General features: G+C 60.8%; 105 protein-coding genes, 8 tRNA genes and 1 riboswitch (2 of these 114 cut by a window edge). Of the genes, 66 read left to right on the top strand and 47 right to left on the bottom strand.

Annotated elements, in window-relative coordinates; genetic code table 11:
• Both OF385_RS09570 and OF385_RS09565 read right to left on the bottom strand, forming a co-directional pair.
• A protein-coding gene (locus OF385_RS09570) for a SufE family protein (protein WP_022876475.1) crosses the window boundary here: on the bottom strand, positions 1-370 show its 5' portion. The gene continues 71 nt to the left of window position 1, outside the view; the window shows 370 of its 441 coding nt (coding positions 1-370); the start codon lies at positions 368-370; its stop codon lies beyond the left edge, outside the window.
• A complete protein-coding gene (locus OF385_RS09565) occupies positions 367-1,281 on the bottom strand; it encodes a sulfurtransferase (protein ID WP_264275178.1) in 915 nt (304 codons plus the stop codon). Before OF385_RS09565 ends, OF385_RS09570 begins: the two co-directional genes overlap by 4 nt.
• A gap of 213 nt (positions 1,282-1,494) precedes the next feature.
• Here OF385_RS09565 and zapE point away from each other — a divergent pair, with 213 nt between their 5' ends.
• On the top strand, positions 1,495-2,535 hold the full coding sequence (gene zapE, locus OF385_RS09560; RefSeq protein ID WP_264275177.1) for a cell division protein ZapE: 1,041 nt from the start codon (positions 1,495-1,497) through the stop codon (positions 2,533-2,535).
• A 24-nt stretch (positions 2,536-2,559) separates the two neighbouring features.
• Here the strand turns inward: zapE and OF385_RS09555 are convergent, their stop codons facing one another.
• The 9 genes from OF385_RS09555 to OF385_RS09515 form a co-directional block, all read right to left on the bottom strand.
• Positions 2,560-3,690, bottom strand: a complete 1,131-nt coding sequence (locus OF385_RS09555) for a benzoate/H(+) symporter BenE family transporter (RefSeq protein WP_264275176.1) — start codon at positions 3,688-3,690, stop codon at positions 2,560-2,562.
• 187 nt (positions 3,691-3,877) lie between these two features.
• The gene (locus tag OF385_RS09550; RefSeq protein WP_264275175.1) at positions 3,878-4,099 is read right to left on the bottom strand and encodes an antitoxin; all 222 of its coding nucleotides are present in this window, start codon (positions 4,097-4,099) and stop codon (positions 3,878-3,880) included.
• A 164-nt stretch (positions 4,100-4,263) separates the two neighbouring features.
• Positions 4,264-4,339: transfer RNA gene (locus OF385_RS09545), tRNA-Gly, on the bottom strand.
• Positions 4,340-4,358: 19 nt separating this feature from the next.
• Positions 4,359-4,434, bottom strand: a tRNA-Gly gene (locus tag OF385_RS09540).
• Between the two features lie 23 nt (positions 4,435-4,457).
• Positions 4,458-4,529: transfer RNA gene (locus OF385_RS09535), tRNA-Val, on the bottom strand.
• 53 nt (positions 4,530-4,582) lie between these two features.
• A tRNA-Gly gene (locus tag OF385_RS09530) sits at positions 4,583-4,655 on the bottom strand.
• A gap of 49 nt (positions 4,656-4,704) precedes the next feature.
• A tRNA-Val gene (locus OF385_RS09525) sits at positions 4,705-4,776 on the bottom strand.
• 26 nt (positions 4,777-4,802) lie between these two features.
• A tRNA-Cys gene (locus tag OF385_RS09520) sits at positions 4,803-4,873 on the bottom strand.
• Between the two features lie 54 nt (positions 4,874-4,927).
• Positions 4,928-5,000, bottom strand: a tRNA-Gly gene (locus tag OF385_RS09515).
• Positions 5,001-5,192: 192 nt separating this feature from the next.
• On the opposite strand from OF385_RS09515, the gene OF385_RS09510 reads away from it, so the two are divergent.
• The 13 genes from OF385_RS09510 (at position 5,193) to hisF (ending at position 16,443) form a co-directional block, all read left to right on the top strand.
• A complete protein-coding gene (locus tag OF385_RS09510) occupies positions 5,193-6,035 on the top strand; it encodes a PD-(D/E)XK nuclease family protein (protein ID WP_264275174.1) in 843 nt (280 codons plus the stop codon).
• A 94-nt stretch (positions 6,036-6,129) separates the two neighbouring features.
• Entirely contained in the window at positions 6,130-6,693 is a 564-nt protein-coding gene (def, locus tag OF385_RS09505; RefSeq protein ID WP_264275173.1) for a peptide deformylase, read from the top strand.
• Positions 6,694-6,696: 3 nt separating this feature from the next.
• Positions 6,697-7,629, top strand: a complete 933-nt coding sequence (gene fmt / locus OF385_RS09500) for a methionyl-tRNA formyltransferase (RefSeq protein ID WP_264275172.1) — start codon at positions 6,697-6,699, stop codon at positions 7,627-7,629.
• Positions 7,626-9,152, top strand: a complete 1,527-nt coding sequence (locus OF385_RS09495) for an RsmB/NOP family class I SAM-dependent RNA methyltransferase (RefSeq protein ID WP_264275171.1) — start codon at positions 7,626-7,628, stop codon at positions 9,150-9,152. The genes fmt and OF385_RS09495 overlap by 4 nt, the downstream gene beginning before the upstream one ends.
• A 28-nt stretch (positions 9,153-9,180) precedes the next feature.
• Entirely contained in the window at positions 9,181-9,843 is a 663-nt protein-coding gene (gene rpe / locus OF385_RS09490; protein WP_264275170.1) for a ribulose-phosphate 3-epimerase, read from the top strand.
• Between the two features lie 42 nt (positions 9,844-9,885).
• A riboswitch (FMN riboswitch) is annotated at positions 9,886-10,023 on the top strand.
• A 114-nt stretch (positions 10,024-10,137) separates the two neighbouring features.
• Complete coding sequence (gene pnuC / locus OF385_RS09485) at positions 10,138-10,839, top strand: nicotinamide riboside transporter PnuC (protein WP_264275169.1); 702 nt, start codon at positions 10,138-10,140, stop codon at positions 10,837-10,839.
• Positions 10,840-10,854: 15 nt separating this feature from the next.
• Complete coding sequence (ribD, locus tag OF385_RS09480) at positions 10,855-11,892, top strand: bifunctional diaminohydroxyphosphoribosylaminopyrimidine deaminase/5-amino-6-(5-phosphoribosylamino)uracil reductase RibD (protein WP_264275168.1); 1,038 nt, start codon at positions 10,855-10,857, stop codon at positions 11,890-11,892.
• Positions 11,893-11,922: 30 nt separating this feature from the next.
• A complete protein-coding gene (locus OF385_RS09475) occupies positions 11,923-12,549 on the top strand; it encodes a riboflavin synthase (protein WP_264275167.1) in 627 nt (208 codons plus the stop codon).
• Complete coding sequence (gene ribB / locus OF385_RS09470) at positions 12,546-13,796, top strand: 3,4-dihydroxy-2-butanone-4-phosphate synthase (RefSeq protein WP_264275166.1); 1,251 nt, start codon at positions 12,546-12,548, stop codon at positions 13,794-13,796. The genes OF385_RS09475 and ribB overlap by 4 nt, the downstream gene beginning before the upstream one ends.
• Before the next feature lie 42 nt (positions 13,797-13,838).
• The gene (ribH, locus tag OF385_RS09465; protein WP_264275165.1) at positions 13,839-14,330 is read left to right on the top strand and encodes a 6,7-dimethyl-8-ribityllumazine synthase; all 492 of its coding nucleotides are present in this window, start codon (positions 13,839-13,841) and stop codon (positions 14,328-14,330) included.
• A gap of 71 nt (positions 14,331-14,401) precedes the next feature.
• Positions 14,402-14,665 (top strand): phosphoribosyl-ATP diphosphatase, encoded by a 264-nt coding sequence (locus OF385_RS09460; RefSeq protein WP_022876460.1) that lies wholly within the window; start codon positions 14,402-14,404, stop codon positions 14,663-14,665.
• A 137-nt stretch (positions 14,666-14,802) separates the two neighbouring features.
• Entirely contained in the window at positions 14,803-15,651 is an 849-nt protein-coding gene (gene hisG / locus OF385_RS09455; protein ID WP_264275164.1) for an ATP phosphoribosyltransferase, read from the top strand.
• A gap of 21 nt (positions 15,652-15,672) precedes the next feature.
• A complete protein-coding gene (hisF, locus tag OF385_RS09450; RefSeq protein WP_264275163.1) occupies positions 15,673-16,443 on the top strand; it encodes an imidazole glycerol phosphate synthase subunit HisF in 771 nt (256 codons plus the stop codon).
• A gap of 51 nt (positions 16,444-16,494) precedes the next feature.
• On the opposite strand, the gene OF385_RS09445 is transcribed toward hisF, so the two are convergent.
• From OF385_RS09445 to OF385_RS09435, 3 genes are all read right to left on the bottom strand, one after another.
• Positions 16,495-17,382 carry a hypothetical protein gene (locus OF385_RS09445; protein ID WP_264275162.1) on the bottom strand — a complete coding sequence of 296 codons (888 nt, stop codon included), beginning with the start codon at positions 17,380-17,382 and terminating at the stop codon, positions 16,495-16,497.
• A gap of 11 nt (positions 17,383-17,393) precedes the next feature.
• Positions 17,394-18,026, bottom strand: coding sequence for a DUF6318 family protein (locus OF385_RS09440; protein ID WP_264275161.1), 633 nt, complete (start codon positions 18,024-18,026; stop codon positions 17,394-17,396).
• Between the two features lie 277 nt (positions 18,027-18,303).
• The gene (locus OF385_RS09435; RefSeq protein WP_264277891.1) at positions 18,304-18,945 is read right to left on the bottom strand and encodes a TIGR03085 family metal-binding protein; all 642 of its coding nucleotides are present in this window, start codon (positions 18,943-18,945) and stop codon (positions 18,304-18,306) included.
• A 133-nt stretch (positions 18,946-19,078) separates the two neighbouring features.
• On the opposite strand from OF385_RS09435, the gene hisI reads away from it, so the two are divergent.
• The 11 genes from hisI (at position 19,079) to pyk (ending at position 34,444) form a co-directional block, all read left to right on the top strand.
• Positions 19,079-19,480 (top strand): phosphoribosyl-AMP cyclohydrolase, encoded by a 402-nt coding sequence (gene hisI / locus OF385_RS09430; RefSeq protein ID WP_264275160.1) that lies wholly within the window; start codon positions 19,079-19,081, stop codon positions 19,478-19,480.
• Between the two features lie 99 nt (positions 19,481-19,579).
• A complete protein-coding gene (locus OF385_RS09425) occupies positions 19,580-21,151 on the top strand; it encodes an anthranilate synthase component I (RefSeq protein ID WP_264275159.1) in 1,572 nt (523 codons plus the stop codon).
• Complete coding sequence (locus OF385_RS09420; protein ID WP_264275158.1) at positions 21,148-21,738, top strand: Trp biosynthesis-associated membrane protein; 591 nt, start codon at positions 21,148-21,150, stop codon at positions 21,736-21,738. Before OF385_RS09425 ends, OF385_RS09420 begins: the two co-directional genes overlap by 4 nt.
• A gap of 155 nt (positions 21,739-21,893) precedes the next feature.
• On the top strand, positions 21,894-22,142 hold the full coding sequence (locus OF385_RS09415) for an HGxxPAAW family protein (RefSeq protein WP_022876452.1): 249 nt from the start codon (positions 21,894-21,896) through the stop codon (positions 22,140-22,142).
• Between the two features lies 1 nt (position 22,143).
• Complete coding sequence (trpC, locus tag OF385_RS09410; RefSeq protein ID WP_264275157.1) at positions 22,144-22,968, top strand: indole-3-glycerol phosphate synthase TrpC; 825 nt, start codon at positions 22,144-22,146, stop codon at positions 22,966-22,968.
• A gap of 111 nt (positions 22,969-23,079) precedes the next feature.
• Positions 23,080-24,396 carry a tryptophan synthase subunit beta gene (trpB, locus tag OF385_RS09405; RefSeq protein WP_264275156.1) on the top strand — a complete coding sequence of 439 codons (1,317 nt, stop codon included), beginning with the start codon at positions 23,080-23,082 and terminating at the stop codon, positions 24,394-24,396.
• Entirely contained in the window at positions 24,397-25,179 is a 783-nt protein-coding gene (trpA, locus tag OF385_RS09400) for a tryptophan synthase subunit alpha (RefSeq protein WP_264275155.1), read from the top strand.
• Complete coding sequence (gene lgt, locus OF385_RS09395) at positions 25,179-26,168, top strand: prolipoprotein diacylglyceryl transferase (protein WP_319019066.1); 990 nt, start codon at positions 25,179-25,181, stop codon at positions 26,166-26,168. The genes trpA and lgt overlap by 1 nt, the downstream gene beginning before the upstream one ends.
• A gap of 596 nt (positions 26,169-26,764) precedes the next feature.
• Positions 26,765-31,384: a glutamate synthase large subunit gene (gltB, locus tag OF385_RS09390; RefSeq protein ID WP_413467962.1), complete on the top strand. Its 4,620-nt coding sequence runs from the start codon at positions 26,765-26,767 to the stop codon at positions 31,382-31,384.
• On the top strand, positions 31,377-32,846 hold the full coding sequence (locus tag OF385_RS09385) for a glutamate synthase subunit beta (RefSeq protein WP_264275154.1): 1,470 nt from the start codon (positions 31,377-31,379) through the stop codon (positions 32,844-32,846). The genes gltB and OF385_RS09385 overlap by 8 nt, the downstream gene beginning before the upstream one ends.
• An 86-nt stretch (positions 32,847-32,932) precedes the next feature.
• Complete coding sequence (pyk, locus tag OF385_RS09380) at positions 32,933-34,444, top strand: pyruvate kinase (protein ID WP_264275153.1); 1,512 nt, start codon at positions 32,933-32,935, stop codon at positions 34,442-34,444.
• Between the two features lie 187 nt (positions 34,445-34,631).
• Here pyk and OF385_RS09375 read toward each other — a convergent pair.
• A tRNA-Leu gene (locus OF385_RS09375) sits at positions 34,632-34,713 on the bottom strand.
• Positions 34,714-34,901: 188 nt separating this feature from the next.
• Between OF385_RS09375 and OF385_RS09370 the strand changes: the two genes are divergently transcribed.
• The 4 genes from OF385_RS09370 to OF385_RS09355 all read left to right on the top strand — a co-directional run bounded on the left by OF385_RS09370 (position 34,902) and on the right by OF385_RS09355 (position 37,932).
• Positions 34,902-35,519 (top strand): ANTAR domain-containing response regulator, encoded by a 618-nt coding sequence (locus OF385_RS09370; protein ID WP_255164500.1) that lies wholly within the window; start codon positions 34,902-34,904, stop codon positions 35,517-35,519.
• Positions 35,520-35,822: 303 nt separating this feature from the next.
• Positions 35,823-37,055: an inorganic phosphate transporter gene (locus OF385_RS09365; RefSeq protein ID WP_264275152.1), complete on the top strand. Its 1,233-nt coding sequence runs from the start codon at positions 35,823-35,825 to the stop codon at positions 37,053-37,055.
• Positions 37,052-37,300, top strand: coding sequence for a hypothetical protein (locus tag OF385_RS09360; protein WP_264275151.1), 249 nt, complete (start codon positions 37,052-37,054; stop codon positions 37,298-37,300). Before OF385_RS09365 ends, OF385_RS09360 begins: the two co-directional genes overlap by 4 nt.
• A gap of 86 nt (positions 37,301-37,386) precedes the next feature.
• A complete protein-coding gene (locus tag OF385_RS09355; RefSeq protein ID WP_264275150.1) occupies positions 37,387-37,932 on the top strand; it encodes a dihydrofolate reductase family protein in 546 nt (181 codons plus the stop codon).
• Between the two features lie 12 nt (positions 37,933-37,944).
• Here OF385_RS09355 and OF385_RS09350 read toward each other — a convergent pair whose 3' ends face one another.
• Complete coding sequence (locus tag OF385_RS09350) at positions 37,945-38,436, bottom strand: hotdog fold thioesterase (protein WP_264275149.1); 492 nt, start codon at positions 38,434-38,436, stop codon at positions 37,945-37,947.
• Between the two features lie 85 nt (positions 38,437-38,521).
• Here OF385_RS09350 and polA point away from each other — a divergent pair, with 85 nt between their 5' ends.
• The 6 genes from polA to OF385_RS09320 all read left to right on the top strand — a co-directional run bounded on the left by polA (position 38,522) and on the right by OF385_RS09320 (position 46,722).
• Positions 38,522-41,134, top strand: coding sequence for a DNA polymerase I (polA, locus tag OF385_RS09345; RefSeq protein ID WP_264277889.1), 2,613 nt, complete (start codon positions 38,522-38,524; stop codon positions 41,132-41,134).
• A 252-nt stretch (positions 41,135-41,386) separates the two neighbouring features.
• Positions 41,387-41,845, top strand: coding sequence for a polysaccharide deacetylase family protein (locus OF385_RS09340; protein WP_264275148.1), 459 nt, complete (start codon positions 41,387-41,389; stop codon positions 41,843-41,845).
• A 12-nt stretch (positions 41,846-41,857) separates the two neighbouring features.
• Entirely contained in the window at positions 41,858-42,037 is a 180-nt protein-coding gene (locus OF385_RS09335; RefSeq protein WP_264275147.1) for a hypothetical protein, read from the top strand.
• Positions 42,038-42,157: 120 nt separating this feature from the next.
• Positions 42,158-43,471, top strand: a complete 1,314-nt coding sequence (locus OF385_RS09330) for a GNAT family N-acetyltransferase (protein WP_264275146.1) — start codon at positions 42,158-42,160, stop codon at positions 43,469-43,471.
• Between the two features lie 218 nt (positions 43,472-43,689).
• Positions 43,690-45,168 (top strand): 30S ribosomal protein S1, encoded by a 1,479-nt coding sequence (rpsA, locus tag OF385_RS09325; RefSeq protein WP_264275145.1) that lies wholly within the window; start codon positions 43,690-43,692, stop codon positions 45,166-45,168.
• A 306-nt stretch (positions 45,169-45,474) separates the two neighbouring features.
• Positions 45,475-46,722 (top strand): hypothetical protein, encoded by a 1,248-nt coding sequence (locus tag OF385_RS09320; RefSeq protein WP_264275144.1) that lies wholly within the window; start codon positions 45,475-45,477, stop codon positions 46,720-46,722.
• Between the two features lie 11 nt (positions 46,723-46,733).
• Here the strand turns inward: OF385_RS09320 and OF385_RS09315 are convergent, their stop codons facing one another.
• From OF385_RS09315 to OF385_RS09300, 4 genes are all read right to left on the bottom strand, one after another.
• Positions 46,734-47,858, bottom strand: coding sequence for an HNH endonuclease signature motif containing protein (locus tag OF385_RS09315; protein ID WP_264275143.1), 1,125 nt, complete (start codon positions 47,856-47,858; stop codon positions 46,734-46,736).
• The gene (locus OF385_RS09310; RefSeq protein WP_264275142.1) at positions 47,836-48,381 is read right to left on the bottom strand and encodes a hypothetical protein; all 546 of its coding nucleotides are present in this window, start codon (positions 48,379-48,381) and stop codon (positions 47,836-47,838) included. The genes OF385_RS09315 and OF385_RS09310 overlap by 23 nt, the downstream gene beginning before the upstream one ends.
• Positions 48,382-48,444: 63 nt before the next feature.
• Positions 48,445-49,608 (bottom strand): class I SAM-dependent methyltransferase, encoded by a 1,164-nt coding sequence (locus OF385_RS09305; protein ID WP_264275141.1) that lies wholly within the window; start codon positions 49,606-49,608, stop codon positions 48,445-48,447.
• The gene (locus tag OF385_RS09300) at positions 49,605-50,279 is read right to left on the bottom strand and encodes an IMPACT family protein (protein WP_264275140.1); all 675 of its coding nucleotides are present in this window, start codon (positions 50,277-50,279) and stop codon (positions 49,605-49,607) included. Before OF385_RS09300 ends, OF385_RS09305 begins: the two co-directional genes overlap by 4 nt.
• A gap of 25 nt (positions 50,280-50,304) precedes the next feature.
• Here OF385_RS09300 and coaE point away from each other — a divergent pair, with 25 nt between their 5' ends.
• The 5 genes from coaE to OF385_RS09275 all read left to right on the top strand — a co-directional run bounded on the left by coaE (position 50,305) and on the right by OF385_RS09275 (position 55,145).
• On the top strand, positions 50,305-50,904 hold the full coding sequence (gene coaE / locus OF385_RS09295) for a dephospho-CoA kinase (RefSeq protein WP_264275139.1): 600 nt from the start codon (positions 50,305-50,307) through the stop codon (positions 50,902-50,904).
• Positions 50,905-51,153, top strand: coding sequence for a hypothetical protein (locus OF385_RS09290; protein ID WP_264275138.1), 249 nt, complete (start codon positions 50,905-50,907; stop codon positions 51,151-51,153).
• A 74-nt stretch (positions 51,154-51,227) separates the two neighbouring features.
• Positions 51,228-53,315, top strand: coding sequence for an excinuclease ABC subunit UvrB (gene uvrB / locus OF385_RS09285; RefSeq protein ID WP_264275137.1), 2,088 nt, complete (start codon positions 51,228-51,230; stop codon positions 53,313-53,315).
• 243 nt (positions 53,316-53,558) lie between these two features.
• Positions 53,559-54,596: a TerC/Alx family metal homeostasis membrane protein gene (locus tag OF385_RS09280; RefSeq protein WP_264275136.1), complete on the top strand. Its 1,038-nt coding sequence runs from the start codon at positions 53,559-53,561 to the stop codon at positions 54,594-54,596.
• Between the two features lie 96 nt (positions 54,597-54,692).
• Complete coding sequence (locus OF385_RS09275; protein WP_264275135.1) at positions 54,693-55,145, top strand: MarR family winged helix-turn-helix transcriptional regulator; 453 nt, start codon at positions 54,693-54,695, stop codon at positions 55,143-55,145.
• 66 nt (positions 55,146-55,211) lie between these two features.
• Here the strand turns inward: OF385_RS09275 and OF385_RS09270 are convergent, their stop codons facing one another.
• Together OF385_RS09270 and OF385_RS09265 are read right to left on the bottom strand one after the other, a co-directional pair.
• The gene (locus tag OF385_RS09270) at positions 55,212-56,498 is read right to left on the bottom strand and encodes an alpha/beta hydrolase (RefSeq protein ID WP_264275134.1); all 1,287 of its coding nucleotides are present in this window, start codon (positions 56,496-56,498) and stop codon (positions 55,212-55,214) included.
• Positions 56,498-56,986 carry a GNAT family N-acetyltransferase gene (locus OF385_RS09265; protein ID WP_264275133.1) on the bottom strand — a complete coding sequence of 163 codons (489 nt, stop codon included), beginning with the start codon at positions 56,984-56,986 and terminating at the stop codon, positions 56,498-56,500. The genes OF385_RS09270 and OF385_RS09265 overlap by 1 nt, the downstream gene beginning before the upstream one ends.
• 62 nt (positions 56,987-57,048) lie before the next feature.
• On the opposite strand from OF385_RS09265, the gene OF385_RS09260 reads away from it, so the two are divergent.
• Entirely contained in the window at positions 57,049-57,801 is a 753-nt protein-coding gene (locus OF385_RS09260; RefSeq protein ID WP_264275132.1) for a metal-dependent hydrolase, read from the top strand.
• 3 nt (positions 57,802-57,804) lie between these two features.
• Here OF385_RS09260 and OF385_RS09255 read toward each other — a convergent pair whose 3' ends face one another.
• The 3 genes from OF385_RS09255 to OF385_RS09245 all read right to left on the bottom strand — a co-directional run bounded on the left by OF385_RS09255 (position 57,805) and on the right by OF385_RS09245 (position 61,036).
• Positions 57,805-57,990 (bottom strand): hypothetical protein, encoded by a 186-nt coding sequence (locus tag OF385_RS09255; RefSeq protein WP_264275131.1) that lies wholly within the window; start codon positions 57,988-57,990, stop codon positions 57,805-57,807.
• Positions 57,991-58,095: 105 nt separating this feature from the next.
• Positions 58,096-58,500, bottom strand: a complete 405-nt coding sequence (locus OF385_RS09250) for an NUDIX domain-containing protein (protein WP_264275130.1) — start codon at positions 58,498-58,500, stop codon at positions 58,096-58,098.
• A 4-nt stretch (positions 58,501-58,504) separates the two neighbouring features.
• A complete protein-coding gene (locus OF385_RS09245) occupies positions 58,505-61,036 on the bottom strand; it encodes a DEAD/DEAH box helicase (protein WP_264275129.1) in 2,532 nt (843 codons plus the stop codon).
• Between the two features lie 76 nt (positions 61,037-61,112).
• Here OF385_RS09245 and OF385_RS09240 point away from each other — a divergent pair, with 76 nt between their 5' ends.
• Positions 61,113-61,907 carry a methyltransferase domain-containing protein gene (locus tag OF385_RS09240; protein WP_264275128.1) on the top strand — a complete coding sequence of 265 codons (795 nt, stop codon included), beginning with the start codon at positions 61,113-61,115 and terminating at the stop codon, positions 61,905-61,907.
• A gap of 88 nt (positions 61,908-61,995) precedes the next feature.
• Here OF385_RS09240 and OF385_RS09235 read toward each other — a convergent pair whose 3' ends face one another.
• The gene (locus tag OF385_RS09235) at positions 61,996-62,649 is read right to left on the bottom strand and encodes an MBL fold metallo-hydrolase (protein ID WP_264275127.1); all 654 of its coding nucleotides are present in this window, start codon (positions 62,647-62,649) and stop codon (positions 61,996-61,998) included.
• An 83-nt stretch (positions 62,650-62,732) separates the two neighbouring features.
• On the opposite strand from OF385_RS09235, the gene OF385_RS09230 reads away from it, so the two are divergent.
• The 14 genes from OF385_RS09230 to secG all read left to right on the top strand — a co-directional run bounded on the left by OF385_RS09230 (position 62,733) and on the right by secG (position 78,342).
• Positions 62,733-63,110: a GntR family transcriptional regulator gene (locus OF385_RS09230; RefSeq protein ID WP_264275126.1), complete on the top strand. Its 378-nt coding sequence runs from the start codon at positions 62,733-62,735 to the stop codon at positions 63,108-63,110.
• 317 nt (positions 63,111-63,427) lie between these two features.
• Positions 63,428-63,682 carry a hypothetical protein gene (locus OF385_RS09225; RefSeq protein WP_264275125.1) on the top strand — a complete coding sequence of 85 codons (255 nt, stop codon included), beginning with the start codon at positions 63,428-63,430 and terminating at the stop codon, positions 63,680-63,682.
• Positions 63,683-64,897: 1,215 nt separating this feature from the next.
• Entirely contained in the window at positions 64,898-67,768 is a 2,871-nt protein-coding gene (gene uvrA, locus OF385_RS09220; RefSeq protein ID WP_264275124.1) for an excinuclease ABC subunit UvrA, read from the top strand.
• Positions 67,769-67,855: 87 nt separating this feature from the next.
• Positions 67,856-68,560: an HAD hydrolase-like protein gene (locus OF385_RS09215; protein WP_264275123.1), complete on the top strand. Its 705-nt coding sequence runs from the start codon at positions 67,856-67,858 to the stop codon at positions 68,558-68,560.
• Positions 68,561-69,232: a lysophospholipid acyltransferase family protein gene (locus OF385_RS09210; protein ID WP_264275122.1), complete on the top strand. Its 672-nt coding sequence runs from the start codon at positions 68,561-68,563 to the stop codon at positions 69,230-69,232.
• A gap of 3 nt (positions 69,233-69,235) precedes the next feature.
• Positions 69,236-71,182: an excinuclease ABC subunit UvrC gene (gene uvrC, locus OF385_RS09205; protein ID WP_264275121.1), complete on the top strand. Its 1,947-nt coding sequence runs from the start codon at positions 69,236-69,238 to the stop codon at positions 71,180-71,182.
• Positions 71,183-71,191: 9 nt separating this feature from the next.
• Complete coding sequence (gene rapZ, locus OF385_RS09200; protein ID WP_264275120.1) at positions 71,192-72,085, top strand: RNase adapter RapZ; 894 nt, start codon at positions 71,192-71,194, stop codon at positions 72,083-72,085.
• Between the two features lie 5 nt (positions 72,086-72,090).
• The gene (locus OF385_RS09195; protein ID WP_264275119.1) at positions 72,091-73,113 is read left to right on the top strand and encodes a gluconeogenesis factor YvcK family protein; all 1,023 of its coding nucleotides are present in this window, start codon (positions 72,091-72,093) and stop codon (positions 73,111-73,113) included.
• Between the two features lie 27 nt (positions 73,114-73,140).
• A complete protein-coding gene (gene whiA / locus OF385_RS09190) occupies positions 73,141-74,121 on the top strand; it encodes a DNA-binding protein WhiA (RefSeq protein ID WP_264275118.1) in 981 nt (326 codons plus the stop codon).
• A 61-nt stretch (positions 74,122-74,182) separates the two neighbouring features.
• Complete coding sequence (locus OF385_RS09185) at positions 74,183-74,812, top strand: superoxide dismutase (protein WP_022876410.1); 630 nt, start codon at positions 74,183-74,185, stop codon at positions 74,810-74,812.
• A gap of 183 nt (positions 74,813-74,995) precedes the next feature.
• A complete protein-coding gene (gene gap / locus OF385_RS09180) occupies positions 74,996-76,003 on the top strand; it encodes a type I glyceraldehyde-3-phosphate dehydrogenase (RefSeq protein ID WP_264275117.1) in 1,008 nt (335 codons plus the stop codon).
• 16 nt (positions 76,004-76,019) lie between these two features.
• Positions 76,020-77,249 carry a phosphoglycerate kinase gene (locus tag OF385_RS09175; protein WP_264275116.1) on the top strand — a complete coding sequence of 410 codons (1,230 nt, stop codon included), beginning with the start codon at positions 76,020-76,022 and terminating at the stop codon, positions 77,247-77,249.
• A gap of 3 nt (positions 77,250-77,252) precedes the next feature.
• Entirely contained in the window at positions 77,253-78,068 is an 816-nt protein-coding gene (tpiA, locus tag OF385_RS09170) for a triose-phosphate isomerase (protein ID WP_264275115.1), read from the top strand.
• 22 nt (positions 78,069-78,090) lie between these two features.
• A complete protein-coding gene (gene secG / locus OF385_RS09165; RefSeq protein ID WP_013349244.1) occupies positions 78,091-78,342 on the top strand; it encodes a preprotein translocase subunit SecG in 252 nt (83 codons plus the stop codon).
• A gap of 64 nt (positions 78,343-78,406) precedes the next feature.
• Here secG and glgX read toward each other — a convergent pair whose 3' ends face one another.
• The 12 genes from glgX to tkt all read right to left on the bottom strand — a co-directional run bounded on the left by glgX (position 78,407) and on the right by tkt (position 97,464).
• A complete protein-coding gene (glgX, locus tag OF385_RS09160) occupies positions 78,407-80,542 on the bottom strand; it encodes a glycogen debranching protein GlgX (protein ID WP_264275114.1) in 2,136 nt (711 codons plus the stop codon).
• Complete coding sequence (gene glgA, locus OF385_RS09155) at positions 80,539-81,987, bottom strand: glycogen synthase GlgA (RefSeq protein ID WP_264275113.1); 1,449 nt, start codon at positions 81,985-81,987, stop codon at positions 80,539-80,541. The genes glgX and glgA overlap by 4 nt, the downstream gene beginning before the upstream one ends.
• Before the next feature lie 6 nt (positions 81,988-81,993).
• Positions 81,994-83,328, bottom strand: a complete 1,335-nt coding sequence (gene glgC, locus OF385_RS09150; protein ID WP_264275112.1) for a glucose-1-phosphate adenylyltransferase — start codon at positions 83,326-83,328, stop codon at positions 81,994-81,996.
• Positions 83,325-85,502, bottom strand: a complete 2,178-nt coding sequence (glgB, locus tag OF385_RS09145) for a 1,4-alpha-glucan branching protein GlgB (RefSeq protein ID WP_413468152.1) — start codon at positions 85,500-85,502, stop codon at positions 83,325-83,327. Before glgB ends, glgC begins: the two co-directional genes overlap by 4 nt.
• Positions 85,503-85,627: 125 nt before the next feature.
• A complete protein-coding gene (locus tag OF385_RS09140; RefSeq protein WP_264275110.1) occupies positions 85,628-88,066 on the bottom strand; it encodes a glycogen/starch/alpha-glucan phosphorylase in 2,439 nt (812 codons plus the stop codon).
• Positions 88,067-88,409: 343 nt separating this feature from the next.
• Complete coding sequence (locus tag OF385_RS09135; RefSeq protein ID WP_264275109.1) at positions 88,410-89,375, bottom strand: FAD-dependent oxidoreductase; 966 nt, start codon at positions 89,373-89,375, stop codon at positions 88,410-88,412.
• A gap of 81 nt (positions 89,376-89,456) precedes the next feature.
• Positions 89,457-90,197, bottom strand: coding sequence for a 6-phosphogluconolactonase (pgl, locus tag OF385_RS09130; RefSeq protein WP_264275108.1), 741 nt, complete (start codon positions 90,195-90,197; stop codon positions 89,457-89,459).
• Complete coding sequence (locus tag OF385_RS09125) at positions 90,187-91,128, bottom strand: glucose-6-phosphate dehydrogenase assembly protein OpcA (RefSeq protein ID WP_264275107.1); 942 nt, start codon at positions 91,126-91,128, stop codon at positions 90,187-90,189. The genes pgl and OF385_RS09125 overlap by 11 nt, the downstream gene beginning before the upstream one ends.
• Complete coding sequence (gene zwf / locus OF385_RS09120; RefSeq protein WP_264275106.1) at positions 91,125-92,645, bottom strand: glucose-6-phosphate dehydrogenase; 1,521 nt, start codon at positions 92,643-92,645, stop codon at positions 91,125-91,127. The genes OF385_RS09125 and zwf overlap by 4 nt, the downstream gene beginning before the upstream one ends.
• Before the next feature lie 7 nt (positions 92,646-92,652).
• Complete coding sequence (locus OF385_RS09115) at positions 92,653-94,227, bottom strand: glucose-6-phosphate isomerase (RefSeq protein WP_264275105.1); 1,575 nt, start codon at positions 94,225-94,227, stop codon at positions 92,653-92,655.
• Positions 94,228-95,331 (bottom strand): transaldolase, encoded by a 1,104-nt coding sequence (tal, locus tag OF385_RS09110; RefSeq protein WP_264275104.1) that lies wholly within the window; start codon positions 95,329-95,331, stop codon positions 94,228-94,230.
• Positions 95,332-95,349: 18 nt separating this feature from the next.
• Entirely contained in the window at positions 95,350-97,464 is a 2,115-nt protein-coding gene (tkt, locus tag OF385_RS09105) for a transketolase (RefSeq protein WP_264275103.1), read from the bottom strand.
• Between the two features lie 786 nt (positions 97,465-98,250).
• Here tkt and OF385_RS09100 point away from each other — a divergent pair.
• The 3 genes from OF385_RS09100 (at position 98,251) to OF385_RS09090 (ending at position 100,638) form a co-directional block, all read left to right on the top strand.
• Positions 98,251-99,198 carry a heme o synthase gene (locus OF385_RS09100; RefSeq protein ID WP_413467961.1) on the top strand — a complete coding sequence of 316 codons (948 nt, stop codon included), beginning with the start codon at positions 98,251-98,253 and terminating at the stop codon, positions 99,196-99,198.
• Between the two features lie 158 nt (positions 99,199-99,356).
• The gene (locus OF385_RS09095) at positions 99,357-99,707 is read left to right on the top strand and encodes a PadR family transcriptional regulator (RefSeq protein WP_264275102.1); all 351 of its coding nucleotides are present in this window, start codon (positions 99,357-99,359) and stop codon (positions 99,705-99,707) included.
• Positions 99,691-100,638 carry a DUF1700 domain-containing protein gene (locus tag OF385_RS09090; RefSeq protein WP_264275101.1) on the top strand — a complete coding sequence of 316 codons (948 nt, stop codon included), beginning with the start codon at positions 99,691-99,693 and terminating at the stop codon, positions 100,636-100,638. The genes OF385_RS09095 and OF385_RS09090 overlap by 17 nt, the downstream gene beginning before the upstream one ends.
• Positions 100,639-100,725: 87 nt before the next feature.
• Here the strand turns inward: OF385_RS09090 and OF385_RS09085 are convergent, their stop codons facing one another.
• The 3 genes from OF385_RS09085 to OF385_RS09075 are packed head-to-tail and all read right to left on the bottom strand — an operon-like array spanning position 100,726 to position 103,406.
• Positions 100,726-101,664 carry a COX15/CtaA family protein gene (locus OF385_RS09085; protein WP_264275100.1) on the bottom strand — a complete coding sequence of 313 codons (939 nt, stop codon included), beginning with the start codon at positions 101,662-101,664 and terminating at the stop codon, positions 100,726-100,728.
• A 30-nt stretch (positions 101,665-101,694) separates the two neighbouring features.
• Entirely contained in the window at positions 101,695-102,456 is a 762-nt protein-coding gene (locus tag OF385_RS09080; protein WP_319019058.1) for an ABC transporter permease, read from the bottom strand.
• Entirely contained in the window at positions 102,453-103,406 is a 954-nt protein-coding gene (locus OF385_RS09075) for an ABC transporter ATP-binding protein (RefSeq protein ID WP_413467959.1), read from the bottom strand. Before OF385_RS09075 ends, OF385_RS09080 begins: the two co-directional genes overlap by 4 nt.
• Positions 103,407-103,598: 192 nt before the next feature.
• Between OF385_RS09075 and OF385_RS09070 the strand changes: the two genes are divergently transcribed.
• From OF385_RS09070 to OF385_RS09045, 6 genes are all read left to right on the top strand, one after another.
• On the top strand, positions 103,599-104,384 hold the full coding sequence (locus OF385_RS09070; protein WP_061951919.1) for a helix-turn-helix transcriptional regulator: 786 nt from the start codon (positions 103,599-103,601) through the stop codon (positions 104,382-104,384).
• Complete coding sequence (gene sufB / locus OF385_RS09065) at positions 104,381-105,841, top strand: Fe-S cluster assembly protein SufB (RefSeq protein WP_022876387.1); 1,461 nt, start codon at positions 104,381-104,383, stop codon at positions 105,839-105,841. Before OF385_RS09070 ends, sufB begins: the two co-directional genes overlap by 4 nt.
• Positions 105,842-105,843: 2 nt before the next feature.
• The gene (gene sufD / locus OF385_RS09060) at positions 105,844-107,124 is read left to right on the top strand and encodes a Fe-S cluster assembly protein SufD (RefSeq protein WP_264275098.1); all 1,281 of its coding nucleotides are present in this window, start codon (positions 105,844-105,846) and stop codon (positions 107,122-107,124) included.
• A gap of 61 nt (positions 107,125-107,185) precedes the next feature.
• On the top strand, positions 107,186-107,944 hold the full coding sequence (gene sufC / locus OF385_RS09055) for a Fe-S cluster assembly ATPase SufC (RefSeq protein ID WP_022876385.1): 759 nt from the start codon (positions 107,186-107,188) through the stop codon (positions 107,942-107,944).
• Between the two features lie 10 nt (positions 107,945-107,954).
• Positions 107,955-108,299, top strand: a complete 345-nt coding sequence (locus OF385_RS09050; RefSeq protein WP_022876384.1) for a metal-sulfur cluster assembly factor — start codon at positions 107,955-107,957, stop codon at positions 108,297-108,299.
• Positions 108,300-108,523: 224 nt separating this feature from the next.
• Positions 108,524-108,868, top strand: coding sequence for a metal-sulfur cluster assembly factor (locus OF385_RS09045; protein ID WP_264275097.1), 345 nt, complete (start codon positions 108,524-108,526; stop codon positions 108,866-108,868).
• Positions 108,869-108,880: 12 nt separating this feature from the next.
• On the opposite strand, the gene OF385_RS09040 is transcribed toward OF385_RS09045, so the two are convergent.
• The 6 genes from OF385_RS09040 to OF385_RS09015 all read right to left on the bottom strand — a co-directional run bounded on the left by OF385_RS09040 (position 108,881) and on the right by OF385_RS09015 (position 114,276).
• Positions 108,881-110,050, bottom strand: coding sequence for a thiolase family protein (locus tag OF385_RS09040; RefSeq protein ID WP_264275096.1), 1,170 nt, complete (start codon positions 110,048-110,050; stop codon positions 108,881-108,883).
• Entirely contained in the window at positions 110,047-111,483 is a 1,437-nt protein-coding gene (locus OF385_RS09035) for a class I adenylate-forming enzyme family protein (RefSeq protein WP_264275095.1), read from the bottom strand. The genes OF385_RS09040 and OF385_RS09035 overlap by 4 nt, the downstream gene beginning before the upstream one ends.
• Positions 111,484-111,487: 4 nt before the next feature.
• Positions 111,488-112,066: a biotin transporter BioY gene (locus OF385_RS09030; protein WP_264275094.1), complete on the bottom strand. Its 579-nt coding sequence runs from the start codon at positions 112,064-112,066 to the stop codon at positions 111,488-111,490.
• 40 nt (positions 112,067-112,106) lie between these two features.
• Positions 112,107-112,718, bottom strand: coding sequence for an energy-coupling factor transporter transmembrane component T family protein (locus OF385_RS09025; protein WP_264275093.1), 612 nt, complete (start codon positions 112,716-112,718; stop codon positions 112,107-112,109).
• Positions 112,715-113,404, bottom strand: a complete 690-nt coding sequence (locus tag OF385_RS09020) for an energy-coupling factor ABC transporter ATP-binding protein (protein WP_264275092.1) — start codon at positions 113,402-113,404, stop codon at positions 112,715-112,717. Before OF385_RS09020 ends, OF385_RS09025 begins: the two co-directional genes overlap by 4 nt.
• A 149-nt stretch (positions 113,405-113,553) precedes the next feature.
• Positions 113,554-114,276 carry a LysE family translocator gene (locus OF385_RS09015; RefSeq protein ID WP_264275091.1) on the bottom strand — a complete coding sequence of 241 codons (723 nt, stop codon included), beginning with the start codon at positions 114,274-114,276 and terminating at the stop codon, positions 113,554-113,556.
• 153 nt (positions 114,277-114,429) lie between these two features.
• Here OF385_RS09015 and OF385_RS09010 point away from each other — a divergent pair, with 153 nt between their 5' ends.
• On the top strand, positions 114,430-114,557 hold the beginning of the coding sequence (locus OF385_RS09010) for an Lrp/AsnC family transcriptional regulator (protein ID WP_264275090.1). 319 nt of this gene lie beyond the right edge of the window; only the first 128 of its 447 coding nucleotides appear in the window; its start codon is at positions 114,430-114,432; its stop codon lies beyond the right edge, outside the window.

Here is a 114,557-nt window from a genome sequence, read left to right as displayed (position 1 = left end):
ACGGCGAGAGCGCACGGGTCAGCCCCAGCTGCTGCGGCATGTCATCGGGCACATCCAATACGGACTGCGCATCAATACCATCCAGTCCCGCGGCCAGCACGGAGGCGAAACCACGAGTGGTTGGCGCCTCAGGCGGGGCGGAGAAGAACAGATTAACCGTACGATCCGCATCTTCGGCGACTTCCACCACCAGGAACAATGGCGACTGGCACTCCACCACTTGCTCGAACAGCTCCGGGTGGTCCGCTAGGCGCGGCGGCAGTTCCGGAAGTTCGCGTGAATATTCCAGCAGCAATTCCAGGCGGTCCGCTTCGGGCACCTCGGTGAACTCTTCGACGATTTCCTTGAGCTCCTCGGGCAGCTGGCTCATGCGCGCGCTCCACGCTTGGCAGGTACCTCGCCCTTGGCTTCGCCGCGGACGATCGGCACGCCTACAGCGTTGCCCCATTCAGTCCATGAGCCGTCATAGTTGCGGACATTCTTGAAGCCCAAGAGGTGCTTGAGCACGAACCACGTGTGGCTGGAGCGTTCGCCGATCCGGCAGTAGGCCACCACATCATCGCCTGGCTTCAAGCCGGCGCCGTCCAGGTAGATTTCCTCCAGCTCTTCGCGCGAGCGGAACGTGCCGTCGTCGGCCGCGGCCTTGGCCCATGGCACCGAGGCCGCGCTCGGAATATGGCCACCGCGCAGTGCGCCCTCTTCCGGGTAGTTCGGCATGTGGGTGCGCTCACCGGTGTACTCTTCAGGCGAGCGGACGTCGATCAGCGGGTTGCCCAGGTGCGCCAGGACCTCGGGCAGGAAGGCGCGGATCTCGGAGTCGGCACGCTCGATGACCGGGTATTCGGTGCTGGCGGCTTCAGGCCTCTGCGTGCTCAGCTCGCGGCCTTCGGCGATCCACTTGTCGCGCCCGCCATCCATCAAGCGCACATCTTCGTGGCCGAAGAGCGTGAAGACCCACAATGCGTAAGCTGCCCACCAGTTGGACTTGTCGCCGTAGATCACCACGGTGCTCTCTCGCGTGATGCCCTTGGCGGACATCAATGCGGCGAATCCTTCACCATCGACGTAGTCGCGGGTGACCTCGTCGTTCAATTCGGTATGCCAGTCGATCTTCAGCGCGCCAGGGATATGGCCTGTGGAATAGAGCAGGATATCTTCATCTGATTCCAGCACGACGAGGTTTTCCTCGCCCAGATGATCGGCCACCCATTGGGTTGAGACCAGGCGTTCAGGGTGGGCGTAAGAGGCGTACTTGTCGTTGGACTCAACGGGCAATGGCATTGATGATCACGATCCTTGCGGTTCTCGGTACGTGGCCACGCTAGAAGCAGGTGGCGCGGGCTCTACTTCTAGCCTAGTCCCGAACGGCGGGGAAGGCAGTGTGGGATACGACATTTTAGGCAATCAACGACGCTATTCAAGGTAAACTGGCCGATGGGCTTGCCATGGCAGCCCGGATCAACTGAGCAATCAACTGAAGGACTCCCACAGCCAATGGCGACAATCACCCACCTGAGCGAGACCAAGCCGAATCTTTCGATCGAAGAATTGCTGGCCGGTTTCCATCCGTCCTACCGCTTTGGTGAAGTCTCCTTCAATACCTACCGGCCCGACCCGACCCAGCCCTCGCAGACCGAAGCCGTGAACAAGCTCAAGGCCTTTGCCGAAACGGTCGGCAAGAAAGATGCCGGGTCCCTCCTGTCCAAGCTCTTTGGAAAGAAAAAGGAAATCAAGAACGGCATCTACCTCGATGGAGGATTCGGCGTGGGCAAGACCCACCTGCTGGCCTCGCTGTGGCATGCAGCACCGGGACGCAAGGCCTTCGGCACCTTCGTCGAATACACCAACCTGGTCGGCGCGCTGTCCTTCCGCCAGACCGTGGATGTCCTCAGCCAGTATTCGCTGGTCTGCATCGACGAATTCGAACTGGACGATCCGGGGGATACCGTGCTGATGTCCCGCTTGATGCGCGAGCTCTCCGATGCCGGCGTGAAGCTCGCCGCGACCTCCAATACCTTGCCTGGCGCGCTCGGCGAAGGCCGCTTCGCCGCGGTTGACTTCCAGCGCGAGATCAAGACGCTTTCCGAGCAGTTCGACGTGCACCGCGTGGAGGGCGAGGACTTCCGCCACCGTGGCCTGCCCGACGCGCCTGAACCATTGGATGATCAGCAGATCGAGGGCTTCGCGCAGCAGCGCTATCCGGAGAAGACCCTTGCCGTCGATAACTTCGACCAGCTCGTGGCCCACCTTTCCCAGGTGCACCCTTCGCGCTACCGCCAGCTCTTGTCAGAAACCGAGGCGTTGGTGCTGCACAACGTGGACACGATTACCGATCAGGCCATCGCCTTGCGCTTCGTGGTTCTGGCCGACCGACTGTACGACAAGGATGTGCCCATCGTTGCCTCGGGCAAGCCGTTCAGCGAATTGTTCACACCGGAGATGATGTCCGGAGGTTACCAGAAGAAGTACTATCGCGCGGTCTCGCGTTTGACTGCGCTGGCTCGAGAAGGCCAGATCGGCGAATCGGCGATCTAGCCTCGCCTGGCCCTCATCAATTCTTCATCGCCGAGCAGCCCGCTCGGCGATGAAGTGCGTTAGCAGTCCCGCCACCAGCGCCCAGAACGCTCCGCCGATGCCAAAAAGCGTGAGATTTCCCGCCGCCACCAAGAGTGTAACCAGAGCGCTCAAACGCCATGTGGGATTAGTGATCGCCCCGGTGAGGGAACTTCCCAGCGTGGCCAACAAGGCCAGTCCGGCCGCCGCTTGGAACAGGCCTTCAGGCGAGGCATTCGCCACCGAGACGATCAGCGCGCTGAACGCGCCGAAAACCAGGTAGAAGGCGCCTGAACTGGCTCCGGCCCGCCAACGAAGCTTCGGATCGGCTCCCGCCTGCTCTCCGGCAGCCAAGGCCGCGGTGATAGCTGCAAGGTTGATGGCATGCCCGCCAAATAGCGCGCCGACACCAGTTCCGATCCCGGTGAAAACCATCGAAGGGCGCCACGGCAGCACGTATCCGAAGGAATTGAGCACCGCCACGCCCGGAATATTCTGCGAGGCCATGGTGACAATGAATAGCGGCACGCTGATGCTGGCTATCGCCTGCAATGAAAATTCAGGCACAACGAATTCCAGCTGCGGTACGACCTGTAATTGCGACCAATTTTGGTTCTGCCCGATATGCCAGAGCCCGAATGCCACGGCAGCCAGCATGCTCAAAGCCACCGCGAACCGAGGCAGCATGCGCAATCCGATCAAGAAGACCAGCAGTATGCCTAGCGCCGGCAGGGTAATTGTGCCCAGCGAGGTGAACGGCTTGATGCACAGGGGGAGCAGCACGCCGGCGAGCATGCCCTGAGCAATGGGCACAGGGATCCGGGTTAGCAGCTTGTGCAATCCAGGGACAAGCCCGGTGAGCACGATCAGGATGCCGCTGATAATGAATGCGCCAACCGCTTCTGAGAACGTGAATGCCCCCGGCGCCAAGGAGGCAAGCATCGCGGCACCGGGGGTGGACCAGGCGATGCTGATCGGCATTCGGTGCCGCAAGGACAGAGCGATCGTGCACACGCCCACGAGCACCGAGAGGGTCAGCAGGCCCGAGGCCGCTTGAGAAGGTGAAGCGCCGACTTGAAATAACCCAGCGAGTACAACTGCGAAGGAGGCGACGAAGCCAACCATTGTGGTGATCAATCCAGCAATTAAGGCTTGGCTTAAACTATTTTCACTCGAGGCGCGTTGAACCATAAGTCATTTCTACAGGTTCGCTCCGGCTAGGGGATAATCACATCAGTTTGTGAAGTTAAACTGAAAAGGCACCGACCGCAGTCGGTGCCTTTTCTGGATGCTCGGGCAAGCCGAGGGGAGTTATCCGAAGGGATTAGCCTTCGTTGTTCTCGCCTTCGCCACCCTCAGCGCCTCCGCCAAGTCCGTCGACGTAGTCGTTAGCGCCCTGCTGGGCACCGTCGACCTGCTCTGCGAACTTGCCACCGGTCTTGTCGTCGATAAAATCGCCGACCTGATCGATGCCCTGGGAGACCTGGTCTGGGTTCTCTTTTGCGAATTCCTCTGCTTTGCCACGTAGATCATCAAAACCTACCATGATGCACCTCCATTCGTTTGTGGGAACCCCTTTAGCTCCACAACTGTTCCCCACCCTAAAACTAAAAATGTGATCAGGGAAGAGCAGTGGAAAACTCGGGCGTGTCGAACGGTGGGAATTAAAGCAAAAATGGGAACCACTAGGAGTGATTCCCATTCTTTATGTGGAGCGGTCAACGAGGTTCGAACTCGCGACCTCAACCTTGGCAAGGTTGCGCTCTACCAGCTGAGCTATGACCGCAAAACTATATTCTATTATTTGGAGCGGTCAACGAGGTTCGAACTCGCGACCTCAACCTTGGCAAGGTTGCGCTCTACCAGCTGAGCTATGACCGCATGAATACCACGAGGATATCCAGTGCGCGATACTGGGATCGAACCAGTGACCTCTTCCGTGTCAGGGAAGCGCGCTACCGCTGCGCCAATCGCGCCGAAGATTCACTATGGAATCCCGACAGAATTCAAATGGAATCTGAATTCTCAGAGCGGTCAACGAGGTTCGAACTCGCGACCTCAACCTTGGCAAGGTTGCGCTCTACCAGCTGAGCTATGACCGCATACTATTCACTTAATTACAGATTCATGGTCTGGTGAACCATAAGTCCGTGCGCGATACTGGGATCGAACCAGTGACCTCTTCCGTGTCAGGGAAGCGCGCTACCGCTGCGCCAATCGCGCTAAAAAGATCTGCAATCTTCATTGCGAGGTGGGGACGGGATTCGAACCCGCGTATACGGCTTTGCAGGCCGCTGCCTCGCCTCTCGGCCACCCCACCATACTGGCCGAAGCCAGAGTGACTAGTTTTACCTAGTCGGTGAATCTTTTTGCGAGCGGACAACGAGGTTCGAACTCGCGACCTCAACCTTGGCAAGGTTGCGCTCTACCAGCTGAGCTATGTCCGCAAAATGTGCTGTTTTCTGAACGTTTCCGTTCGTTCCAACGAGTAAAAACTCTATACGAGATTTCGCATCCGTCCAAATCGAAACGCTGAGATCTGGTTCACAGCGCCCAAAAACCCCGGAAGTACGCGGAAAATTCATATTTCCATCGCGACTAGGAGCGAAGCGGGGTAGCCGCATGTCATGATCGTGTGCATGACGTCTCCAAAATTAGCCACTCAGACCGGTTCAGGCCGCATGTACAGCAGGGCGGTCGGGGGAGAAGCAATTGTCCCATCCATCACCACAGTCATCGGCATGGACAATATGGATCTTTCTGGCTGGGCCGGCTACATGGCGGCTAAGTCGTTGTCGGAGGACCAGCGGCTTGCGCAGGCCCTGGCAGACAGGCGGCAACTGCGTTCATTGGTCAGGGACGCGGCAAACGCTGCTGACATCTATCGCGACCAAGCGGCAGCTCGCGGGGACCGCGTCCACAACTATGCAGAAGCGTGGGCGCTTCAAGCACTAGGGCAAGAACACGATCTTGCCGGCGCCAAGGCACAGTTAGAAGCTAATAACGAGCTGGCCTACGCTCAGCACTTCGAATCCTGGTGGGCGGACTACAAAGTTGAACCTCTCGCCGCGGAAGTTACGGTTTGGAATGACACGGTTGGCTACGCAGGAACCATTGATCTAGTAGCCAAGATCGGCGGGCGGGTGTGCATCGTGGATTACAAGACGAAAACCTCTGACCGCGATGGCATCGTCAAACGCCCCGATGACAAGGTCATCATGCAACTCGCCGCGGCGTGCAAAGCTGAAGAACAGGTAGTCGATGCCGAAGCTGGCGTATGGAAGCCATGGGACTACGGAACAGACACCGTGCTGCTGGCAGTTGCGCTAGGGGAGACCGGAACTCGAACCTTCATGGCCCCCGAATCTGCAATGCCGGACTACTGGGCAAAGTTCTTCGCCTTACGCCGCAATTGGGAAGCCACCCACAAGATCTCCCGAGCGCGGGCAACGCTGGCTGAAATCACGCCGCCAGCTCAATGAAGCCCAGCGCCGACCGCGTAGACTGGAACGGTTAGCTTTCAGCGCAGCAAGAGCTCATACCATCAGTCAACGGCAAAGAAGGTACCAGCGGATTATGGCGATTTTGGGAATTCGGATCATCGGAGACCCCGTTCTACGCACCCCAGCGCAGGAGGTGACCGACTTTGGCCCGGAGCTCCAGAAGCTCGTCGAAGACATGGATCAGACCATGGAAGACGTTCATGGCGCTGGCCTCGCCGCACCGCAGGTGGGCGTTTCACTGCGTGTGTTCACCTATCAAATCGGTAGCGAACGCGGCCATATCGTCAACCCGGTGCTAGAACTGAGCGACGATTTCCAGGACGACCAGATTGAAGGCTGCCTTTCCATCCCAGGTGTCGCCGCGCCGGTACCGCGACGCCGCTACGTCAAGGCCAAGGGCTTCGATAAATTCGGCAACCCCGTTGAATTGGAAGGCGCCGACATGCTGGCACGCTGCTTCCAGCACGAAACCGACCACCTGGACGGAATACTCTTCCTTGATCGGCTCGCGCCGGAGGAGAAGAAAGCGGCGTGGCGCACGCTGCGTTCGGCCAATTACTCGCAAACCGCCAATGCCACGGTGCAACAACGCTCAGGCGCGCTCGGCTCCAGCTTCGGCGCAGGATTGGGGAACTAAGACATGAGGATCCTCTTTGCCGGCACGCCCCAAGTAGCAGTCACCTCATTGGACTACCTTCACGAGGCCGGATTCGAAATCGCCGCGGTCTTGACTCGCCCGGACGCGCCACTGGGGCGCAAACGCGTTCTCACGCCTTCCCCGGTGGCCGCCCGAGCCGAAGAACTCGGTTTGCCCATTATCAAGGCCGCCAAGATCACCGAAGATACGACCGCCGAACTTCAAGCACTAAACGTCGATGCAGCGGCCATTGTCGCTTACGGCGGATTGGTGCCCCGGGCAGCATTGCAGGTCCCCACCCACGGCTGGATCAACCTGCATTTCTCGTTGCTGCCGAACTGGCGCGGCGCCGCGCCGGTCCAGCACTCGATCATCCATGGCGATGACATCACCGGAGCGGTGACCTTCCAGCTGGAAACAGGACTGGATACCGGTCCAGTTTTCGGCCAGGTCACCGAGCGAATCGATGAACTGGACACCGCCGGAATCATGTTGGAGCGATTGAGCCACTCTGGTTCCACATTGCTGGTCCAAACATTGCAGGCCCTGGAATCGGGTCAGGCCGTTGCCGTTGCGCAATCCGGTTCGCACACCTATGCCCCGAAGATCACCGACGCCGACGCGGAACTGGACTTCGGCCGCCCGGCCACGGAAATCAGACGCCGCGCCCACGGAACCACCCCCTTCCCGGGCGCCTGGGTCAAGGTGGAGAACCAGCGCTTCAAGTTCGGGCCGCTGCGCGAGCACCGCGAGATCACCGATCTGGCCCCTGGCGAAGTGCGCATTGAACCGGGCAAGCAGCCCAAGGTGTTCATCGGGTCCGCGACATGGGCCCTAGAACCCACAGAAATCCAGCCTCCGGGCAAAAAGATGATGAAGGCCTCCGACTGGGCACGTGGCGTGCTCACCCAGGGAACGAAAGTGAGCTTCGCATGAGCGGGCAGGAACCACGCGGCGGATACCGCGGCAATGAACCGCGACGCAACGCGCAGGGCCGGACTCGCAATCGCGGCCAATCCGGTCCTCGCCAATACTCGCAGTCGGCCCCGGGGCAGCGTAAACGCCACGCCGACCCAGCCCGACTCGTAGCCTTCAAGGTCTTGCGAGAAGTCTCCGGCTCCGACGCCTACGCCAACCTCGTACTGCCAAAGACGATCCGCGAGTACCAGCTTGATCGGCGCGACGCCGGATTCGCCACTGAATTGGCCTACGGGGCACTGCGTGGACAGGGGTTCTATGACGCGATCCTGGGAACCTTGGTGGACCGTCCGCTGGCCGAACTCGACCCGGCCATCTTGGATGCCTTGCGTTTGGGCGCCCACCAGTTGCTGGCCATGCGTGTACCCAAGCATGCGGCGTTGGACGAAACGGTTTCTTTGGCCCGCGCGCAGATCGGAGCCGGCCCATCGGGGCTGATCAACGCGGTGCTGCGCCGTGTTGCGGCCCAGGAAGCGCAGGACTGGACCCAGCAACTGGCGGGAGCCGCCAGCTCCGAATCCGAGCGCCTGTCCATCGAGCACTCGCACCCGGACTGGATCGTTCGCGCGCTGCGCGGTGCATTGATCGCCCATGGCCGCGACGCGGCGGAAATCGAGGCCCTGCTTGAGGCCGACAACCTCGCTCCACTGGTGAACCTGGTCGCCCTTCCGGGACTGGGCGATCTGTCCGGTGCCCTGGAAGCAGGGGCAGAACCGGGGAGTCTGCTGGCTGATTCGGCGACTTACAAGCACGGGGATGTTGCGCGTGTGCCCGGCGTCAAAGAGGGCACCGTGCGCGTCCAGGACGCCGGCAGCCAGGTCATGGCCCGCGCCTTAGCCAGCGTTGCCTTGCCCGACGACGGCGAAGACCGCTACTGGCTGGACCTGTGCGCCGGCCCCGGAGGCAAGGCGGCATTGCTCGGCGCCATCGCGGTGCAACGCGACGCCCGGCTGACCGCCAACGAGCCGACCGCCCACCGCGCACGCCTCGTTGCCAATTCCCTGGATGCGGTCCCGCATGAGTACTGGATGGTGACCGAGCAGGACGGCCGCGACTTCGGCGGGGCAGACTATGCGGGGGACTACGACCGCATCATGGTCGACGCGCCCTGCTCCGGCCTCGGCGCGCTGCGCCGCCGTCCCGAGTCGCGCTGGCGCAAGGCCCCACGGGATATTCCGGAATTGACCGCCCTGCAGGGCGAACTGCTGGATGCAGCCTTCAATTCGGTGCGCGTGGGCGGGGTCATTGGATTTGTCACCTGCTCGCCGCATCAGGCCGAAACCCGCCTGGTGGTCGAGGACTTCCTCAAGCGCCACGAGAACGCGGCGCTGCTGGATACCGGGGCAGCCGTTGCCGACGTGGTGTACCCGCAGACCCCAGCCGCCGGGCACGCCCTGGGCGAGGGAAGCACCGTGCAGCTGTGGCCGCACATCCACGGCACCGATGCCATGTTCATGGCGATTCTGACCAAAAAGGCCTAGCCAAGCACAAATATCCCAAGGAGCACCTATGCGCAATGCGCGGATCAATCCTTCGATCCTGTCCGCCGACTTCGCGAACCTGGCCAGCGAGCTGGAGCGGATTCACACCGCCGATGCCGTGCATGTGGACGTCATGGACAACCATTTTGTCCCGAACCTGACGCTCGGCCTGCCCGTGGTGGATGCCCTGCAGAAGGTCAGCAAGCTGCCGATCGACGTGCACCTGATGATCGAGAATGCCGATCGCTGGGCCCCGCAGTACGCCCAGCTTGGCGTGGACTCGGTGACCTTCCACGCAGAGGCTTCCGCGGCGCCGATTCGCCTGGCGCGTGAATTGCGCTCCGCCGGGTCCAAGGCCGCCATGGCCTTGCGCCCGGCCACCCCGATCGAGCCCTACCTGGATATGCTCGGCGAACTGGACATGGTGCTGCTGATGACCGTCGAGCCGGGCTTCGGCGGACAGAAGTTCCTGGATCTGGTGTTGCCGAAGATCCAGCGGGCCCGCGCAGCGATCGAAGGCAGCGGCAAGCCCATTGCGCTGCAGGTTGACGGCGGCATTTCGCGTGACACGATTCTGCGGGCAGCTGAAGCCGGAGCCGACGTGTTCGTGGCCGGATCCGCGGTATATTCGGCTCCTGATCCATCGGCCGAGGTGGATGTATTACGCAATCTTGCACTGGGCGGTCACTGAAGCCGGCCAAGGTGTGCCAGAATGATTTGTTGTAAACACGAATACGTGCTCCGGGGTCGGTGAAAGTCCGAACCGGCGGTGATAGTCCGCGACCCGCTGCCCAGGCCACAAGCCGAGGCTGCGGTTGAGCCGGTGGAATTCCGGTACCGACAGTTAAAGTCTGGATGGGAGAAGCACGAATTTGATTTGCCTATGTTTCTGCCGATGGCCCCTCACCGGGCGATCTTCCCAGGCGGAGCCGCAGGCCCATCAAATGCACACCCCCGGAGCCGCCGCTTCGAGAAGGGTGGAAAGATGGATTTCCTGCGGTGGCTCATTGAAGCTTTCAACTCACAAATTGCGATCGGCTCCTCGGCACTGCTAGTGCGCGAAGTCGTCGGCAACATCTTCGGCCTTGCCAGTGCCGTCGGCGGCATGCGCCGTAAAGTCTGGGCCTGGCCGGTAGGCATCATCGGCAACCTCCTGCTGCTGACGGTCTTCCTCGGCAGCCTCTTCGATACCGGCTACACCGCGAACCTCTGGGGCCAAGCTGGCCGCCAGATCTTGTTCATCGCCGTTTCGGTCTTCGGCTGGTATCGCTGGAAGCAGGCGAGAAACGGCACCGGGCATGCTGTCACCCCGCAGTGGGCCTCGAACAAAGCCCGGCTGGCCCTTGTCGCTATCCTGGTGCTCGGCACCATTGCGCTGACCCCGCTATTCCGCCTGCTCGGATCCTACGAGCCGGTCTGGGCCGACGCGTGGACCTTCGTCGGCTCGATGCTCGCCACCTACGGCATGGCCAAGGGCTGGGTCGAATTCTGGCTCGTCTGGGTCGCCGTTGATGCGGTAGGCGTCCCGCTGCTCTTCTCCGCCGGCTATTACGCCAGCGCCTTCATGTACCTGTTCTACGGTGCCTTCACGCTGATCGGGTTCTTCGTCTGGGCCAAGTCCAAACGCGGCGCCAAACCCCGGATTGAAACCGACCTGCCCGACCCGACCATCTCGCAGCAGCGATAAAGGGGTGGACGAACGATGGTAACAACCCAGCAACTGGATTCCGCGCTGAGCACCGCGCTGCAGACCGCGGGCCGCGGACATCGCGGAGCGAATCCGCTGGTCGGCGCCAGCATCCTGGACGGCGAGGGCAACCTCATCGCCACCGGCTACCACCTGGGTGCCGGCCATCCGCACGCGGAGGTCGACGCCCTGCGCCGGCTGGGGAAAATCGATCCGGCAGCAGCAGAAAAGCTGACCATGATCGTCACCCTGGAACCGTGCAACCATACCGGCCGCACCGGTCCTTGCGCAGCGGCGATCGCCAACGCCGGAATCGGCTCGGTTTACTACGCGGTCAGCGACAATACGGCTGCCAGCGGGGGAGCCGAATACCTGCGCGGCCGCGGAATCCCCACCACCCAGTTTGCAGACGATGCAGCCGCTCGCGAGTTGAACCATCGGTGGTTCCTGTCCAAGGAGCAAGCTCGCCCCTTCATCACGGTGAAGCTGGCTCAGTCCCTGGATGCCCGCATCAACGCGCCGGATGGCACCAGCCAGTGGATCACCTCCGCGGAATCCCGCGACCACGCCCATGGATTGCGCGCCCGAGTGGACGGGATCCTGATTGGCACCAATACTGCGGTGATCGACAATCCCCGGCTCAGCGCCCGAACCCGGGATGGCCAGCTGCACAGCAAGCAGCCGTACCGGCTCGTCATGGGACAGCGTGAATTACCCGGGAATCTGGCGCTGGCCGAAGGCGAAGACTGGGAGCAGATCGCCACCCACGACGTGCACGCGGTTATCGATCGCGCCAACGAGCTGGGATTGGGCCATCTGCTCATCGAAGGCGGCGCCACGGTCGCCTCCGCATTCATCGAAGCCGATCTGGCCGATGAACTCTACTGCTACCAGGCGCCATTGCTCATTGGCGCCGGCAGTTCATCGGTGAATCTGCCCACATCGACCCTCAGCGAGGCGCACCGCTATCGGTTGGATACCGCCAGCAATGAATCATTGGCCCGGCTTGGCGATGACATCATGCTGCATCTTGAACCATTGCCCGGCGTTTAACGCGAACCACAAATTTTTCGAGGAGAAATCATGTTTACCGGAATCGTCACCGGCCAGGGGATCATCGAGGGGATCAGCACCGATCCCGATCAGGACCTGGCAGTACTCACCCTCAGCGCCCCCGGGCACACCGAGAACCTCGGCCTGGGCGGATCGCTGGCCGTCAACGGCGTCTGCCTGACCGCCACCGAGCTGGAGGGGGAGAAGCTCAGCGTTGATGTGATGGGCGAAACCTTGCGCCGCACCACTACCGGATCCCTGCGTGCCGGCGACACTGTCAACCTTGAGCGCTGCACCCAGGCGGGCGCACGGCTCGACGGGCACGTCGTGCAGGGCCATGTGGATACCGTGGGCGAAGTCCTGCAGCGCGTCGACCACGGCCAGTGGACCACCTTCCGCATTTCCCTGGACGACCAGTACGCGCCGCTCACCGCGGAAAAGGGATCGATTGCCCTGGACGGCATCTCGCTGACCATCACCGGGGTCTCGCCGGCGAGCTCCACCGGGGCGCACTGGGTGGAAGTGGGCCTCATTCCCATCACCTTGGCCGAAACCACCATGGGCCAGCGCCAGGTCGGCGACAAGATCAACATCGAGGTCGACGTGCTGGCCAAGTACGTCGCCCGCCTGAACGAATTCGGCGGTGCCCGCGCATGAGCCCTTCCACGCTAGACCCGATCCCAGCGGCGCTGGCCGCATTGGCGGCCGGCCGGGCCGTCGTTGTCGTGGATGACGAGGACCGCGAAAATGAGGGCGACATCATCTTCGCCGCCCAGCATGCCACCAGCGAGCTGATGGCCTTCACCATCCGCTACACCTCAGGGGTCATCTGCGTTCCGCTTCAGGCCGAGCGCGCCGACGCCTTGGGCCTGGGCCCCATGGTCGGCATCAACCAGGATGCCAAGGGCACCGCGTTCACCATCACCTGCGATGCGGCCGAGGGCATCACCACCGGCATTTCCGCGGCCGATCGAGCGTTGACCACCCGGTTGCTGGCCGATCCGGCTACCGTGCCGGCGCAGCTTTCGCGCCCCGGGCATATCTTCCCGCTGCGAGCGGCCGCCGGTGGCGTGCTCGAACGGCGCGGCCACACCGAGGCCGCCGTTGACCTGTGCCGTGCGGCCGGACTGGAACCGGTAGGCGTGATCGGCGAGATCACCAAGGACGACGGCGAAATGATGCGCCTGGATGACCTGCGGGTCTTCGCCGCAGGGCATGACCTGCCGCTGATCTCCATTGACGATCTGGCACGCTGGCGCCGGGTCAATGACGAGATCGAGCTGACCGATCCGATCAAATTGCCGACCGCTTTCGGCGACTTCACCGCCCGGGCGGCTACCGCCGAAGGCCACGAGCACATGGTGCTCAGCCATGAAGGACCGAACGGCAGCTCGCCATCAAATCTGGTGCGCATCCATTCGGAATGCCTGACCGGCGACATTTTCGGGTCCTACCGCTGCGACTGCGGCGAGCAGCTGCATGCTTCGATGGCGCAGATCGCCGCCGAGGGCGGACACATCATCTACATTCGCGGGCACGAGGGCCGGGGCATCGGCCTGGCGAACAAGCTGCGCGCCTACGCATTGCAGGAATCCGGGATGGACACCTTGGATGCCAACTTGCATCTGGGCTTCCCGGCCGATGCCCGCGAATATTTTGCGGTGGCGGCGATCCTCAAGGCCATGGGGCTGCAAGCCATCCGCCTGCTGAGCAACAATCCTGACAAGCAGCAGCAGTTGACCGATGCAGGCATTGCAGTCGAGGAACTGGTCTCGCTGCGCATCACCCCGCGCGAGCAGAACTCCGCCTACCTGCACACCAAGCAAGCGCGCTTCGGCCACCACCTGGATCTTCTCGATGAGCCGTTGACCGATACCGAAGCCGACGCCTACCACGGCGCCTGACACCCCACCGCACGAGTACCCCACCGCACGAGGAGAAAATCCATGAGCAAGCACGGAGCCCCTACCGATGTCGCCGAGCAGCTGAAGTCATTGGCCGGCAGCGAAAAATTCGCTGGACTGAAGGTGGCGATCCTTGCCGCCAGCTGGCACGAGGTCATCATGAACGGCCTGATCGACGGCGCTCAGCGTGCCGCCAAGGACGCAGGGCTGGAGGACAGCACCACCCTGATTCGGGTCCCTGGCACCTTCGAGCTGCCGGTCGCGGCCGCTTCACTGGCCGTGGACTACGACGCGATCATCGCCCTGGGCGTGGTGATCCGCGGCGGCACCCCGCACTTCGACTACGTCTGCCTGGCGGCGACCAATGGCTTAACCAATGTGAGTGTCGACACCAAGACCCCTGTCGGTTTCGGCGTGCTCACCTGCGATAACGAAGAGCAGGGTCTGGACCGCGCTGGCTTGGAAAACTCCAGCGAAGACAAGGGATACGAGGCCTACTCGGCAGCGGTCATGACGGTTGCCGCCTTGGCGTAGCCCTCGGGAGGCCCGTCACATAGGGCCACCTGAATGCAGAACCCGTGAAGAAAAACGCTAGGATTGGTTCCGTGAAAACTTTTGACGAGCTCTTCAGCGAACTGTCGCTCAAGGCACAAGAACGCCCGGAAGGCTCTCGTACCGTCACCGAACTCGACTCTGGTGTCCATGGCATCGGCAAAAAAGTCGTCGAGGAAGCCGCCGAAGTTTGGATGGCTGCGGAGTACGAATCCGACGAGGCCGCAGCAGAGGAAATTTCCCAGCTGCTCTACCACCTTCAGGTTCTCATGATCGCCAAGGGCATGACCTTGGCCGACGTTTACAAGCATCTATAGCCGTCGCATCGCCGCGTACGGATCATCTTCGATCCGTACGCGACGATAGCACGGCAGAAACAACGGCCAACGAAATAATCCTTGGCGCTTGTTTATGGCTGAACGCCGCAGCGCCACACTGACGAAATGAGTCATTAATGCTCCGCGTAGCCCTGCCCAACAAGGGTGCCCTTTCAGAAATCGCTTCCACCATGTTCAAGGAAGCCGGTTACCTCCAGCGCCGCGATTCGCGTGAACTGGTCCTCGTCGACGAAGAAAACCAGGTTGAATTCTTCTACCTGCGTCCGCGCGACATCGCCGTATATGTAGGCCGCGGCATCCTCGACGTGGGAATCACCGGCCGCGATCTCTACCTCGACGCAGACGTGGACGACGACGTTGAAGAACAGCTGTCCCTCGGCATTGGAAAGTCCGCTTTCCGCTTCGCCGCCCCCATCGGCGCGTTCAACGACGCCAAGCAGCTCAACGGCAAGCGCATCGCCACCAGCTACGACGTGTTGCTGCGCCACTATCTGGAAAAGGCCGGCATCGATGCATCGATCGTCCGCCTTGACGGTGCTATTGAATCATCGGTTCGCCTCGGCGTGGCCGATGCCATCGCCGATGTGGTCGAAACCGGAAACACCATCAAGGCTGCTGGCATGGAGATCTTCGGCGATCCACTGCTGCAGTCGGAGGCCGTTTTGATCGGCCGCGTTAACCACAAGCCAGCTGGCCTGGACGTGCTGATCCGCCGCCTGAACGGTGTGCTAGTTGCCCGACAGTACGTCCTGCTTGACTACGACGTGCGTCGCGAACAGGCTGACGAAGCCTGCGCACTTACCCCGGGATTGGAATCGCCAACCGTTTCCGATCTGGCCAACTCCGACTGGGTTGCAGTTCGTGCGATGGTGAAGAAGTCGCAGACCAACACCATCATGGATGAACTGTACGACGTAGGCGCCCGAGCCATCCTGGTGAGCCAAATCCACGCCTGCCGCATCTAGTAGACAAGGAATCTACCTTCGATGAGCGTTGCTATCCGCGTTATTCCTTGTCTTGATGTTGATGCTGGCCGTGTCGTCAAGGGCGTCAATTTCGAGGGCCTTCGTGATGCCGGTGATCCAGTTGAACTCGCCCGCCGCTATAACGAAGCGGGCGCAGACGAACTGACCTTCCTGGATGTCACTGCGTCCAGCTCGGATCGCGAAACCACCTACGAGGTTGTCCGCCAGACAGCCGAGGAAGTCTTCATCCCCCTGACCGTCGGCGGAGGCGTCCGTGCGGCAGAGGACGTTGACCGCCTGCTGCGCAACGGTGCTGACAAGGCGTCGATCAATACGGCTGCGGTGACTCGCCCTGAGGTGATCAATGAAATCACTGAGCGCTTCGGGTCCCAGGTGCTGGTGCTCTCGGTAGACGCACGCCGCACGGCCGATCCTTCGATCGCATCCGGCTACGAGGTGACAACCCATGGTGGCCGAACCGGTACCGGCATGTGTGCTGTGGCATGGGCGAAAGAAGCCGCAGAACGTGGTGTGGGGGAGATCCTGCTCAATTCCATTGATGCTGATGGCACCAAGGACGGGTTCGACCTCGACATGATTCGGGCTGTCCGCGCAGCGGTGTCGGTGCCGCTGATCGCCTCCGGCGGCGCTGGAAAGCCTGAGGATTTTCCTCCTGCCATCGAAGCCGGCGCAGACGCAGTGCTAGCTGCATCGATCTTCCACTTTGGTCCAAAGGATATGATCGCCCAGGTGAAGCAGGCGATCCGCGACGCTGGTTATCCGGTTCGGTAGGCTCAAGGTGAGAATGGCTCGACACCAAGGTGTCGAGCCATTTCTTTATGCTTAGTCGTTGGCGATGAGTTCCTTCTCCGTACGCCATACGTCCATTGGCAAAGTATTACTGGGAACTGCCGCCTGTCCGGGAATCGCTTGCCAAGGTCCACCATCCACGCTGAACTCGCCGCGATACAGGGTCGTCACCTTGACTCCGAATTTGCCTGTCTCCGAATATGAATGACTGGTAGGCGTTTCATCATGCAGGGTATGTCCAGGCATTGCTTCACCTGGGAAGTTCAGGTTTCGTTGTGAGCCATCGCCGTAGCTCCAGTTCCACTGGATGGGGATTGCTTTGATCCTGACATTTGCCCCAGACAAGTTCGACTGGAATTCCTGAGTTTCCTTGCTGGCCCAGAAATGCGTGTGTCCATTTCGAAGAGAAAACTTGTTTGGCGCGCTCTGAATCGTCGAGCCCTTGATTGGGTAGCTCCTGAACTTTTCGATGGTGATGATAATAGGTTTGCTCTCGATCAGGTTTTCATCGGGAATGTCAATTTTTGGCGGGTCGCCAGGGCAATAACGGTATTGAAAAAGCACATGGCCTTTTGTATCTAATATCTGGCGCTCGATGGGGTAAGTTCCGTTATCGCATGTAGCTTGATCAGGGTTGCTGTCACAGGCTTTGACATTCTCCTGACCCGGAATGCATGTATCGTAATCTCGAATCTTGTACTTTTTCTTCTTTCGCTGACTGTTTCTGGGGTCGTCAGGCGATTGAATTTCCAAAATTTTGGGAAGATTCAGAGTTCGTTGTTTTTTGTCCGTCTCCTCAACGTCTTCTTCGGTGAAACGAACTCCTGCGGATTCTCCATTTATTTCAGTTGCGTAGATGTTGGTGCCACTCGTTGGCGTGAAGAAAATCAATACTGATATCGCGGGCGCGAGAAGATGCACTGGCCGCAACATCAGTTGGCTCCGAGTATCTTATATACACGCCAGCCCTCATCGTATTCTAGGTCGAAGGCAAGACGGTTTGGATCGATCTTATCTAGTTCTTCTTGCAGCTTTCCCGGCGCTGAGTACACCTTCGCCGAATCGGCTGTGTATTCCACCGTCACGATAGCTACATTCTTTCCGGAAATATGGGAATCAAGAATCTTGGGGTGGTGTTCGCCGCCTACTTGCCATTCACCAGATTTCTGCGCAGCCTCGGCCTCGTTAATGATTGACTTATCGCAAAGTTCGCATTCTTTGGACGAGAGGCGTTTGACCTCTGCCACCTCATTCGTTTCGATGGCGTAGTTCAGTAGTTCAAAATAATATTCAACGAAGCTCGAAGCGCTCGCTTCCGTGAATTCTTTTGCGTCAGCAGGCAACTCCGGTTTAGGAACGTTTTTCGCAGGACCTTTTGAAGACCCTTCAAGATAGGTGCGTGAAACACCGGCAGGAGCTTTGGATACGTCCTCTCCTGAATCCGCGGAATCGGACTGAGAAGGTGTCTCGCTTGGCTTTGGGAAATCACTAGATGTACTTCCGCTGCATCCAGCGAGCATTAGACCAATGCCAACAGTTATGACTATTAACTTCCTCGGATCCATTTCAATATCGCCTCGCCACTATGCGGATCATTGATGAGAGACATACTATTCTCTGGATCTCGTGATGAGTAGTGGTTTATATAAACGTGTGGACAAGTCATCGGGATTGTTGGACTACCAATTAGACTTCATCGTCCGCAATAACCTCAATGTTGACGAAGATAAGAGTCAGAGCCGAGAACCCCGTATCAGCCAACAAATTGGAGAATCATGAGTGTTCGATAATGAAATTAAGGTGACACTGAATGTCTCCCACGATTCGGCCAACATCGATTTGCTAGAACCCTGGCTTGAAACCCTTGACGATTTCCAGGGCGGTTTCTCCACCTTCAAAGAGCACGAGGCTCTGATCGATTCGTCCGAAACCGTACAGCATCAATTCGGTGACCGGCCCGGTGATTGAAACAGCGTTAGGTGCCTTCTTGGCAACGTGGCGCTGTCCATCAGGACGAGTCAAGATGATGCCGACAGGCGCCTTGCGGAAGAGGACTCGGGACATCCGGGTCAGGGATTGCCACAGAAGCTCGGTGTATTCCTTGTCCAGGACTCGAGGTGCCCATTGCGCGCGTGCACGCCGGACGTCTTCGGTATGGATGAAGTACTCGGAGAGGTTCGCGGCCTGGTCGAACTTGTCGATCACGAACGGCGAGTACTTGGCGGGACCAGAGCGGAAGGTGCGAATCAGCGAGGCATAACGTTCAGGGGACTGTGCCGAGGTCGCCAGCTCGTTGACCTTGGCATCCAGTTTTTTGGAGAGCGGTTTGAAAACGACGCCCGCGGCAAGGATCGATCGTTCGCGGACCACAAGGTGCGCGGCAAGATGACGGGTTTGCCACCCGTCGCAAAGAGTGTCAGCGGTAGGACCTGCGGCAAGCAAGGTCTCGGCCAACGCGAGTCTGGAAGCCTGAACTAAGTGCATCACTTCTGAAAGTAGCACGGGCCAAGCATTGAATTGCGCAATGCGGGGCAGTGTCGCCCTTCTACTCAATGGCGTTGACGAGCGGTGCGTCACAGGGCGATGAAAGATCGCTAAAACCAGTATGCTAAAGGGGATGTCTACTTCTAACGACGGCTCGAATCCGAGCCCCGAAACCCCAAGCCTCGATCCAGCGATTGCCGATCGGCTTAAGCGCGATGGCAATGGGCTAGTTGCCGCGATCGCACAGCAATATGACACGGGCAAGGTCCTCATGCTCGGCTGGATGGACGATGAAGCGTTGCGCCGCACCTTGAGCACGGGCCGCGTGACTTTTTACTCGCGCTCCCGGCAGGAATATTGGCGCAAGGGCGATACCTCCGGACACTTCCAGTTCGTGAAGTCCGTCGCCCTGGATTGCGACGGCGATGCGCTGCTGGTGCAGGTGGACCAGGTGGGGGCGGCTTGCCACACCGGTACCGAATCCTGCTTCACCGATCGGCAGCTTCCGGCTGCGGTCGGCCACCGCCCAGAATAGTACTTTCCAAATTTCCAGCCGCCCAGGCAGGCCGGCCGGAAATTGATGCTTCTTGCACGGCGCGAACCTGCAGGAACAACACGTAGAAGAAGAACACTGATGAAAACTCTCGGCAAGATTTCCCCGTCGCGCGAGCACTTCCGGACCATGGCCGCTGATCGTCGGGTGATACCGGTGACGATTACCGTCCTCGCCGACTCGCTGACCCCGATCGGGCTGTACCGCACACTGGGCCAGGGCCGTCGCGGCACCTTCTTGATGGAATCCGCGGCCCCGGGCGGCGTGTGGAGCCGGTATTCCTTCATCGGCGTGAACTCGCCGGCCACGCTGAGCACCCGCGGGGGAGATGCCTACTGGCAGGGGCAGGCGCCAGACGGCCTGCCGACCGGCGGGGTGGGCGTCGAGGTGCTGCGCGACACCGTGCGCGCCCTGAAAACCGAACCGGTGCCTGGCTTGCCGACCTTGACCGGCGGCATGGTCGGGTTCGTCGGATGGGAGTGCGTGCGCCATTGGGAGAAGCTCCCGAATCCTCCGGCAGACGACCTGAACCTGCCGGAACTGAGCATGAACCTCGTCGCTGATATGGCGGCCCATGATTCGGCCGAAGGCACGGTCACGCTGATCGCCAACGCCATCAACTTCAACGGCAACGACGAGAACGTGGACGAGGCCTACGACGATGCGGTGGCTCGCCTGCAGCGGATGCTCGATCAGCTGGCCGAACCGGTGCAAGCCACCGCCTCGGTGCTCTCGGGCACCGACGTACCGCGCGAGAAGCTGATGGAATCGGTGGCCCATTCGTGGGCGGAAAACGAGTACCTTGACGCCCTGGCCAAGTCCAAGACCGCGATCGTTGATGGCGAGGTGTTCCAGATCGTGGTGTCGCGACGCTTCGAGCTGGAAACCCAGGCCGACGCGCTGGATGTCTACCGCGTGCTGCGGGCGACCAACCCGAGCCCCTACATGTACCTGTTCAATTTCGAGAACGAGGATGGCGAGGCTTTCGAGATCGTCGGTTCTTCGCCGGAAGCCCTGGTGACGGTCAACGACTCTCATGTGGTCACCCACCCGATCGCCGGTTCGCGTCCGCGCGGGGCCAACTACGAGGACGATCAGCTCTTCGAGAAGTCGCTGGTGAACGATGAGAAGGAACGCGCCGAGCACCTGATGCTGGTCGATCTTTCGCGCAACGACCTGTCCCGGGTCTGCCAGGCAGGCACCGTGGAAGTCACCCAGTTCATGGAGGTCGAGCGCTTCAGCCACATCATGCACCTGGTCTCCAACGTTGTGGGCAAAACCAGGGATGATGTGGACGCCTACGATGTGCTCGCCGCGACCTTCCCGGCCGGCACGCTCTCCGGCGCTCCCAAGCCCCGCGCCCTGCAACTGCTCGACGAATACGAGCCGTACCGCCGCGGCATCTATGGTGGAGTCGTGGGCTACCTGGATTTCGCCGGCGACATGGACATGGCCATCGCCATCCGTTCAGCGCTCTTGAAGGGCGGCCGGGCCTATGTCCAAGCCGGCGGCGGAATCGTCAACGACTCGAAGTTCGCCGATGAGGCGCTGGAGACCGTGAACAAGGCCGCCGCCCCGCTGCGTGCCGTGTGGGCCGCCCAATCCATGCATGCAGCACACAAGATCAACACCGAACTAGGTGAACAGCAGTGAAAAAATTGACCAGCGCCCGCTACCTTGCCATGGTCGGCGTGCTCGGCGCCCTCTTGGGCTTTTGGTCCGCGACCCGAACCTGGATCACCGTCGATGTGGCCGCCAGTTCGGTGCAGATCCCGCAGATCGTGATCGACGGGGCGACGGCCGCCGGTTCGGTGACGGCCGTGTGCGTGGTGGTGCTGGCTGGTTCGCTGGCCCTGCTGATCGCCGGCAAGGTCGCCCGCTACATCATCGCTGCGCTGAGCCTGCTGGCCGGCGTGGCCGCGATCGCCGCGGGAGCCGGCGCGCTGGGAGATCCGCAGGCCGTGGCCGCGGCCGCCGTGGCCGAAGCCACCGGATTGACGCAGAACGCCGGTGATTACACGGTGACCGCATGGCCGGTGATGGCGATCATCGCCGGAGCCCTGATGGCCCTGCAGGCCGTGCTGGTTTTCGTTTTCGCGCGCCAGTGGCCGGCCAAGGCCAGCAAGTACGACCGCCAGGCCGCAAAAAACTCCACCGCGGCCAAGGATCCCTCCTCGCGCAGCATCGCGAACTGGGAGCAGCTGTCGGCCGGCGAGGATCCCACCTCCGAGGCCAAATAGCTTGCCCGGTGGTGATTCGCGCCACCGATTTGAAACGAAAGCCCGCGCAAATAGGATGTGACCGGGCACAGATGGCAGAATGGTTCCTGAAGACCAACGCCCGCGGCCTGCATCCGGGGTCCGGCGGCTCAACAAACATAAGGAGAACGCGAGACATGTCGCAGAACACCGAGATCGATCCGGTATACGCCGAAGAGATTGGCCACGGTAACTCCATCGCAGCATGGAGCTGCGTGCTGATCATGACCCTAGGCTTCGTCGTCGGCGGCATCGCTTTCGCGAACCTGGCTTGGTCCATCGTCTGGGTAGGCTGCGGCATCGTGGTTCTCGGCCTGATCGTTGGCGCCATCCTGAAGGCAGCCGGCTTTGGTGTCGGTGGCGCTCGCAGCGGAGCATCGCACTAAATTGAGCGTTCTTGATGACATCATTGCGGGCGTCCGGGAAGACCTGGGCGCCCGTCGCGCAATCACCAGCCTGGAAGCGGTCAAAGCGGCTGCCGCGCAGGCTGCCCCGGCTCGCGACGCCTTCCAGGCCCTGGGCGGCCGCGATCAGCAGGATTCCCGCGACCACCTGCTGCGGGTGATCTCGGAAGTCAAGCGCAAGTCCCCCTCCAAGGGAGCGCTGGCTGAGATCGCTGAACCGGCGGCCCTGGCCGCCGAATACGAGGCTGGTGGCGCCTCGGTGATTTCGGTGCTCACCGAAGCCCGCCGATTTGGCGGTTCGCTGGCAGATCTGGACGCGGTGCGTGCCGCGGTGCAGATCCCGGTGCTCCGCAAGGATTTCACGGTCGACGAGTACCAGATCTACGAAGCCCGAGCCCACGGTGCGGACCTCGTATTGCTCATTGTTGCGGCACTGAATGATGAATTGCTGGCTTCTTTCCTAGAATTGACGCATCAGCTGGGGATGAACGCCCTGGTCGAGACGCACACCGAGGAAGAAATCCAGCGGGCGCTGAAGGCCGGAGCGAAAATCATCGGCGTCAACGTGCGCAATCTGAAGACGCTCGACGTCGATCCTGCGACCTTCGGCAAACTCGCCCCGCTGATCCCGGCCGAAGCGGTGATCGTCGCCGAATCAGGCGTCGAATCCATCGCACAGGTCGCCGGGTACGGTGCGGCCGGCGCCGATGCCATCCTGGTGGGTGAAGCACTGGTGAAGCACGCGAATCCGCGCGCCACCGTCGCCGAATTCATCACCGCTGGAACCGAAGCCAAACCGCAGCGCTAGCCGCCGCGGAGCCAAGGAACCACGACCAGACTTTCACGTGCCCCGCAGGAGCTTCCGGCGGGGCACGAAACATACCATGAATCAAGCTTCGTTTGAGAAAAGAGGGAATCGATGAGCACCCCGGAAAATTCCGAGCACAGCCAGTCGATCGATGCACAGTCGCTAAGGCACGCAAGTGGCCCCTATTTCGGTGCCTACGGCGGACGATGGATGCCAGAGTCCCTCATGGCGGCCATGGACGAGCTGAACGAGACCTTTGAAGCGGCGAAGAACGATCCCGAATTCGTCGCCCAGGTCAAGGACCTGAACAAGAACTACTCGGGCCGCCCCTCGCTGCTGACCGAAGCCAAGCGCTTCTCCGAGCAGTACTGCGGGGGAGTGCGCATCTTCCTCAAGCGCGAAGACTTGAACCACACCGGCAGCCACAAGATCAACAACGTCCTCGGCCAGGCTCTGCTGGCCAAGCGCATGGGCAAGACCCGCATCATCGCTGAAACCGGAGCCGGCCAGCACGGCGTGGCCTCGGCCACCGCAGCGGCCCTGATGGGCCTGGAATGCGTGGTGTACATGGGCGCCGAGGATACCCGCCGCCAGGCGCTGAACGTGGCGCGCATGCGCCTGCTGGGCGCCACCGTCATCCCGGTGACCGTGGGCTCCCAGACCCTGAAGGACGCCATCAACGAGGCCTTGCGCGACTGGGTGGCGAATGTGGAGAACACCCACTACCTGCTCGGAACCGCCGCCGGCGGGGCGCCTTTCCCGGCCATGGTGCGCTACTTCCACGAAGTGATCGGCGACGAAGCGCGCGCCCAGATCCTGGAACAGGCCGGCCGCCTGCCCGATGCTGTGACCGCTTGTATCGGTGGCGGATCGAACGCCATCGGCATCTTCCATGGCTTCCTCGATGACCCGGAAGTTCAGATCTACGGCTTCGAAGCCGGCGGCGACGGCGTGGATACCGATCGCCACGCCGCCACCATCACCCTGGGCCGCCCGGGCGTGCTGCACGGCGCGAAGTCCTACCTGATGCAGGATGAGGACGGCCAGACCATCGAGTCGCACTCCATTTCCGCCGGGCTGGACTACCCGGGCGTTGGCCCGGAGCACGCCTACCTGTCGGACATCGGCCGGGTGAACTACGAGCCAGTCACCGATACCGAGGCGATGGACGCCTTCAAGGCCCTGTGCCGCACCGAGGGCATCCTGCCGGCGATCGAGTCCGCCCACGCGCTGGCCGGCACCATCCGCCTGGCCCAGCGCAAGATCGCCGAAGGGGCCGTGCCGGAAGAAACCATCATCATCGCGAACCTTTCGGGCCGCGGCGACAAGGACGTGGGCACCGCTGCCGCCTGGTTCAACATGATCGACGAAAAAGATGCCGAAGCCGAAATCAACGCGGCCAACTCGCAGAACTCCGAGGAGAAGTAGATGACCCGCGTGACTAGTGCCGAAAAGATCGCAGCCGCTCGTGCCGAGGGCCGCCCCGCGCTGATCGGCTACCTGCCTGCCGGCTTCCCGGATGTGCCGACCAGCATCGAAGCCGCCGTCGCGCTGGCCGAGAACGGCGTGGACATCATCGAAATCGGCATTCCCTACTCCGACCCGGTGATGGACGGGCAGGTCATCCAGGAAGCCACCGTGCAGTCCCTGGCCAATGGCTTCAAGGTGCCGCAGATTTTTGACATCGTGCGCGGCATCACCGAACGCACCGATGTGGCCGTGATGGTGATGACCTACTGGAACCCGGTACTGCGCCTGGGCGTGGACGAATTCTCCCGCCGCTTCGCCGAAGCCGGCGGAGCCGGGCTGATCACCCCGGATCTGGTGCCAGAAGAAGCCGGCGAATGGATCGAAGCGAGCACCAAGTACGATCTGGAGCGAGTCTTCCTGATCGCGCCGTCCTCCACCGAGCAGCGCGTGCAGCGCACCGTGGATGCTTCCAGCGGCTTCATCTACTGTGTTTCGCTGATGGGCGTCACCGGCGCGCGCAGCGAGGTCTCCTCGGCCGCCGAAGCCGTCGTTGATGCCGCCCATTCGGCCGGCGCAGCCAACGCGTGCGTCGGACTGGGCGTCTCGCGACGCGAGCATGTCGAGGAAATCGGCGCCTACGCGGACGGCGTGATTGTCGGCACCGCGCTGGTGGCTGCCTTGCGCGACGGGGGAGTGCCAGCGGTAGGGCGCCTCGCGGCCGAGCTGAGCGGACGAAACTAATGGGCTTGAGCACGCACCTGGCCCTCGCGCTGCCGGCCTCCATCCCGTCCCCGCCGCCGGAATTCTCCAAATTCAGCATCGGCCCGCTGACCATCCACGCCTACGCCCTGTGCATCCTGGCCGGCATCCTGGTCGCCCTGTGGCTGACGAACAAGCGGATGCAGGCTCGCGGCGGCAATTCGGACATGCTCTGGGATATCGCGATCTGGGCCATTCCCTTCGGCATCGTCGGCGGCCGGCTCTACCACGTGCTGATCACCGATCCGATGTACTACTTCGGCCTGGGCGGGCAACAGGCGCACTGGGCCGAGATTCCGCAGCTGTGGCTGGGCGGGCTGGGCATCATGGGCGCGGTCTCGCTCGGCGCCCTGGGCGCCTGGATCGGCTGCCGCAAAACCGGCGTGCGGCTCTCGGCCTTCGCCGACGCGGCTGTCCCGGGGCTCTTGCTGGCGCAGGCGCTGGGACGCTGGGGCAACTGGTTCAACCAAGAGCTCTTCGGCGCTCCGACGACGCTGCCCTGGGGGCTGCAGATCGACCCGGACAACTACAACTTCCCTGCGGGACTTCCGGCCGATACGCTCTTCCACCCGACCTTCCTGTACGAGTCGCTGTGGAACGTTCTCGGCGCGCTGGTATTGATCGCGCTCGATCGGAAGTTCAAGCTGCGCCGCGGTGCCATGTTCTGCTGCTACATGATCTGGTATGGCATCGGCCGCACCTTCACCGAATCCCTGCGCCTGGATCCGGCGGAGATCATCAACATCGGCCCGGTGGGCCTGCGCGTCCACCAGTGGCTGGCCATCGCGCTGGTCATCGCCGGAGCAATCGCGCTGGCGCTGGTGCTGAAGCGGACCCGGTCGCAGGATGCCGATCCGTTCTTCTTGCCCGGTCGCGCCCCGGAACCAGCGGTGCAGGACGCCGGATCGGATCAGGGCGGGCAGAGTGCCAAGCCAACCGATGACGGCACCCAGGAAAAGAATATCCAGTAGCACGGGGCCCGGGATCCAGCCCCGGTCTCGGGCTAGCGGCGGTGGCCGGCAAGCATGCGTGCTTGCCGGCCACCTTTGATTAACCCGGGAAGATCGCCGCCGGATGCCGCTTTCATGACGCGCGGTCGGTCAAGTATGGCGAAACCTGCGGAAAAATTCGGAAGAAATTTCTCGGCATCCGCGATAAGAGTCCGCAACATTCCCGAAACATACGAGATGGCCAAAACAGGTAGACAAAACCGGTTTTTTCGGACTTCGATGCCAGGATGAGGCGTTCTGGAATTGTGGCGTGCACCCCGTTTTTAACATTTCTGAAACACAAACGGTCGCACTGGAGAAACAAAAATTGCGTAACGTGTGATGTTGGCATCGTGATGGGCCCTCAACCCCCTGGAGCGGACCCGCGATGCAGTACCACAACGAGGTGGGAAATGTTCGTCCCCGGAACCTCGATACGCAGGCATACCCCGCTTCGCACTGTCGACAAGTTTCAGTCCGATGAAACATCCAGGCGGCCGGTCGCCCTTGCAGGAAATATACTCTTTGCCAAAGGGCCTGGCGCGCCGATCCTGCATGAACCACAGAAAGGCACGCTCATGAGCATGACCGGAGTCCAAATGAACGCCTCGCCAGGCTCCGGCGAGGACGTTGCCTCGCCGTACACCCGCTTCGCCGCACTGCCTGGCGCGCAGGGATTGTATGATCCAGCGGCCGAAAAGGACGCCTGCGGTCTGGCAATGATTGCGTCCCTGAAGAACGAATCCAGCCACGAAATCGTCGTGCACGCGCTGACCGCTCTGCGCCGTCTGGAACACCGCGGCGCCATCGGCGCCGACGAAGGCACCGGTGACGGTGCGGGCATCTTGCTCCACATGCCAGACGCATTCCTGCGCGGCGCCACAAACTTCCCCCTCCCAGCGGCTGGCACGTACGCCGTGGGCATGGGGTTCCTGCCTGCTGAAACCAATGAGCGCGAGTTCGCCCAGTCCGAGCTCGAAGGCCTCGCCGCTGAAGAGAACCTCGCGGTCCTGGGCTGGCGCGAAGTGCCGGTCGACGCCTCGGTGCTCGGCGCCTCGGCACGCAAGGTCATGCCTTACATCACGCAGTTCTTCGTTTCCGCGCCCGCCGGCGAACCAGCGTTGAGCAGCCGCGAACTCGACGCTGCTGCCTGGCGCATCCGCCGTCGCGCGCACAACAAGATGGGCATCTACTTCGCATCCTTCTCGGCGCAGTCCATTGTCTACAAGGGCATGGTCTCCACCGCGCAGCTCGAGCCGTTCTACCCGGATTTGTCCGAGGCGAGCTTCACCAGCCGTTGCGCGATCGTGCACTCGCGCTTCTCCACCAACACCTTCCCATCGTGGCCGCTGGCCCAGCCGTTCCGCACCATTGCGCACAACGGCGAGATCAACACGGTCAAGGGCAACCGCAACTGGATGCGCGCCCGCCAGTCCACCCTGGACTCCACGCTGCTCGGCGAGGTCCCCGAAGAGCTGTTCCCGATCTGCACCCCCGGTGCCTCGGACTCCGCTTCCTTCGATGAGGTCGCCGAAATGCTCATGCTCTCGGGGCGCAACGTCACCGAAGCGATCATGATGATGATCCCGCAGCCCTGGGAAAACGACACCCAGATGGACGAGGATCTGCGCGCCTTCTACCAGTACCACTCGATGCTGATCGAGCCATGGGACGGCCCGGCCGCTGTCTGCTTCACCGATGGCCAGATGGCCGGCGCGGTGCTGGACCGCAATGGCCTGCGCCCGGCCCGCTGGTGGGTCACCGATGACGATCTGGTCGTCCTGGCCAGCGAGGTCGGCGTGATCGACGTGGCTGAAGAGCACATCGTCTCCAAAGGCCGCGTCGCCCCGGGCAAGATGTTCGCCGTCGATCTGAACGCCGGCCGCATTGTGGAAGATGCCGAGATCAAGGCAGAGGTCGCTGCGGCCAAGCCTTGGCGCGAATGGGTCTCGCAGAACATGAAGACCCTGGGTGACTTCCCAGACCTGGAGCACGTGCGCCACAATTCGGCCTCCGTGCTGCTGCGCCAGCTGACCTTCGGCTACACCACCGAGGAGCTGCGCATCCTGCTGGCTCCCATGGCCACCACCGGCGCCGAGCCGCTGGCCGCCATGGGCACCGACACGCCGATTGCCGCCCTGGCCGACCGCCAGCGCCTGCTCTTCGACTACTTCACCCAGTCCTTCGCCCAGGTCACCAACCCGCCGTTGGATGCCATCCGCGAAGAGCTGGTCACCTCGATGCGCACCACCATCGGCCCGGACGGCAACCTGCTGAGCCTGGAGAAGGTCCCGCAGACCCAGATCGCCCTGGACTATCCGGTATTGACCAACGACCAGCTGGCCAAGATCGTGAACCTGCGCGACGATTCCGGTTCGAAGCTCTCGCTGAAGGTCCGCGGCCTGTACCGCCCGGCCGGCGGCGAATCCGAGCTGCGCGCCCGCCTGCAGGAAATCTGCGAGAAGGTCTCCGCAGCGGTGAACCGTGGCGTGCGCTACATCGTGCTCTCCGACCGCGATTCCTCCGCGGCCTGGGCTCCGATCCCATCGCTGTTGCTGACCAGCGCCGTCCACCACCACCTGCTCAAGAGCTCCAACCGCACCCGCGCCTCGCTGATCATCGAATCCGGCGACGCCCGCGAAGTGCACCATATTGCGGTGCTGATCGGATACGGCGCGGCCGCGATCAACCCGTACCTGGCCTTGGAGTCGGTGGAGCAGATGGCTGAGGAGGGCGAGCTGCCCGGCATCAACGGCGCCAGCGCCAACTCCAACCTGATCAAGGCCCTGGGCAAGGGCGTACTGAAGATCATGTCCAAAATGGGCATCTCCACGGTCTCCAGCTACTGCGGTGCCCAGACCTTCGAAGCCGTGGGCCTGTCCCAGCGCGTGGTCGACCAGTACTTCACCGGCACCACCACCAAGCTCTCTGGCATCGAGCTGGATGTCGTGGCAGCCGAAGCCGCCGCCCGCCACTCTCGCGCCTACCCGGAGATCGACGGCGCCTCCCAGGCCAACGAACTCGAAGTCGGCGGCGAATACCAGTGGCGCCGTGAAGGCCCGCCGCACCTGTTCGACCCGCAGACCGTCTTCCGCCTGCAGCACTCCACCCGCACCCGCCGCTACGACGTGTTCAAGGAGTACACCAAGGCTGTGGACGATCAGGCAGCGCAGCTCAAGACCCTGCGCGGCCTGCTGAAGCTCAAGACCGAGGGCATCACCCCGATCGACATCGACGAGGTCGAACCGGTTTCCGAGATCGTGAAGCGCTTCGCCACCGGTGCGATGAGCTACGGTTCGATCTCCGCCGAAGCCCACGAGACACTGGCGATCGCCATGAACCGCCTGGGCGGCAAGTCCAACACCGGCGAAGGCGGCGAGGATCCTGAGCGCCTGCTCGATCCGGAGCGCCGCAGCGCGGTCAAGCAGATCGCTTCGGGCCGTTTCGGCGTGACCAGCTTGTACCTGTCCAACGCGGATGACATCCAGATCAAGATGGCCCAGGGCGCCAAGCCGGGCGAGGGCGGCCAGCTGATGAGCCAGAAGCTCTACCCGTGGATTGCCAAGACCCGCCACTCCACCCCGGGTGTCGGCCTGATCTCCCCGCCACCGCACCACGACATCTACTCGATCGAGGATCTGGCCCAGCTGATCCACGATGCCAAGTGCTCGAACCCGAGCGCCCGCGTCCACGTGAAGCTGGTCTCCGAATCCGGTATTGGCACCGTGGCAGCCGGCGTGGCCAAGGCCAAGGCCGACGTGGTCCTGATTTCCGGCCATGACGGCGGCACGGGGGCTTCGCCGATGAACTCGCTGAAGCACGCGGGAACCCCGTGGGAACTCGGCCTGGCTGAAGCACAGCAGACCCTGATCCTCAACGGCCTGCGCGACCGCGTGACCGTTCAGGTCGACGGCCAGCTCAAGACCGGCCGCGACGTGCTCATCGGCGCCCTGCTGGGGGCCGAGGAATTCGGTTTCGCCACCGCCCCACTGGTGGTCTCGGGCTGCATCATGATGCGCGTCTGCCACCTGGACACCTGCCCGGTGGGCGTGGCCACGCAGAACCCTGTGCTGCGCGAACGCTTCAGCGGCAAGGCCGAATTCGTGGTGAACTTCTTCGAGTTCATCGCCCAGGAAGTCCGCGAACTGCTCGCTTCCCTGGGTGCCCGCACCCTGGACGAAGTGATCGGCCGCGTTGAACTGCTGGAGACCGACGCCGATCAGCTCGGCGCGCACCAGAAGGTGCAGGGCCTGGCGCTGGCCGCCATCACCCATGAGCCGGCAGTCGAGGTGGCCGCACGCCGCCGCCGCATCGGCCAGGACCACGGACTGGACAGCCACCTGGACCAGCGACTGCTGGCCGCCGCGGGCACGGCCCTGTCCGATCGCATCCCGGTCACCATCGACGCCGACATCGTGAACACCGACCGCTCGGTGGGCACGCTGCTGGGCCACCATGTCACCAAGACCTTCGGGCTGGAGACCCTGGATGAGGACACCATTACGGTGAACCTCGCCGGGCGTGCCGGCCAGTCGCTGGGCGCCTTCCTGCCAGCCGGTGTCACGCTGTCCCTGGATGGCGACGCCAACGACTATGTCGGCAAGGGCCTGTCCGGCGGCAAGATCGTCATCCACCCGCCAACGAGCACCACTTCCGCACCGGAAGAACAGGTGATTGCCGGCAACGTGGTGGGCTACGGTGCCACCAGCGGTTCGATGTTCATCAACGGCAAGGTCGGCGAACGCTTCGCCGTGCGCAACTCCGGTGCGACCATCGTCACCGAGGGCATCGGCGAACACGGCTGCGAATACATGACCGGTGGCGAAGTGCTGATCCTGGGGGAGACCGGCCGCAATTTCGGCGCTGGCTTCTCCGGCGGTGTCGCATGGATCGTCGACTTCGACGAAGCCAAGCTCAACCCGCTGGCCGCCAGCCAAGGCGACCTGCTGATCAACCCGATCACCGATCAGGAAGCCGAGCGCATCCACACGCTGCTCACCGAGCACATCGCGCAGACCGCTTCGCCACTGGCGCAGCGCCTGGTGCTGAATTGGGACGCGACCCGCAGCCGCATCACCAGCATTACCCCGCGCGACTTCGCAGCCGTGCAGCAGGTACGTAGTGACGCTGAAGCCAACGGGCAGAACCCTGACTCGCCACAGGTATGGAACAAGATTTTGGAGGTGACCCGTGGCTGATCCACGCGGATTCCTGAAGGTGACCGAGCGCGTCACCCAACCCAAGCGCCCGGTACCGGTGCGCATCATGGACTACAAGGAAGTTGTAGAGCGCCAGAAGAACGGCACCCTGCAGCAGCAGGCGTCACGCTGCATGGACTGCGGCATCCCGTTCTGCCACCAGGGCTGCCCGCTGGGCAACCTGATCCCTGAGTTCAACGACCTGACCTACAAGGGCCGGCTGGATGATGCGGCGGCCCGCCTGCTGTCCACCAACAACTTCCCGGAGCTCACCGGCAAGCTGTGCCCGGCCCCGTGCGAGTCTTCTTGCGTGCTGGGCATCAACCAGCCCGCTGTGACCATCAAGCAGGTGGAGGCCGAACTGGCTGAGCACCTGATGGATGGCGGGGACTTCGTTCCGCAGCCGCCAGCACGCCACACCGAGCACCGCGTGGCCATCGTCGGTTCGGGCCCTGCTGGCTTGGCCGCAGCCCAGCAGCTGACTCGTGCCGGCCACACCGTGGCCGTGTACGAACGCGATGAGGCCATCGGCGGTCTGCTGCGCTTCGGCATTCCGGACTTCAAGCTGGAAAAGCAGATCATCGATCGCCGCCTGGCCCAGATGCGCGAGGAAGGCACGATCTTCCGCACTGGCATCGAGATCGGCAAGGACATCACCTGGAACCAGTTGCAGCGCGACTACGACGCGGTGATTGTCGCCACCGGCGCCACCGTGCCGCGTGAGCTTCCGGTTCCCGGCAACAAGCTCGATGGCGTGCACCACGCGATGGAATTCCTCACCGATAACAACCGTGTGGTTGCCGGCACCAGCGCGCAGCGCGCCATTGACGCCAAGGGCAAGCATGTGGTGATCCTCGGTGGCGGCGACACCGGATCGGACTGCATCGGCACCTCGCTGCGCCAGGGTGCTGCCAGCGTGACGACGCTGGCGATCGGCAAGCAGCCGGGTGCTGAACGCAGCGATAACCACCCGTGGCCAATGATGCCAGTGATCTTTGAAGTGCAGTCGTCCCACGAGGAGGGCGGCGAACGCACCTACCTCGCCTCGACTGTGAACTTTGTCGCCGGTGAGGGAACTGAGCAGAATAAGGTGATCGGTGTTACAGTTGCAGAGACAGAATTTGTTGCTGGCAAGCGCCTCCCGAAGCCTGGAACCGAACGCGTAATCAAAGCGGATCTGGTTTTGCTTGCCCTCGGGTTCACCGGACCTGAAGTTTCAGGGCTGGACGAACAGGTCAGTATCGAATTCGACAACCGGGGCAACGTCGCCCGAGATGGCTACTACATGACGAACACCGAATCGGTCTTCGTCGCCGGAGACGCCGGTCGGGGACAGTCGCTGATCGTGTGGGCTATCGCTGAAGGCCGCGCTTGCGCAGCCTCGGTCGATAAGTTCCTCATGGGCTCGACCACCCTCCCAGCACCGGTAGCTCCAACCGATAGGGCCATCAGCATCATTTGAGTGTCATAGGCTTGAATGCGGCACACCCGGATCCCGGGTGGGCCGCATTTTGCCTGTGTGAACATGAAAGGCATTTGGCTGACGGAATGAGACGCGCAAAGATTGTGGCAACCTGGGGTCCAGCCCTGGCGAGCTATGAAAACACTGTAGCGGTACTAAGGGCGGGAGTAGACGTAGCCCGTTTGAACATGAGCCATGGAGACCACTCCATGCACGCGCAATCGCTGGCGAATGTGCGCAACGCAGCGGCGGAAATCGGCCGTGCGGTAGGCATCTTCGCTGACCTGCAGGGTCCAAAGATCCGTTTGGGCCGTTTCAAGGACAACGCCAAGTACATCCTCGAAGCTGGCGAAGAATTCACCATCACCATCGATGACGTCGAGGGCACTCGCAACCTGTGCTCGACCACCTTCAAGGGCCTGCCTCACGATGTGAAGCCAGGGGATTTCCTGCTGGTCAACGATGGCAAGGTCAAGCTCAAGGCTGTTGAGGTTGACGCGACCTCGGTGCGCTCCGAGGTCGTTGTCGGTGGCGAGGTGTCCAATAACAAGGGCATCAACCTGCCAGGCGTGGCCGTGAACGTTCCTGCATTGAGCGAGAAGGACGAAGACGACCTGCGCTGGGCTCTGCGTGCCGGCGTCGACATGGTCGCACTGTCCTTCGTGCGCAACGCCGAAGACATTTCGCGGGTGCACGAGATCATGGACGAAGAAGGCCGCCGCGTACCGGTGATCGCCAAGATCGAGAAGCCGCAGGCAGTGGCTGCGCTCGAAGAGATCATCAACGCGTTCGATGCCATCATGGTGGCCCGTGGCGACCTCGGCGTGGAATTGCCGCTGGAAGAGGTTCCTGTGGTGCAGAAGCGCGCCGTTGAGCTGGCCCGCCGTTGGGCGAAGCCGGTCATCGTCGCCACCCAGGTGCTCGAATCGATGATCGAGTCGCCAACTCCGACCCGCGCTGAGGCGTCGGACTGCGCCAACGCCGTGCTTGACGGCGCGGACGCGGTCATGCTGTCGGGGGAGACCTCGGTGGGTGCCTACCCGGTGCAGACCGTGGAGACCATGTCCCGCATCATCTCCTCCACCGAGGAGCACGGCCTGGACCGTATCCCGCGTCTGGGCTCCAAGCCCAAAACCCGCGGTGGCGCGATCACCCGTGCCGCTGTGGAGATCTCCGATCAGCTTGATGCGAAGTACATTGTGGCCTTCACCCAGTCCGGCGACTCGGCTCGTCGACTTTCGCGCTTGCGCCCGAAGAAGCCGGTCCTGGCCTTCACCCCGCTGCAGCAGACCTACAACATCATGACCCTGATGTGGGGCATCCAGGCTCGCCTGGTGGCTTACGCGGACCACACCGATAAGATGACCGCCCAGGTGGACGAGGCTCTGCTCTCCGAAGGCCTGGCCGACATCAACGACCTGGTGTGCATTGCCGCCGGTTCCCCTCCAGGGCAGGCCGGTTCCACCAACTCGCTGCGCGTGCACAAGATCGGCGATCTGGCCGATGCTGGCCAGCTGGTTGACGGAAAGCCAATGCCTGCCCGTGAAAAGGTCGGCCCATGGGCGGCGGAGAATGTTTCGACTCCTGAATCTCTGTAGCCTTCGGCTATTACGCTGATACCTTAAAAGTTCCGCTGCCCGACACTACCTGGTGTCGGGCAGCGGAATTTTTTGCAGGCCGGGGCATGAGGGCCGTTGCTGTGGACTCTGTCACAGCCATGCTGATTCCGGGCATGAAAAAACCGTTGGACCAGAGAAAATCTCCGATCCAACGGTTTCTTTATTGTGCCCAAGGTGGGACTCGAACCCACACATCTTTCGATACCGCATTTTGAGTGCGGCGCGTCTACCGATTCCGCCACTTGGGCTGGCACTTTGACTACTTTACTAGAGGTTTTCCAGATTTCCTAATCCGGATCCTCGCGTCTTCGCCTGAACTAGAGTACATGCAAGTAGGCTTGTATGTGAAACCGAGGCAACGTGGCTTCGCTATCGGAAACCATTTATCTGCTGTCCAGCGCACGGACAGGATTTTTGACCATGGAGGAAGGCGCCAATGAGCGAACTACCCGAAATCACCCGAATTCCATCCGAGGTGCAGTCCACACCGCGTCGTGTTCTCGTTGCCGAGGATGAAACTCTTATCCGCCTGGATATCGTCGAAATCCTTCGCTCCGAAGGCTACGAGGTGGTCGCCGAGGCCGATAACGGACAGAGCGCATTGGAGAAGGCTCGCGAGCTGAAGCCGGACCTGGTGCTCATGGACGTGAAGATGCCGGTGATGGATGGCATTACCGCCGCCGAAGCAATCGTCAAGGAGAAGATCGCCCCGGTCGTGCTGCTGACCGCCTTCAGCCAGAAGGAACTGGTGGAGCGTGCCCGCGAGGCAGGCGCCATGGCGTATGTGGTGAAACCCTTCACCCCGGCTGATCTGACTCCGGCCATCGAGATCGCCATTTCACGCAATGACGAGCTGCGCGCCCTGGAAGAAGAAGTCAGCAACCTCGCCGAGCAGTTCGAGACCCGCAAATTGGTTGATCGCGCCAAGAGCCTGCTCATCACCAAAATGGGCTTGACCGAGCCGGAAGCCTTCCGCTGGATCCAGAAGACCTCCATGGATCGCCGCCTGAGCATGCGCCAAGTAGCGGAAACCGTGGTCGACCAGGTTAAGTAGGAGCCTGCAGCTCATAGCCTGTCGATGAAGATGTGCGTTAGGACACCTTATGTTTTGACGCACATTTTCCATGTCCTCACAGTGCGGGGCACCGGCCACTGGGCTTCAGGCCTGCTGAAAGTCCAAAGTTAATCCGAAATTAGCCAGTTGTTAGTTGACGGCCTAGATTGACGAACCGCTCAGTACGCCTAAGATTGAAACTGCGCTTGGAACCAAGTCCTGCATGACACTGACTTCCGCAGGGGAACTTATTCGAAGCCCGCACACTTCCCCTTGCCGTTCGACCCCTCAGGCTGGTACTACATGGATTTGACGCTGATCGTCGTCCTAGTCATCGCCTTGGCGTTGTTTTTCGACTTCACCAACGGTTTTCATGACACGGCCAATGCGATGGCCACCCCGATCGCAACCGGTGCAATCACCCCTAAGAAGGCAGTTGCCCTCGCCGCAATTCTGAACCTCGTCGGCGCTTTCCTCTCGACCGAGGTAGCGAAGACCATTTCTGGCGGCATCATCAACGAAGACCCATCCACCGGCGTAGCCATCGGCCCGGCCATGATTTTCGCCGGACTCATGGGCGCGGTGATCTGGAATCTGCTGACCTGGCTGCTGGGACTTCCTTCAAGCTCCTCGCACGCGCTCTTCGGCGGCCTAGTCGGCGCCGCCATAGTCGGCGCCGGCTTCGCTTCGGTGAACTACGGTGTTCTGCTCTCCAAGGTCTTGCTGCCGGCGATCTGTGCGCCGGTGATCGCCGGCGTCTCGGCATACCTGAGCACCAAGCTGGCGTACGCCATCACCAAGCGCCAAAGCGGCGCCTCGCCCAAGCGCGGCGGCTTCCGCTACGGCCAGATCTTCTCCTCTTCGCTCGTCGCGTTGTCGCACGGCACCAATGACGCGCAGAAGACCATGGGCATCATCACGTTGACCTTGGTCGCATCGGGCTTGCAGGATTCCAATTCCGGCGTGCACCTGTGGGTCGTCGCCGCCTGTGCCTTCGCGATCGCCTTGGGCACCTACACCGGCGGCTGGCGCATCATCCAGACCATGGGGTCGGGCCTGACCGATGTGAAGCCTGCGCAGGGCTTCGCCGCAGAGGTCTCCACCGCTTCGGCGATCCTGGCCTCCTCCCACCTGGGCTTCGCGCTGTCGACCACTCAGGTCGCTTCCGGTTCGGTTATCGGTTCGGGACTGGGCCGCAAGGGTGGCGAAGTCCGCTGGGGGACCGCCGGGCGTATCGCCCTGGGCTGGCTCTTCACCTTGCCGGCCGCCGCGATCGTCGGAGGCGTGGCTGCCTGGATCACCCACCTGGGCAACGTTGGCGTGGTGATCGTCGCCGTTCTGGGCCTGGCGGCCATGCTGACGATATGGTTCGTCTCGCGCAAGCAGCCACATGGCGCAGAAGCAACCATGTCCGACATCGACAACTCCGGAGCCGCGGTCAACATCTTGACCAAGAAGCAGCGTCGGGCCAAGGCAAAGGCGGAAGCGCAGCAGGCCAAGCTCGCTGCAGCGCAGAAGGAAGCTGATAACTCATGATCGACTGGGCCGCCTTTGGGATCGTTGCCATTGTCACATGGGTTTCGGCAATGCTGATCGTCGCTGCATATTCGTTCGGCGTGCGCTTGCTTGCTGTAGCCAAGGACGACGGCAAGAGCACCAGCCTGAGCAAGACCGGAGCCTACGCCTGCTTTACGGTTGCCGGATTGATCGTCGCTTTCGGCGTCGTGCTGATCGTGCCACAGCTGAGCGAAGCGATTTTGGGCTTCTCCTCTAGCCACTAGCGCCACGTGGATCCAGGGCAACCAGGATCTGGCAGGTGCACAGAACTTAATATTGCCTTCAACGGGGGCACCCCTAGACTGGAGCCATGACAAGCTTCAAGTACTACGTGGGTGCCTCCGTTGACGGCTTTATCGCCGACGGCAGCAAAGACGCACATTGGTTCACCACGTTCGCTCAGCAACCCGGCGTGAAGGAACATTTCGAGCAGTTCTTCGAGAAGGTCGGAGCGGTCGTGATCGGAGGCAAAACCTACGCCGGTATTGCCCGTGAAGTCGCCGAAGGACGCATGCAGTGGATGTTCGGCCACAAGCCCGTGTGGGTTTTCACCCATCACGAGCTGCCGACACTGCCCCAGGCCGACTTGACCTTCATCCGCGGCGAAATCGGATTCTGGAGCCGGGACATTGCGCGCAGCGCGGGCGCCGGGGATGTGTGGGTCGCCGGCGGTGCTGATGTGGCCGGAGGATTCGTGCAGGCTAACCTGCTTGATGAAGTGCTCATCGTGACCGTCCCGGTGGTGTTGGGCGAGAGAACCAGCATTTTTGGCCACGGCATCAGCGCGCAGCTATCGTCGCTGGAAATCACCGGCCTTGGCGACGACACCTTCATCACGCGCTACTCGATCGGCTGAGCTCCCTCTGCCTTATGGCTTGCGCTCCAGCGGCAAGAGCATATTAGTGATCCGCGCGGTGGCCAGCCGCTGGCCGGCATCGTTGCTGATGACGATCTCGTGGCTGGTGCTGCGGGCACCCAGGTGGATCGGGGTGCACTGGGCCGTGACCATTCCGGATCGGCCTGCCTTGTGGTGGGTGATGTTCAAATCCACGCCCACCGGCTGCGAGGTGCCAGCCCCGTGCAGGGCAGCGGCCATGGAGCCTAGCGTTTCGGCCAATGCTGCCGAGGCGCCGCCGTGCAGAATGCCGTAGACCTGGGTGTTTCCCGCCACCGGCATCATCGCGCAAAGCCGCTGCGTGCTGAACTCGGTGAAGACGATCTGCATTTTTTCCACCAGCTCCCCAACGCCGTTCTGGATGAGATAAGGCCACATGGACTCCGGAATGCCGTGCCGGGTCAGCTGGTCGGCGAAGGGATGTGCCGAAGATTGCGTGGGTTGAGTAGTGAAATTGTCGTTCATGGCAACTAGGCTTTCAGGTGTGAGCGAAACTACCAAACCGACACCCACGTCGGACAAGAGACTGCTGATTATCGACGGACATTCCATGGCGTTCCGCGCGTTCTACGCCTTGCCGGCGGAAAACTTCGCAACGAGCACTGGACAGCACACCAACGCCGTGCATGGTTTTGTGTCGATGCTGCTGACCATGATCCGCCAGCAGAAGCCTACACACGTGGCTGTGGCCTTCGACTTGGACACCCCGACCTTCCGCTCGTTGGAGTACACCGAATACAAGGGCGGTCGAAACAAGACCCCGGAAGAGTTCTACGGGCAGATCGACCTCATCCAAGAAGTCATGAAGGCGATGAACATTCCTGCGATCACCTTGGAGAGCTTTGAGGCTGATGACATCCTCGCCACGCTGGCCACCAAGGGCGAAGAGGCGGGATTCGATGTCCTAGTGGTTTCCGGCGACCGAGACGCCTTCCAGCTGATCACCGAAAAGACCCTGGTTCTGTACCCGAAGAAGGGCATCAGCGACATTCCGCCGATGGATGCGGCGGCCGTGGAAGCGAAATACTTCGTCCGACCAGAACGCTACTCGGACTTGGCCGCCCTGGTCGGCGAGACCGCGGATAACCTGCCCGGCGTGCCAGGGGTTGGCCCGAAGACGGCCGCCAAATGGATCAACCTCTACGGCGATCTGGCCGGCATCCTGGAAAATATTGATGCCATCAAGGGCAAGGTCGGCGAAGCCCTGCGCGAACACGTGGACAACGTGACCCGCAATCGCCGCCTCAACCAGCTCAAGCACGATCTTGAGCTGCCGGTGACCCTGGAAGACATGGAGCTTGAGGCGCCGAATCGCGAGGAAATCGAGAACCTGTTCGATGCACTGGAGTTCAATACGCTGCGCAAGCGACTCTTTGACCTCTTCGCTGCCCAGGAAGAGGAAGCGGCACCCGAGGTCGCGGCTTTCACCCGCGTAGTCACCGAGAATGCCGACGCCTTGCAGAGCTTTTTCGACGCGGGCAAAGGTGCGCCGATCGCCGTGCAGCCGGCCGTCATCGACGGGGAAGCAGCGGGGCTGGCGCTTTTCCAAGGCGCACAGGCTGCCTGGCTCGAATTGGCTGAACTGGATGAAGCCACCGAAAGCGTGCTGGCCGGATTCCTGGCTGATGAGAACGCGCCGAAGATCTTCCACGACGCCAAAGCCGCGATGCACCTGTTGATCGAACGAGGGCTGCCGGTTGCCGGAATCAAGGACGATACGCTCATCAGCGCGTACTTGATCCAGCCGGATCGGCGCAGCCACGACCTGGTGGATGTGGTGCAGTATCACCTGAAGTACGCCGTGCCCGTGCACGAGGCAAAAAAGGGCGAACTGGACCTTGGCCTGACCTCGGATCTAGCCGAGCCGACATTGGCCCAGGCCCAGGCGATCCACGATCTCTCTGCCTTCCTCGCTACCAAGCTCGCCGAAAAACATGCCGATGAGCTGGCCGCGCAAATGGAGCTGCCACTGATTCCGGTGCTTTTCGACATGGAACGCGCCGGCGTTGCAGTGGATGTGGACCGGTTGAACGAGTTGCGCGCACATTTCACGACCCAAGTGGATCAGGCGACCAACGACGCGTTCGCCGCGATCGGACACGAGGTTAATCTGTCCAGCCCCAAGCAGCTGCAGGTCGTGCTGTTCGAGGAATTGGATCTGCCGCGAACCAAGAAGATCAAGACCGGCTTCACTACCGATGCCGAATCATTGCAGGATCTTCTGGTCAAGACCGGGCACCCGTTCCTGGTGGCCCTGATGGCCTACCGAGATGCCATCAAGCTGCGCCAGACCGTGGACGGCTTGCTCAAGGCCACTCACTCGGACGGGCGCATTCATACGACCTATGCCCAGACTGTCGCGGCGACAGGCCGGCTTTCCAGCTTGAACCCGAACTTGCAGAACATCCCGGTGCGCTCCGAAGAGGGGCGCCGGATCCGCGATGTGTTCATGGTGGGCGAAGGCTACGAAGCCCTGCTGACCGTGGACTACTCGCAGATCGAAATGCGCATCATGGCGCACTTGTCTGAGGACGAAGGGCTGATCGAGGCCTACCAGAACGGCGAAGACCTGCACCGCTATGTCGGTTCACACGTGTTCAACGTGACCCCGGAAGAGGTCACTTCGGAAATGCGTTCCAAGGTCAAGGCCATGAGCTACGGCTTGGCCTACGGACTGAGCAGCTTCGGCCTGTCCAAGCAGCTGAAGATCGGCGTGGACGAAGCCCGCAAACTGATGAAGGACTACTTCGATCGTTTCGGTGCGGTGCGCACATACCTGCGCTCGGTGGTCGAGAAGGCCCGCAAGGATGGCTACACCGAAACCATCTTCGGCCGCCGCCGCTACCTGCCAGAGCTCAATAGCTCGGACCGGCGGCTTCGCGATATCGCAGAACGGGCTGCGCTGAATGCTCCGATCCAGGGGTCAGCGGCAGACCTGGTCAAGGTCGCCATGCTCAAGATCGCTGAAGGGTTGGCCGCAGGCCAGTACAAGTCCCGCATGCTGTTGCAGGTCCATGACGAATTGATTCTGGAAGTTGCCGCCGGTGAACTGGAGCAGGTGCAGGAATTGGTGACCCGCGAAATGGGACAGGCCGCGGACCTGCTGGTTCCACTGGATGTCCAGCCGGGCATCGGCCGGACTTGGCACGACGCCGCGCACTAGGCACAGCAATCGGCAAGGGCAGGAACATCGAGAGGTGAACCTGCCCTTGCCGCATGATCACGCGGGTTTGATGAAAGAAAAGAACATGGAGCACTACACGCGCCGTCGGGTGCTGAAAGCCGGCAGCCTGGGCCTGGGGGCGCAGGCGACCCGGCGGGCGGAGCCGGCTCAGCGGCAGCGTCGGCGCCGGCCGGCCCCGTGCCCGCCACGGCTGCACCGCCACTGGCTTCGACCAGGCCCCAAGCGGTGTACTTGAGCCGGAGCCAGGCCGTGGCGCAGTTCGAAGGCGTTCCGGCGGGCCAGTTCGGGCTGGATATCCCAGGCATCGAGCTTCGATTGCCGCGGGCCGATGGCGCCGCGGTGTTGACCTTCGATGCCTGTGGGGGACCGAAGGGCTCCGGGGTGGATGAAGCGCTGCCGGACGCATTGCGTGCCAGGAAAGTGCCCGCGACATTGTTCGTCAACCAACGCTGGGCTCGCGCCAATGCGCTTCTGCTGGCTGAGCTGGTCGACGAGAAGTTGTTCGAGATCGCCAACCACGGAACCAGCCATGCCCCGCTGGCCACCTTGGGGCAGTCAGCCGACGGCATCGGCGGCACGGGTTCGATTGGCCAGGCCTACGACGAGGTGATGGGAAACCATCGGTACCTGGCCGACAAGTTCGGCATCGTCGCGAAATTCTTCCGTTCCGGTACCGCGCACATGGACTAAGCCGGTGCGGCGATGAGCCGGGGGCTGGGCGTGGTTCCGATGAATTTCACCGTCAATCTGGATGTCGGAGCGACCTTCGGCGCGCAGACCGTGGCCGCCCAGGTCCGCCAGCAGGGTGCCGGGGACGTAGGCATCGGGCACTTCAATCAGCCGGCTTCCGGCACGGCCAAAGGCATGGCGCTCGGGCTGTGACCGGCCCTGGAGTGCGGACTCCGGTTCATCACCCTCTCCGGAGCCTGGTGACTGCGCCCCTTGCTCAGCGCGAAGCTGCACGTAGACTGTGAACAGCCGATTCCCCTGCCAAGGAGCAAGATGAGACCAGAGCGCGAGCCGAAACTGGAAACCCGGACGTACCAGGCCACCGAACGCAGCCCCGAAATCGACGAAGCGATCAAGATTTTCCACCAGGCCACCGGGATCGGCTTCTATGAGCCGCTGCCGGAAGAGAAGCAGTGGTCGAACTACTTGGACTTGACCTATGCCCAAAAGATGCGCTTTTCACTGGTGTTCGACACCGCCGCGGAACCCCACTCGCGCCATGCCGCCGACCCGGTGCACACCTATGGGGCGTTCCCGGGGCTGATCAACGCCGGGGGCAAGGCGCCCGTTCCAACGCACAAGATTTCTGCCGTCACAGTCGCTCCTAGCTATCGGCGGCGCGGCATCCTGTCCAAGCAGATCACCGCCGACCTCGCCCATGCCCAGCAGACAGGATTGCCGATGGCGGCGTTGACCGCGTCGGAGGCGACCATTTACGGGCGGTTCGGCTTCGAGCCGGCCACCTACCAAGCCCGGTTCACGCTCAAGTGCGCCCAGGGGGTCAAGCTGCGCGTGCAGGTGCCCGGCCAGGTGGTCGATGTCGATCCGAAGCAGTTCGAGGCCCAGTACGCGACCCTGTCAGTGAATGCGCTGCAGCAGACCTTCGGCTCCGTGGACAGCACCGAGTACGATGACGGCTTCGCCTTGGGACGCTGGGACACCTGGGAGAGCCTGGGCAAGCCGAAGAACCTGCGCTTTGCCGCCTACTACGACGGCGACGGCCAGCTCGGCGGCTTCGCCACGTACAAGTTCGGCGGATGGGATGAGCCCAAGGCAAAACTGGTCGTGCAAAAACTGGTGGCTACCAGCGAGGCCGCCCGCATCAAGCTCTTCGAGTACCTGGGCAACCATGACCTGGTGGAGGAAGTGCACGGTCAAGGCCCGGTGGGGGACCCGCTGCGCCATGTGCTGGAAAACGTTCGCGACTACCACGTGCGTTCCATAGACGATGTCCTGTGGCTGCGCGTTCTCGACGTAGTTGCCGCCTTCGAAGCTCGCGGCTACCAGCATGAGGCGCAACTGGTGTTGAGCGTGAGCGATCGGCTGGAGATGATTTCCGGAAGCTACCTCTTCGACGTGTCCGATTCCCATGCCGCGGTCAGCCGAATCGAAGAAGGGCATGCTCCAGCCGGCCTGCCCCGAGTGTCTCTGTCGGAGCGCGAACTTGCGGGGCTGTACCTGGGGTCCGTGCAATTGGGGCAATTGCTGGATTCGGGCCGCGCCGTACTGGAAAACGGGGGACAGCCGGGAAACTGGATGGATTTGTTCAACGCGCCCCGCGAGGGATTCACGCCGCACGGCTTCTAGCGGCAGGGGCCGCTTCAACTGCTTGTTATGACGAAGTTCACAAAATGCTGACGTGGATGTTAGTGGGTTACGCTTTGACCCGCACTCTGGTATACGCGTAGACTTGTACAGCGTGCCATGGCACCAGTTGTGGCCGCCTATAAGTTATACCCGCTCGAAATTCCGGGACTTCCGGGGTTTCGACTGACCAAATCTATCCACATCGGAGTCCCTACTACATGACCATCACCTCGAACGAGAACAACAGCGCACCAGTCGTCGCAATCAACGACATTGGATCTGCTGAGGACTTCTTGGCCGCAGTCGATGCCACCATCAAGTACTTCAACGATGGTGACCTCGTCGAAGGCACCGTCGTCAAGGTTGACCACGACGAAGTTCTGCTCGACATCGGTTACAAGACCGAAGGTGTCATCCCTTCCCGCGAGCTTTCCATCAAGCACGACGTTGACCCAGGTGAAGTTGTCACCGTTGGCGACAGCGTCGAAGCCTTGGTTCTGACCAAGGAAGACAAGGAAGGCCGCCTGATCCTGTCCAAGAAGCGTGCTCAGTACGAGCGTGCTTGGGGCGACATCGAAAAGATCAAGGAAGAGGACGGCGTCGTTACCGGTACCGTCATCGAGGTTGTCAAGGGTGGCCTCATCCTGGACATCGGCCTGCGTGGCTTCCTGCCAGCATCGCTCGTCGAGATGCGCCGTGTGCGCGACCTGGCTCCATACATCGGCCAGGAAATCGAAGCCAAGATCATCGAGCTGGACAAGAACCGCAACAACGTTGTGCTGTCCCGCCGTGCATGGCTGGAGCAGACCCAGTCCGAGGTTCGCTCGACCTTCCTCAACAAGCTGGAAAAGGGCCAGGTTCGTCCGGGCGTTGTTTCCTCCATCGTCAACTTCGGTGCCTTCGTGGACCTGGGCGGCGTAGACGGCCTGGTGCACGTTTCGGAGCTGTCCTGGAAGCACATCGACCACCCATCCGAGGTTGTCGAGGTTGGCCAGGAAGTAACCGTAGAGGTTCTCGAAGTCGATCTGGACCGCGAGCGCGTTTCCCTGTCGCTGAAGGCTACCCAGGAAGATCCTTGGCAGACTTTCGCCCGCACCCACGCACTGGGTCAGGTTGTACCGGGCAAGGTTACCAAGCTGGTTCCATTCGGTGCGTTCGTGCGCGTCGAAGACGGCATCGAAGGCCTGGTTCACATCTCCGAGCTTGCAGTTCGCCACGTTGAACTGGCTGAGCAGGTTGTCTCCGTTGGCGACGAGCTGTTCGTCAAGGTTATCGACATCGATCTGGAGCGCCGCCGCATCTCGCTGTCGCTCAAGCAGGCTAATGAAGGCGTCGACCCAGAGGGCACCGAGTTCGACCCAGCACTCTACGGCATGGCTGCAGAGTACGACGAGGCCGGCAACTACAAGTACCCAGAGGGCTTCGACCCAGAGTCGAACGAATGGCTCGAGGGCTTCGACACCCAGCGCGCAGCATGGGAAGCACAGTACGCCGCTGCTCAGGAGCGTTGGGAAGCACACAAGAAGCAGGTTGCTGCAGCAATCGTAGCCGACGCAGAAGCAGAGCCTGCTGCTGCCGCCGGTGCCAACGAGCCAGCACCAGCTTCGTACTCCTCGGAGGCTCCAGCCACCGATGCAGGTACTCTGGCTTCCGACGAAGCTCTTGCAGCACTGCGCGAGAAGCTGACCGGCAACTAATTTAGGATGCTGCCTCGTGCAGAAATCCTGATTAGCCTTAGCTGATTCACAAAGGTCCAACCCGCAAGGGTTGGGCCTTTGCGGTTTAAGCTCGCACCCGTGGTATTCCCTGAAGTCCGATGTCACTACTTCTGCTGACGCGCAGTGGATTGGAATAGCTCCCAGGGAGGACGGACTCGAAAACCTGCCACAGATAGACTAAAACCATACGAATGAACTGCATAAAAGGGTGGCGGGAGTCTAATTATGTGGACCGGAAGTCGCGAAACGGCCAGCACTAGAGCAGGTGAGGGGGCCCGAAAGCTGATGGCCTTGCGTCAGGTGACGCGCGAAGAGTGGGCTGCGGTACCTCGCACCTTCCCGGATTTCTGGCTCGCCATCTGCGTGTGGCTCCCTATGGCGATCTTGTTGCTAATTCAGCATGGACAACTCGGCGTGCTGGCAGCTGCGGGCGGTACGCTATGGGATTTGATCTCTTTCTCGATGGTAGCGTTCGTGCTGGCCGTAGTTGCTGGTAGCGGCAGGCAAGCGCCGTGGTTGGGCCTGGCGCTCACCGGCGCGATCGCCTCTTGGCAGTCCAGCCACGATGGTATTCAAGCAATGGTGATGTTTGCGCTGGCTTACTACGTCGTGCTCGCAGTCCTTGTTGCGTGCAGCGACGCGAGATTTCGCGCTCTGCTGCGTAGCTGGCGCAGAGAAGCCACCGGGACGCTCGCGGTGGAACCTCAACAGACGCGTTCGTTCGGCATCACCAAATATCTGCCTCCCGCAATGTGGAGTCTGGCATTGGGAGCGCTGGCCTATCCGGCCCTCCGGCTGGTGTGGCAATACTTCAGTACCGAGGTCCATTCCTTGGCCGATCTTGATGCTGGGTACCGATTCGATTTGATTGCAGCGCTGGTATTGCTGGCGCTCTGCTTCATCCTCAGCACCCTGCGCTGGATCAGCAGTCGATCAGTTGGGATTTTCGCGTTGGAGATTCCCGCGGACGTGCAGATCGGCCCGACCGGGCTGCGGGCGTTGGGACAGGCGATCCTCATCGAGCAGGAGACCTTGAAATGCAGTTGCCGGGACGCCGAGAAAAACGAGAGCAAGAAGGAATTCGTGGATCCGAGGTTCATTTTTGCATCCGACTTCTGCCGGGAACATGGTATTGACGCGGTCAATGAGCTCAGCCACAGCGAATTCTTGCAGATTGCCGACCAGCCTTGGGTTTATGGTGACCGCCTCACCGGAAGAATCCTGAAGGGACAGCAGTTGCGCATGAACATTGTCGGGCTCACCGGCTGGGGCTCCCGCCCGGTGGCCGTGCGTTCGCCATGGTCATACGGCGGTGGCCAACTGGCCAGCGAATACTATGCTCCGCTTGCTGCTCGCGAACCGTTGAGCCGCACCAAGCGCGAGCTAAAAGTGGTTAATCCGGCCGGTAACACGATTGTGCCGGAAACGCTCGACGAGGCCGGCAGCCCGGAAATCGACCGCATCAACCTGCGTACGCTGGGAATCAACGCTGAAGCCGTGCGAGTTGCCGGCGCGCGACCATTCTTGGCCTGAGGATCCGGAATCTAGGCAGCCTGCATGAGGTTGTATCGGTTGCGTACCGGGGTCTGCATGGGGTCCATGAAGCGTGGAAGGATCACCTTCGGGACACCGCCATCGGGGATGACCTTAATCAACCCGGCATGCACGTCATGATGATGGGTGTCGCAAAGCATGGCGCTCCAGTAGACTGCCGTGACTCCGCCCTCGGACCAGAACTTGATGTGATGGATATTGCATCGTTCTGGGTCCATTGTGCATCCCGGAACAATGCATCCGCCATCGCGTACCGATATCCCGAGCCGCATGTAGCGGGGATGCCTGCGTTGGCTTCGCCCGATGTCCAGGATTTCGCCCTTGCCACCTAGCACCATTGGAATGATCTTGGCTTTGGCCAGGGCCTGTCGCAACTCGGTGGGGCCAAGGCTGAATCCATGTGCGGTGATTCCATGGGTCTTCGCCCGGCCTTCCAGTTCGTCCAGCGTCAACGTGACCACCACCTGAGGAGCGATCACTGGCAAATCCGGATCCTCGCCTTCTGACGGCGGAGGATCGGAACCGGGCGCTGGGTCCCGATGCCGATCCAGCAGACGCTTGATGCTCTTGGCGTTGAGCCCGAGCAATAGCATCAGGGCGTTGAGCCGGCGCGCGGCAGGAGTGATCGGGGCAGGTTCTTCTGCTTCGCTGGATGTGGCCTCTTCATCGGTGACGAAATCCGGATGGCCGCTGGTGGAGCCGGCGTCCTGTCCGGCATCCTCGGAGAACGCCTCGCGGGCTGCCTGGCCTGCCTGGGATCGGGGATTATCGCTTTGGGCCAGCGCAGATTCGAAGAGCTCGGATCGCAAGGGGCGCAGGGCAATCTCATAGAAGACCAAACCGCGGCGCTTGCCTTTGCGGAAGACGCCTTCCTGCGCTTCGGGTTCTTCTTCCGATTGCCGCTCTCGGGCGGTTTTGAGGATGCCGTTGATCCTCCTGCGGCGGGTCGTGGTATCGGGTTCGTCCATCTCCAGATCCACGAGCGATTCAAGCAGCTCGCCGTCCTCGGTGCGGATCGTGGAAGTTGTTGGTGCGTCGAATTCGCCGCGTTGCCGTTCAAGCGAACTGAGCCGGCGGGCGGCGGATAAGGCTTCAGCGGGCGGGGCGGGACGCATCCTGGAACCGCTGTGCCATCAGCGGAAACTGCGCCGGGAACTGCTGGTGCTGGTAATCGAATTGCGCAAAGACATGATGCGCTGAAGCTATGCGCCGTTTAGCCTCGAAATTCTCCAGGCGCAACCAGGAAGCGAGCAGGTCAGTGCTGTTGCGGAATCCGGGGCGCTGTCCGCTTCGATGGGCCTCGCGGGTGAAATCAATGGTTCCCGAGCGGACCGCCTCCAACTCGTCGGAGGTCAGCGTGTGAGCCGCCGTGGATTCGACCAGATGGGTGGCAAGGGTTTGGGTGCGCAGGGCCTCATGGGCGGCGGCTTCGGCGCTGCTGGCCAGTGCGATGGCGAAGCGCGGATCCTGCTGCGCGGCGGATTGGGGATCCGACCCTGCAACGGAATCTGGGGCGATGCTCTGGTGCAGGGTCGGAATGAGCGTGGCGATCTGCAGGGCGTCCTCGGCAGTGAGCACCGGGTTGTCCTGGATCGCGTAGGTGAGGCTGGCAATGGCCCGGCCGATCGAATCGCTCATGGACCAAGAATGCGATGGCGGGTCCCGGTCCGGGACGGGCGGGCGCGAGATGTGGAAAAAGCCTCAGGCGGCCTTGATCGAACTGGTCACGGTGAAGGTCTTGTCCCGGGCCAGCTGGGAAGTCGGCCCGACGCGGCGGGACAGCTCCGAGCGGTAACGCAGATGCGAGTTGAACACGCATAACAATGTGCCACCGGGGGCCAGGACGCGGGCCGCGTCGTCGATGAGCTTGAAGGCGATGTCGGCGGTCACCGTATTGCCGATGTGGAAGGGCGGGTTCAGGGTGACGAGAGTGGCTGAAGCATCGGGCAGCCGGCTGAGCGCGTCATCTTGGGTGGCGGTGATTCGATCGGCCACAGAGTTCAGGTGCGCCGCCGCCAGGGTGGATGCCACGGCGGAGGCCGAGTGATCGGACGCGACCACCTGCAGCTGCGGGTGGGTGAGGGCGGCGTAGATGCCGATGGAGCCATTTCCACAGGCCAGATCCACGAGGGAGGCGTGGGCGGACAGGTCCGGCAGATGCCCCAGGAGCAGCCTGGTGCCCGGATCCAGGCGCGCCGCGCCGAAGGTGGCCGCCCCGGCCTGCAGGGTGAAACCGGTCCCGTTGACCCGGTGGGTTGCAGTGGCGGGCAAGCTGCTGGCGGGTTGTTTGGGCCGTGGCACGGTGGCGGTGAGGACGCGGGCCTTCTGCCGGGCCAGGGACACATCCACACGGGTGAAACGGCTGGCGAGCACCTCATTCATCGAGCGGCTCATATGCTTGATGCGGCCGCCGGCGAAGACCTTGGCCTCGGGGGAGCAGGTGGCGGTGATCGCGGCGAGCTGTTCGTCAAGCACATCCAGTCCGCGCGGCAGCGCCAGCAGGATCGTGGCACTCTGATCGGCCACATCAGCCAGCGGGAGGAAGCGGACCTGTTCAGCGCGTTCAGGCAGCAGCTGGCGCAGGTTGGCCTCGATCGCCCGGCGGGCGGTCAGCGAGTCGGTGTGCACGCGCACCGTGGTGCTGCCCAAGGCCAGGGCCCCGAGTGCCAGGGCGCCGTAATGATCGCCGACGATGGCCACACTAGAGGGCCAGCCGGTGCTGGCCAGGGCCGTGGCCGCGGTGTCCAGGATCAACCGGTCGGCGGCATCGGCGGCGTAGAGGTTGGGCGCTTGAACGTCAGGCCAGCGGCGCAGTCCGCTCAGCAGCGCCGCCAGATCGGCGGTATTTTCGGGCGCGGGATTCAAATCAGATCAACCCATCGGGTCTCGGCGGCGGTCAGTTGTCCGGCGCCCGCGGTGAGCGTGGCGACGTGGGCGTGCAATTCTTCGGCGGCTTCTGGCGTATCGGGGACGCCGATGTGCACCAGAGCGGATTCGGCCTGCCACTGTGTGGGTTCGACCTGGTAGCCGGCGGCGCGCAGCTCGTTCTCATAGCGCGCGGCGCTGGCGTGGGCGGCGGGAAGGGTGAAGATCCGCAGCCGCTGGCGGGGCAGGAGGGTGGTGTGATCCAAGGCGGTGGAGACCGCTTCGGAATAGGCGCGGACCAGCCCTCCGGCACCGAGCTTGATGCCGCCGAAGTACCGGACCACCACCGCGAGGATGTCCGAGAGCTGCGTGCCATCGGGCAGTTCGCGTTTGGCCAGGGCGTCAAGCATCGGGATGCCCGCGGTGCCTGATGGCTCGCCGTCGTCGTTGGAGCGCTGGGTCGTGCGGTCGGGGCCGAGGATGAAAGCGGTGCAATGGTGCCGCGCATCGAAGTGCGATTTGCGCAGGGCCGCGATGTGGTTGCGCGCCTGAACTTCGGTTTCGACCCGATAGAGGTAAGTGATGAAGCGCGAGCGCTTGAATTCCAGCTCGTGCACGCTGTGGCCATGCAAGGTGGTATAGCTGGTCGCGACCGATTCGTTGGTGTTCATCGCTAATAGTTTATAGGGTGGACGCATGAAGCATGTGGGACTGACCGGGGGAGTGGCCTCGGGAAAATCTGCGGTGGCCGCTAAATTTGCCGACCTCGGAGCGGTGGTGATCGATGCCGATGCCTTGGCGCGCGATGTCGTGGCCGCCGGGACGCCGGGATTGGCTGCGATCAAGGACACGTTTGGCCCCGGAATCCTGCTTCCCGATGGTTCCCTGGACCGCAAGGCACTTGGTGCCATCGTCTTTTCCGAGGAGCCGCAGCGGCTCAAGCTCAACGCGATTGTGCATCCGCTGGTGCGCCAGGCGGCCAGGGAGCTGCGCGAGAAGGCCCCCGCCGACGCCCTGGTGGTCGAAGATATCCCGCTGCTGGTTGAATCCGGGCAGGCCGAGAACTTCGACGCAGTGATCGTCGTGCAAGCGCCGCCAGGCGAACGCATCCGCCGGATGGTCGAGGATCGCGGATGGAGCGTGGAGGATGCCCGCTCCCGGATGGCCGCCCAGGCGACCGATGAGCAGCGGATGGCGGTGGCAGATCATGTGCTGGAGAATTCTGGCACGCTTGAAGATTTGCAGGGGCGCGTGGCCGCCCTCTATCAGCAGTTAACGAAGGCGGCAGGAGAATAAGTGTACAAGGTATGCAAATGGACGACGCTCGCCGCGTTCGCCCTCGCACTGGTGCTCTGGCTCGGCTTCGGCGGGCGTGCCGAATTCGTCAGCCGGGAACAGGGGCCGTATTCGCCGGTGGTCTACATTTCCGGGTGGCTGGCGTTGCTGGGGATCATCACCGCGACCGTCATGACCGTGGGCTTCTTCGGCAGCAGCATCCAGCGCACGGTCAGGCGCAATGCGATCCGATACGGCATGCGCAAGTAGCTTTTGGACGCTTTAAGCTGATAGCCGGCTAGGGCGGGAGGCAAACGGTCGGGGCAAGTGGATATGCTGGATGCATGAGTCTTGCCCAGCCGATTAAGCGCGTTGTCGCCCCGTTTGAAGTCATCAGCGAATACGAGCCAGCCGGCGACCAGCCGCAGGCCATCAAGCAGCTGACCGAGCGGATCAACAACGGTGAAAAAGACATTGTGCTGCTCGGTGCCACCGGTACCGGCAAATCCGCCACTACCGCGTGGCTGGTGGAGCAGGTGCAGCGTCCCACCCTGGTGCTGGTGCAGAACAAGACGCTGGCCGCCCAGCTGGCCAATGAGTTCCGCGAGCTGATGCCCAATAACGCGGTAGAGTACTTCGTTTCCTATTACGACTACTACCAGCCCGAGGCCTACGTCCCGCAGACTGATACCTTCATCGAGAAGGACTCCTCGATCAACGAGGAAGTCGAACGGCTGCGCCACTCGGCCACCAACTCCCTGCTGACCCGGCGAGATACCATCGTGGTTGCCACGGTATCGTGCATCTACGGCTTGGGCACCCCGGAGGAATATGTCGCCGGCATGGTCACCGTACGCGCCGGCGAGGAACTGAACCGCGATGCCATGCTGCGCCAGTTTGTGGCCATGCAGTACACCCGCAATGACATGGACTTCCACCGCGGCACCTTCCGCGTGCGCGGAGACACCGTGGAGATCATCCCGATGTACGAAGAGCAGGCAGTGCGCATCGAGTTCTTCGGCGACGAAGTCGAAGCCATCTACACCCTGCACCCGGTCACCGGCGAGGTGATCCGCGAAGAAACCGAAATGTACATCTTCCCGGCCAGCCACTATGTGGCCGGTGCTGAACGCATGGGCAAGGCCATCAAGCGCATCGAGGACGAGCTGGCGGTGCGGTTGAAGGAACTCGAATCCCAGAACAAGCTGGTCGAAGCCCAGCGGCTGCGCATGCGCACCACCTATGACCTCGAAATGATGGAGCAGATGGGCTTCTGCAACGGCATCGAGAACTACTCGCGCCACATCGACGGCCGGGATGCCGGATCCGCCCCGCACTGCCTGCTGGATTACTTCCCCGATGATTTCCTGCTCGTGATCGATGAGTCGCACGTGACCGTGCCGCAGATCGGCGCCATGTATGAGGGAGATATGTCGCGCAAGCGCACACTGGTGGAGCACGGTTTCCGTCTGCCCAGCGCCATGGACAACCGCCCGCTGAAGTGGGATGAGTTCTTGGAGCGCATCGGCCAGACGGTCTACCTTTCGGCTACCCCCGGCAAGTACGAGCTGGGCAAGTCCGATGGGTTCGTGGAGCAGATCATCCGCCCGACCGGCTTGATCGATCCGGAGATCCTCGTCAAGCCCACCAAGGGCCAGATTGACGACCTGCTGGACGAGATCCGCACGCGCGTGGACCGTGATGAGCGCGTCCTGGTCACCACGCTGACCAAGCGCATGGCCGAGGACCTGACCGACTACCTCACCGAGCATCAGGTGCGCGTGCAGTACCTGCACTCGGACGTGGATACCATCCGCCGTGTGGAGCTGCTGCGCGAGCTGCGCATGGGATCCTTTGATGTGCTGGTGGGCATCAACCTGCTGCGTGAGGGCTTGGATCTGCCCGAGGTGTCGCTGGTGGCCATTCTCGACGCGGACAAGCAGGGCTTCTTGCGTTCGGCCACCTCGCTGATCCAGACCATCGGCCGCGCCGCGCGTAATGTGTCGGGCCAGGTGATCATGTACGCCGACAAGATCACCGACGCCATGGACCAGGCCATCGAGGAGACGAACCGCCGCCGCGCGATCCAGGAAGCGCATAACAAGGAGCACGGCATCGACCCTATGCCGCTGCGCAAGAAGATCGCCGATATAACCGACCAGCTGGCGCGCGAGGATGCCGACACGCAGGAGCTGCTGAACAACAACCGGCTGGCCAAGGACGCGAAGCGCACCAGAGCGTCCTCGGGCGTACGCAAAGATGGCCTGGCTGCGGCACCGGCCGAGGACCTGCTGTCGCAGATCGAGGAGATGACCGGGCAGATGCATGCCGCGGCGGCCGAACTGCAGTTTGAGCTCGCCGCCCGCATCCGTGACGAGGTGTCGGAATTGAAGAAGGAGTTACGCCAGATGAAGGCCGCCGGGCACGCCTAGCGGCGTATCGGGAGGCCTCAGGGTTGCCTCGGGGGAAGCCTGTGCAGATGCTGTGCGCTACACTTAATGCTTGGACGTAGGGGAGTATCCCAATGCTGTGAACGTCAACACGCGGATCAATGGCGATTCGCCGGGCGCAGCAGCCGATCACCATGCAGGCTATTGAAGTGATTCTAAGGCCAGCGCGACGGCGGAGAGACTTGCGGCGATTTTCCATACCCTCCAACGAAAGGTCGCTCGTCCGTGGGCACTCATGGGTTAACCATTCAATTCGAGATCATCGCGCTGATCGTTCTGTGCGCGGTTCTCATTGCGGACTTGTTGTACGTCACCAAGCGTCCGCATATCCCTTCCATGAAGGAAGCTGGCATCTTTGTCGGCATTTACATCGCACTGGCACTGATTTTCGGCGCGGTCATCTGGACCCAGTCTGGCCCGCAGCTCGGCCAGGAGTTCTACGCTGGCTGGATCACCGAATACGCGTTGTCCGTAGACAACCTGTTCGTCTTCATCATCATCATGGCGCGCTTCTCGGTACCACGGAAGTACCAGCAGGAAGTGCTGATGTTCGGCATTATCATCGCGCTGATTTTGCGCGCGATCTTCATTGTGCTCGGCGCCGCCATCATCGAGCAGTGGTCGTGGGTCTTCTACATCTTCGGTGCCTTCCTGCTGTGGACCGCTTGGAACCAGCTCAAGGATGAGGACGAGGACGAGGAAAGCGGCGTGGTCAAGAAGTTGACCAGCAAGCTGCCGATCTCCAAGGACTTCGACGGGGCCAAGCTGCGCACCGTGGTCGATGGCAAAAAGCTGTTCACCCCGATGGTCCTGGTCTTCGTGACCATCGGCATGACCGACTTGCTGTTCGCCTTCGACTCGATTCCGGCGATCTTCGGCCTGACCAAGTCGGCCTTCATCGTCTTCACTGCAAACATCTTCGCCTTGATGGGCCTGCGCCAGCTGTACTTCCTGCTCGGCGGCCTGATGAACCGACTGGTCTTCCTGAAGCACGCACTGAGCTTCATTCTGGCCTTCATCGGCGTCAAGCTGGTCTTCCACGCGTTGCATGAAAACAACCTGCCATTCATCAACGGCGGCGAGCCACTGCACTACGCATGGCTGGACATCTCTGTGGGACTGTCCCTGCTGGTGATCCTGGGCGCCATCGTCGTAGCCACGGTGCTGTCCCTGTGGACTCCATGGGGCAAGCGCGCCGCAGCCAGCGCAGAAGCCGAGTCCATGACCTCCGCTTCTGGCAAGGCCTCAAGCGACGACATCTAAGCGTCGGAAAAGCCCGCCGGTTGGTCTGCACAGGCCAGTCGGCGGGTTTTCTCTGGCCAGTTTCCAATGCAGGGATCTTCTCTTGGGGGAAAACTTATGAGCGATGTACCGCTAGACGCAGGCACCGTAGCCACCGACTTGGCGCTTGCTTCGGGAACCATGTCCCGCCTGTTGGGTCAGGCCGCTGGACAGGGTCGCTCCGTCACCGCGTGGCGGGTGCTTTCGTCGCTGGACCGGTTGGGAGCGCAGCGCGTGGGCGACCTCGCGATTGAGCAGCGAGTCGCCCAGCCGACGATGACCGGACTGATTATCCGTCTGGAAAATGACGGCATGGTGCAGCGGCAGCCAGACCCCAAGGATGGCAGAGCGAGCCTGGTCAGCCTGACCGAGGCGGGCCGAAACGAGATCCGCGGCTACCGCCAGCGAGCCATCGACGTGTTGCTGGGCGGCATGGATGCGTTCAGCGAAACAGAACAGCAGGCCCTGGCCCGCGTAGTGCCGCTGATTCAACAAATCAACGAGCAGATCGCAGCCGGCCTCGACAGCTGAGGACTGGACATAGGCAAAGGCGCGCCGTTCCCCAAGGGGAACGGCGCGCCTTTGCCTATTGCGGACTTACAGATCCTTGGCAGCAGCCTCAGGATCTTCGCCATTGGTCATGGCCAGCAGCCGGCGGAAGATCGCTGGCCCATCATCGCCAAGGCCATCGTGATGGTATTCTCCAGTGACCCAGGTCTGCAGGCCGGCTACCTGGGATGCCGTGCGCAGGGAGAGTTCACGGTCGACGTAGACATCGTCATGGTACACGGCAGCCGCGACCGGCACGGTGTTCTTGGCCAGGGTATCCAGGTCATAGAGTGGCAGGAAGTGCTCGTGCTCGGCCAGGATGCGAGCGACCTCTTCCAGCGGGCGCAAGGCCGGGTCCTCGGAGAAGTGCCACCGGAAAATCATCTCGCCGGTCAGCAGGGGCGTGTCCGCATGGGCCGTGAAGTCCGGGAATTCAGGGAGCACTTCTTCGGCCGCGAAGTTCGTTGCCTTGCCCTGCGCGTAGATGGTTTCATGCATCAGCGCGTACAGCGGGTTGGCCGCGAAGGATGCCTGGGCTTGAAGGGCATCCATGAAGGTATCGGAGAGCCGCTGGCCACCCGGGGTGCGGACGAAGGCTTCCTCGAAAATGTGGTGCAAGAGGTGGACCCGGGTATTGCCACCCAAGTACATGCCCAGCATCTGCACCAAGGGGACGGTGACCCGTTGGCCGTTGGGCAAGCGCTCATCGTCATTGGCGCGCAGGTGCTGGTAGATCTTGTGCAGGGTTTCGAAGTCCTGCGGGTACCAGGAGAAGTACTCGCGGTTGCGTTCGGCCATCCGCTCATAGGTGGCCCGATACACGGTTTTCGCATCCTGATCCAGAGCTGCCAAACCGCCGGTGACGAGGCATCGTGTGAGCGAGCCCGGGAACAGTGAAAGGTACGTCAGGGTGCAGAAGCCGCCGTAGCTTTGACCTAGCGTGCTCCACTGGTCAATGCCAAGGTGTTGGCGGAATGCTTCGGCATCACGCACGATCGAGTCTGCGCGGAAATGCGCCAGATAACGTGCTTGTGCTGCGGAGTCTCCGCGCAGCGGGAGCGTCTGGCGGTTGGCCGGGGTGGACAGGCCGGTGCCACGCTGATCGAGCAAAAGCACGCGGAAGTGCTTGACAGCTTCCGCGAGCCAGCCGGACAGGGATCCTGGCCGCGGCGATTTGCCGCCCGGCCCTCCCTGCAGGAACAACAGCCAAGGCTTGGTGGAATCGGTGCTGACTTCCCGGGCAAACACCGAAATCTTTTCACCCTCGGGATGCGAGTGGTCCAGTGGGACCTCAATCCGGTGATCGGCCACGTCCATGCCGCGGTAATGCGCCATTACTTTGCTCCTTGCGATCCGAGTGACTCCAGAGCGTCGCCGTCCATACGACGGGTGGTCCATCCGTCGAGGGAACCGGCGCCGAGCGAGTCGTAGAATTTGATGGCTGGCTCGTTCCAATCGAGAACCTGCCACTCGAGGCGCTTGTATCCGCGCTCGACGCAGATGCTCGCCAGCGTGCGCAGAAGCGCGTTGCCCGTACCCAGCCCGCGCTGGTTGGCGCGGACGTAGAGATCTTCCAAATGGATCCCGTGGCGGCCTTCCCAGGTGGAATAGGTCAGATACCAGATGGCGATGCCGACGATGGCGCCAGCCTCGTCTTCAGCCACATGCGCAAACGCCTGCGGGCTATCGGCGAAGAGATGCTGTTCGAGGTCTTCTACGGTGTTGCGCACCGCGTCGGGCTCTTTCTCATAGTCCGCCAGTTCTTGAATCAGTTCCAGAATTTGAGGGCAGTCATCGAAGACGGCTTCACGCACAATACTCATGTGTCCTAGCTTACCGCTGTCGTATCGCTAAAACGTCGGTGACCAGTCCTAAGGTTGAATGCATGATGGGTGGACACCACGCGGTGAGCGGCGCAGCCGCATGGTTGGCAATTACTACTCCGGTCACCGTTGGCTCGGTCAATCTCGGGTTGGGAACCTTTGAGATGGACCGCTGGGAGACTCTCGCTGGAGCCATCGTCTGCGCCGGTGCGGCCTTGCTGCCTGACGCGGATCACCATGGGGCGACCATTGCTCGTGCCCTGCCGCCTTTTTCTAGCATTTTCGCCCGGGTTATCGGCGAGGTGTCCGGCGGACACCGCAACGGAACCCACTCGATCGTGGGAATGGCCTTCTTCATTTTCTTGGCGTGGCTGGCCAATGGCTGGGATGTCCATACTGCTGCCCTCGGCACGGTCTATCCTGGGGCCGCGCTCTTTGCGATCCTGCTGATTTCCTTTGCGGTGAAGTCCGTTAAATTCATGCCGCCCCTGCTTTGCTGGATCATTGCCTTGGCGACCGGCGCTTTCGTGGGGGTCAATGCCCCGGAGGAGAACATCTGGTTCCTGCTGGCAGTGGCCTTGGGAGTCATCGTGCATGTCCTTGGCGACATGCTGACCATTGGCGGATGCAACCTCATTTGGCCGATCAAGATCGGATCGCCGCGTTGGTTCCGCAAGTTGCCGCTCATCGGCGGTTGCTGGAAAGCCAATGGCCGGATCGCAGTCCCGGTCCTTGCCGAAACCGGCTCGACGGCTGAATGGCTTTTGGCGACGCTGCTGACCACCTACGTGGGCATCGCTCTGATTGTCGCGTGATGGCTAATTCTTGAGGCTCGTGTTTTCGCCCTGGTAGACCAGCGCCAGCCCCAACAGCAAAAGCCCGATTTGGAACAGCGTGGACATGAGCGCCTCGGCGGCAAATAGAGCTGACCAACCGCTGAGCAGCCCGATCAGGACAAGCAGTATGATGCATCCGCCAACGAGACGCAGCTGGAATCCGTTCATGGCCATACCCTACGACACTGCCCGCAACATGGCTATCGATTTCCGACAACTTGTGCGGGCAGCAGGCCAACGAGGGAGGTGGCGACGAGCCGGGTCGGCGGAAATCTAACCAGTGGGCAGTTTCAAGAGCACGACTTTCTCATGAGGCACCAGATTCTCTGGGAGCTCGCCAAGCCCAAACCAGCGCAAGTCGCCAGCTTTATCCGGTTCCATGATCCGCGGCGTGCCGCACCAAGCGGTCGCCAGATGAAAATGATCATCAATGTCGCCAGCCCCCGGAATTGAATTCGTCCGGCTTTCCGTGAACAGCTCTTCAAGGTCTTTCGCCGCGATACGAATGCCTAATTCTTCCCCTGCTTCTCGAACTGCCGCGGCCGCACTGGATTCGCCAGACTCCACGCGTCCAGCCGCGGCGATGCTCCAGCAACCGTCCATGAAGCCAGTGCCCCGCCGAAGCTGCAATAGAACTTCTTCGCCGCGTCGGAGCACGACATAGCTGATGGCGGTCACCCGGCTAGTCCATGCGACCCACGGACGTTACGGTCACCACTGGGGCGCCGACTTCGTCTGATTCATCCAAGGAAAGTGTCGCGCTGATACCCCAGTCGTGGTGTTCGGCGGGGTCAGCGAAGATCTGGCGGATCTCCCAGACGCGGTTGGGCAGCTCACTGACGATGAACAATTTCGAACTGCGGCCAGTTGGGCCGTCATCGATGTCCTCGTGCTCATCGAAATAGCCGTCCATGGCATCAGCCCACGCATCCGCATCGAAGCCATTGTGCGCGTCGAGCTCGCCGAGTGCCTGATCCTGTTCGTCGGCAAATAGCTTGACGCGGCGGAACATCTCATTGCGCACCATCACGCGGAAAGCGCGTTTGTTGCTGGTCAGCTTTTCCGGCGCCGGAGGAGGTGCTGTTTCGGTTTCTTCATGCAGTTCTCCACGGGATAGCTCTTCCCACTCGTCCAGCAGCGAGGAGTCGATCTGGCGGATCATCTCGCCAAGCCACTCGATAAGGTCTTCGAGATCTTCGCGCAGGGCATCTTGCGGGACGGTTTGGCGCAGCGCCTTGTACGCATCAGTGAGGTAGCGCAGCAGGACGCCTTCGGAACGGGCCAACTGGTAATACTGGACGAAGTCGGAGAACCCCATGGCGCGCTCGTACATATCGCGAACGATCGACTTGGGCTGCAGCTCGAAGTCTGCAAGCCAAGGAGCGCCGGAGCGATATTGCTCAAATGCCGATTCCAGCTTTTCCGCCAGAGGCATCGGATAGGTGATTTCATCGAGCGCATTCATGCGGTCGTTGTAGTCCATGCCTTCGGCCTTCATCGCGGCAATCGCCTCGCCGCGTGCCTTCTTCTCCTGGCCCGAAAGCACCTGGCGAGGCTTTTCGAGGGTGGCCTCGATCACCGAGACCACATCGAGTGCGTAACTTGCTGAATCCGGGTCCAGCAAATCCAAGGCCGCAAGAGCGAAGGGGGACAGCGGCTGGTTCAGCGCGAAGTTCTGCTGAAGATGCACGGTCAACTCGTAGAAGTTGCCGTATTCGTCGGGCTCATCGCGTCGCACAACAACTTCGGTGGCAATCAGTTCACGAAGGATGCCGATGGCGCGCAGCTTCAGCTTGCGCTGGGTGGATGGCGTCTCGTGGTTTTCACTGAGCAGGCGAACCGCGGCTTCAAAGGCGTTGTCTTCGCGCTCCAACAGGTTCAGCAGCATGGAGTGCGATACCTGGAAGGAGGACTTCAGCGTTTCCGGGGGAGCGGCAACGATCTTGTCGAAGGTCTTTTCGCCCCAGGTCACAAAATTCTGAGGTGGCTTCTTCTTCGGAATCTGCTTGAGCTTGGATGAACCCTCGCCGTGCTTCTTGAGGGCCTTTTCCATCGCCTTATGATTCTCGATCGCGTGCTCCGGCGCTTGGACCAGCACCGTTCCCGCGGTATCAAATCCTGCTCGGCCCGCTCGTCCTGCGATCTGGTGGAACTCGCGGGCATTCACGATGCGGGTGCGTGTGCCATCGAATTTTGACAGGGCCGTGATGACCACCGTGCGGATAGGCACGTTGATACCAACGCCCAAGGTGTCGGTACCACAGATGACCTTGAGCAGGCCCGCCTGGGCAAGCTGTTCGACCAAGCGCCGGTATTTGGGCAGCATGCCTGCGTGGTGGATGCCGATGCCGTGGCGAACTAAGCGGTTGAGGGTCTTGCCGAAACCAGCGGCAAAACGGAAACCGCCGATCATGTCGGAGATTTTTTCTTTCTCCTCGCGCGTAGCGACATTGATGCTCATGAGCCCGGTGGCGCGGTCGATCGCGTCGAGCTGGGAGAAGTGCACGATGTAGATCGGGATCTGCTTGGTCTTGATCAGTTCCTCGACCGCTTCCTGGACTGGCTCCATGGAGTAGTAGAAATGCAGAGGGATCGGGCGTTCGGTATGGGCAACGGTAACCGTGGGCGTTCCGGTGCGCTCTTCCAATTCCTTCTCGAAACGGGTCACGTCACCGAGCGTGGCGCTCATCAGCAGGAATTGCGCCTGCGGAAGCTCGATGAGCGGCACCTGCCAGGCCCAGCCACGCTGCGGATCGGCATAGAAGTGGAACTCATCCATGATGACGCAGCCGACATCGGCTCTGGAGCCTTCGCGCAGCGCAATGTTCGCCAGGATTTCCGCAGTGCAGCAGATAATCGGTGCGTCCGCATTGACCGACGAGTCTCCGGTAACCATGCCGACATTTTCCGCGCCGAAAATCTTGCAGAGGTCGAAGAACTTCTCGGAAACCAGCGCCTTGATTGGCGCGGTGTAGAAGCTGATCTGGTCGCGGGCCATGGCATAGAAGTGCGCAGCGATGGCGACCATTGACTTGCCGGAGCCGGTAGGCGTGGCAAGGATGACGTTGCTGCCGCCAGCCAGAGCCATCGACGCTTCATCCTGGGCCGGATAGAGGTTGATGCCCCGAGAGGTGACCCATTGGCCAAAAGCCTCATAGATTTCGTCGTCGGATACGTTTTTGCTGTCTGCTGGCAAATATTCGGTGAGCAACATGATGTTCTTAGCTTATCGGTTGAGAAGTATGACTGCGTGCCCGATTGTGCGCAGATCCAAGGATTAGGCTTAGGGCATGAAATGGGATCCAGCAAAGTACACAGAATTTTCCGATTACCGTGGGCGCCCCTATAAGGACCTGCTCGGGCAGCTAGCTGAAGCCGAGCCGAAGAAGGTCGTTGATCTGGGATGCGGTCCAGGCAACATGACCCGGCTTATCGCCCAGCGGTGGCCTGAAGCCCAGGTAGTGGGACTGGATGCCTCACAGGAAATGATCGCAAAAGCCACGTCATCCGCGCATGAGGCTAATCTGAGTTTCGCCTTGTCTGATGCGACGCAGTGGGAGCCCGAGGAAGATCTGGATCTTCTGTTCTCCAACGCGATGCTGCAGTGGCTGCCGACTCACCGTGAATTGTTGACCTCATGGCTGGGACAGATGAAGGCCGGTTCCATTGTGGCGATCCAGGTGCCCGGCAACTTCGGGTCGCCGTCCCATGCGCTCATGCGCGAGGTAGCCGAAAGCTCGAAGTGGGCTGGCAAGCTCGGCGGCGTTCTCCGCGGAGGCGACGTCGTAGGGGAGCCGGACGAGTACCAGCGAATCCTGCTAGACGCGGGGTTCCAGGCAAATGTCTGGGAGACGACGTTCCAGCAGTTGCTGCTTGGCGATGACCCGATTCTGGACTGGGTCCGTGGTACTGCCTTGCTGCCGGTGAAGGCGTCTTTGAATGCCGGCGACTACGTCGAATTTGAGAATGACTATCGAGCGGCGGTTTCCCCGCATTACCAGGCCTTCCAATCCCCGGATGGAACGACACTGACAAATTTCCCGTTCCGTCGCATATTCATGGTGGGCCACAAGTTGGCCGCGTAGCCGCCTCACTTATATTCGGCGCCTAGCCATGAACACTCGTTGTGACGCCCGCAGGTTTGCCGCCTGTGGGCGTCACAACGGCTTAGGCTTACCAGCCGCGTTCGCGCCACTCGTCCAGATGCGGACGTTCGGCTCCTAGAGTGGTGGTGTCGCCATGTCCCGGGAGGACCTTGGTTTCATCCGGGAAGCGATCGAAGATCCGTTCGGATACGTCGGTGATCAGCGAGAGGAAACGCTGCGGATCCTTCCACGTATTGCCTACGCCACCTGGGAACAGGCTGTCGCCGCTGAGGATGACTGGCTGGCCGGAGGAGTCAACCAGGGCGTAGCCGATCGATCCCGGAGTATGGCCGCGCAGGTGGATAGCTTCGATAATGACCTCGCCAAGCTTGAGCTGATCGCCTTGGTTCAGGCCGTTGGTGACTTGGACGCCGGACTCTTCGGCAATTCGTGCCATGTCGTCGGCGCCGGCGTAAGTGGTCACAGGGTGTTGATCCACGAGCTCAGCCAAAGCCCGAACATGGTCCCAGTGCTGGTGCGTTGTCGCGATTCCAACGATTCGCGGATTATCGGCATCGTTCCTGGCTTCGTCGATGAGCTCTGCAATGGCAGAGGCATCGTCTGCAGCGTCCACCAGAAGCTGCTCGCCCGATGCGCGGTTGGTAATGAGATAAACATTGTTAGCCATGTCGGAGACGGAGATCCAGCGGATGGTTACATCATCTAGCAATAGTTCGTTCATACCCTCACACTACGTTGGATTGGAGGGTCAACGCGATAGGCTCGGGACAGGACGAGTCATAGTCCTAAAGATTGGAGCAGAGCATGAGCGAACTTGGATTCATCAAGATCGACCCCAAATCCACTATCGCGCCATACCAGCAGGTCCGTGAACAGATTCTCTCAGCCATCGCCAAAGGCAAGCTCGCCCCGGGGACCAAGCTCCCGTCGGTCCGTGCACTCTCAGGCACTCTGAACCTTGCGGTAAATACCGTTGCCAAGGTCTACAAAGAGCTTGAGCTGCAGGGGGCCGTTGTCACGCGGGGGCGCCACGGTACGGTGGTGCAGGCGGCGGAGAACCGTGCCGAGCAAGAAGTCAGCGACGCGGCCGCCGATTTGGCTCGGATTGCGCAGATGTGGTCTGTGGACGAAGCAACCGCGGTGAGATACCTTCGCGCAGCCTTTAGCTCCCTGCCCCGCTAGGCGACTGGGCTAACCCCACGCAGAGTGAATACCGGGATTTGTGGATAAGCCTGATGCGTCTTTGAGAACTCGGTTTACGCTCTGGGACTAATCATTAGTCCCGGGGTCGGGAATCCACCATGCGCTCGAACGCATGTGATCGCAAGACGTCCGTGAGTGTCGCTGTCATCGCCACCTGCGCGCTCGTACTGGGCGTCGGGTTTTCGGGCTGCACCGCCAGCCAAGCGGAACCAGCTCCCACAGCGTCCGGAAAGCCATCACCTGAGCCTGCGGCTATCGAGTGGCAGAGCTAAGAAATTCTTGTATCCGATGTCGAAGTGATCGCAGATGATGCTATTGCCTATCGGCGCCAAGCCCCTCAGCTGGAGATCATCGCCAGGAACCTGAAAGACGGTGAAGAGCTCTGGAAGGACGAAGCGCCGGGCGTTGCCGATGGCCTGGGTGCGGATCTGAACATTGAACTCGTAGAGCGCGACGGTAGGCATTTTGTGGCCTACAAGAGGACCAAATCCGGGGCCTATGGATGGTTGACTATCGCCGACAACTCCACCAGGGAACAAGTAATGATCTGAAAGAATTTTGAATTTTGGGGCGACCGACCTTTTGTCTGCAGAAAGACGTTCTGTACCGAAAGTTCAAAAGCAATCAATGGCCAACTGCTTGAACGCCATCATTTCAATTTCAACTGGTCCAGCTGGCAATGGCAGGCGGTACCGCAGCGAGAGTTTGAATATGGCCTCCAGCGAGGCGGGCGTTCCTTGTTCGCAGGGCTTGGCTCTTACCGGGACAAAAATGTAGAGATGTTGAGCTATTCCAACGGGTCGAAGACCCAGTGGAAACGGCCATGCGAAGAAGTGTTTGGACAAGGGTATGCCTTATCCGCAGGTTGGGCATGGGCTACTGCAGGCGAAGACGATGAGATTCTGCTCGGATACGGAATACCTGCCTAAGATGATTTCTTCGAATCCGATAAGAACTCGGCTACGTGTAAATTGGCTGGCCTTTCGAAACTGGTGGCGGTTGATGCCAAGAGCGGTAAGGTTCCTTGGCACCAAATGGGGCATCGTCAATGTGCGGTGCTACTTCCGAACAGGGGAGCGCCGCTCCCGACGGCACGATCGTTCTTTGCTATTGCACTGCTGGCCAAAGCAAGCTCACTGGCATAGGCAACGGGTACTACTCGATATCGGCCAATGGCGCGGCATGGAGTGCAGCCGCATTTGATGCAAGCACCGGCGTTCAAAAGTGGAAGCACAAGCTCAGTGATGTCAACAAATACGCCGAGAGACTGGGCGAAGCCGGAATGCCCACCACCAAGGATCCTATTTCCATCCTCGCCCCAGGCGGGAGGTGACAAAGCAGTCCATAGCCTGGACGGGACAGTGATGCCCTTGGAGGAAGCTGTTGGGAAAGACGTGTTGTGCACCCTTGATCGCGGAGAAAACTTTGGTTTACTCCGCGACTCTGGGCATGGAAGCCCCGTCATATAGCAAAGCCGCAGGGGACACTCGATTCGACGATGCTCAAATGGCCTGCAAGCGCGGTGCGTGGAAACCCGCAAAGGCCGTCCCTAATGTCAACGAATCCAGAAGGGCTGGATACAAAACTGAAGATGTCGTTGTTCTGAGCCAGATTGAAGGGATGGTGGCGTATCGGTTGGCCGCGCCGGTCGGAAACTAGCGCAGATTTTGCGCTCGCCGAGCGGGCGAATAAGCCTGGCGAAAAATTTCTGTGAGATAGGACCATTCGTACACTTATTCGAAGCAGTTTTCGATTAGTATGGCTTCGTGGCTATTACTGCAGAGAGCAAGAAAACAGATCTCACCCGATTGGTCGTCAAGGGCGCGCGTGAGCACAATCTGAAAAATGTTGACATTGATCTTCCGCGTGATGCGATGATCGTCTTCACCGGCCTATCCGGATCCGGCAAGTCCTCGCTGGCATTCGACACCATCTTCGCCGAGGGCCAGCGTCGATACGTCGAGTCTCTTTCTGCCTATGCCCGAATGTTCCTCGGGCAGGTGGACAAGCCGGATGTTGACTTCATTGAGGGCTTGTCGCCAGCAGTGTCAATCGACCAGAAGTCCACTAGCCGCAACCCCCGGTCGACCGTAGGCACGATCACCGAAGTCTATGACTACATGCGTTTGCTCTGGGCGCGAGTCGGGCGGCCGCATTGCCCAATTTGCCATGAGCCGATCTCCAAGCAGACCCCTCAGCAAATCGTGGATCAGCTGATGGAGCTGCCGGAGAAGACCCGTTTCCAGATCCTCGCTCCCGTCGTGCGAGCACGCAAGGGCGAGTTCGTCGACCTCTTCGCTGAGCTCTCCTCGAAGGGTTTCTCGCGCGCACGCGTTGACGGAACCACCATTCAACTCAATGATCCACCGAAGCTGGCCAAGCAGGTGAAGCACACCATCGAGGTAGTCGTCGACCGCTTGGCCATCAAGGAAGATGCCCGACAGCGTCTGACCGATTCGATTGAAACTGCGTTGGGAATCGCAGACGGCCGGGTATTGGCAGACTTTGTCGACCTGGATGAAGCGGACCCGCAGCGGGTGCGCGCGTTCTCCGAGAACCTGGCATGCCCCAACGAGCACCCTCTGGCAATCGATGAGATCGAGCCACGTACTTTCTCCTTCAACAACCCGTTCGGCGCATGCTCAGCATGTTCTGGTATCGGCACCAAGCTTGAAGTAGACGAGCACCTGATCGTGCCAGACCCGGAAGTCACCCTCGCCGATGGCGCCATCGCTCCATGGTCCTTGGGCAAGGCGACTACTGAATACTGGAATCGCCTGATCGAAGGCCTGGGCAACGAGCTGGGCTTCACGATGGATACCCAGTGGAAGGCCCTGCCGGCCAAGGCGCGCGAAGCGATCCTCAACGGCAAGGACCACAAGGTTGTTGTCCAGTACAAGAATCGCTTCGGACGTGAACGCAAATACTCGACCGGCTTTGAAGGTGTCATCTCGTACGTTCACCGGAAGCATGAAGAAACTGAATCCGATCATGCGCGTGATCGCTACGAGCAGTACATGCGACAGATCCCATGCCCGACCTGTGGTGGAGCCCGGTTGAACCCGGCATCGCTCTCAGTCTTGATCGGTGGACGATCCATCGCTGAAGTTTCAGCAATGGATTTGCGCAGCGCTGCCAACTTCCTCTCGACCATCGAGCTCTCCGCTCGCGAAGCCAGGATCGCAGCCCAGGTGCTGAAGGAAATCGACGCTCGCATGAAGTTCCTGCTGGACGTCGGTCTGGAATATCTCACTCTTGAGCGAGCTGCGGGCACGTTGTCCGGCGGTGAAGCCCAGCGCATTCGCTTGGCCACCCAGATCGGCTCCGGCCTGGTCGGCGTCCTCTACGTGCTCGACGAGCCGTCCATCGGCTTGCACCAGCGCGACAACCGCCGGCTGATCGACACGCTGCTGCATCTGCGCTCCTTGGGCAACACGCTGATCGTGGTGGAGCACGATGAAGACACCATCGCCGAAGCCGACTGGATCGTGGATATCGGACCGGGCGCCGGCGAACACGGCGGCGAAGTAGTGCACTCCGGTTCGGTCGAAGGATTGAAGGCCAATACTCAGTCGTTGACCGGCGATTACCTGTCGGGTCGCAAGAAGATAGATGTTCCGACCAAACGCCGCAAGGTTGATAAGGACCGCAAGCTCAAAGTTGTCGGTGCCAGCGAAAACAACCTCCAAGATGTGTCTGTCGAATTCCCGCTGGGCCTGCTCACAGCAGTGACCGGTGTGTCCGGCTCGGGCAAGTCGACCTTGGTCAACGACATTCTCTACAAGGTCCTGGCCAACAAGCTCAACGGAGCCAAGCAGGTACCAGGACGGCATACCCGAGTGCTCGGCCTTGAGCACCTGGACAAGGTCGTACACGTCGACCAGTCGCCGATCGGCCGTACCCCGCGATCGAATCCTGCCACGTACACCGGCGTGTTCGACAACATTCGCAAGCTCTTCGCGGAAACTAACGAAGCTAAATTGCGCGGCTACCAGCCGGGTCGCTTCTCCTTCAACGTCAAGGGCGGTCGCTGCGAAGCGTGCTCCGGCGACGGAACGTTGAAGATCGAGATGAACTTCCTGCCCGACGTTTACGTGCCATGCGAAGTGTGCCATGGGGCGCGGTACAACCGCGAGACATTGCAAGTGCTGTACAAGGGCAAGAACATCGCCGATGTCCTGGACATGCCAATCGCAGAGGGCGCCGAATTCTTCAGCGCCTTCACGCCGATTGCCCGTCACCTCAGTACCTTGGTTGACGTTGGATTGGGATACGTGCGTTTGGGGCAGCCTGCCACGACCCTTTCCGGTGGTGAGGCCCAGCGCGTCAAGTTGGCGGCCGAATTGCAGAAGCGTTCGAATGGCCGGTCCATCTACGTGCTGGACGAGCCAACCACAGGCCTGCACTTCGAGGACATCCGCAAGCTACTGAAGGTGCTGCAGGGTCTGGTGGACAAGGGCAACACGGTCTTGACCATTGAGCACAACCTTGACGTGATCAAGTCTGCGGACTGGGTGATCGACCTCGGCCCTGAGGGCGGTTCCGGCGGCGGTACGATCCTTGCGACTGGCACACCTGAAAAGGTGGCCAAGGTCAGCGAGTCGCATACCGGAAAGTTCTTGGCCGAAATCCTGTAGAAATAGTGGCGCGGATCGGGGAAATATGCCATTTCAGTCATGGATTCCTGACCCGCGCCCGCTTCATGGGAAGATAGCTGAGTGAATATGTCGGTAACAAGCGTGCTCTTCGACCTTGACGGGACCCTCGTGGACCCCGCAGGTGCCATTACTTCGGGTATTCGTCACGCCCTCGTGGCACACGGACTCCCGGATCCAGGCGAGGCACGAGTCGAAGCTCTGGTGGGTCCTCCGCTTCAAGTTGGGCTTCGCACCATAGAAGGCGTCACCGACGAAAACATTGATTCCATTATCGCGACGTATCGGGCCCGCTACGAAGAAGTCGGCATGGATGAATCGCGCATTTATCCAGGGATCGTGGCGCTATTAGAGGCCTTGCGTAGTGAAAATATCTACGTTGCCGTCACCACTGCAAAACCCGTGAACATCGCTCGATTGCTTTTGGACCGAAAAGGTCTGACCGAGCATTTGGATGCGATTCATGGCAATGCAGGCGAGCATGGATCCATGGGTTCAAGCAAAACGCACATCGTCGCCGAAGCTTTGTCCCACGCGAACTTGGATGCCAAATCCAGCGTTGTCGTGGGAGATCGGTACTACGACTTGGATGCGGCCCGGGAGAATTCTGTCGCTTCCATCGGTGTGGCGTGGGGATTCGCCCAAGGCGATGAACTGTCCAAGGCCGACAAGCGGGTAGGCAATGTCAGAGAACTAGCGCAAGCGCTACTAGGCGAGCAAGCTGCCGGTCCAATAGAAATCGAGGCAAGCGTCGTGCAGGAAGGTGCAGAATAGATGAGCATCTACACCATGACCCGCGCTTCGATTCGCGGTGTTATCCATGGCGTTTGCCGTGCCGAGGTTACCGGCCTGGAAAATGTGCCCAAAGAGGGCGGATTCATCGTCGCTTCGAACCACCTCTCCTTTTTCGACTCGCTCATCATCCAGGCCTTGACCCCTCGTGACGTCGCCTTCTTCGCGAAAGCGGAGTATTTCACCACGCCCGGTGTCAAGGGAAAACTGATGAAGACCTTTTTCGAGTCAGTTGGATCGATTCCTGTTCAGCGTGGAGAGCAGGCTGCCTCGGTGGCGGCTCTCGATTCTCTGGTGGACATCATCGAAGAAGGCAGCGGTATCGGGATTTATCCCGAAGGCACTCGTTCGCGCGATGGAAAGCTGTACCGAGGCCGAACCGGTGTAGGTTGGCTGGCATTGACCACTGGCGTACCGGTGGTGCCGGTGGGCCTGATCGGCACCGAGAAGCTGCAGCCAGCAGGTTCGAAGGGCTTCAAGCCAGCCAAATTCCATATCCATTATGGTGAGCCTCTGCAGTTCGACCAGCTGGGCCGCAAGCATCCTCTGCCGCAACGCCGTCAGGCGACGGATCGTATTGTGGATGCCATTGCTGAACTCTCTGGCCAGGAACGCGCCGACTCATACAATCAGCTACCTCCAGACGCGAAATAATCCATGGCTGATCCAGCAAGCTACCGTCCGAAAACCTCGGATATTCCAACTAAGCCCGGTGTGTACCGCTTTCGCGACGAGCATGGCCGTGTGATTTATGTTGGCAAAGCCAAGGTGCTGCGGAACCGACTTACCTCGTACTTCGCCAACCCGGACCGGCTTACCCCGAAAACGCGGGCCATGGTCTTCACCGCAGGCAGCGTCGAATGGACCGTGGTGGGTTCGGAGCTTGAGGCCCTCCAGCTGGAATTCGTTTGGATCAAGGAATATAACCCTCGATTCAACATCGTCTTCCGTGATGACAAGACCTACCCGTATCTTGCCGTGACGCTGAATGAGAAGTACCCACGCGCATTGGTGATGCGCGGTGATAAGCGCAAAGGCGTCAAGTACTTCGGCCCGTTCTACCCGGCCAAGGCCATTCGCGAAACCTTGGATACCCTGTTGCGGGTATTCCCGGTCCGAAGTTGCGCGCCCGGGGTGTTCAAGCGAGCCGAAGCTTCAGGCCGCCCCTGCTTGCTTGGCTATATCGACAAGTGCTCTGCACCTTGTGTTGGACGAATTAGCGAAGAGGACCATCGCCAGCTTGCCGATGACCTCTGCACGTTCATGAGCGGCGAAGCCACTAAATTCACCAAAGCGCTCACCGTCAAAATGCAGGACGCGGTTGCCGAGCTCGAATACGAGCAGGCGGCGCGCTACCGTGACGATATTGCAGCGCTGAACCGGGTATTCGAGCGCAACGCTGTGGTGCTCGACGATCGAACTGAAGCGGATATCTTCGGCGTCCATGGCGACGAGCTCGAAGCTGCCGTGCAGGTATTCCACGTGCGCGACGGCCGTATTCGTTCACAGCGCGGATGGGTTGTCGAAAAAGTCGCGGATGCTTCGGACGCTGAATTCGTCGAGCAGCTTCTGACGCAAATCTATGCAGACCATGCCGACCGGATTCCTCGCGAGATCCTGGTTCCAGCACTGCCTGAGGACATCAACGATGTCACCACCTGGCTTTCGGAATTGCGCGGGTCGAAGGTATCCCTTCGCGTTGCGCAACGTGGCGACAAGGCGGCCCTGGCTGGCACGGTTAAGGAAAATGCCGAACAAGCACTGCGTCTGCATAAGTCCAAGCGCGCCGGAGACATTACTACTCGTTCTCTGGCCATGCAGGAACTGCAAGAAGCACTTGGCGCCGAACAAGCGTTGCTGCGCATTGAATGCTATGACGCTTCGCATACCCAGGGGACCAATGTCGTGGCCTCGATGGTGGTCTTCGAAGACGGGCTGCCGAAGAAGAGCGAGTACCGAAAATTCTCCATTACCGGCGATGCGGCACGCGATGATACCGCCAGCATGTACGACGTCATCCATCGGCGATTCAGCCGATACCTCAAAGAGAAAGTCGATCCGTCGTCCTTCGCTACTGGCGTGATAGTTGATGGCGTATCTGGTGAAGTGGAGAAGAAGAAATTCTCCTATCCGCCATCCCTGGTCATTGTCGATGGCGGCCCGCCGCAGGTTGCCGCGGCCCAAAAAGCCATGGACGATCTAGGGATTGACGACATTCCGGTGGTCGGGTTGGCCAAACGACTGGAAGAGCTTTGGCTTCCGGACGATCCGTTCCCGGTCATCCTCCCGCGAGCCTCGGCTTCTTTGTACCTTGTGCAGCGGCTTCGCGACGAGGCACACCGTTTCGCGATTAGCTTCCACCGTGAGAAGCGTGCCAAGTCGATGATCTCCTCCGAGCTGGATGCCGTGCCGGGGCTCGGCAAAGCCAAGCAAGCGGCACTGCGCAAGCATTTTGGATCCATGAAAAAGATTCGTGCCGCCAGCATCGAGGAGCTTGTCCAGGTTCCAGGTGTGGGCGAGAAGCTGGCCGCAATCATCAAAGAAAACCTTGAAGATGCTTCACTTTCTGGCGTGAATATGACGACGGGCGAAATCGTCGACTAGCCTTGGAATATGACCGCTGAGTATGAAGCTGTAAAACCGCCTGAGTCTGAACTCGTGATCGTAACCGGCATGTCAGGTGCCGGCCGCACTACGGTCGCACACGCTTTGGAAGACCAGGGGTGGTACGTGGTCGAGAACCTGCCACCAGCCATGCTGGGCCCGTTGACCGAGATGATGAGCCGGTCGCAGGGATCCATTCCGAAGATGGCTGTCGTTATGGACGTGCGTTCGAAGGAAATGTTCCCGGAAATTCGTGACGCGCTGGCGCATCTGACTTCCAGCGGAGTCAAGTTCCGTCTGGTTTACCTCAACGCGAGCGATGAAGTCCTGATCCGTCGTTTCGAACAGGGTCGGCGTCCGCACCCGTTGCAGGGCGACGGGCGCATCGTTGACGGGATCACCAGGGAACGCGGAATCACCGAGCAGCTTCGCGAAGCCGCAGAGATCATCCTCGACTCGTCGTCGATGTCAGTTCACGACCTCGCACGCGCGGTCAATGAGCTATTCAGCGAATCCGGTCCGGTCATCCTCCGGATCAATGTCATGAGCTTTGGCTTCAAATACGGCCTGCCAACCGATGCCAACTACGTGGCGGATGTTCGCTTCATCCCTAATCCGCACTGGGTCCCCGAGCTGCGCCCTCAAACGGGCAAGGACAAGGAAGTCTCGGACTACGTGCTGAGCCAGGAAGGCACCCGGGACTTCATCGACAATTATCTCAAGGCTCTGGAACCGGTGTTTGAAGGCTACCGCCGGGAAAACAAGCATTACGCCACCATCGCTGTGGGTTGTACCGGAGGCAAGCACCGCTCCGTGGCAACGACCATCGAATTGGGTCGTCGGCTGGCGCAGTTCCCCAATGTCCGCGTGAGTATCAGCCACCGCGACTTGGGACGCGAGTAACCGACATGGCCTTTTCAACAGGTCCAATTTCAATACAGGGACTATCCCGAGGCAACGACCAGCGCAACCCGTCGGTGGTCGCACTCGGAGGCGGACACGGCCTCTACTCATCGCTTTCGGCATTGCGCCGGCTGACCACCGACCTGACCGCTGTGGTGACAGTCGCGGACGATGGAGGCAGCTCAGGCCGCCTGCGCGGATCATTCGACGTCCTGCCTCCAGGAGACTTGCGCATGGCTCTGGCTGCCTTGTGCGATGACAACGACTGGGGGCGCACGTGGCGCGATGTCATGCAGCATCGTTTCGAGTCGGACGCGAATCAGGAAGAACCGCTGAACGGCCACGCGGTCGGAAACCTGCTGATCTTGGCTTTATGGGAGTTGCTGGATAATCCTGTCGCCGGTTTGCGCTGGGCTGGCGCCTTGCTGGGCGCCCGAGGCCAGGTTCTGCCGATGAGCACGATCCCGCTGTCGATCCATGGCGAGGTTCTCGAATCCGATGAGAGTGATGCGCTGGTGCGCCGGCGCATCGACGGCCAGGCCAGATTGGCGCGCGCTGGTGCCGGGGGGCTCGTCACGAACGTTCATCTGGAGCCTTCCGATGCGCCCGCCTGTCCTGAGGCGCTGGAGTCCATTGAGTTGGCTGATTGGGTCATTCTCGGTCCGGGGTCCTGGTACACCTCGGTGCTTCCGCATTTGCTGCTTCCGGATATGCGCCAAGCCATTGCTTCAACCACCGCCAAAAAGCTTCTGACGATGAACCTGTCGATGGATACGGAAGAAACAACCGGAATGGATGCCGCGGCTCATTTGGAAGTGCTTGGACGCTACGCGCCGGAGGTGACTTTTGACGCGATCATTGCCGATGAGTCCAAGATCCACAATCGCCGGAGATTTGAGCTGGCAGCGCAAAAACTCGGCGCACGTGTCTTTTTTAGTACAGTAGGAGTATCTGACGGTCGTGCAGTGCACGACCCGTTGCGACTAGCGGCGGCCTATCATGAGGTGTTTACCGCGATCGGATCTTGAGAAGATCCAAGTAAGGGAGTTTGATTCATGGCATTGACGGCTTCCGTCAAAGACGAGCTGTCGCGGGTTGAGATTCGCAAGCCGTCGGTCCGAAAGGCCGAGGTTTCGACGATGCTTCGCTTCAGCGGGGGACTGCACATAGTCTCCGGGCGAATTGTCATTGAAGCCGAGGTGGACCTGGCTGCAACTGCCCGCCGGCTGAAGCTTGCCATTGGCGAGTTATATGGCCACGAGGCCGAGATCGTCATGGTCTCCGGCTCGGGCATCCGCAAGGGCAGCCGATACATCGTCCGCGTGGCAAAAGACGGTGAAGTTCTCGCACGGCAGACCGGGTTGCTCGACCAGCGCGGTCGACCAGTTCGTGGCCTGCCATCAGTTATTGTCAACGGCTCAACTGCGGATGCAGAAGCCGTATGGCGCGGCGCCTTCCTGTCCCACGGTTCCTTGACCGAGCCCGGTCGAAGTTCAGCGCTGGAGATTACCTGCCCTGGCCCAGAAGCCGCATTGGCTTTGGTCGGTGCTGCACGCCGATTGGGACTGACAGTCAAGGCCCGCGAAGTGCGAGGCATCGACCGCGTGGTGATTCGCGACGGTGACGCCATTGCGCAGTTGTTGACCCGCATGGGTGCTCACGACGCCTTGATGGTGTGGGAAGAGCGCCGCATGCGCAAAGAGGTACGTGCCACGGCTAACAGGTTGGCGAATTTCGACGACGCCAACCTGCGTCGTAGTGCGCAGGCAGCGGTCGCTGCCGGTGCCCGCGTAGAGCGTGCGCTCACCATTCTGGGAGATGAAGTGCCCGAGCATCTGCGATATGCCGGATTGCTTCGCCTGGAACACAAGCAAGCCTCCTTGGATGAGCTCGGCCGCATGGCTGAACCTCCAATGACCAAGGACGCCATAGCTGGCCGTATTCGTCGACTGTTGGCCATGGCTGACAAGAAGGCCAGCGATCTGGGAATACCAGGTACGGAGTCCAGCGTTCCACTAGACGAAATGGAACACTAAAAATGTCCCCGCGGGAGCCCTCCCGCGGAGATTCATCCGAATGAGAAAATTGAGGAGAATCATGGCTGTATATTCGCTGCCAGAACTGCAGTACGACTACGCTGCTCTCGAGCCAAACATCTCGGCTCGCATCATGGAGCTGCACCACTCCAAGCACCACGCAACCTACGTTGCTGGCGCTAACTCGGCTCTGGAGCAGCTGGCCGAAGCACGCGAAAAGGGCGAATTCGGCAACATCCCGAAGCTGTCCAAGGACCTGGCTTTCCACCTGGGTGGCCACACCAACCACTCGATCTTCTGGAACAACCTGTCCCCAGAAGGCGGCGACAAGCCTGAGGGCGAGCTGGCTGCAGCAATCGACGAGTTCTTCGGCTCCTTCGATGGCTTCCGCGGACACTTCACCGCAGCTGCCATGAGCCTGCAGGGCTCCGGCTGGGCTGTGCTGGCATACGACGCACTCGGCGGCCAGCTGGTCATCGAGCAGCTCTACGATCAGCAGGGCAACGTTCCAGTAGCAACCACCCCGCTGCTGATGCTGGACATGTGGGAGCACGCTTTCTACCTGGATTACGTCAACGTGAAGGCTGACTACGTCAAGGCTTTCTGGAACATCGTGAACTGGGCAGACGTTCAGGCACGTTTTGAAGCTGCCCGCAACGGCGCAGCATCGCTGATCGTTCCAGGTAAATAATTAATCTGGTAAGTTAGCTCACATTCTGCGCCAAAATAGCGTAGTATGTTTCAAGTGTGTTGCGGATCCCGGTGATCCACCGGGATCCGCATAGCACGGCACAACGGAGTGTCCTCTCAAAGAAGGCCACTTCCGTTTGTGTACGGTCGTGGCACAATCATCCCGTTTAGAGGAGATAGTCACGTGACAACTCGTGTTGGTATCAATGGTTTCGGTCGCATCGGACGCAACTTCCTGCGTGCAGTATTGGCCCATAAGGCAGACATCGAAATTGTCGCCGTCAACGACCTTGGTTCAATCGATTCTCTTGCTCACCTGGTGAAGTTTGACTCTGTGCTCGGCCAAGTGGGCGAGGCAGTATCCGTAGATGGTGACACCATCGTCGTCGGTGAACGTCGCATCAAGGTTCTTTCCGAGCGCGATCCAGCAAACCTTCCATGGGGTGAACTGAAGGTCGATGTCGTCATCGAATCGACCGGCTTCTTCACCAAGGCTGCAGATGCCAAGAAGCACATTGCAGCCGGCGCCAAGAAGGTCATCATCTCGGCCCCAGCTACCGATGAAGACATCACCATTGTGATGGGTGTTAACCAGGACAAGTACGATCCTGCAAACCACAACATCATCTCCAACGCATCATGCACCACCAACTGCTTGGCTCCGCTGGCCAAGGTCCTGAACGACGAGTTCGGCATTGTTGACGGCCTGATGACCACCATCCACGCATACACCGCTGACCAGCGCCTGCAGGATGCTCCACACAGCGACCCACGTCGTGCACGTGCCGCTGCACTGAATGTGATTCCAACCTCGACCGGTGCTGCCAAGGCCATCGGCGTTGTACTGCCAGAGCTCAAGGGCAAGCTGCACGGTTACGCAATGCGCGTGCCAGTTCCAACTGGTTCGGCAACCGACCTGACCGTCAACCTGGCTCGCACTGCAACCGCTGAGGAAATCAACGCAGCATTCGAGAAGGCTGCTTCCGAAGGTCCGTTGAAGGACGTTCTGGAGTACTCGACCGATCCACTGGTTTCCTCGGACATCGTCACCAACCCAAACTCGTCGATCTTCGACTCCGGTCTGACCACCGTTATGGGCAACAGCGTGAAGGTTGTTTCGTGGTACGACAACGAGTGGGGCTACTCCTCGCGACTTGTTGACCTGGTTGGATTCGTGGGATCAAGCCTCTAGTCGATAACCTAGGGATATGTCTTCTCACACTATTGACGAATTGATCGCTGACAACGGTGTCCGCGGACGGCACGTTCTGGTCCGAAGCGACCTGAACGTGCCGCTCGACGGTGCAACTGTGACCGATGACGGCCGCGTACGCGCATCTTTGCCGGTCATCACCAAGCTGGTTGAAGCAGGTGCAAAAGTCATCGTGATGGCGCACCTGGGCCGCCCCAAGGGGCAGGTTGATGCGAAGTACTCGATCGCACCTGCAGCACAGCGCTTGAATGAACTTGCAGACTTTGACGTAGCAGTCGCCGAAGATGTTGTGGGCGAATCCGCTCGCAAGGCTGCGGCAGACTTGGCCGAGGGCTCCGTGCTGGTGCTGGAAAACGTGCGCTTCGACGCTCGCGAGACCTCCAAGGTCGACGCAGAACGCGAAGAGTTCGCCAAGGAACTTGCGGCTCTGACCGGCGAAAATGGTGCCTACGTGAACGACGCTTTTGGCGCCGTGCACCGCAAGCACGCCTCCGTCTACGACATTGCCAGCTTGCTCCCCAGCTACCAGGGCGACCTGGTCGCAACCGAGGTCAAGGTCCTGAAGACCCTGACCGAAGCCCCCAAGCGCCCATACGTTGTGGTGCTCGGCGGCTCCAAGGTCTCGGACAAGCTTGCAGTCATCGACAACCTGCTGGGCAAGGCGGATCAGCTCTTGATCGGCGGCGGCATGGCGTTCACCTTCCTCAAAGCACAGGGCTACGCCATTGGCGGCTCGCTGTTGGAGGAAGACCAGATCGCCACCTGCCAGGAATACCTCAAGCGTGCCGAGCAGCTGGGTTGCGAGATCATCGTTCCCGTTGATGTTGTTGTCGCTGAGAAGTTCGGTGCCGATGCGGCGCACGAGATTCTGCCAGCCGACAAGATCGAGGAAGCAAGCTTCGGCTCCACCGGGCTGGGCCTGGATATCGGGCCGAAGTCGGCGGATCAGTTCGCAAGCTACATCACCAGCGCCAACACCGTATTCTGGAACGGCCCGATGGGCGTGTTCGAGATTCCGGCGTTCGCGGAAGGCACTCGCACCGTGGCCCAGGCGTTGGCCAACTCTGAAGCATTCAGCGTCGTCGGCGGTGGCGATTCAGCCGCGGCTGTCCGCGCATTGGGCTTCTCGGAGGAGGACTTCGGTCATATCTCCACCGGTGGCGGAGCTTCATTGGAGTACCTCGAAGGCAAGACCCTGCCGGGCGTTGCCGCATTGGAAGGCTAGGAAATGACCATTTCGCAGAACGGCGCCTACGTGCGCCAGCCGCTGATCGCTGGCAACTGGAAGATGAACATGGACCACGTCCAGGGCATCACCCTTGTCCAGAAGCTGGCGTGGACCCTCAAGGACCACGAGCACAACTACGATCGTGCTGAGGTAGCTGTCTTCCCGCCATTCACGGATATCCGTGGCGTGCAGACCCTGGTTCTGGGCGACAAGCTGGAGGTCGTTTACGGCGCCCAGGATCTGTCGGCACAGGATTCAGGAGCCTACACCGGTGAAATCTCGGGCCAGTTCCTGAAGAAGCTGGGTTGCTCCTACGTACTGGTGGGCCACTCGGAACGCCGCGAGTACCACAACGAAACCAACGATGTGATCGCAGCCAAGCTGGCCGCCGCATACCGCCACGAGCTGACTCCAATGCTGTGCGTTGGCGAAGGCCTGGAGGTCCGCAAGGCTGGCGAGCATGTTGCCTTCACCTTGAACCAGTTGGCTGAATCGCTGGAAGGCGTCAGCGCTGAGCAGGCAGCAAACCTGGTGATCGCCTACGAACCAGTTTGGGCCATCGGAACCGGTGAAGTTGCAGGTCCGGCCGACGCTCAGGAGATGTGCGCGGCAATTCGCGGTGCACTGGCTGGGCGCTTCGGTGAAGAGATTGCCGAGAAGACCCAACTGCTCTACGGCGGTAGTGTTAAGGCAGCAAACGCAGCAGCGATCATGCGCGAGCGTGACGTGGACGGCGTGTTGGTTGGCGGAGCCAGCCTCGACGCTGAAGAGTTTGCTAATATTGTCAGGTTCGAGCATCACCTCGTCACCGACTGAATCTAGCTAAGGAACCGTCGACTTGGATATTATCAAGATCATTTTGCAGGTACTGCTGGGCATTACCAGTGTCTTGCTGACCCTCCTGATCCTGCTTCATAAGGGTCGTGGTGGCGGTATGTCGGACATGTTCGGCGGCGGTATGACCAGTTCAATGGGCTCTTCAGGTGTCGCCGAGCGCAACCTGAACCGCATCACGATTATCCTGGGCCTGATCTGGGGCGCCGTGATCATCGGTCTGGCCCTGGTCCTGAGATTCAGTGCCGAAGGCTGAGCGGACTTAGACCAATAGCTGCCAATGGGCACCTTCCACATCATGTGGAAGGTGCCCATTGGGTTTAAGGCTTCGGTGGTACCCGCTGGGAGCTCAGCAGCACAACCGAATGTCCCTGCATCACGTAGCTGCCTTCAAGACTGTGCGCTGAAATTCCCGGCTCGGCGCTGTCCAGTTCAAGGTGCCAGGAGGCACCATCATCAGGGTCCGGAAGACTGAACTCGCATTCATCCCCGAAATTGAAAACAACCAGCACGCTGCCTATCAGCGCCTCGCCGCGCCGGTCGCCGGCAGCGCCGCGCAGCTGCAACGCCAGAGAACGGAACTCCGGATCCTGCCAGTGCTCCGCTTCAGGGCTGGAACCATCGGGACAGAACCAACGGACGTCACGGTGCCCATCCGCCCGTTGCTGGCCATGCAAAAAACCTCGCTGGCGCAAGTGGGGGAACCGGTGGCGCAGCTCGATCACGTCGCGAACAAAGCCCGTGAGCTCAAGGTCTTGCGACGACCAGTCAACCCAGCCCAATGCGTTATCCTGCGCGTAGGCATTGTTGTTGCCCTGCTGGCTGTTGCCAAACTCGTCGCCGGCCAACAGCATGGGCACACCCTGCGCAAGCAGCAGGGTGGCCAGCAGGCCGCGAACACGACGATTGCGCCCCTGGAGGATGCCGGCATCATCGGTCGGACCCTCGACACCGAAGTTGTCGGAGTAGTTCTCGTCGTGGCCGTCGCGATTCTCCTCGCCATTAGCCTCATTGTGCTTCTGCGAGTAGGTGACGGTATCACGCAGAGTGAAGCCGTCGTGCGCGCTGAGGAAGTTGATTCCCGAGGTGGCGCTCCGGCCCGAATGATCGAAGAAGTCGGCGGAGCCTAGCAGCAGGGAACCGAAATTCGCAGCTCCCAGGGCTTCGCCTCGCCAAACCCTGCGCATCCCGTCACGGAAGCGATCGTTCCATTGCGCGAAAGGGGAAGGGAAATTGCCCAGTTGATATCCGCCAGGGCCCAGATCCCATGGCTCGGCGATAAGCTTGATGCCCGCGAGCACGGGGTCCTGTGCAATGGATTGCAAGAAGGTTCCCTCACGCTCGAAACCCTGCGGGGTGCGTGCCACCGAGGTCGCCAAATCGAAGCGGAAGCCGTCCACTCCGAAAGTCTGGGCCCAATAGCGCAGGCTGTCGAGCACCAGGCGAAGGGTCATGGGGGAGTAGACCGCAAGGGTGTTTCCGGTGCCCGCATCGTTAATATATTGGCGCGGGTCCTCGGCCAAGCGGTAGTACCCGGCGTTATCCAGGCCGCGCAGGTTCAGGGTGGGGCCGTGCTCCCCGCCTTCGCCGCTATGATTGTAGACCACGTCGAGGATGACCTCGATGCCGGCTTCATGCAGGGCGTGGACCAGCTGGCGGAATTCGGCCACGGCGTCGTTCTGGGCGTAGCGGGGCTCGGGGGCGAACCAGGCCACGGGCTGGTAGCCCCAGTAGTTGGTGAGGCCTTGTTCGATGATGTGCTCGTCGTCGATAAAGGCCTGCACCGGCAAGAGCTCGACGGCATTAACGCCGAGGGACTGAAGATGCCCGATGATTGCCGGATGGCCCATGCCCGCATATGTCCCGCGGATTTCGGCGGGAATCCCGGGATGGGCTGCGCTCAGGCCCTTCAGATGGCTCTCGTAGATCACCAAGTCCGCCAGCTCATGGTGCGGGCGGTTGCTGGCGGGGTCCGGGCCCGAGGGCGCTGCCGTGATGATGCCCCTGGGAACAACGGGTGCGCTGTCGCCCGGATCAGGCTGCGGGGCCAGGCCGTTGTCGAGGCCGTCCTCGGGATCTGCGGCAGCGGACCGCAGGGCGCCGTTCATCAGCTCGTGATACCGCACCGGGCGGTCCAGCGATCGGGCGTAGGGGTCGATCAGCAGCTTGTTCACGTTAAAGCGCCGGCCAGCTTCGGGCCGGTATGCGCCGTCCGCGCGCAATCCATACCTGGTACCTGCGCCGATGCCGCCAAGATGCGCATGCCAAATGCCGTCCTGGACGTAGGGCAGGGCCAGGCGCTGCTCTTCTCCTTCATCGCCTTCGGGGAACCAGCAGAAATATACGGCCCTCGCCTCGGGCGCGTAGACCGCGACGTTGGCTCCGGTTGCATCCAGTGTGACGCCCAGCGGCCACGGCCGGCCGGCAGCCGTGTCGGGTGCCGGGGCTTGGCTCATGAAACGAGCTCCGTGAACAGCCGGGCATATACGGCGGCCGAGGTGCCCCAGTCCACCGGGGTGCTCAGTGCCCGGGAACGCAGCTGCGCCCAAGCCGCCTGATCCTTGTAGAGGTCCACCGACCGCCCCAAGGCGAAGCCCAAGCCTCCGGCATCGATGTCGCTGAAGGTGAAGCCGGTGGCGGTGCCATTGGACAGATTCTCCGGCGTCGCGTCAATCACTGTATCGCGCAGGCCGCCGGTGTCAGCCACCAGCGGGATCGCCCCATAGCGCAGGCCGATGAGCTGGGTCAGTCCGCATGGCTCGAATCGCGAGGGCACCAGCACCAGATCGGCCCCGGCGTACATCCGGTGGCTGAGCTGTTCGTCGTAGCCGAGGTGCAGGCCCACGGACTGCGGGTAGCGAGCCGCCAGCTCGCCCAGGGCGTACTCGTAGCCCGGGTCGCCCGAGCCGAGCACCACCACCGCGCCCGAGGATTCGATGAAGGCCGGCAGCTTCTCCAGGAGAAGGTCCACACCCTTCTGATGGGTGAGCCGGGTGACCACCACAGCCAGCGGGCCCGATGGCTCGTCCAGCGAGAATTCGTTGAGCAATGCCAGCCGGTTCGCAGCCTTGGCCGCCGGTTCAGCCGCGTTGTAGTTGATGATCTGCGGATCCGTGGCCGGGTTCCAGACCTCGGTGTCGATGCCGTTGAGGATGCCGGCAAGTTCACCGCGGTCCCTGCGCATTGTCACCACGCCTTGGAGCCCGAAGCCGAACTCTTCACGGGTGAGCTCCTGGGCGTAGCTCGGGCTGACGGTGCTGATCCGCGAGGCATGCACCAGCCCCGCCTTCAGCGTGCTGACCAGCGAGTGGTACTCCAGCGCCTCCGGATGGAAATCCCAGGCCGGCAGCCGCAGCGCATCAAGCTGATCCGGGCCGAAGATCCCCTGGAAGGCAATATTGTGGATGGTCAGCAGCGTCGGTATCCGGGAGCCGGCATACTTCAGGTAGGAGGGGACCAGCCCCGCCTGCCAGTCATGGGCATGCACCACATCCGGGCGCCACTTATCAGAGGTGCCGTCGATGGCGATCCGTGCCGCCACCCAGGACAGCGCCGCAAAGCGCACGTGGTTGTCATGATGGTCGTGACCGTCGACCATATACGGTCCGCCGGGACGATCAAAGAGGTGCGGGGCATCGAGCAGCAGCAGATCCAGGCCTTCGAAGCGGCAGGAACGCACCGTGGCGGGACCGCCAAAGAGGTCCTCGTCCCGCCAAATCCGTCGAGTGCGGCCCACTCGCTCCAGCAGGCCAGGATAGGCCGGCATCAGGATGCGGGTGCGCCACCCCAGCGGGTCCAGCGCGGCAGGCAACGCGCCCACCACATCGGCCAGCCCGCCGGTCTTGACCAACGGCGCGCATTCAGAAGCAACAGACAGCACACGGCGTTGTTGTTGAGCCATCGGTTCCTACTTCCCCTCCAACTGCTCGGCGCCCCGCGCGACGCCGCCCTCGATAATGGCGGCACGACGGTCAAGCATCGGCTGGGTAATGAGCACGACGCCGGAATCCGTGCGGCGGAACCACTTGGAGTCCTCCACCGGATCCTGGCCGACGATCAGCCCCTCGGGAATGCGCACGCGGCTGTCGATAACGCATTTGGTCAAGTCCGCATTGCGTCCCACATCGACGTTGGGCAGGGACACGACCTGTTCGAGCTTCGCGAAGGAGTGGGCCCGGTTCCCGGTGAACAGCAATGACTTGTGAACGTCGGCCCCGGAGAGGATGCAGTCGCCCGAGATCAGTGACTCCACGGCTTGACCGCGACGCGATTCATCATCGTGGATGAACTTGGCAGGAGGCGTCAATTCGGCATAGGTCCAGATAGGCCAGCTGTTGTCATAGAGATCCAGCGAGGGAACGACCTCCGTGAGGTCGAGATTGGCTCGCCAGAAGGAGTCAATGGTGCCCACATCGCGCCAGTACGGTTCGGTCTCCAGGCCGGACATGACGCAGGACTCGGTGAATTTGTGGGCGTAGGCACCGCCATTGTCCACGATGGACGGGATCAGATCATGTCCGAAGTCGTGGCTAGAACTGTCATCTTCGGCATCGTCCAGCAACAGCTCACGCAGGAACTTCCAATTGAAGACGTAGATGCCCATGGAAGCCAGAGCCATCATCGGATCGTCAGGCATGCCCGGGGGATCGGCGGGCTTTTCGAGGAAGTCGACAATTCGACCGTTCTCATTAACATGCATCACGCCGAATCCGCTGGCTTCCTCACGCGGTACAGTCAAGCAGCCGATGGTTACGTCGGCCTGGGTCTGGACATGCTGGCGGAGCATGATCTCATAGTCCATTTTGTATACGTGGTCGCCGGCCAAGATGATCACGTACTCGACGTCATAATCGTCAACGATATCGATATTCTGCGTGACCGCATCAGCGGTGCCCAGGTACCACTTGTTCTCCTGGACGCGCTGGCTGGCAGGCAGGATATCCAGGTACTCGTTACGCTCTGCACGGAAGAAGTTCCAGCCACGTTGCATGTGCCGGATGAGCGAGTGCGCCTTGTACTGGGTAGCAACGGCGAGCTTGCGCACCCCGGAGTTATAGGCATTGGAGAGCGGGAAATCGATGATGCGCGACTTTCCGCCAAAGTGGACCGCCGGCTTGGCACGCCGATCGGTGAGCTCCTCAAGCCGGCTTCCACGGCCCCCAGCTAGGACGAAGGCCATTGCCTGGCTGGACAGGCGCGGTGGTGCCCCGGCTGCAGTGCGCCTATTGGAAGTGGTATTCATGAGCGTTCCTCCACAAAATAGATTGCCGATAAGGGTGGGAGCGTGAGTAGTGCGGATTGGGCTTCGCCGCCTGAGGGGACAGCTTCGGTTTCGATGGCTCCGCCGTGGCCGCAATTGGCCCCGTGGTAGCGTTCGGAATCGGTATTCAGGGCCTCGGCCCAGCGTCCGGCCACCGGGAATCCGATGCGGAATCCGGTGCGTTCCACCGGGGTGAGGTTCAGCACGACGACTACATGGGGATCGCCAGGTTCTGCGCGGCGCAGCCAGGCGAAGACCTGATGCTCCATGTCGTCGACCAGCAGCCATTGGAAACCATCCGGACGGGTGTCGCCCCGGTGCAGGGCCGGTTGCTCACGGTAGATCCGGTTGAGATCCTTGACCAATGTCTGCACGCCGGCATGCCCGGGGTCATCGAGGATTCTCCAGTCGAGCTGCGACTGGTAGTCCCATTCGCCGGGTTGGCCGAATTCCTGGCCCATGAACAGCAGCTTCTTGCCCGGATGCCCCCACATGTAGCCGTAGAAGGCCTTGAGGTTCCCGAGCTTGTCGGCGTGGCTGCCCGGCATGCGCGAGTACATCGAGCCCTTGCCGTGCACGACCTCGTCGTGGCTGATCGGCAGCAGGAAGTTCTCGCTGAAGGCGTAGGTGATGCCGAAGGTCAGCTGGTTGTGGTGGTGCTTTCGGTAGACCGGATCTTTGCCGAAGTACTCCAGCGAGTCATTCATCCAGCCGAGGTTCCACTTGTAGCCGAAGCCCAGGCCGCCGGCATCCACCGGGCGGGTGACCCCGGGGTAGGCGGTGGAGTCTTCGGCGATCATCGCGATGCCCGGGTGCTGCGCATAGCTGGCCACATTGGTCTGCTTCAGGAAGTCGATGGCTTCGTAGTTTTCCTTCCCGCCGTCCTTATTGGCGATCCATTCGCCGTCGGCGCGCGAGTAGTCGCGGTTGATCATCGAGGCGACGGCGTCCACGCGCAGCCCGTCGAGGTGGTATTCGCCCAGCCAATACAGCGCATTGGCCACCAGATAGTTGCGCACCTCAGGGCGGCCGTAGTTGTAGATCAGCGTGTTCCAGTCCGGGTGGAAGCCCTCGCGCGGATCAAGATGCTCGTAGAGGGCGGTTCCGTCGAACCGGCCCAGCCCGTGCTGGTCGGTGGGGAAGTGCCCCGGAACCCAGTCGGCGATCACCCCGAGCCCGCGTTCGTGGGCGGCATCAACGAAGGCCGCGAATTCCTGCGGAGTCCCGTGGCGGATCGTTGGCGCGAACAGGCCAATGGGCTGGTAGCCCCAGGACCCCTCGAAGGGATGCTCGGTGACGGGCAGGACCTCGACGTGGGTGAACCCCATATCTGCGGCGTAGTCCACGAGCTGCGTGGCCAGCTGCAGATAGCTCATCGACTTGCCGGTGCCCGCGGCACGACGCCAGGAACCCAGATGCACCTCGTAGATGCTGATCGGGGCGTTGACCGAGTTGATCTGCTCGCGGCGGGCGAGCCATGATCCATCACGCCAATCATGGTCCTCGATGCGCCGGATCACCGAACCGGTGGCGGGCGGATGCTCGGAGCCGAAGCCGACGGGATCGGCCTTCAACGGCAACAGCTCTCCGTCGGGGCCCAGTATCTCGTACTTGTACACCGCGCCCTCGTCGAGACCGGGCAGGAAGAGTTCCCACACTCCGGTGGCGCCGCGCGCACGCATCGGATGGGCGGTGCCATTCCACGAGTTGAAATCCCCAACCACGCTGACCCTCCGAGCGTTGGGCGCCCAGAGCGCGAAATGCGCGCCGGCAACCTGCTCGTGGGTGATCAGGTGCGCACCCAGCGCTTTCCAGAGGCTGCGGTGCTCGCCTTCGCCGATCAGGTGCTCGTCGAATGCGCCGATAACCGGTCCGAAGCGGTACGCGTCCTCGCGCTCCTCGACATATCCCGAGGCCCAGCGGATTCGCAACCGGTAGTAGGGCAGGGCGGGACCGGTGAAAAGCTCCGGGTCCTCGGGATGCGGTTCAAGCTGCACCTCGTCGGTGGCGTTCACGGCCCAGAGCTGGGCCGCGCCTGGAATGCGCGCCACGAGGTGCCGGCCGTTTTCGGTGGGTCCGAGCACGGAGAAAGGATCCGGATGCCGCCCCTGGGCCAGCAGGCGCACCTGCCGTGCATCGAGCACCGGATGGTTCATGTCCTCGTCTGCCACATCGGCTCCTTGCTGTTGCGGTTGCTCTCATCCAAACACAATGGGAAGGTCCTGCCCCTAAGATGACGCAGGTCACGCCTGTATTACTTGCCGTGACCGAATATGCCGGACTACAGCGCGGATTCCACATCCCAAATGTGCGACATATATTCGCGGATTGAGCGGTCGGAGCTGAAATAACCCATGCGAGCGATGTTCAAGATGGCCATGCGCTGCCACTTTTCGGGATCGCTGTAGCAATTGGCTACTTCGCTTTGGGCCCGGTCGTAGTCCTCGAAATCCGAGGCAACCAGGAACCAGTCGCTGTTCCACATGGTCTCCAGCAACCGGTCATAGCGGTGATGATCCTCGGGGCTGAAAACGCCTTCGGCAATGGCCTGCAGGACATCGCGCAGGGATTGGCTGGCCTCCAGCGCGGCGCGGGAGTGGCCCTGCTGGGCGCGGCGTTCGGCGACCTGTTCGGTGGTGAGCCCGAAGAGGAAGAAGTTCTCGGCACCGACGTGCTCGCGGATTTCGACGTTCGCCCCATCAAGGGTGCCGATGGTCAATGCGCCGTTGAGGGCGAACTTCATGTTGCCAGTGCCCGAGGCTTCCATGCCCGCGGTGGAAATCTGCTCGGACAGATCGGCCGCCGGAATCAGTTTTTCGGCCATGGTTACGCCGTAGTTCGGCGGGTAGACCACGCGCAGCAGGTGGCGGGTTTCCGGGTCGTTGTTCACCACTTCGGCGACGTCATTGATCAGCTGGATGATCAGCTTGGCCATCTCGTAGCTCGGTGCGGCCTTGCCACCGAAGATCTTGACCCGAGGGACCCAGTTGGCCTGCGGATCGCGCTTGATCCGCTGCCAGTGCGCAATGGTCCACAAGATGTTCAGCAGCTGGCGCTTGTATTCGTGCAGCCGTTTCACCTGGGCGTCGTACAACGCCTCGGCGGGCAGATCGATGCCGTGCTCAGCGGCCAGCCAGCCGATGAAATGCTCCTTGGCTTGGCGCTTGCTGCGGCCGAAGGCATCACGGAAGGCGGGGTCCTCGGCATAGGGTTCGAGTTCGCTCAGCCGCTCCAGGTCCGTCTCCCACCCGGCGCCGATGGTGTCGGTGATCAACGCGGCCAGCGACGGGTTGGCAAGTTTGAGCCAACGGCGCGGGGTGACACCGTTGGTGATGTTCACGATGCGCCCTGGGTGCAGTTCGTTGTGGATCGGGAACAGCTGCTGGCTGACCAGCTCGGTGTGGAGCGCTGAAACCCCGTTGACCTTGTGGCTGGTGGTGAACGCTAAATCGCCCATGCTGACCTGATCGTTGCTGATCAGGCGCACCGGATCCGAGACCTGGCCTTGCAGCGCGATGAATTGGGTGTCGAGAGTCTCGATGATCTGCAGATGGCGAGGCAGGACCTTGCGCATCAGCCCGACGCTCCAGCGTTCCAGGGCTTCAGGCAGCAGCGTGTGGTTGGTGTAGCCCAGGACCCCGGTCGCGGTTTCCACGGCGGTATCGAAGTCCACGGCATGTTCATCGACCAGCAGGCGGATCAGCTCGGGACCGGCAATGGCAGGATGGGTGTCGTTCATCTGGATGGCAACGAACTCGGGGAGCTTGATCAGGTCATCGTGTGCTGCCAGGTAGCGGCGCAGGATGTCCTGGACCGAGGCGGAGGTCAGGAAGTACTCCTGGGAAAGCCGCAGCTCCTTGCCGCCCTCGGTGGTGTCGTTCGGGTACAAAACGCGGCTGAGGCTGCGGGCCAATGCTTCGGGTTCGGAGGCCGCGGCGAAGTCGCCGGCGTTGAAGCGGTCCAGATCAAAGAGGTCGGCGCTGGGCATCGGGGCCCAAAGGCGCAAGGTGTTGGCCCACTGGCCGCCGTAGCCCACCACCGGGGTGTCATGGGCCGAGGCCAGGACCTTGGAGCGTGGCGACCAGATGGAGGCTCCGTGCCGGTCGTGCAGCTCGCCGCCGAAGCCAACCGGGTAGGCGGCTTCGGGGCGGGTGAAATCCCATGGATTGTCGGTGGCCAGCCAGTTTTCCGGGGTTTCGATCTGCCGCCCGTTCTCGAAGTGCTGGCGGAACAGCCCATGTTCGTAGCGCAGGCCGTAGCCGTAGGCGGGGCAGCCCATGGTGGCCATGGATTCGAGGTAGCAGGCGGCGAGCCGTCCCAGCCCGCCGTTGCCCAGGGCGGCATCGGGTTCTCCCTCGGCCACTTCATCGAAGTCCAATCCGAATTCAGCGAGGACCTGGACCATGACATCGCGCAGGCCCAGATTGATGGCTTGGTCTTCGAGCAGCCGGCCGATCAGGAATTCCATCGACAGGTAGTAGACGCGCTTGCGATCTTCATCCCAGGTGCGACGGGTCGCGCTGAACCACGGATCGACCGCGTTGTCGCGCACCGTGTGGGACAGGGCCATCCGCCAGTCGAACAGCGAGGCCTTCTGCGTGCTCTTGCCTACCGTGTACTGCAGATGGCGCAACAAGGCTTGGCGAAATTGTGCCGGCGTCGGACTGGATTGCCCGGCCTGCGTTTCGCGGAGTTGACGGGCATCAAATGATTGCGACATTGGCTGCTCTCGTGATCGTCAGTAGTACCTGGATTGTCAGTGGTGGTGCGTGAAACGTGACATTACTCTAAGGCCGGCGATCTGTCGTCGCCCTTGACCGGCAAGCGTCATCAAAGGTGCCGTGCGCCGGGACCAGGTACTGTGGCGATCCGCGATATCCCGCCGCACTATTCAGGGCGCGGCGGGCCGGACCTGTTCCAGTTTCCGAAACGCAACGCCGAAAACCGCCCCAGCCTAGGCAGCGAACGGCACCGATTGGCGTTCTATGCTGAGCATATCCGGCCCCTGGCAACACAGAGTTTAATCAGGATGAAGTTTGTGTTTAATGATGCGGCCTGCGCAGCTACGGGTTCAGCAACTCCACAACCCGCTGTGCGGTGCCCCAGGACAGTGTGACACCGCCGCCTCCGTGGCCATAAGCCGCGATCACCGGGAAGTTGTAGCCGGCCACGTGCTCCAATCGGATGGTTTCCCGTGCCGGACGCAGGCCGACCTTGTGCTCCAGAACCTCGCAGTCCGCCAACTGCGGGACCAGGGCGATGGCCCGATCGAGCATGTCGATCGCCGTCTGTTCATCAACTTCGAGGTTCGCGTCGTGGGCGATATCGGTTCCGCCTACGATGATGTCATCGCGCCGTGGAATGACATAGCAGACCCCCTGGGGATGGTCGTCATCGCTGAACCAATCGCTCAACCCGGCGGTATTGGCCAAGCGGATGACCTGGCCGCGGATCGGGTAGACGCTGTTGTCATCACCGAGCAGCTCGCCTCCGCGGATCCCGGCAGCTACCACCACGGCGTCGCTTTCGGCGCCCAGCTCGCCCACGTCGGTGATCGTGTCCTGCTCGAACTGCACGCCGAGCCGCTGGCACTGCTGCTGGAGCCAGTCCAGGTAGGTCGGCATGGTGATGACCGGGACGGTGCCGCTGGAAGCAGAGAGCGCGCTGTCGGGTAGCAAGGACGGGTCGACGACGGCGGCGTCGGCAACATGCCTGGTCCATGAGCGATCGGCATCCTCGCGCCGCTCGACGTCCATGCCGAAGCGAAGGTCGACCCCGGTCTCCGGGATCAAGGAGAGCGCCTCGAAGCGTTCCAGGGTGCGGGCGAGCAGGATGTCGGCGGCGGGGGAGCTCTCCGAGTGGTAGGGGAACCAGATGGCCGCGGACACCGCGGAAACGGTGCGCAGCGGTTCCTGATCGCTGATCACACGCACCCGATGGCCTTGGCTGGCCAGTTCATGGGCGGTGGACAGGCCGATGACCCCGGCACCTATCACCGTGACATTGATCGGGGCGAGCAGTTCTGGCATGGGAATCCTTTAAGACGGTGGCTAGCGCAAAGGCCGGCTCCGGGAACCCGGAGGTTCGCGGAGCCGACCATATGTTGCTGATCAGAGCAGTGTTGACGCGGCGCGATCGACGATCCAACGGGTGGCTCGGGTCCCGCGCACTGCGCTGGCAGGAACAGCCACTTCGTTGATTTCATGGGACGCGGCGGCCAAGGCGGGAGCCTTGTCGGCGCCGGCGACGATCAACCACACTTCGCGTGCGGTGTTGATGGTCCCCATGGTCAAGCTGACACGATGCGGTGGCGGCTTGGGGGAGTCGTGGACCGCGATGGCCCCGAGCTCATCAGAGCGCGTGTGGTTCGGGAAGAGCGAGGCCACATGCGAATCCGGGCCCATGCCCAGCATCAGCACGTCGAAGACCGGCGAAGCGGAGCCTTCCGGCGCTTCCTGTGCGAGCAGTTGCGTGTAGGCCGCGGCGGCCTGCTCGGCACTCTCAAACTGGTCGCTGGCGCCCATGGCGTGGACGGTGCCGCGGTCCAGCCCCAACTCGTCCAGGGCGGCGAAGAGCGGCTCGGCCTGCAGCACATTGCGATCGGCGGAGCCACTGGCGACAAAGCGCTCGTCACCCCACCAGAAATGCACCTGCGACCAGTTCACCGAGATTCTGGCCGGGTTTTCGGCGACCGCCACCAGTGCTGCGATGCCCAGGCTGCCACCGGTGACCACAACGTGGGCGACCCCGCGGGCCGCGATCGCGTCGTTGATCGAGGTGATCAAGCGGGCGGCGATGGCATGCGCGGTGGAAGCGGCATCCTCGTGGATGGTGATTTGCCTAGCGATCACTGGGAACCACGCTCCGCAGCTGGGTCATCTTCAGGCCCTTGGTGATGACGTCGCCGAAGACCTCGTCGGCATCAAGGCGGCGCATTTCCTCGGCCAGGCAGTCCGCGACGGAACGGCGAGGCAGGGAGATGCGCTGCGGGGCGGAGCCCGGCTGGTACAGGTGGGCCACCGCGCCGGAAGGGCGCGAAAGTTCCACATCGCCAGCTTCGCGGGACAGGCGCACGCTGGACAGGCCTCCGGTGGTGTTATCGGCGGCAATCGTCACCGGCAGGTTCAGGGTCATGGTCAGCCAGGCGGCCAGCAATACGGTGGAGGGCGAGTTCTCCGCGCCCTTCACCGTGATGCCGGTCAGGTCCTCGGTGCCCACCAGGTCGATGATGCTCGCCAGCTGTCCGCGCCAGTAGGTCAGGCGGGTCCACGCCAGGTCGGTATCCCCGGCATGGTAGCTGTCGGCCCGGCCGTACAGCGAGGCCACCGGATCGGACTCTTCGGCCGAATCGGTAATGCGGCGGTGTGCCAGCCGGCCCAATGCGGTGGCGAATGGATCCTTCGGCACGCCATGCGGCCACCAGGCGACGATCGGGGCGTCCGGCAGCAGCAGCGCGGAAATCAGCGCCTCATCGGCGACGACGTCTGGGCCGAAGGTGCGCATGACGATGACCTCGGACGCGCCGGCGTCACCGCCAACGCGGATCTGCACGTCCAGGCGGTTCTTCTCCTTGGTGTTGCCGCGCACCACCACGATGATGCGGCAAGGGTGCTCGCGGCTGGCCAGGTTGGCGGCCTCGATCGCGTTTTCCGCGAAGCCTTCGCGGGTGATGACCACCAGGGTCAGCACGCGGGAGAGCGCCACCACGCCGTGGGTACGGCGCGAGGAGATCAGCTTCTTGGCCACCTTGGAGGTGGTGGTGTTGGGAAGATCGATCATCATGGGCGTCGCCACGTCCTTCCATCGTTGGCCATCAGCTCATCACTGCTGGCTGGTCCCCACGACCCCGGAGCATAAGGATCCGGCTGGGCTGGCAGCGAAGCCCAGTATTCCTCAAAAGGATCCAGGATCCGCCAGGACTGTTCCACTTCTTCATGGCGTGGGAACAGCGGCGGTTCGCCCAGGAGCACATCGAGGATCAGGCGCTCGTAGGCTTCCGGGGACGATTCGGTGAAGGCATTGCCGTAGCCGAAGTCCATGGTGACATCGCGGATTTCCATCTGGGTGCCTGGCACCTTCGAGGCGATGCGGATGGTGGCGCCCTCATCTGGCTGGACGCGGATCACGAAGGCGTTCTGGCCGAACTCGTCGGAATCGTGGTCGCCGAAGAGCAGGTTCGGGGCCTTCTTGAAGACCACGGCGATCTCGGTGACGCGGCGTCCCAGGCGCTTGCCGGCACGCAGGTAGAACGGCACGCCATCCCATCGGCGGGTCTTGATGTTCAAGCGCACCGCGGCGTAGGTTTCGGTCTTGGACTTCGGGTTGAAGCCTTCCTCATCGAGGAAGCCGACAACCTCTTCCGCACCCTGCCACCCGGAGGTGTACTGGCCGCGCGCACTGGCAGCACCCAGGTCTTCGGGAAGCTCGACCGCCGAGAGGACCTTTTCCTTTTCGCTGCGCAGGTGATCGGCGTTGAAGGAGATCGGCTCCTCCATGGCGGTCAGCGCGAGCAGCTGGAGCAGGTGGTTCTGGATGACGTCGCGCGCCGCGCCCACGCCATCGTAGTAGCTGGCCCGTCCGCCGATGCCGATGTCCTCGGCCATGGTGATCTGGACGTGGTCAACGTACTTGTTGTTCCACAGCGGCTCAAACATCTGGTTGCCGAACCGCAGGGCCAGCAGGTTCTGCACGGTTTCCTTGCCCAGGTAGTGGTCGATGCGGAAGACCTGATCCGGAGGGAAAACGGACTCCACGATCTGGTTCAGTTCGCGGGCGCTGTGCAGGTTGTGGCCGAACGGCTTCTCGATGACCACGCGTTCCCAGCCCGGGTTGGAATCGTTGGCCAGGTGGTGTTCGGAGAGCTTCTGGCAGACGATTTCGAACCAGCTGGGCGGGATCGAGAGGTAGAACGCGTGGTTGCGGCCGGTGGAACGGGACTGGGCCAGCTCGTCGAGGGTTTCGGCGAGCTTCTTGTAGGCATCGTCGTCGTCAAATGCACCGGAAATGAAGCGCATGCCCGAGGCCAGCTGGGCGAAGACCGTTTCGTTGAACGGGGTTCGGGAGCTGGCCAGGATCCATTCGCGGGCCTGGTTCGCGAAGTCCTCGGCGCTCCAGTCGCGGCGGCCGAAGCCGACGATGGCAAAATTCGGGGGGAGCAGCCCGCGGTTGGCCAGGTCATAGACTGCTGGCATCAATTTCTTGCGGGCAAGGTCGCCGGTGATTCCGAAGAACACCAGCGCGCCCGGACCGGCAATGCGGTTAAGCCGCCGGTCGCGGGCATCGCGTAGTGGATTACTCATGAGTGCCTTACTTCGCTGCCTCAAGCAGGGCAGCGATTCCGGCTGCGCGGTCCGTGAGGTTCACGCGCAGCACTGGGCGGTTGTGCTCGGCATCCGAGAGCACTGCGCCATCGCCGATGGCCTGGGCAGTGATCAGGGAGCCGAAGGAGTATGGACGATCCGGGATCTCGAGGTCGTCCTGGTGATCAGCGGTAATCTGCAAGAACACACCCTGGGCTGGCCCGCCCTTGTGGTACTGGCCGGTGGAGTGCAGGAAGCGGGGGCCCCAGCCGAAAGTGACCGGGCGGCCGGTCTTCTCGGCGAACAGGTCGCGCAGCTCCTGCAGCTCGTTATCCGAGGTGCGGTTCAGGTACGCCTGGATGGCGAAGTAGCCGTCCTCAGGCAGCGTGGCGGTCAGCTCGGCCAACGCGGCATCCAAGGTGCTTGCGGTGGTGCCGAACAGCTGCACCGAACCGTCGACTGCATCCGGCTCGGCGGCGGCCGGGGCCTCCAGCATCGAGCGGGCTGCGGCCTTCGCGGCTTCGACATCCGGCTGGTCGAAGGGGCTGATGCCCAGCAGGTAGCCGGCTACTGCGGTGGCGTACTCGAAGATCATGAACGCGGTGCCCAGCGGTGCGCTGAAATGCACGCCGGTGGTTTCCTCGTCGATTTCCTCGGGCAGTTCGTCATAGACATACAGCGGCACGACATCGGCTGGCAGGTTCTTCAGCTCTGGAGCGTCGACGTGGGCGGCGACCGGAAGGACTCCCTTGCCGTCCTTGCCGGTGGATTCAGCGATGAGCTGTTCAGCCCAATCGCCGAAGCCGGGCAGCGCGTCGCCGACGCAGGCGATGAGCAGCTTGTCGCGGCCTGCGGTAGCCATGGCGGCACCGAGGTGCAGCGCCAGATTGTCCTCGTCGTCCGAAGCCAAGACGTCATTGATCAGTCCGGACTCTTCAACGAGGGCTTCGATGTCGGCACCGGCCAGGCCCGAAGGAACCAGGCCGAAGGCGGTCAGCGCCGAGTAGCGGCCGCCGACGTTCGGGTCGGCGTTGAAGACCGCGCGAACGCCTTCAGGATTGTCCATGGGCGAACCTGGATCGGTCACCAGCACCAGGCGGGTGGCCGGATCGATGCCGGCTGCCTGGAATGCCGCGGTGAATGCCCGGCGCTGGGAGTCGGTCTCAACGGTGGAGCCGGACTTGGAAGATACGACCACAACGGTGCGCTCAAGGTCCGTCTCCACGATCTGCTTGACCATCGTCGGGTCGGTGGTGTCGCAGATGACCAGATCAACCTCGTCGTGCGCCGCGATGACTTCAGGAGCCAGAGACGAGCCGCCCATGCCGCACAAGACGACGCGGGTCAGGTTTTCCTTCTGCAGCTCATCGCGCAGTTCCAGGATGGCCGGGATCAGCTTGCCGGCTGCCTCGAAGGGGTTGACCCAGCCTAAGCGGATGGAGGATTCTGCTTCTGCGGCCGGGCCCCACACGGTAGGGTCCTGCGCTGCGATGCGGCTGCCGACTTTTGCTTCGATGAGCTTCGGGAGCAGCGCATCAACGGAGGCCAGAGCCTCGCCAGAGGTCACCAAACCGAGTTCCATCTACTTGGCTCCCTTCAGTGCGACGGACATGTCTTCGAGCAGTTCGTTCCAGGCGACCTCGAACTTGTCGACGCCCTCGACCTCCAACAGGTTCACGATCTCGTTGTAGTCGATGCCCTGGGCGGCGAGCTTGTCCAGCACGCGGTTGGCTGCATCGTAGCTGCCGGCGACCGCGTTGCCGCGTACCTCGGCCTCGGCTGCCGTGGCATCCAGGGTCTTTTCCGGCATGGTGTTCACGGTCTGCGGTGCCACCAGTTCGGCGACGTACAGGGTGGATGGGTAGGCAGGATCCTTGACGCCGGTCGAGGCCCACAGCGGACGCTGGACGTTGGCGCCGGCAGCAGCCAGCACCTCGTAGCGAGCCGAAGCGAAGGTCTCCTCGAAGACCTGGTAGGCAAGGCGGGCGTTGGCCACGCCGGCCTGGCCGCGCAGCGCGGTGGCTGCCTCAGTGCCAATGGCATCCAGCCGCTTGTCGATCTCGGTGTCCACGCGGGAAACGAAGAAGGAAGCGACCGAGTGGATCTTGGACAGGTCCAGGCCCTTGGCGTGGGCCTTCTCCAGGCCGATCAGGTAGGCGTTGATGACTTCGCGATAGCGTTCCAGCGAGAAGATCAGGGTCACGTTGACCGAGATGCCTTCGGCGATGGTCTCGGTGATCGCTTCCAAACCCTCAAGGGTTGCCGGGATCTTGATCAGCACGTTTTCGCGGTTGACACGCTCGTACAGGGCCTTGGCCTGGGCGATGGTCGGCGCGGTTTCGTGAGCCAGGCGAGGGTCGACTTCGATGGACACGCGGCCGTCGAAGCCCTTGGAGGACTCGTAGATGCCCTTGAACAGGTCGCAGGCCGCGGCTACGTCATCGCTGGTGATTTCGGTGATGGCGTCCTCGACCGACTTGTTGCGCTGCTCGGCGATGGCTTCGCCGTACACCTCGGCCTTGGACAGCGATGCTGCGAAGATCGCGGGGTTGGTGGTCACGCCGACGACGTTCTTCTCTTCGATCAGCTTGGCCAGCGAACCGCTGGTCAGTCGCTCGCGGGAAAGATCATCGAGCCAGATTGAAACGCCGGCATCGGACAGGGCCTGGGTATTTGGATTGCTCATAATATTTACTTCGGTTCCTTACTTTGCAGCGTTCTGCACGGAGGTTTCGGCTGCGGCAACAACAGCCGCGGTGGTGATGCCAAACTCGGAGTACAGCTTCTTGTAATCGGCAGAAGCGCCAAAGTGATCCAGGGAAATGATCTCGCCATTGGCGCCGACCAGCTCGCGCCAGCCCTGGGCCACGCCAGCTTCGACCGACACGCGGGCGGTGATGGCAGCGGGCAGGACCTCTTCGCGGTAGGCGGCATCCTGCTTGGCGAACCACTCCAGGGAAGGCAGCGAGACCACGCGGGCTGCGATGTTCTTGGCGGCCAGCTCCTCACGGGCCTCGACTGCCAGTTCCACCTCGGAACCGGTAGCCAGCAGGATCACGTCTGGGGTGACCTCTGCGCCGTCGCGTACTGCCTCGGCCAGGATGTAGCCACCCTTCAGGGTGCCTTCTGCACCGCGGAAGCCGTTGGCTGCACGGTCGTAGATTGGCAGGTTCTGGCGGGAGAGCACGATGCCCGATGGGGTATCGGTCAGTTCCAGCATGCCGCGCCATGCGTAGGCGACTTCGTTGGCATCCGCTGGGCGGACCACGTCGAAGTTCGGGATGATGCGCAGGGACGCAAGCTGTTCCACTGGCTGGTGGGTTGGGCCGTCTTCGCCCAAGCCGATGGAGTCGTGGGTCCAAACGAAGATCGATGGAACACCCATCAGGGCAGCCAAGCGGATGGCCGGGCGCTGGTAGTCCGAGAAGATCAGGAAGGTGCCGGAGAACGCGCGGGTTGGGCTGGAGAGCACAATGCCGTTGACGATCGAGGCAGCGGCATGCTCGCGGATACCGAAGTGCAGGACGCGGCCGTATGGGCTGGCATCCCACGAAGCGGTGGAGCGGCGCTCCGGTGCGAAGGACTTCGCGGTGTCGATGGTGGTGTTGTTCGAGCCTGCGAGGTCGGCCGAGCCGCCCCAGAGTTCTGGCAACTCATCGGCGATGGCGTTGATGACCTTGCCCGAAGCTGAACGGGTGGCCATGGTGGAGCCTGGCTCGAAGACCGGAAGCTTCTCGGTCCAGCCTTCAGGCAGCTTGCCCGATTCCAGGCGCTTCAGCAGGGCGGCCTGCTCCGGGTTTGCGCTCTTCCAGGCAGTGAAGCCCTCGTTCCACGAAGCGTGCAGGTCTGCGCCGCGGGTGACGACCTCGCGGGCGTGATCCAGTACTTCCTGGTCGATGTGGAAGTTCTTTGCCGGGTCGAAGCCCAGGACTTCCTTCAGGCCTGCTACTTCTTCGGTACCGAGCTTCGAACCGTGGATGCCACCGGTGTTCTGCTTGGTTGGAGCTGGCCAGCCGATGACGGTGCGCAGAGCGATGATCGAAGGGCGGGAGGTCTCGGCCTTGGCGGCGCGAATTGCCTCATCCAGTGCCTTCAGGTCTTCCACGTATTCGCCGGTGACGGTCCAGTCAACACGCTGGGTGTGCCAGCCGTAGGAGTCGTAGCGGCCGAGGACGTCTTCAGTGAAGGCGATGTCGGTGTCGTTCTCGATGGAAATCTTGTTGTCATCGTAAATGACGACGAGGTTGCCAAGTTCCTGGTGTCCCGCCAGCGAAGAGGCCTCGGAGGTGACGCCTTCCTGCAGGTCGCCGTCGGAAGCAATGACGTAGACGGTGTGGTCGAAGGGGCTGGTGCCCGGCTCAGCGGCTGGATCCAGCAGGCCGCGCATGCGGCGCTGGGAGTAGGCGAAGCCCACGGCGGAAGCCAGGCCCTGGCCCAGCGGACCGGTGGTGATTTCGACGCCGGCGGTATGGCCGTACTCCGGGTGGCCCGGGGTCTTGGCGCCCCAGGTGCGCAGTGCCTCGATGTCTTCCATCTCCAGGCCGTAGCCGGAGAGGAACAGCTGCAGGTACAGGGTCAAGGAGGTGTGGCCAGGGGAGAGGACGAATCGGTCGCGTCCGATCCAGTTTGGATCCTTCGGATCGTGGCGCAGGTGCTTCTGGAAAATCAGGTAGGCGGCCGGTGCCAGGCTCATGGCGGTACCAGGGTGGCCATTGCCAACTTTTTCAACAGCGTCGGCTGCCAGGACACGGGTGGTGTCGATGGCCTTACGGTCCAACTCGGTCAGTGAAAACTCTTCTACTAAGGATTCAGTCGCCACAGCGGCGTTCCTTCCATTCAGGCTCGGACGGGAGATCTCTCCCGCTGACACGCAATACGCCGTCGCCTCCCATATATTCCTGAGCTCTTTACTGCTCTGGAAGATGTAGGTTGCGACGGCGCAATCTCGTCCAACTCTATCGCGAAAACGATGAGTGAGGTGCTGGTTATAGCAAGATGACACGCAAGTTTATTTCCACCACGTAACAGTGGATTCACGGTTGATAAACGGTTGCAAGCGATGCGCTGCGATGTAACGGCGGTCACCTTGCGTGATGTTGTGGTTATTCGCATGCCCGAGGAGCGGAATTCGGTGCTGGTCACAAGTGTCGCCAGATGCAAATGAACAATCTACAAAGATTGTAAACCTAATCGATACAGTGCTCAGATGCTGTTTGTCGCGGACTCAAGTGCTCTCGCTTCGGCGTGCAACGCACGAGTTTCAAAGATCTAACAATTGCTGGCTCGTGGTGCCGCGTCCCGGGTGCCGGGTTCCGAGGTGGCTGTCCGAATATTGAGACTTAGTGACGCGCCAGTCGGCAAGAAACGGTCGTCGTGGGTCGATGTTCTCCGTTCGTGGAACTCGCGCCGAACCGCGACGGCCTTGGCTGCCCCAGGGGATCGAGTGGGTATCCAGATTGATAGAGATCACCTACATTTGCTGAAGAACTCTCCGGTTTGGAGTTTCAAAGAATTTCTATCGGGCGTAGAATGAGCTTTGTCTATCTTGTACCCGTGAAGAACTGAGTGCGTTTAATTGAAGACTCAAAGTGTCGCTGGAGCATCCGTGCCTCGCGCCTCGCGTCAGCCTGGCGAAAGTACCGGGGAGTATGTGAAGCGCAAGGCCAGCGCCTATTTGGCGTTGACCAAACCTCGCGTTATCGAGTTGCTGCTGGTGAGCACCTTCCCGACCATGATCTTTGCTCAGCGAGGATTCCCGCCAGTGTGGTTGATGATCTCCACTCTCATCGGCGGTGCCATGGCTGCTGGGGCATCGGGAGCCTTCAACTGCTATATCGATCGCGACATGGACAAGTTGATGAAGCGCACCAAGGGGCGTCCTTTGGTCACCGGCGATCTGACCCCTAAAGAGGCACTGATCTTCTCGTGGGCTCTGGCGATTGCTTCGTTGGTCGTGCTGTGGTTCGGGACCAATCCACTGACTACCGCTCTGGGTCTAGCCGCCATCCTGCTGTATGTAGTGTTCTACACGATGATCTTGAAGCGCCGCACCGCCCAGAACATCGTTTGGGGTGGTATCGCCGGCTGCATGCCAGTGCTCATCGCGTGGGCTGCCGTGAAAGAAACCATTGAATGGCCAGCGATCATCCTGTTCCTGGTCATCTTCCTATGGACTCCACCTCATTACTGGCCGCTATCGATGAAGTACGCGGATGATTACAACGCTGCGTCGGTCCCGATGCTCGGTGCGATTGCCAACGCTCGACGCGTGTCGGTCCAGGTGGTTCTTTACGCATGGGCAACTGTCGTTTGCTCACTCCTGCTCGTCCCGCTGGGTCACGCAGGCATCGTTTACACGGCGATTGCCGGTGGCGCGGGCATCTGGTTCATCTACGAATCGCATGTCCTCTACCGTGAAGCTCAGGGTGATCACAAGCCTGCAGTAGTGAATCGCAAGGCCATGAAGGTCTTCCACATTTCCATCACTTACTTGTCCATTGTCTTTTTGGCTTTGGCAATTGATCCTTTTGTGGGGAACCCGCTCTTCGGCTGATTGCCGTTGTAGCTTCCATGATCTGCAAGCCCCTTCGCAAAAATCCTTGGATTGGCGGAGGGGCTTTCGCCTACCTAAAACCAGGCCGTTCCAAGATGGCCGGGCTTCGAATGAAAATCTTGCTATACAAGTCTTGTTATGCAAGATATCCTCGAATCATGCTTGAACAGCGCGAAAAGATAGCAACCAACATACGCAAGGGAGTGCTCGAATATTGCGTTCTGGGTTCCTTGGCAAGCGAAGACAAGTATGGGCTGGAACTTGCTGAAGAATTGACGAAGCGGCATTTGACTGCTGGGGAAGGCAGCTTGTATCCGCTCCTCGCCCGCATGAAAACGGCGGGTTTGGTCGAGACCCGCTGGGAAGAAGGCGGGGCAGGCCGGAAGCGAAAATACTATTCAATCACCGACCGCGGACAAGTCATGCTCAAGGAATTTCGCGCAGTCTGGGTGGACATCACGGCGCAGGTCGAACAATTACTTGGAGGGCAAGATGGCGAAGCTAGCTGAGCACCAAAGCGTGGAGTCATATCTGCGCGCCTTGGATCGTCTTCTGCGACATGTACCTGTGGAGGCACGACGCGATCTTGTTGAAGATATCGCGGCGCATATCGATGCGGGACGTGAACGGGGACGCAGCGACAGGCAGATCCTTGCGGCGCTCGGTTCACCGCAGGCCGTGGCTGCGCCGTATCTGGATGACATGATGCAGGACGGGAACTCGCCTCGAATGCGCACGATTCGACGCGTGCTGGGCATTGTCGCCTTGGTGACCGGGTTGTTCGCCGCGATCGTTTCGCGATCCTCGGATTCAACCATCGTCGAGATGGCTTTCGGTCCCGTGGATCTCCAGGGGCTGAGTATCAATTACGGCTACCCGGATATCTTCGCCGCGATACAGCTCCTGATCGTGTTGGCACTTGCCTTGATGGTTGCTGCCTCGGCAATGATGCGGCCGGTAATAGCGCGCAAATACAGTATCGCCGCCGCTATCGTCCTGACGATTGTGGTAATTTTCTGCGGGACCGGCTTGGGGATGTTCTTCGTGCCATCGATGGTTACCGCCTGGATGCTCGTCGGGGCCAGCAATCTAAAGCTCAGCCAAGACCGTAGAGCCAAACGTTCGCGCGCCATCCAGCTGATCGGTGCGGCGGCCTTGCTGATCCCCGTGCTATTCGCTGTGGGCGGCCTAGTCACCGGAGCCGTCGAAGGGGGCGGAGCCTACGCTTACGCGGCCGTCGGTCTTCTATGTGGCGTAGGATTCCTGCTCAGATATAGGCTGGCTCTGTGGGCAACCAGCGTCGTTGGCGCTGGACTGGCAGCACTGTCCATCATTGACCACGGGATGCTTTCGGCCGCGTTCTGGCTCGCGGGCACAATGTATTTCTACTTCGGCTTGTACGGCCTGTTGTGGTTCGAGAAGCGCAACGCGGCAGGTTAGGAAGTGGATCGCGGCCGCAAGGCCATGTTAAACAGCTCGGGTGGCCATGCAATGTGCTTGCATGGCCACCCGAGCTGTCCTGCGAGGCTACTTATCGACTCGCTGGTACTTGGGAAGAAGTGCAGTCCGATCCCATGTGTCAGTACTGGATACCAGCAGCAAACTGGCACCAAGCATATGAAGGAGCACCAATCCGATGGGCAAACCAGTGAAGTGCTGGGTGTATCCGATGGCTCCTTGAACCAAGATGACCGCTACTAGCCACCAGGCGGACGAGCGCAAGCGGGCATTGCCGCCGGCTTTGTAGACCAGGATCAGCAATGCGACGGTGGCGATAACCAGCAGGTATACCGGTGCAGTGTGCATGCGGGTTACCAGCAGCGGATCGAACATATGGCGAGGCGTCGTCGCGTCCCCGGCGTGTGGGCCTGTTCCGGTAACAATGGTGCCCAGGATGACAGCGAGGATGCTGAAGATCCATGCTGCGGTGGCGGTCTGGCGAACGGTCTTGGTAGTCGCCGGGTTCTCCTGGGCTTTCAGCTCAGTACGCGTGCGATTGACCAGCATGGTCGCCAGGATCACCAGTGCTCCTGAAAGCAGGAAGTGCAGGGAGACAACCCATGGATTCAGTCCTGTCCATACCGTGATGCCGCCGATGACGCCCTGGGCTGGGATGCCTAGCAAGAGGGCCAGCCCAAGGTTGAACAGAGTGGAGTGAGTCCGTCGCATAGTCCAGACCGAGATGAGGAATGCCACTGCGATCGCCAATAGGACGAAGGTCAAGGTGCGGTTGCCGAATTCGATGATGCCGTGGATGCCCATGGCTGGCACTGGCGTCATCGAGCCCGGAACGCAGTTGGGCCAGTGCGAACATCCCAGGCCCGATTCGGTCAGCCGGACTGCACCGCCGGTTACGATGATGCCAACCTGAGAGATCAACGAGGCAATCGCGAGGCCATGCACGAGGCGAGTGACCTTCGTTGGCAGCTTGGCGGTCCAGCTTTTAATGGCCAGATCTGAAGACATGGAAATCTCCCTTGAAGATATATGTATTGGCTAGTTCCACTTGAAGAGCTTGACGGCTGCAAATGAGCCAGCTGCCGACCAGAGAACCAGGAAAATGAGTCCAGCAATGCTGACGTGTCCGGAGATCAGCGCTTCGCGCATCGCATCGCCAAGCGCCGCGGATGGCAGGGCGTTAAGTGTGGGCTGGATCCAAGCTGGCGCCATGCTCAGTGGGTACAGCACGCCTCCGGCTCCGGCCAGAAGAATCCAGGCGAGGTTTGTGATCGCCAAGGTTGCCTCCGGGCGAACCGTGCCCGCGATTAGCAGCCCAAGCGAAGTGAACGCGGCGGCCCCGAGCAGCAGGAAGAGGATGGCCGGGGCGATGCCCCAGGGGTTTGGCTCCCAACCCATGAAGAGGGCCACTGCGGTAATGAGAACAACTTGAATCGCCAGTACGGTGAGCACAGCGATGACTTTGCCGAAAATCAGTCCGGTTTTCCCCAGTGGTGTGGTGGAGAACATTTTCAGCACACCGTAACGGCGATCAAACCCGGTTCCGATTCCCTGGCCGGTGAAAGCAGTGGAGATGACGCACAGCGCTAAGACGCCAGGAACTGCGGCGTCGATACTCCGTTCGGCAACGCCATCAAGGAGATCTGTAAGCGTGAGAACGACTAGGGCGATCATCGGCATGACCACCGCGAGAATGAGCTGTTCACCGTTGCTCAACATTTGCAAGGATTCGTATTTTCCTTGGAAGAGAATGCGTTTGATGGGTGAAACGGCGTTATTGACCGTAGCTTGTTGGCTCACGCGTGTTCCTCCTTTTGTGCGAATTCGAGGAATACATCTTCCAGGCTTCGAGCCTGCAGATTCAGCTGCGTCGGCAGGATGCCTGCCTTCAGCCACCAGCTAGTGAGCCAATGCAGGTGTTCAGGGGAGTTGACTCCGTCCAAGCGATATTCGCCGGGCGAAGTCTCGGAGAGATATAACCCAGCAGGTGCCTCGGGCAGCTCCAGGCCCGGACGGGCAGCGAAGGAGATGGGGCGAGCATCCTGGTCTTCCGCGGCGCGTGCGGTGAGCTCGGCCACGGTTCCCTGTGCGACAGTGCAGCCCTTATCGATGATGTACACGTAATCACTCAGGCGTTGCGCGTCATCCATCAAATGGGTGGTCAGGATGATGGCCTTGCCAGCATCGCGCAGTTCAGCGATGAGATCGAACACTACCTGGCGGGATTGCGGATCCAGACCTGCGCTTGGCTCATCGAGGAAGACGACTTCCGGGTCTCCGGCAAGCGCGATGGCGAGGGCAACACGTTGCTTCTGCCCGCCGGAGAGACGGCGAATGGTGCGCGTGCCAAAAGATTCGAGATCCAAGCGGGCGATCAGTGCGTCAATGTCGATGGGGTTTTGGTAAAGCGAGGCGACATGACGCAACAGCGGGACCGGGCGCATTGATGGCGGCAGCCCGCCCTCCTGGAGCATGACGCCTACGCGCGAGCGAAGCTCGGGGTTGTCGCCGAACGGGTTTTGCCCCAGCAGCTCCACAGTGCCGCCCTCTGGCTGCAGCAACCCCTGAGCGCACGCCAAAGTTGTTGACTTGCCTGCGCCGTTAGCGCCGAGAAGTGTGGTGACTTGGCCGGGGTAAGCCTTCAGGGACACCGACTCGAGGACCCGCAGCATGCGGTTGTCCAAGGCGGGAACTGGCCCTAAATCTTTGGCCAGTTCATTGATGATGAGACTGGGGGTTACGGAAGACACCAAAACATTCTACGACATGTCGAACTCCAATATTTGAGGACTATGTCACCAACACTCGCCACTGCCACGCATGAGCGCGAGAATAAAAAGGCGTAGTTGCTTAATAAGGCCTGGATTGAGAAGTGGGCAAGCTCTCCCTTAGTAAGTCCTTCCTTACTAGACCTGGCGCGAAAATTTACGCATGATTGTGTTGTGTATTCATCAAATTTAGACTCAGCTAGTGGCTCCACTGCCGAAACGGTTGGCGCAGTTGGGGATACCGAAGAACGCACGCGCGACCGCGTCCTTTATGCAGTACTGGAGGACGGGCCGGTCAGTGCAGCCGAGCTTGGCAACAAGCTGGGTTTCACGCCAGCTGCAGTTCGCCGTCACCTTGATGCGCTTTCCAAATCGGGGCTCGTTGAGGTGAAACTGGTGGCAAACCAGAAGTCGGGTGCTGGCCGTCCGTCTCGTCGCTACGTGCTCTCGCATCGCGGCCAGACCAAGCTGGGCAATGACTATTTGGAAATTGCTACCGATGCGCTGAAGATGCTCGGTGAAGCTGCCGGTGACGATGCGATTCGTAAGTTCGCGCGTAATCGTTTCGCCGAAATGGAAACCCGGTACGCCAAGGCGTTGGCCGGGGTTGAAGGGCTGGAAGCACGGGCCGAGGTTCTGAGCAATTTGCTCAGCTCCGACGGATTCGTGGGGTACACCCGAAAAGTTGATACAAAAGTGGCAACGGCTTTGATGCATAGCGTTCAGCTATGCCAGGGGCACTGCCCGATACAAGACTTAGCACGAGAGTTTCCGGTGTTTTGCGACACCGAAACGGAAATGTTCGCCCGTCTGCTGGGTGTTGACGTTCGACGATTGTCGACCTTGGCCGGTGGCGGACACGTGTGCACGACCCACATCCCTGTGGGACGTGAAAAGGCGCCAATGCGCGCCGAGAAGAGAACTCGAATTCAGTTCACGAAGCAGGAGAGGCCGCGATGACGGATCAGATTGCACAGGAGTCTGCCGACCCGGGTGTAATTTCCGAGATTCTGGAGAAGAACCCCGAACTCCACGGAATCGGCAATTACGAATACGGCTGGTCAGATAAGAACGACGCGGGTGCCAACGCTCGCCGCGGAGTCGACAAGGACGTTGTGGCGAATATTTCCGCCCTGAAGTCCGAGCCAGAATGGATGCTGGAGCGTCGCCAGAAGGCGCTGAAGTACTTCGATCGCAAGCCAATGCCAACCTGGGGTCCAGACCTCTCCGGCATTGATTTCGACAACATCAAATACTTTGTCCGCTCCACTGAAAAGCAGGCGGCGACGTGGGATGAACTCCCTGAAGACATCAAGAATACCTACGACAAGCTGGGTATTCCCGAGGCGGAAAAGCAGCGCCTGGTTTCCGGCGTGGCTGCTCAGTACGAGTCTGAGGTCGTTTACCACCAGCTGCGTGAAGACCTTGAAGCCCAGGGTGTGATCTTCCTCGACACCGATACCGGATTGAAGGAACACCCGGAGATCTTCGAGGAGTACTTCGGCTCGGTTATCCCTGCAGGCGATAACAAGTTCGCTTCGCTGAACACCGCTGTGTGGTCCGGCGGCTCCTTCGTTTACGTTCCTAAAGGCGTACACGTAGAGATCCCGCTGCAGGCGTACTTCCGCATTAACACGGAAAACATGGGCCAGTTCGAGCGCACCCTGATCATCGCCGATGAGGGTTCGTACGTCCACTACATCGAAGGTTGCACCGCTCCGATCTACCAGTCGGACTCGCTGCACTCTGCCGTTGTGGAAATCATCGTGAAGAAGAACGCCCGCGTTCGCTACACGACCATCCAGAACTGGTCGAACAACGTATACAACCTGGTGACCAAGCGTGCCGTCTGCGAAGAGGGCGCAACCATGGAATGGGTCGATGGCAACATCGGCTCCAAGGTCACCATGAAGTACCCTGCCGTGTACCTCGTTGGCGAACGCGCCAAGGGTGAGACCCTGTCCATCGCCTTCGCCGGCGAGGGCCAGCACCAGGACACCGGATCCAAGATGGTTCACATCGCACCGAACACCTCCTCGGCCATTGTGGCCAAGTCGGTGGCTCGTAACGGCGGCCGTTCGGCATACCGTGGCCTGGTCCAGGTTCAGGAAGGCGCCAAGGGCACCAAGAACTCGGTGGTTTGCGACGCACTGCTGGTGGACCAGATTTCTCGTTCGGACACCTACCCATACATCGACGTTCGCGAGGACGACGTGACCATGGGCCACGAGGCAACCGTTTCCCGCGTTTCCGAAGAGCAGCTGTTCTACCTGATGTCCCGTGGCATGGCTGAGGACGAGGCAATGGCAATGATCGTGCGTGGCTTCGTCGAGCCAATTGCACGTGAGCTTCCAATGGAATACGCGCTGGAACTGAACCGCCTAATTGAACTTCAGATGGAAGGATCGGTCGGCTAAGAATGTCGGAGACCACCACCCATATCCCAGATGAGAAGGTGCGCATCGGCGCCCCGTCCATCCCTGGTTTCACCGAAGAGGGCGAAGACCTTTCGCCGATCAACGACAATGGCAGCTCGCCTCTGGGCGGAGCCTCTGCCAAGGCCCACAGCCATGGCGGCGGCGTCGGCATTCCGGATTCCTCGCGCGCTGGTCGTCTGACCAGCACCAACGTGGAAGATTTCGCGAAGCTGACCGGTCGTGAAGAAGACTGGCGCTTCACCCCGCTCAAGCGGCTGAAGGGCCTGCACAGCGAGGAACTTACTGGCGCTGCTCCCAAGGTCGAGTTGACCGGCAATGACATCGCCAAGCTGTCGGTCGTGTCCTCGGATGACGCGTTGAACGGCATTGCGCACACCCCGGACGATCGTGTCTCGGCCAATGCCTGGAAGTTCGCTTCCGAGACCCAGGTCCTGACCATCCCTAGGAATGCCGAAGGTGCCAGCGCTAGCGTTCGCATCACCGGCGAATCGCTGGATCCAGCTGCTCAGCACCTGATCATCGTCGCCGAGGAAAACTCGGAAGCCACCGTGATCCTGGATCACGTCGGTTCGGCAGTGCTGGCCCAGAACGTTGAATTCGATGTTCGAGCCAACGCCCGACTGACCGTCGTATCCCTGCAGGCTTGGGAAGATGACGCGGTACACGCATCGTCGCAGCAGGCACTGGTTGCCCAGGGTGCATCCTTCAAGCACATTGCCGTTTCCTTCGGTGGTGACTTGGTTCGCGTGAACCCTTCGGCTCGCTTCACCGGCGAACGTGCGGAAATCGAGCTCTACGGCCTGTACTTCGCAGATGCTGGCCAGCATCTGGAGCACCGACTGTTCGTTGACCACGCTGTGGCCAACTGCAAGTCGAACGTTCTGTACAAGGGTGCGCTGCAGGGCAAGGACGCGCACACCGTCTGGGTTGGCGACGTGCTGATCCAGAAGGAAGCCGTTGGCACCGATTCCTACGAGGCCAACCGCAACCTGGTGCTGACCGATGGCGCACGTGCCGACTCGGTTCCGAACCTGGAAATCGAAACCGGCCTGATCGATGGTGCTGGTCACGCATCGACTACCGGTCGCTTCGATGATGAGCACCTGTTCTACCTGATGGCACGCGGCATCGATGAAAAGACCGCCCGCCGCCTGGTAGTCCGTGGCTTCCTGAACGAAATCGTTCAGCAAATCGGCGACGAAGCTCTGCAGGAGCGACTGACCGACACCATCGAAGAAGAATTGGCTGCTACCGATAACTAGGTAGTGCTCGCTTCAACAGCTTTTTAGCCTCAGAGCTTTTTAGAAAGAAACGGAACGACGTATGTCTACTCTGGAAATCAAGGACCTGCATGTCTCGATTGAAACCGAGCAGGGCGAGAAAGAAATTCTCAAGGGTGTAACCCTGACCATCAACACCGACGAAACCCACGCAATCATGGGTCCTAACGGCTCGGGCAAGTCGACCCTTGCATCGACCATCGCCGGCCACCCACGCTACAACGTCACTTCGGGCAGCATCACCCTTGATGGTGAAGATGTCCTGGAGATGAGCGTCGACGAGCGCGCCAAGGCCGGCCTGTTCCTGGCAATGCAGTACCCAGTCGAGGTACCTGGCGTCACCATGACCAACTTCCTGCGTACCGCCAAGACCGCAATCGACGGAGAAGCCCCGAAGCTGCGCACTTGGACCAAGGACGTCAAGGAAGCCATGAGCAAGCTGAAGATCGATGCCGACTTCGCTGGCCGAAATGTCAACGAAGGCTTCTCCGGCGGCGAGAAGAAGCGCGTGGAAATCCTGCAGCTGGAACTGTTCAAGCCTAAGTTCGCGATCTTGGACGAGACCGACTCCGGCCTGGACGTTGACGCACTGAAGATTGTTTCCGAAGGCGTTAACCGCGCTCAGGAAGAAAACAACATGGGCACCTTGCTGATCACCCATTACACGCGCATTCTGCGCTACATCAAGCCAGATTTCGTGCACGTGTTCGTGGACGGCCGCGTGGCTGAACAGGGTGGCCCAGAACTTGCCGACCGCCTGGAAGAAGAAGGCTACGACCGCTACCTGAACGTCAAGGCCTAAAGGTATTTCCATGAGTGAATCAACCGAACAGAGCCAGGGAGCTGTCACGACTCCTCTGGAAGACGTTGAGGAAGCCCTGAAAGACGTTATCGACCCGGAACTTGGTGTCAACATCGTTGACCTTGGGTTGCTCTACGGCTTGAAGTACGCTGATGACGGCGCGCTGCTCCTGGATCTCACGTTGACCACCGCAGCTTGCCCGCTCACCGATATTATCGAGGAGCAGGTTGCCAAGGCGTTGGAGAACATCGTGGATGACCACCGTCTGAATTGGGTCTGGATGCCACCTTGGGGTCCGGAACGCATTACTGATGATGGCCGTGACCAGATGAGAGCCCTCGGGTTCAACATCTAGGAGCGACGTATGACGTTGGAAGGCCGCATCCATCCGCAAGGATGGATGCGGCCTTCCGCACTTTAACTCAATCGGGGCGCCTGCCGGCAACCTACCGATTTGATCGTTGACCGATAACACGATTGCGACCAAAGCCAGTTAATGTTGGCACGCTGAACAAAAACGTGACTATAGTTTCATTTAATGACATTAGGGGAACCTTGGAATCTGAATCGGAGTAGTCGATGGACAAATCAACCACGGCCGCAAAAGGCAAGATCGCACGCCCTATCGAGGAAATCGAGGAAGCGCTCAAGGACGTTATTGATCCCGAGCTCGGAATTAACATCATTGACTTGGGGCTGGTATATGCGTTGCGATTTGTCGAGGGCGCAGTGCTTGAGATTGACATGACACTCACTACGCCAGCCTGCCCGCTGACCGACATTCTGGAAGAACAAGTTGACCAAGCGCTCGGGAATTTGGTCACGGTCCACCACCTGAATTGGGTATGGAGCCCCCCTTGGGGCCCAGAACGGATCACCGAAGACGGCAGAGAACAAATGCGAGCTCTCGGGTTCAATATCTGAGCGGCCTGCTGGCTAAGCTCCAGAAAGAACGGATTCGAAGGCGATGGCGCTGCCCGTGCCTCCTGCGGCTGCCATTAGGGCGAATGCGCGTTGCCCATCGAGGCGTAACTTTTGAGCCTGCCAGAAGAGACGGGTAGTCAATATGGCTCCACTGGCCCCGTAAGGATGTCCCAAGGCCAGCGCCCCGCCATCACGATTAACCTCGGTTGGGTCGATCCCCAAAACTTCGAGGCATGCGAGGGCTTGTACCGCGAAGGCTTCATTAAATTCGACTAGGTGCGTATGAGCGGAATCAGTGTCCTGCAGCATTTTTGCGAGTTTTTCATAGGCTGGAACGGCCGCCATCCCAAGAATCTCAGGGGCGCAGGCTCCAGTCGCAGTTGCCAGGTAACGCAAGGCGAAAGGCGGATTGACTGCATGCAGGACTTCTTCACTCACCATCAGGACCGCGGCTGCACCATCGTTGATGGGACAGGAGTTTCCCGCGGTGACACTTCCATTGCTCACAAAAGCTGGCTTCAGCGCAGCAAGTTTCCGTTCGTCGATAGAGGCTCGAGGGCAGGTATCTTCTGAGATGAGCCCCGTGGGCGTGCTGACGGGTAGCAACTCATCTTTATAGAGCCCTGAGTTTTTCGCGTCGACTGCTCGTCTGTGACTTTGCAAGGCAAAGGAATCTTGTCGTGCGCGGCTGACCTCGAACCTCTTGGCAATGTTTTCGGCGGCGACGCCCATGTCGGGATCGGGCTCTGGCTCTGGGGTGAATCTCGCCCGTGAATACATGCGTGGTGGGGTCATCGCGGAAGCCTGTTTCTCAACTCTCCACGGAGCCGTAGTAACTGATTCAACGCCGCCAGCAATGACGATGTCTGCTTCGCCGCAGCGGATCATTCGAGCACCGGCAGAGATTGCTTCCAACCCGCTAGTGCACTGGGCATCCACGCTGGTTGCGCTCACCGAGGATGGCAAGGTTGAAGCCAGCGTCGCGACCCGGGCAATGTTTCCTCCGGGTCCGGCTGCGTTGCCGAGAAACACATGGTCAACTTTATGGGGCGCTATTCCCTTTCTCTCCACGAGGGCGGTCAGCACTGGCGCGATGAGTTTGTCGGCGCTGATGCGCGCATATTCCTTTCCGGCTCGGACGATCGGTGTACGGAGGGCATCAATAACGTAGGCATTGTTCATCGTAAACGTATTCTCGTGAGGGGTTCGGGCATTGCATTCGCCGTCCAAATGGCGGTTGATTTTCCGCTGAACGACAGCGGCCATTCTTTGTGGAAGATGATTTCGTGGGGGACTTTGAAGGTCGGAAGAAGTTCAAAGAACCGCTTATGAAGAAGTCCACTATCAACGGCGGGGGAGAGAGCATGAACGATCAAGCGGGCATGGCCATTTTGTCGTTCGACTTGGACTTTGGCATCCAGGATATTCAGGATTGCCAGGACGTCTTTGATCTCCGAGGGATGGATATTATTGCCGTTGAGGTTCAGCATTCCATCTTCGCGGCGCATGAAAGTGATCGTTCCATCATCCGATTGCATTCCTTGGTCCAAAATGCTGGTTGAATTGCCGCAGCGCGCAATTGGCGGTGCCGTTGCGGGGTCATAGCCGTTCGCGTTGTAAGGGCTATCGATGTAGGCGGCGCCGGAACCGGTGTCTGGATCAACATCATGGAAATGGACCGAGACACCGGGAAAGAGCCGACCAGAGAAGCATCCGGCGTCTTTGGCTGTAGTGTCGCGGAGAGCGTAAGCAATGAGGCTATGTTCGCTGCTCCCGAAATACTCTATGCAAGATTCGAGAGCAGGTAGGGCCTGAAGACGGCTGACTAGTTGTACTGGTAGTGTTTCGCCTCCGCTGATGACCCAACGGATATTCGAAAGATGTTGCGGTTCGAGGTGGGTCGAAAGACGGTCAAGGATGGTGGGCACGCTGACGATGCGATTGCAGGAAACCTGGCTCAACAAAGAGTCGAGGACTTCGGACCGCCAGTGCCCGGCACCTATGAACGTTCCGCCCGTGTGAATGGATTCGATCAGGGAATACAGGCCAAGTCCATGTGAAATCGGGCCAGGCGACAGGGTAACTGCTTCTTCAGGGGCCATGAGCATTGCGGCTCCGGCGGCCAGGGAAGCCAGCCACGAGTATGCTGTCCGGCTGATCGCTTTCGGCCTTGCGGTGCTTCCTGAAGTGCAGATGATCAGAAGTTCGCGTTCATTCTCGTGTTCGTGCAGTTCCCATGGACTGCGGTCGGGTTCTTCGGAGATCACTAGCGGATCCGCGAGGCCCGCCTTGTCAAGTCGGTTTGGGTAGTCAGTGATGACTAGTTTGCAGGCGAGATTTCCGAGCATTGATTCGAGCAAGGCCTGTGGCCAAGAAGGATCCAGAACGACGAGGGTCTTGCCGGCGAGCGATGTGCCATGAAAGCCAACAGCCATCGTGATCGGATCTCGAGTTAATATTCCGATGCGCTGTTGGTCGTAGCTTTTCAAGGTTCGAGCGAGTCGATGCGCTCGTCCTGCCAGCTGAGAAAAGGTCAACTTGCCAGAAGGTGCAATGACTGCTGAATTGTTAGGGCAGCTCTCTGCCCAACTCGCGACGGCCTGCCAGAACCCCATGATGTCAGCTCATGAGTCCGCGGTAACTGCGGTGCACGGTCAGCGCAACCAACGTCGTGACGACAGCTTTGAACACATCTCCAGGGAGGAAAGCTGCCGATCCAATCAGGGAAGTCCGAAGGTCAAGGCCCGTCACCACGGAAGTCCACGGTACGCCGAAAAGATAAATGACGCCGATTCCGCCGATGACTACTGCTGCCAGGCCGGTGGCGAATCGCGCCGCGTTACCGGTTCTGCGCAGAACCCAATACTTGAATAACGCCCCGATCACCAGGGATCCGAATATCCAGCCGACAAGATATCCGCCGGTGGGGCCAAGGAGGACCCCTAGACCGCCCCGGCCACCTGAGAGCAGGGGCAATCCCGCGATAGCGAGAACAACGACGACCAACGATGACGTGGCGCCACGCCATGGGCCCAGCAATGCGCCAGCAAGCATCACTCCGAGCGTTTGCAAGGTGATAGGCACAGGGATGATGCCCAGCGTGATGGGCGGCAGCAGGCCCATTGCGGCGATCATTGCGGCGAACACAGCGATATATACCGTGTTTTTGGTTTGTGATGAAGACGGGTTTCGAGACATGAGTGTTCCTTGATAATACGAGTGTGAAGTTGTGCTTTGCTCAGAATCGGCGTTTGGCGGGCTCGGAATCGTAGCCGCGGGCATCCAGCGCCTCTGCGGTTTCATCGGCGATTTTTAAGGATCGGATGACAAGCGGGACTGTAACTGCCAGGGGGTTGTTGGCCAGGCCCCGGGCGTGCTGGGCTTCACGAACCTCAATATAGACCTTTTTCAGCTCAGGGATGAAGCGTATGGTCATTGACAACGCCAAAGCGATTTGTGCCGGGTTCCCACCAATGAAGCGAACGGGGGAGGCTACTTGTTGGAAAAGTTCCAGCATCGCTTCGAATTTCGTGGTAAGGCTGACCGCGTACGCCAAGAGGCACATGGTCAGAAGCCTCAACACCGAACGCAAGGCATTCAACCAATCGGTCTGCAGTCCAAGAAGGATGAAAACTACACCGAGGATGAGCGTTATCGAGATCAGCGGCAGGCGTAGCTGTCTGAAGTCTACGTGCGCAGAAAGCAGGATCGCAGCGCTGAAAACAAATAGTGCGAGCAGCACTATCCAGGATGTGATGAGGTAGAGCGCGATACTCAGGACGAGCAGAGCGCCAAACTTCCAGCCGGGTTTGATCCGCGCCAGATAGGAGGTGTTGTTCGCCGCGATCATGCGTGGCTCCATTGGCGATAGTGGGCGATCGCTTCGGCCGGTGGACCATCGAAGGCAACGGTCCCATCCGTGACGACAAGGACACGTTCGAAATCTTCGAGTATTTCCAGATCATGAGTCACGACAATTGCCCGTTGCGAGAGCTTGGAGATCTCTTTTTGGAACGCCAGTCGGTTGCGCAAATCCAGCATCGTTGTCGGTTCATCGAACACTACTGTTTGCGGGCGCATGGCCAGCACCGATGCGAGCGCCACCATTTGCTGTTCACCGCCCGAGAGCGTGTGGCTCTCGCGATCAGCTAGATGGGAAATGTTCAACTCACCGAGTGTCTGTGCGACTCTCACTTGCCGTTCATGCTTGGGCAAGGACAAATTCTTCAGCCCGAATGCGATGTCGTCGGAAACGATTGGCATGATGATCTGATTTGCCGGGTTCTGGAAGACGAATCCCACCTGGCGCCTGATCTGCTTGGCGTGCTCTCGAGTGGTGAGCTCACCGATGTGTACGGTTCCCTCGGTTGGGAGTACAAGTCCATTGAGCAGGCGGGACAAGGTGCTTTTGCCTGCGCCGTTGGCTCCGATGATGCCGATGCGCTTTTCGTTGAGATCTATGCTGATCTGCCGGAGCACATCTCGGTTATCGTAGCGAACGAAGACGTTCTCCAATCGGATTGAGGGTAATTCCACAAAAGCTCCAGCGCGATACTCAAGGCTCCCGGCGGCGCAGCAACGTTTGCTGGCTGACCGAGGCCGTTTTGATCGATGGTTGATTCACCATCGATTAAGAGCATACTTGATCACTGTTCAATTGTCTTGATCAGTGTTCAATGAATTTTCTAGGCGACGAAAAGTTGATCGAAAACCAGGCCAAGAGACAAGAAGATCATGATGATTCCGGAAAGAAGTGTCACAATGCGTGCGGCTAGAGGCCTGGAGCGAAGCAGAGCGCGTGCTGCGATAGCCACCGTGAAATAGACAGCGATGGAAACGCAGAAGTGGGTCAGTCCGAGCATGCCTGTTTGAACTGGCATAGGCAGGCTCGTTGCGGGATCCAGATATTGTGGGATCAGGGCAACGTATAAGAGCAGCGCCTTGGGGTTGGTTCCACTTGTCAGCAAGCCCTTGAGGAAAGAGCTGCGTGGCGAAATCCGTTGTGCGGTCGCGGCCGCCAGAGCCACAGGCCCGCTCTCCGCGCCACCCAAGCTGTCGACTCGATCTGGTTTCTGCACGTCGATTTCGTCAGCTACCGCTTCGATTGGAACCTCGAAGAAGGATGCCGTCTTGCTCGATCGAAGCGTCGAAATTCCGAGCCATAACAAGTAGAGCGATCCTGCAGCGGTCAGCCAAATGAGCACCGTTGGCGAGCTGTCGACGAGCGCTGCGATCCCGCAGACCAATAATGCAGTGTGAACGAGGTATCCGGAGAGCAGTCCCCAGACAGCGGGCTGGTAGCTTTGCTTCCGCAATGCCGAAGAAATGATGTAGGCCCAGTCTGCGCCGGGCGTGCATGCCAAAGTGACCGAGATCAGGAGAAAAGCTGTTAGCTGAGCGAAATCCATGGCCATCCTTTGGGACAAGTTGATACTGTCTCCACCCTAGGGAAATCGACGCCAAATGTGTTTGCCAATTCTTGGATAAAGCCGGAAAATCACGCAAAGAAAACGTCAAATCTGAATAGAACACGCAACTTTTTTGTGCGGTAATCTGAAACTATGGATGAATTGGATAGAGCAATACTTTCCGAACTGCAGCTCGACGGAAGGATCAGCGCCACGGCCCTTGCCGCAAAAATCGGGCTATCAGTTGCTCCTTGCCACCGTCGCATACGAGAGCTTGAACG

Source organism: Glutamicibacter sp. JL.03c (assembly GCF_025854375.1).
Classification (GTDB): Bacteria; Actinomycetota; Actinomycetes; order Actinomycetales; family Micrococcaceae; genus Glutamicibacter.
Note: the sequence above shows the minus strand (reverse complement) of the source record. Positions and strands in the feature narration are given on the sequence as shown.

Excerpts from the sequence above, each read along its gene's own strand:
- OF385_RS09550 (WP_264275175.1), bottom strand. The coding sequence starts at position 4,099 with ATGGTAGGTTTTGATGATCTACGTGGCAAAGCAGAGGAATTCGCAAAA.
- OF385_RS09320 (WP_264275144.1), top strand. The coding sequence starts at position 45,475 with ATGGCCTTGCGTCAGGTGACGCGCGAAGAGTGGGCTGCGGTACCTCGC.
- sufB (WP_022876387.1), top strand. The coding sequence starts at position 104,381 with ATGACGGATCAGATTGCACAGGAGTCTGCCGACCCGGGTGTAATTTCC.
- glgB (WP_413468152.1), bottom strand. The coding sequence starts at position 85,502 with ATGAACCATCCGGTGCTCGATGCACGGCAGGTGCGCCTGCTGGCCCAG.
- lgt (WP_319019066.1), top strand. The coding sequence starts at position 25,179 with ATGGGCTTGAGCACGCACCTGGCCCTCGCGCTGCCGGCCTCCATCCCG.
- polA (WP_264277889.1), top strand. The coding sequence starts at position 38,522 with ATGGCGTTCCGCGCGTTCTACGCCTTGCCGGCGGAAAACTTCGCAACG.
- pyk (WP_264275153.1), top strand. The coding sequence starts at position 32,933 with ATGAGACGCGCAAAGATTGTGGCAACCTGGGGTCCAGCCCTGGCGAGC.
- hisI (WP_264275160.1), top strand. The coding sequence starts at position 19,079 with ATGTCTACTTCTAACGACGGCTCGAATCCGAGCCCCGAAACCCCAAGC.
- OF385_RS09510 (WP_264275174.1), top strand. The coding sequence starts at position 5,193 with ATGACGTCTCCAAAATTAGCCACTCAGACCGGTTCAGGCCGCATGTAC.
- uvrB (WP_264275137.1), top strand. The coding sequence starts at position 51,228 with ATGAGTCTTGCCCAGCCGATTAAGCGCGTTGTCGCCCCGTTTGAAGTC.
- OF385_RS09440 (WP_264275161.1), bottom strand. The coding sequence starts at position 18,026 with ATGGATCCGAGGAAGTTAATAGTCATAACTGTTGGCATTGGTCTAATG.
- rapZ (WP_264275120.1), top strand. The coding sequence starts at position 71,192 with ATGACCGCTGAGTATGAAGCTGTAAAACCGCCTGAGTCTGAACTCGTG.
- OF385_RS09260 (WP_264275132.1), top strand. The coding sequence starts at position 57,049 with ATGATGGGTGGACACCACGCGGTGAGCGGCGCAGCCGCATGGTTGGCA.
- OF385_RS09355 (WP_264275150.1), top strand. The coding sequence starts at position 37,387 with ATGACAAGCTTCAAGTACTACGTGGGTGCCTCCGTTGACGGCTTTATC.
- OF385_RS09030 (WP_264275094.1), bottom strand. The coding sequence starts at position 112,066 with ATGTCTCGAAACCCGTCTTCATCACAAACCAAAAACACGGTATATATC.
- OF385_RS09140 (WP_264275110.1), bottom strand. The coding sequence starts at position 88,066 with ATGTCGCAATCATTTGATGCCCGTCAACTCCGCGAAACGCAGGCCGGG.
- OF385_RS09195 (WP_264275119.1), top strand. The coding sequence starts at position 72,091 with ATGGCCTTTTCAACAGGTCCAATTTCAATACAGGGACTATCCCGAGGC.
- OF385_RS09215 (WP_264275123.1), top strand. The coding sequence starts at position 67,856 with ATGTCGGTAACAAGCGTGCTCTTCGACCTTGACGGGACCCTCGTGGAC.
- OF385_RS09045 (WP_264275097.1), top strand. The coding sequence starts at position 108,524 with ATGGACAAATCAACCACGGCCGCAAAAGGCAAGATCGCACGCCCTATC.
- OF385_RS09245 (WP_264275129.1), bottom strand. The coding sequence starts at position 61,036 with ATGTTGCTCACCGAATATTTGCCAGCAGACAGCAAAAACGTATCCGAC.
- OF385_RS09230 (WP_264275126.1), top strand. The coding sequence starts at position 62,733 with ATGAGCGAACTTGGATTCATCAAGATCGACCCCAAATCCACTATCGCG.
- trpA (WP_264275155.1), top strand. The coding sequence starts at position 24,397 with ATGACCCGCGTGACTAGTGCCGAAAAGATCGCAGCCGCTCGTGCCGAG.
- ribH (WP_264275165.1), top strand. The coding sequence starts at position 13,839 with ATGAGCAAGCACGGAGCCCCTACCGATGTCGCCGAGCAGCTGAAGTCA.
- ribD (WP_264275168.1), top strand. The coding sequence starts at position 10,855 with ATGGTAACAACCCAGCAACTGGATTCCGCGCTGAGCACCGCGCTGCAG.
- OF385_RS09210 (WP_264275122.1), top strand. The coding sequence starts at position 68,561 with ATGAGCATCTACACCATGACCCGCGCTTCGATTCGCGGTGTTATCCAT.
- OF385_RS09255 (WP_264275131.1), bottom strand. The coding sequence starts at position 57,990 with ATGAACGGATTCCAGCTGCGTCTCGTTGGCGGATGCATCATACTGCTT.
- OF385_RS09370 (WP_255164500.1), top strand. The coding sequence starts at position 34,902 with ATGAGCGAACTACCCGAAATCACCCGAATTCCATCCGAGGTGCAGTCC.
- uvrC (WP_264275121.1), top strand. The coding sequence starts at position 69,236 with ATGGCTGATCCAGCAAGCTACCGTCCGAAAACCTCGGATATTCCAACT.
- OF385_RS09330 (WP_264275146.1), top strand. The coding sequence starts at position 42,158 with ATGAGACCAGAGCGCGAGCCGAAACTGGAAACCCGGACGTACCAGGCC.
- pnuC (WP_264275169.1), top strand. The coding sequence starts at position 10,138 with ATGGATTTCCTGCGGTGGCTCATTGAAGCTTTCAACTCACAAATTGCG.
- sufD (WP_264275098.1), top strand. The coding sequence starts at position 105,844 with ATGTCGGAGACCACCACCCATATCCCAGATGAGAAGGTGCGCATCGGC.
- OF385_RS09350 (WP_264275149.1), bottom strand. The coding sequence starts at position 38,436 with ATGAACGACAATTTCACTACTCAACCCACGCAATCTTCGGCACATCCC.
- OF385_RS09175 (WP_264275116.1), top strand. The coding sequence starts at position 76,020 with ATGTCTTCTCACACTATTGACGAATTGATCGCTGACAACGGTGTCCGC.
- OF385_RS09310 (WP_264275142.1), bottom strand. The coding sequence starts at position 48,381 with ATGAGCGATTCGATCGGCCGGGCCATTGCCAGCCTCACCTACGCGATC.
- glgC (WP_264275112.1), bottom strand. The coding sequence starts at position 83,328 with ATGAATACCACTTCCAATAGGCGCACTGCAGCCGGGGCACCACCGCGC.
- OF385_RS09050 (WP_022876384.1), top strand. The coding sequence starts at position 107,955 with ATGAGTGAATCAACCGAACAGAGCCAGGGAGCTGTCACGACTCCTCTG.
- tal (WP_264275104.1), bottom strand. The coding sequence starts at position 95,331 with ATGAGCAATCCAAATACCCAGGCCCTGTCCGATGCCGGCGTTTCAATC.
- OF385_RS09365 (WP_264275152.1), top strand. The coding sequence starts at position 35,823 with ATGGATTTGACGCTGATCGTCGTCCTAGTCATCGCCTTGGCGTTGTTT.
- trpB (WP_264275156.1), top strand. The coding sequence starts at position 23,080 with ATGAGCACCCCGGAAAATTCCGAGCACAGCCAGTCGATCGATGCACAG.
- hisG (WP_264275164.1), top strand. The coding sequence starts at position 14,803 with ATGCTCCGCGTAGCCCTGCCCAACAAGGGTGCCCTTTCAGAAATCGCT.
- coaE (WP_264275139.1), top strand. The coding sequence starts at position 50,305 with ATGAAGCATGTGGGACTGACCGGGGGAGTGGCCTCGGGAAAATCTGCG.
- tpiA (WP_264275115.1), top strand. The coding sequence starts at position 77,253 with ATGACCATTTCGCAGAACGGCGCCTACGTGCGCCAGCCGCTGATCGCT.
- OF385_RS09360 (WP_264275151.1), top strand. The coding sequence starts at position 37,052 with ATGATCGACTGGGCCGCCTTTGGGATCGTTGCCATTGTCACATGGGTT.
- OF385_RS09235 (WP_264275127.1), bottom strand. The coding sequence starts at position 62,649 with ATGAACGAACTATTGCTAGATGATGTAACCATCCGCTGGATCTCCGTC.
- ribB (WP_264275166.1), top strand. The coding sequence starts at position 12,546 with ATGAGCCCTTCCACGCTAGACCCGATCCCAGCGGCGCTGGCCGCATTG.
- OF385_RS09565 (WP_264275178.1), bottom strand. The coding sequence starts at position 1,281 with ATGCCATTGCCCGTTGAGTCCAACGACAAGTACGCCTCTTACGCCCAC.
- OF385_RS09415 (WP_022876452.1), top strand. The coding sequence starts at position 21,894 with ATGTCGCAGAACACCGAGATCGATCCGGTATACGCCGAAGAGATTGGC.
- OF385_RS09125 (WP_264275107.1), bottom strand. The coding sequence starts at position 91,128 with ATGATGATCGATCTTCCCAACACCACCACCTCCAAGGTGGCCAAGAAG.
- whiA (WP_264275118.1), top strand. The coding sequence starts at position 73,141 with ATGGCATTGACGGCTTCCGTCAAAGACGAGCTGTCGCGGGTTGAGATT.
- sufC (WP_022876385.1), top strand. The coding sequence starts at position 107,186 with ATGTCTACTCTGGAAATCAAGGACCTGCATGTCTCGATTGAAACCGAG.
- OF385_RS09270 (WP_264275134.1), bottom strand. The coding sequence starts at position 56,498 with ATGGCGCATTACCGCGGCATGGACGTGGCCGATCACCGGATTGAGGTC.
- OF385_RS09185 (WP_022876410.1), top strand. The coding sequence starts at position 74,183 with ATGGCTGTATATTCGCTGCCAGAACTGCAGTACGACTACGCTGCTCTC.
- def (WP_264275173.1), top strand. The coding sequence starts at position 6,130 with ATGGCGATTTTGGGAATTCGGATCATCGGAGACCCCGTTCTACGCACC.
- OF385_RS09275 (WP_264275135.1), top strand. The coding sequence starts at position 54,693 with ATGAGCGATGTACCGCTAGACGCAGGCACCGTAGCCACCGACTTGGCG.
- OF385_RS09335 (WP_264275147.1), top strand. The coding sequence starts at position 41,858 with ATGAGCCGGGGGCTGGGCGTGGTTCCGATGAATTTCACCGTCAATCTG.
- rpsA (WP_264275145.1), top strand. The coding sequence starts at position 43,690 with ATGACCATCACCTCGAACGAGAACAACAGCGCACCAGTCGTCGCAATC.
- zapE (WP_264275177.1), top strand. The coding sequence starts at position 1,495 with ATGGCGACAATCACCCACCTGAGCGAGACCAAGCCGAATCTTTCGATC.
- OF385_RS09025 (WP_264275093.1), bottom strand. The coding sequence starts at position 112,718 with ATGATCGCGGCGAACAACACCTCCTATCTGGCGCGGATCAAACCCGGC.
- OF385_RS09265 (WP_264275133.1), bottom strand. The coding sequence starts at position 56,986 with ATGAGTATTGTGCGTGAAGCCGTCTTCGATGACTGCCCTCAAATTCTG.
- OF385_RS09115 (WP_264275105.1), bottom strand. The coding sequence starts at position 94,227 with ATGGAACTCGGTTTGGTGACCTCTGGCGAGGCTCTGGCCTCCGTTGAT.
- OF385_RS09135 (WP_264275109.1), bottom strand. The coding sequence starts at position 89,375 with ATGCCAGAACTGCTCGCCCCGATCAATGTCACGGTGATAGGTGCCGGG.
- OF385_RS09435 (WP_264277891.1), bottom strand. The coding sequence starts at position 18,945 with ATGCACTTAGTTCAGGCTTCCAGACTCGCGTTGGCCGAGACCTTGCTT.
- OF385_RS09425 (WP_264275159.1), top strand. The coding sequence starts at position 19,580 with ATGAAAACTCTCGGCAAGATTTCCCCGTCGCGCGAGCACTTCCGGACC.
- zwf (WP_264275106.1), bottom strand. The coding sequence starts at position 92,645 with ATGAGTAATCCACTACGCGATGCCCGCGACCGGCGGCTTAACCGCATT.
- OF385_RS09090 (WP_264275101.1), top strand. The coding sequence starts at position 99,691 with ATGGCGAAGCTAGCTGAGCACCAAAGCGTGGAGTCATATCTGCGCGCC.
- OF385_RS09300 (WP_264275140.1), bottom strand. The coding sequence starts at position 50,279 with ATGAACACCAACGAATCGGTCGCGACCAGCTATACCACCTTGCATGGC.
- OF385_RS09040 (WP_264275096.1), bottom strand. The coding sequence starts at position 110,050 with ATGAACAATGCCTACGTTATTGATGCCCTCCGTACACCGATCGTCCGA.
- OF385_RS09240 (WP_264275128.1), top strand. The coding sequence starts at position 61,113 with ATGAAATGGGATCCAGCAAAGTACACAGAATTTTCCGATTACCGTGGG.
- OF385_RS09095 (WP_264275102.1), top strand. The coding sequence starts at position 99,357 with ATGCTTGAACAGCGCGAAAAGATAGCAACCAACATACGCAAGGGAGTG.
- OF385_RS09475 (WP_264275167.1), top strand. The coding sequence starts at position 11,923 with ATGTTTACCGGAATCGTCACCGGCCAGGGGATCATCGAGGGGATCAGC.
- OF385_RS09015 (WP_264275091.1), bottom strand. The coding sequence starts at position 114,276 with ATGGATTTCGCTCAGCTAACAGCTTTTCTCCTGATCTCGGTCACTTTG.
- rpe (WP_264275170.1), top strand. The coding sequence starts at position 9,181 with ATGCGCAATGCGCGGATCAATCCTTCGATCCTGTCCGCCGACTTCGCG.
- OF385_RS09035 (WP_264275095.1), bottom strand. The coding sequence starts at position 111,483 with ATGGGGTTCTGGCAGGCCGTCGCGAGTTGGGCAGAGAGCTGCCCTAAC.
- OF385_RS09085 (WP_264275100.1), bottom strand. The coding sequence starts at position 101,664 with ATGTCTTCAGATCTGGCCATTAAAAGCTGGACCGCCAAGCTGCCAACG.
- gltB (WP_413467962.1), top strand. The coding sequence starts at position 26,765 with ATGAGCATGACCGGAGTCCAAATGAACGCCTCGCCAGGCTCCGGCGAG.
- hisF (WP_264275163.1), top strand. The coding sequence starts at position 15,673 with ATGAGCGTTGCTATCCGCGTTATTCCTTGTCTTGATGTTGATGCTGGC.
- OF385_RS09495 (WP_264275171.1), top strand. The coding sequence starts at position 7,626 with ATGAGCGGGCAGGAACCACGCGGCGGATACCGCGGCAATGAACCGCGA.
- glgX (WP_264275114.1), bottom strand. The coding sequence starts at position 80,542 with ATGAGCCAAGCCCCGGCACCCGACACGGCTGCCGGCCGGCCGTGGCCG.
- fmt (WP_264275172.1), top strand. The coding sequence starts at position 6,697 with ATGAGGATCCTCTTTGCCGGCACGCCCCAAGTAGCAGTCACCTCATTG.
- glgA (WP_264275113.1), bottom strand. The coding sequence starts at position 81,987 with ATGGCTCAACAACAACGCCGTGTGCTGTCTGTTGCTTCTGAATGCGCG.
- OF385_RS09315 (WP_264275143.1), bottom strand. The coding sequence starts at position 47,858 with ATGCGTCCCGCCCCGCCCGCTGAAGCCTTATCCGCCGCCCGCCGGCTC.